The 112,513-nt window shown below is 72.9% G+C and carries 105 protein-coding genes and 5 tRNA genes (2 of these 110 running past the window's edge); 51 read left to right on the top strand and 59 right to left on the bottom strand.

The annotated features are described in order from the left end of the window. Positions 1-554, top strand: partial view of a tetratricopeptide repeat protein gene (locus OG556_RS22950; protein WP_371518877.1) — the final stretch only. It extends 1,036 nt beyond the left edge of the window; 554 of the gene's 1,590 nt are visible here — the last part of the coding sequence; its start codon lies off the left edge, out of view; its stop codon occupies positions 552-554. A 21-nt stretch (positions 555-575) separates the two neighbouring features. On the opposite strand, the gene OG556_RS22945 is transcribed toward OG556_RS22950, so the two are convergent. Continuing rightward, complete coding sequence (locus OG556_RS22945; protein ID WP_371518874.1) at positions 576-1,232, bottom strand: histidine phosphatase family protein; 657 nt, start codon at positions 1,230-1,232, stop codon at positions 576-578. Between the two features lie 287 nt (positions 1,233-1,519). On the opposite strand from OG556_RS22945, the gene OG556_RS22940 reads away from it, so the two are divergent. The 3 genes from OG556_RS22940 to OG556_RS22930 are packed head-to-tail and all read left to right on the top strand — an operon-like array spanning position 1,520 to position 5,815. Next, entirely contained in the window at positions 1,520-2,767 is a 1,248-nt protein-coding gene (locus OG556_RS22940) for a hypothetical protein (protein ID WP_371518871.1), read from the top strand. Positions 2,768-2,822: 55 nt separating this feature from the next. Beyond that, positions 2,823-4,454 carry a hypothetical protein gene (locus OG556_RS22935; RefSeq protein WP_371518868.1) on the top strand — a complete coding sequence of 544 codons (1,632 nt, stop codon included), beginning with the start codon at positions 2,823-2,825 and terminating at the stop codon, positions 4,452-4,454. Then, entirely contained in the window at positions 4,451-5,815 is a 1,365-nt protein-coding gene (locus OG556_RS22930) for an AAA family ATPase (RefSeq protein ID WP_371518865.1), read from the top strand. Before OG556_RS22935 ends, OG556_RS22930 begins: the two co-directional genes overlap by 4 nt. A 13-nt stretch (positions 5,816-5,828) precedes the next feature. On the opposite strand, the gene OG556_RS22925 is transcribed toward OG556_RS22930, so the two are convergent. Further along, the gene (locus OG556_RS22925) at positions 5,829-6,173 is read right to left on the bottom strand and encodes a hypothetical protein (protein ID WP_371518862.1); all 345 of its coding nucleotides are present in this window, start codon (positions 6,171-6,173) and stop codon (positions 5,829-5,831) included. 250 nt (positions 6,174-6,423) lie between these two features. Here OG556_RS22925 and OG556_RS22920 point away from each other — a divergent pair, with 250 nt between their 5' ends. The 3 genes from OG556_RS22920 to OG556_RS22910 all read left to right on the top strand — a co-directional run bounded on the left by OG556_RS22920 (position 6,424) and on the right by OG556_RS22910 (position 7,675). Further along, positions 6,424-6,798 (top strand): hypothetical protein, encoded by a 375-nt coding sequence (locus OG556_RS22920; protein WP_363583584.1) that lies wholly within the window; start codon positions 6,424-6,426, stop codon positions 6,796-6,798. 177 nt (positions 6,799-6,975) lie between these two features. Continuing rightward, on the top strand, positions 6,976-7,533 hold the full coding sequence (locus OG556_RS22915) for a bifunctional DNA primase/polymerase (protein ID WP_063349288.1): 558 nt from the start codon (positions 6,976-6,978) through the stop codon (positions 7,531-7,533). Positions 7,534-7,601: 68 nt separating this feature from the next. After that, positions 7,602-7,675, top strand: a tRNA-Lys gene (locus OG556_RS22910). 132 nt (positions 7,676-7,807) lie between these two features. On the opposite strand, the gene pgi is transcribed toward OG556_RS22910, so the two are convergent. Beyond that, complete coding sequence (gene pgi / locus OG556_RS22905; protein WP_350882566.1) at positions 7,808-9,469, bottom strand: glucose-6-phosphate isomerase; 1,662 nt, start codon at positions 9,467-9,469, stop codon at positions 7,808-7,810. Positions 9,470-9,644: 175 nt separating this feature from the next. Next, positions 9,645-11,228 (bottom strand): Na+/H+ antiporter, encoded by a 1,584-nt coding sequence (locus OG556_RS22900; RefSeq protein WP_371518858.1) that lies wholly within the window; start codon positions 11,226-11,228, stop codon positions 9,645-9,647. Between the two features lie 194 nt (positions 11,229-11,422). Here OG556_RS22900 and OG556_RS22895 point away from each other — a divergent pair, with 194 nt between their 5' ends. The 4 genes from OG556_RS22895 to OG556_RS22880 all read left to right on the top strand — a co-directional run bounded on the left by OG556_RS22895 (position 11,423) and on the right by OG556_RS22880 (position 14,226). Further along, positions 11,423-12,331 (top strand): NADP-dependent oxidoreductase, encoded by a 909-nt coding sequence (locus tag OG556_RS22895; protein WP_371518856.1) that lies wholly within the window; start codon positions 11,423-11,425, stop codon positions 12,329-12,331. Positions 12,332-12,404: 73 nt separating this feature from the next. Then, positions 12,405-12,478, top strand: a tRNA-Lys gene (locus OG556_RS22890). 141 nt (positions 12,479-12,619) lie between these two features. After that, on the top strand, positions 12,620-13,591 hold the full coding sequence (locus OG556_RS22885) for a GlxA family transcriptional regulator (RefSeq protein WP_371518853.1): 972 nt from the start codon (positions 12,620-12,622) through the stop codon (positions 13,589-13,591). Beyond that, positions 13,591-14,226: a DJ-1/PfpI family protein gene (locus OG556_RS22880; protein ID WP_371518851.1), complete on the top strand. Its 636-nt coding sequence runs from the start codon at positions 13,591-13,593 to the stop codon at positions 14,224-14,226. The genes OG556_RS22885 and OG556_RS22880 overlap by 1 nt, the downstream gene beginning before the upstream one ends. Here the strand turns inward: OG556_RS22880 and OG556_RS22875 are convergent. Both OG556_RS22875 and OG556_RS22870 read right to left on the bottom strand, forming a co-directional pair. Continuing rightward, positions 14,223-15,413: an MFS transporter gene (locus tag OG556_RS22875; protein ID WP_371518850.1), complete on the bottom strand. Its 1,191-nt coding sequence runs from the start codon at positions 15,411-15,413 to the stop codon at positions 14,223-14,225. The genes OG556_RS22880 and OG556_RS22875 overlap by 4 nt on opposite strands. A 62-nt stretch (positions 15,414-15,475) precedes the next feature. Beyond that, positions 15,476-17,203: a chitinase gene (locus OG556_RS22870; protein WP_371518847.1), complete on the bottom strand. Its 1,728-nt coding sequence runs from the start codon at positions 17,201-17,203 to the stop codon at positions 15,476-15,478. Positions 17,204-17,437: 234 nt separating this feature from the next. Here OG556_RS22870 and OG556_RS22865 point away from each other — a divergent pair, with 234 nt between their 5' ends. Next, the gene (locus OG556_RS22865) at positions 17,438-20,641 is read left to right on the top strand and encodes a S41 family peptidase (RefSeq protein ID WP_371518845.1); all 3,204 of its coding nucleotides are present in this window, start codon (positions 17,438-17,440) and stop codon (positions 20,639-20,641) included. Between the two features lie 35 nt (positions 20,642-20,676). Here OG556_RS22865 and OG556_RS22860 read toward each other — a convergent pair whose 3' ends face one another. After that, positions 20,677-20,910 carry a hypothetical protein gene (locus OG556_RS22860; protein WP_371518844.1) on the bottom strand — a complete coding sequence of 78 codons (234 nt, stop codon included), beginning with the start codon at positions 20,908-20,910 and terminating at the stop codon, positions 20,677-20,679. A 173-nt stretch (positions 20,911-21,083) separates the two neighbouring features. Between OG556_RS22860 and OG556_RS22855 the strand changes: the two genes are divergently transcribed. Further along, positions 21,084-21,890: a phosphoribosyl-dephospho-CoA transferase MdcG domain-containing protein gene (locus OG556_RS22855; RefSeq protein ID WP_371518843.1), complete on the top strand. Its 807-nt coding sequence runs from the start codon at positions 21,084-21,086 to the stop codon at positions 21,888-21,890. Between the two features lie 47 nt (positions 21,891-21,937). Here OG556_RS22855 and OG556_RS22850 read toward each other — a convergent pair whose 3' ends face one another. Continuing rightward, the gene (locus OG556_RS22850) at positions 21,938-22,186 is read right to left on the bottom strand and encodes a hypothetical protein (protein ID WP_371518841.1); all 249 of its coding nucleotides are present in this window, start codon (positions 22,184-22,186) and stop codon (positions 21,938-21,940) included. Further along, on the bottom strand, positions 22,183-22,317 hold the full coding sequence (locus OG556_RS22845; RefSeq protein ID WP_371518840.1) for a hypothetical protein: 135 nt from the start codon (positions 22,315-22,317) through the stop codon (positions 22,183-22,185). Before OG556_RS22845 ends, OG556_RS22850 begins: the two co-directional genes overlap by 4 nt. 315 nt (positions 22,318-22,632) lie before the next feature. Between OG556_RS22845 and OG556_RS22840 the strand changes: the two genes are divergently transcribed. From OG556_RS22840 to OG556_RS22805, 8 genes are all read left to right on the top strand, one after another. Further along, entirely contained in the window at positions 22,633-22,836 is a 204-nt protein-coding gene (locus tag OG556_RS22840) for a DUF397 domain-containing protein (RefSeq protein WP_371518839.1), read from the top strand. Between the two features lie 282 nt (positions 22,837-23,118). After that, a complete protein-coding gene (locus OG556_RS22835) occupies positions 23,119-23,433 on the top strand; it encodes a hypothetical protein (protein WP_371518837.1) in 315 nt (104 codons plus the stop codon). Next, on the top strand, positions 23,357-23,878 hold the full coding sequence (locus OG556_RS22830) for a DUF6879 family protein (RefSeq protein WP_371518835.1): 522 nt from the start codon (positions 23,357-23,359) through the stop codon (positions 23,876-23,878). The genes OG556_RS22835 and OG556_RS22830 overlap by 77 nt, the downstream gene beginning before the upstream one ends. Before the next feature lie 27 nt (positions 23,879-23,905). Then, the gene (locus OG556_RS22825) at positions 23,906-24,754 is read left to right on the top strand and encodes a helix-turn-helix domain-containing protein (protein ID WP_371518833.1); all 849 of its coding nucleotides are present in this window, start codon (positions 23,906-23,908) and stop codon (positions 24,752-24,754) included. Positions 24,755-24,938: 184 nt separating this feature from the next. Next, positions 24,939-25,358, top strand: coding sequence for a hypothetical protein (locus OG556_RS22820; protein WP_371518831.1), 420 nt, complete (start codon positions 24,939-24,941; stop codon positions 25,356-25,358). A gap of 83 nt (positions 25,359-25,441) precedes the next feature. Then, the gene (locus tag OG556_RS22815; protein WP_371518830.1) at positions 25,442-26,011 is read left to right on the top strand and encodes a hypothetical protein; all 570 of its coding nucleotides are present in this window, start codon (positions 25,442-25,444) and stop codon (positions 26,009-26,011) included. Continuing rightward, on the top strand, positions 25,975-26,820 hold the full coding sequence (locus tag OG556_RS22810; RefSeq protein WP_371518827.1) for a hypothetical protein: 846 nt from the start codon (positions 25,975-25,977) through the stop codon (positions 26,818-26,820). Before OG556_RS22815 ends, OG556_RS22810 begins: the two co-directional genes overlap by 37 nt. After that, complete coding sequence (locus OG556_RS22805; protein WP_371518825.1) at positions 26,817-27,356, top strand: GNAT family N-acetyltransferase; 540 nt, start codon at positions 26,817-26,819, stop codon at positions 27,354-27,356. The genes OG556_RS22810 and OG556_RS22805 overlap by 4 nt, the downstream gene beginning before the upstream one ends. Here OG556_RS22805 and OG556_RS22800 read toward each other — a convergent pair. The 4 genes from OG556_RS22800 to snpA (OG556_RS22785) form a co-directional block, all read right to left on the bottom strand. Beyond that, complete coding sequence (locus OG556_RS22800; protein ID WP_371518822.1) at positions 27,346-29,421, bottom strand: phosphocholine-specific phospholipase C; 2,076 nt, start codon at positions 29,419-29,421, stop codon at positions 27,346-27,348. The two genes, OG556_RS22805 and OG556_RS22800, sit on opposite strands and share 11 nt — an antisense overlap. 207 nt (positions 29,422-29,628) lie before the next feature. Next, on the bottom strand, positions 29,629-30,288 hold the full coding sequence (locus OG556_RS22795; RefSeq protein WP_063349277.1) for a pentapeptide repeat-containing protein: 660 nt from the start codon (positions 30,286-30,288) through the stop codon (positions 29,629-29,631). A gap of 214 nt (positions 30,289-30,502) precedes the next feature. Continuing rightward, entirely contained in the window at positions 30,503-31,126 is a 624-nt protein-coding gene (gene snpA, locus OG556_RS22790; protein WP_371518820.1) for a snapalysin, read from the bottom strand. 341 nt (positions 31,127-31,467) lie between these two features. Next, positions 31,468-32,109 (bottom strand): snapalysin, encoded by a 642-nt coding sequence (snpA, locus tag OG556_RS22785; RefSeq protein ID WP_371518817.1) that lies wholly within the window; start codon positions 32,107-32,109, stop codon positions 31,468-31,470. Positions 32,110-32,369: 260 nt separating this feature from the next. On the opposite strand from snpA (OG556_RS22785), the gene OG556_RS22780 reads away from it, so the two are divergent. Further along, complete coding sequence (locus OG556_RS22780) at positions 32,370-33,344, top strand: LysR family transcriptional regulator (protein WP_363619979.1); 975 nt, start codon at positions 32,370-32,372, stop codon at positions 33,342-33,344. A gap of 58 nt (positions 33,345-33,402) precedes the next feature. Here OG556_RS22780 and OG556_RS22775 read toward each other — a convergent pair whose 3' ends face one another. Next, a complete protein-coding gene (locus tag OG556_RS22775) occupies positions 33,403-34,593 on the bottom strand; it encodes a low temperature requirement protein A (protein ID WP_371518816.1) in 1,191 nt (396 codons plus the stop codon). Between the two features lie 453 nt (positions 34,594-35,046). Continuing rightward, entirely contained in the window at positions 35,047-36,750 is a 1,704-nt protein-coding gene (locus tag OG556_RS22770; RefSeq protein WP_371518814.1) for an ABC transporter family substrate-binding protein, read from the bottom strand. Positions 36,751-37,094: 344 nt separating this feature from the next. Between OG556_RS22770 and OG556_RS22765 the strand changes: the two genes are divergently transcribed. The 4 genes from OG556_RS22765 to OG556_RS22750 all read left to right on the top strand — a co-directional run bounded on the left by OG556_RS22765 (position 37,095) and on the right by OG556_RS22750 (position 41,299). Beyond that, positions 37,095-38,075 carry an ABC transporter permease gene (locus tag OG556_RS22765; protein ID WP_350882603.1) on the top strand — a complete coding sequence of 327 codons (981 nt, stop codon included), beginning with the start codon at positions 37,095-37,097 and terminating at the stop codon, positions 38,073-38,075. 16 nt (positions 38,076-38,091) lie between these two features. Beyond that, positions 38,092-39,021, top strand: coding sequence for an ABC transporter permease (locus OG556_RS22760; RefSeq protein WP_371518812.1), 930 nt, complete (start codon positions 38,092-38,094; stop codon positions 39,019-39,021). After that, complete coding sequence (locus tag OG556_RS22755; protein ID WP_371518810.1) at positions 39,018-41,099, top strand: dipeptide ABC transporter ATP-binding protein; 2,082 nt, start codon at positions 39,018-39,020, stop codon at positions 41,097-41,099. Before OG556_RS22760 ends, OG556_RS22755 begins: the two co-directional genes overlap by 4 nt. Positions 41,100-41,225: 126 nt before the next feature. Continuing rightward, positions 41,226-41,299 (top strand) — tRNA-Lys (locus tag OG556_RS22750). Between the two features lie 105 nt (positions 41,300-41,404). On the opposite strand, the gene OG556_RS22745 is transcribed toward OG556_RS22750, so the two are convergent. After that, a complete protein-coding gene (locus OG556_RS22745) occupies positions 41,405-42,286 on the bottom strand; it encodes an alpha/beta fold hydrolase (RefSeq protein ID WP_371518809.1) in 882 nt (293 codons plus the stop codon). After that, positions 42,283-43,020, bottom strand: coding sequence for a DUF998 domain-containing protein (locus OG556_RS22740; RefSeq protein ID WP_371522827.1), 738 nt, complete (start codon positions 43,018-43,020; stop codon positions 42,283-42,285). Before OG556_RS22740 ends, OG556_RS22745 begins: the two co-directional genes overlap by 4 nt. A gap of 202 nt (positions 43,021-43,222) precedes the next feature. Between OG556_RS22740 and OG556_RS22735 the strand changes: the two genes are divergently transcribed. From OG556_RS22735 to OG556_RS22725, 3 genes are all read left to right on the top strand, one after another. After that, a tRNA-Lys gene (locus OG556_RS22735) sits at positions 43,223-43,296 on the top strand. A 223-nt stretch (positions 43,297-43,519) separates the two neighbouring features. Next, on the top strand, positions 43,520-45,955 hold the full coding sequence (locus OG556_RS22730; RefSeq protein ID WP_371518808.1) for a transglycosylase domain-containing protein: 2,436 nt from the start codon (positions 43,520-43,522) through the stop codon (positions 45,953-45,955). 154 nt (positions 45,956-46,109) lie between these two features. Next, positions 46,110-47,129 carry a DMT family transporter gene (locus OG556_RS22725; RefSeq protein WP_371518806.1) on the top strand — a complete coding sequence of 340 codons (1,020 nt, stop codon included), beginning with the start codon at positions 46,110-46,112 and terminating at the stop codon, positions 47,127-47,129. A gap of 1 nt (position 47,130) precedes the next feature. Here OG556_RS22725 and lepB read toward each other — a convergent pair whose 3' ends face one another. Both lepB and OG556_RS22715 read right to left on the bottom strand, forming a co-directional pair. Next, complete coding sequence (gene lepB / locus OG556_RS22720; protein WP_371518804.1) at positions 47,131-47,940, bottom strand: signal peptidase I; 810 nt, start codon at positions 47,938-47,940, stop codon at positions 47,131-47,133. Between the two features lie 155 nt (positions 47,941-48,095). Continuing rightward, positions 48,096-48,431, bottom strand: coding sequence for a chorismate mutase (locus tag OG556_RS22715; protein WP_371518803.1), 336 nt, complete (start codon positions 48,429-48,431; stop codon positions 48,096-48,098). A 274-nt stretch (positions 48,432-48,705) separates the two neighbouring features. Between OG556_RS22715 and OG556_RS22710 the strand changes: the two genes are divergently transcribed. Beyond that, the gene (locus tag OG556_RS22710) at positions 48,706-49,131 is read left to right on the top strand and encodes an OsmC family protein (protein ID WP_371518802.1); all 426 of its coding nucleotides are present in this window, start codon (positions 48,706-48,708) and stop codon (positions 49,129-49,131) included. A 678-nt stretch (positions 49,132-49,809) separates the two neighbouring features. After that, the gene (locus tag OG556_RS22705; protein ID WP_371522825.1) at positions 49,810-51,759 is read left to right on the top strand and encodes a putative bifunctional diguanylate cyclase/phosphodiesterase; all 1,950 of its coding nucleotides are present in this window, start codon (positions 49,810-49,812) and stop codon (positions 51,757-51,759) included. Positions 51,760-51,856: 97 nt separating this feature from the next. Here OG556_RS22705 and OG556_RS22700 read toward each other — a convergent pair whose 3' ends face one another. Then, positions 51,857-52,948 carry an LLM class flavin-dependent oxidoreductase gene (locus tag OG556_RS22700; RefSeq protein ID WP_371518801.1) on the bottom strand — a complete coding sequence of 364 codons (1,092 nt, stop codon included), beginning with the start codon at positions 52,946-52,948 and terminating at the stop codon, positions 51,857-51,859. A 589-nt stretch (positions 52,949-53,537) separates the two neighbouring features. Here OG556_RS22700 and OG556_RS22695 point away from each other — a divergent pair. Together OG556_RS22695 and OG556_RS22690 are read left to right on the top strand one after the other, a co-directional pair. Next, on the top strand, positions 53,538-54,125 hold the full coding sequence (locus tag OG556_RS22695) for a VTT domain-containing protein (RefSeq protein WP_350882667.1): 588 nt from the start codon (positions 53,538-53,540) through the stop codon (positions 54,123-54,125). Positions 54,126-54,510: 385 nt separating this feature from the next. After that, entirely contained in the window at positions 54,511-55,791 is a 1,281-nt protein-coding gene (locus OG556_RS22690) for a hypothetical protein (protein ID WP_371518799.1), read from the top strand. Positions 55,792-55,880: 89 nt separating this feature from the next. Here OG556_RS22690 and OG556_RS22685 read toward each other — a convergent pair whose 3' ends face one another. From OG556_RS22685 to OG556_RS22660, 6 genes are all read right to left on the bottom strand, one after another. Then, positions 55,881-56,786, bottom strand: a complete 906-nt coding sequence (locus OG556_RS22685; RefSeq protein WP_371518797.1) for an alpha/beta hydrolase — start codon at positions 56,784-56,786, stop codon at positions 55,881-55,883. Next, positions 56,783-57,868, bottom strand: coding sequence for a branched-chain amino acid ABC transporter permease (locus OG556_RS22680; protein WP_371518796.1), 1,086 nt, complete (start codon positions 57,866-57,868; stop codon positions 56,783-56,785). The genes OG556_RS22685 and OG556_RS22680 overlap by 4 nt, the downstream gene beginning before the upstream one ends. A 251-nt stretch (positions 57,869-58,119) precedes the next feature. After that, positions 58,120-58,986 (bottom strand): branched-chain amino acid ABC transporter permease, encoded by an 867-nt coding sequence (locus OG556_RS22675; protein WP_371518795.1) that lies wholly within the window; start codon positions 58,984-58,986, stop codon positions 58,120-58,122. After that, positions 58,986-59,786, bottom strand: coding sequence for an ABC transporter ATP-binding protein (locus OG556_RS22670; RefSeq protein WP_371522823.1), 801 nt, complete (start codon positions 59,784-59,786; stop codon positions 58,986-58,988). The genes OG556_RS22675 and OG556_RS22670 overlap by 1 nt, the downstream gene beginning before the upstream one ends. A gap of 65 nt (positions 59,787-59,851) precedes the next feature. Then, positions 59,852-60,664: an ABC transporter ATP-binding protein gene (locus tag OG556_RS22665; RefSeq protein WP_371518794.1), complete on the bottom strand. Its 813-nt coding sequence runs from the start codon at positions 60,662-60,664 to the stop codon at positions 59,852-59,854. A 5-nt stretch (positions 60,665-60,669) separates the two neighbouring features. Next, the gene (locus OG556_RS22660; RefSeq protein ID WP_371518793.1) at positions 60,670-61,944 is read right to left on the bottom strand and encodes a substrate-binding domain-containing protein; all 1,275 of its coding nucleotides are present in this window, start codon (positions 61,942-61,944) and stop codon (positions 60,670-60,672) included. A gap of 357 nt (positions 61,945-62,301) precedes the next feature. Here OG556_RS22660 and OG556_RS22655 point away from each other — a divergent pair, with 357 nt between their 5' ends. The 4 genes from OG556_RS22655 (at position 62,302) to OG556_RS22640 (ending at position 68,538) form a co-directional block, all read left to right on the top strand. Continuing rightward, positions 62,302-63,063 carry a CoA transferase subunit A gene (locus OG556_RS22655; RefSeq protein ID WP_363583670.1) on the top strand — a complete coding sequence of 254 codons (762 nt, stop codon included), beginning with the start codon at positions 62,302-62,304 and terminating at the stop codon, positions 63,061-63,063. 4 nt (positions 63,064-63,067) lie between these two features. Continuing rightward, complete coding sequence (locus OG556_RS22650; protein WP_371518792.1) at positions 63,068-63,787, top strand: 3-oxoacid CoA-transferase subunit B; 720 nt, start codon at positions 63,068-63,070, stop codon at positions 63,785-63,787. A gap of 623 nt (positions 63,788-64,410) precedes the next feature. Further along, positions 64,411-66,507: a glycosyltransferase family 2 protein gene (locus OG556_RS22645; RefSeq protein ID WP_371518791.1), complete on the top strand. Its 2,097-nt coding sequence runs from the start codon at positions 64,411-64,413 to the stop codon at positions 66,505-66,507. Positions 66,508-66,606: 99 nt separating this feature from the next. Next, positions 66,607-68,538, top strand: a complete 1,932-nt coding sequence (locus OG556_RS22640) for a galactose oxidase-like domain-containing protein (protein ID WP_371518790.1) — start codon at positions 66,607-66,609, stop codon at positions 68,536-68,538. Between the two features lie 72 nt (positions 68,539-68,610). Here OG556_RS22640 and OG556_RS22635 read toward each other — a convergent pair whose 3' ends face one another. The 4 genes from OG556_RS22635 to OG556_RS22620 form a co-directional block, all read right to left on the bottom strand. Continuing rightward, positions 68,611-69,555, bottom strand: a complete 945-nt coding sequence (locus tag OG556_RS22635; RefSeq protein ID WP_371518787.1) for a glycoside hydrolase family 6 protein — start codon at positions 69,553-69,555, stop codon at positions 68,611-68,613. A 366-nt stretch (positions 69,556-69,921) separates the two neighbouring features. Beyond that, on the bottom strand, positions 69,922-70,650 hold the full coding sequence (locus tag OG556_RS22630) for a uracil-DNA glycosylase (RefSeq protein ID WP_244293451.1): 729 nt from the start codon (positions 70,648-70,650) through the stop codon (positions 69,922-69,924). 78 nt (positions 70,651-70,728) lie between these two features. After that, a complete protein-coding gene (locus OG556_RS22625) occupies positions 70,729-72,042 on the bottom strand; it encodes a low temperature requirement protein A (protein WP_371518785.1) in 1,314 nt (437 codons plus the stop codon). An 83-nt stretch (positions 72,043-72,125) separates the two neighbouring features. Continuing rightward, positions 72,126-72,905: an HAD-IIA family hydrolase gene (locus OG556_RS22620; protein ID WP_063349252.1), complete on the bottom strand. Its 780-nt coding sequence runs from the start codon at positions 72,903-72,905 to the stop codon at positions 72,126-72,128. Positions 72,906-73,420: 515 nt separating this feature from the next. Here OG556_RS22620 and OG556_RS22615 point away from each other — a divergent pair. The 3 genes from OG556_RS22615 (at position 73,421) to OG556_RS22605 (ending at position 76,147) form a co-directional block, all read left to right on the top strand. Beyond that, a complete protein-coding gene (locus OG556_RS22615; RefSeq protein WP_371518784.1) occupies positions 73,421-73,855 on the top strand; it encodes a hypothetical protein in 435 nt (144 codons plus the stop codon). Positions 73,856-74,073: 218 nt separating this feature from the next. Next, a complete protein-coding gene (locus tag OG556_RS22610; RefSeq protein WP_371518783.1) occupies positions 74,074-74,925 on the top strand; it encodes a hypothetical protein in 852 nt (283 codons plus the stop codon). A 133-nt stretch (positions 74,926-75,058) separates the two neighbouring features. Continuing rightward, the gene (locus tag OG556_RS22605) at positions 75,059-76,147 is read left to right on the top strand and encodes a Gfo/Idh/MocA family oxidoreductase (RefSeq protein ID WP_371518782.1); all 1,089 of its coding nucleotides are present in this window, start codon (positions 75,059-75,061) and stop codon (positions 76,145-76,147) included. A gap of 143 nt (positions 76,148-76,290) precedes the next feature. Here OG556_RS22605 and OG556_RS22600 read toward each other — a convergent pair whose 3' ends face one another. Then, positions 76,291-76,713, bottom strand: a complete 423-nt coding sequence (locus OG556_RS22600; protein WP_371518780.1) for a type II toxin-antitoxin system VapC family toxin — start codon at positions 76,711-76,713, stop codon at positions 76,291-76,293. Next, positions 76,706-76,990, bottom strand: a complete 285-nt coding sequence (locus OG556_RS22595) for a type II toxin-antitoxin system Phd/YefM family antitoxin (protein WP_371518778.1) — start codon at positions 76,988-76,990, stop codon at positions 76,706-76,708. Before OG556_RS22595 ends, OG556_RS22600 begins: the two co-directional genes overlap by 8 nt. A gap of 228 nt (positions 76,991-77,218) precedes the next feature. Here OG556_RS22595 and OG556_RS22590 point away from each other — a divergent pair, with 228 nt between their 5' ends. After that, a complete protein-coding gene (locus OG556_RS22590) occupies positions 77,219-77,512 on the top strand; it encodes a DUF6412 domain-containing protein (protein ID WP_063349248.1) in 294 nt (97 codons plus the stop codon). A gap of 81 nt (positions 77,513-77,593) precedes the next feature. Then, complete coding sequence (locus OG556_RS22585) at positions 77,594-78,286, top strand: YidC/Oxa1 family membrane protein insertase (protein WP_371518775.1); 693 nt, start codon at positions 77,594-77,596, stop codon at positions 78,284-78,286. A gap of 78 nt (positions 78,287-78,364) precedes the next feature. On the opposite strand, the gene OG556_RS22580 is transcribed toward OG556_RS22585, so the two are convergent. Both OG556_RS22580 and OG556_RS22575 read right to left on the bottom strand, forming a co-directional pair. Continuing rightward, positions 78,365-79,051, bottom strand: coding sequence for an HAD family hydrolase (locus OG556_RS22580; protein ID WP_371518772.1), 687 nt, complete (start codon positions 79,049-79,051; stop codon positions 78,365-78,367). Positions 79,052-79,080: 29 nt separating this feature from the next. Continuing rightward, positions 79,081-79,656 carry an NUDIX hydrolase gene (locus tag OG556_RS22575; protein WP_371518769.1) on the bottom strand — a complete coding sequence of 192 codons (576 nt, stop codon included), beginning with the start codon at positions 79,654-79,656 and terminating at the stop codon, positions 79,081-79,083. A gap of 255 nt (positions 79,657-79,911) precedes the next feature. Between OG556_RS22575 and OG556_RS22570 the strand changes: the two genes are divergently transcribed. Then, a complete protein-coding gene (locus OG556_RS22570) occupies positions 79,912-80,679 on the top strand; it encodes a CDP-alcohol phosphatidyltransferase family protein (protein WP_063349245.1) in 768 nt (255 codons plus the stop codon). Between the two features lie 30 nt (positions 80,680-80,709). Here OG556_RS22570 and OG556_RS22565 read toward each other — a convergent pair whose 3' ends face one another. After that, on the bottom strand, positions 80,710-81,105 hold the full coding sequence (locus OG556_RS22565) for an ArsR/SmtB family transcription factor (RefSeq protein WP_371518766.1): 396 nt from the start codon (positions 81,103-81,105) through the stop codon (positions 80,710-80,712). 153 nt (positions 81,106-81,258) lie between these two features. On the opposite strand from OG556_RS22565, the gene OG556_RS22560 reads away from it, so the two are divergent. Next, positions 81,259-82,248 (top strand): zinc-binding alcohol dehydrogenase family protein, encoded by a 990-nt coding sequence (locus OG556_RS22560; protein ID WP_371518763.1) that lies wholly within the window; start codon positions 81,259-81,261, stop codon positions 82,246-82,248. A gap of 97 nt (positions 82,249-82,345) precedes the next feature. Here the strand turns inward: OG556_RS22560 and OG556_RS22555 are convergent, their stop codons facing one another. The 5 genes from OG556_RS22555 to OG556_RS22535 all read right to left on the bottom strand — a co-directional run bounded on the left by OG556_RS22555 (position 82,346) and on the right by OG556_RS22535 (position 86,942). Then, positions 82,346-83,173, bottom strand: a complete 828-nt coding sequence (locus tag OG556_RS22555) for a putative adhesin (protein ID WP_371518760.1) — start codon at positions 83,171-83,173, stop codon at positions 82,346-82,348. Between the two features lie 137 nt (positions 83,174-83,310). Then, positions 83,311-84,513: a PQQ-binding-like beta-propeller repeat protein gene (locus OG556_RS22550; RefSeq protein WP_371518757.1), complete on the bottom strand. Its 1,203-nt coding sequence runs from the start codon at positions 84,511-84,513 to the stop codon at positions 83,311-83,313. 177 nt (positions 84,514-84,690) lie between these two features. After that, positions 84,691-85,821, bottom strand: a complete 1,131-nt coding sequence (locus OG556_RS22545) for a methyltransferase domain-containing protein (RefSeq protein WP_371518755.1) — start codon at positions 85,819-85,821, stop codon at positions 84,691-84,693. Positions 85,822-86,313: 492 nt separating this feature from the next. Continuing rightward, positions 86,314-86,571 carry a hypothetical protein gene (locus OG556_RS22540; RefSeq protein WP_371518753.1) on the bottom strand — a complete coding sequence of 86 codons (258 nt, stop codon included), beginning with the start codon at positions 86,569-86,571 and terminating at the stop codon, positions 86,314-86,316. Further along, positions 86,568-86,942 carry an ATP-binding protein gene (locus OG556_RS22535; RefSeq protein ID WP_371518750.1) on the bottom strand — a complete coding sequence of 125 codons (375 nt, stop codon included), beginning with the start codon at positions 86,940-86,942 and terminating at the stop codon, positions 86,568-86,570. Before OG556_RS22535 ends, OG556_RS22540 begins: the two co-directional genes overlap by 4 nt. Positions 86,943-87,120: 178 nt before the next feature. Between OG556_RS22535 and OG556_RS22530 the strand changes: the two genes are divergently transcribed. The 3 genes from OG556_RS22530 to OG556_RS22520 all read left to right on the top strand — a co-directional run bounded on the left by OG556_RS22530 (position 87,121) and on the right by OG556_RS22520 (position 88,825). Further along, positions 87,121-87,972, top strand: coding sequence for a helix-turn-helix domain-containing protein (locus OG556_RS22530; protein WP_371518747.1), 852 nt, complete (start codon positions 87,121-87,123; stop codon positions 87,970-87,972). Between the two features lie 4 nt (positions 87,973-87,976). Beyond that, positions 87,977-88,162 (top strand): DUF397 domain-containing protein, encoded by a 186-nt coding sequence (locus OG556_RS22525; protein ID WP_371518746.1) that lies wholly within the window; start codon positions 87,977-87,979, stop codon positions 88,160-88,162. Between the two features lie 258 nt (positions 88,163-88,420). Then, positions 88,421-88,825, top strand: a complete 405-nt coding sequence (locus tag OG556_RS22520) for a hypothetical protein (RefSeq protein WP_371518744.1) — start codon at positions 88,421-88,423, stop codon at positions 88,823-88,825. 76 nt (positions 88,826-88,901) lie between these two features. Here the strand turns inward: OG556_RS22520 and OG556_RS22515 are convergent, their stop codons facing one another. The 12 genes from OG556_RS22515 to OG556_RS22460 form a co-directional block, all read right to left on the bottom strand. Continuing rightward, positions 88,902-89,495, bottom strand: a complete 594-nt coding sequence (locus tag OG556_RS22515; RefSeq protein WP_371518741.1) for a hypothetical protein — start codon at positions 89,493-89,495, stop codon at positions 88,902-88,904. Between the two features lie 208 nt (positions 89,496-89,703). After that, positions 89,704-90,474 (bottom strand): ABC transporter permease, encoded by a 771-nt coding sequence (locus tag OG556_RS22510; protein WP_371518738.1) that lies wholly within the window; start codon positions 90,472-90,474, stop codon positions 89,704-89,706. Next, positions 90,471-91,397, bottom strand: coding sequence for an ATP-binding cassette domain-containing protein (locus tag OG556_RS22505; protein ID WP_371518736.1), 927 nt, complete (start codon positions 91,395-91,397; stop codon positions 90,471-90,473). The genes OG556_RS22510 and OG556_RS22505 overlap by 4 nt, the downstream gene beginning before the upstream one ends. Next, positions 91,397-92,233 carry a DUF4097 domain-containing protein gene (locus tag OG556_RS22500; protein ID WP_371518735.1) on the bottom strand — a complete coding sequence of 279 codons (837 nt, stop codon included), beginning with the start codon at positions 92,231-92,233 and terminating at the stop codon, positions 91,397-91,399. The genes OG556_RS22505 and OG556_RS22500 overlap by 1 nt, the downstream gene beginning before the upstream one ends. Positions 92,234-92,383: 150 nt before the next feature. After that, a complete protein-coding gene (locus OG556_RS22495; protein WP_371518732.1) occupies positions 92,384-92,959 on the bottom strand; it encodes a YlcI/YnfO family protein in 576 nt (191 codons plus the stop codon). A gap of 158 nt (positions 92,960-93,117) precedes the next feature. Next, on the bottom strand, positions 93,118-94,185 hold the full coding sequence (locus OG556_RS22490) for an adenosine deaminase (protein WP_371518729.1): 1,068 nt from the start codon (positions 94,183-94,185) through the stop codon (positions 93,118-93,120). Positions 94,186-94,249: 64 nt separating this feature from the next. Continuing rightward, entirely contained in the window at positions 94,250-95,569 is a 1,320-nt protein-coding gene (locus tag OG556_RS22485) for a DUF445 domain-containing protein (protein WP_371522821.1), read from the bottom strand. A 182-nt stretch (positions 95,570-95,751) separates the two neighbouring features. Then, the gene (locus tag OG556_RS22480) at positions 95,752-97,047 is read right to left on the bottom strand and encodes a nucleotide sugar dehydrogenase (protein ID WP_371522819.1); all 1,296 of its coding nucleotides are present in this window, start codon (positions 97,045-97,047) and stop codon (positions 95,752-95,754) included. Between the two features lie 126 nt (positions 97,048-97,173). Further along, entirely contained in the window at positions 97,174-98,406 is a 1,233-nt protein-coding gene (locus OG556_RS22475) for a glycosyltransferase family 2 protein (protein WP_371518727.1), read from the bottom strand. Between the two features lie 129 nt (positions 98,407-98,535). Beyond that, positions 98,536-99,495: an ATP-binding cassette domain-containing protein gene (locus OG556_RS22470; RefSeq protein WP_371518724.1), complete on the bottom strand. Its 960-nt coding sequence runs from the start codon at positions 99,493-99,495 to the stop codon at positions 98,536-98,538. A 50-nt stretch (positions 99,496-99,545) separates the two neighbouring features. Further along, positions 99,546-100,373, bottom strand: coding sequence for an ABC transporter permease (locus OG556_RS22465; protein WP_371518721.1), 828 nt, complete (start codon positions 100,371-100,373; stop codon positions 99,546-99,548). After that, positions 100,366-101,235 carry an ABC transporter permease gene (locus OG556_RS22460; protein WP_371518718.1) on the bottom strand — a complete coding sequence of 290 codons (870 nt, stop codon included), beginning with the start codon at positions 101,233-101,235 and terminating at the stop codon, positions 100,366-100,368. Before OG556_RS22460 ends, OG556_RS22465 begins: the two co-directional genes overlap by 8 nt. Positions 101,236-101,506: 271 nt before the next feature. On the opposite strand from OG556_RS22460, the gene OG556_RS22455 reads away from it, so the two are divergent. Continuing rightward, the gene (locus OG556_RS22455) at positions 101,507-103,870 is read left to right on the top strand and encodes a transglycosylase domain-containing protein (protein ID WP_371518715.1); all 2,364 of its coding nucleotides are present in this window, start codon (positions 101,507-101,509) and stop codon (positions 103,868-103,870) included. Between the two features lie 121 nt (positions 103,871-103,991). Here the strand turns inward: OG556_RS22455 and OG556_RS22450 are convergent, their stop codons facing one another. From OG556_RS22450 to OG556_RS22440, 3 genes are all read right to left on the bottom strand, one after another. Then, positions 103,992-105,170 carry a winged helix DNA-binding domain-containing protein gene (locus OG556_RS22450; protein ID WP_371518713.1) on the bottom strand — a complete coding sequence of 393 codons (1,179 nt, stop codon included), beginning with the start codon at positions 105,168-105,170 and terminating at the stop codon, positions 103,992-103,994. Between the two features lie 125 nt (positions 105,171-105,295). Further along, positions 105,296-105,598 (bottom strand): co-chaperone GroES, encoded by a 303-nt coding sequence (locus tag OG556_RS22445; RefSeq protein ID WP_079136310.1) that lies wholly within the window; start codon positions 105,596-105,598, stop codon positions 105,296-105,298. Positions 105,599-105,884: 286 nt separating this feature from the next. Next, on the bottom strand, positions 105,885-106,226 hold the full coding sequence (locus OG556_RS22440; RefSeq protein ID WP_371518712.1) for a DUF3618 domain-containing protein: 342 nt from the start codon (positions 106,224-106,226) through the stop codon (positions 105,885-105,887). 146 nt (positions 106,227-106,372) lie between these two features. Between OG556_RS22440 and bcp the strand changes: the two genes are divergently transcribed. Next, positions 106,373-106,849: a thioredoxin-dependent thiol peroxidase gene (gene bcp / locus OG556_RS22435; protein ID WP_063349225.1), complete on the top strand. Its 477-nt coding sequence runs from the start codon at positions 106,373-106,375 to the stop codon at positions 106,847-106,849. A 153-nt stretch (positions 106,850-107,002) separates the two neighbouring features. On the opposite strand, the gene OG556_RS22430 is transcribed toward bcp, so the two are convergent. After that, positions 107,003-109,474 carry a chitinase C-terminal domain-containing protein gene (locus OG556_RS22430; RefSeq protein ID WP_371518709.1) on the bottom strand — a complete coding sequence of 824 codons (2,472 nt, stop codon included), beginning with the start codon at positions 109,472-109,474 and terminating at the stop codon, positions 107,003-107,005. A gap of 265 nt (positions 109,475-109,739) precedes the next feature. Here OG556_RS22430 and OG556_RS22425 point away from each other — a divergent pair, with 265 nt between their 5' ends. Next, a complete protein-coding gene (locus OG556_RS22425) occupies positions 109,740-110,567 on the top strand; it encodes an HNH endonuclease (protein ID WP_371518708.1) in 828 nt (275 codons plus the stop codon). 65 nt (positions 110,568-110,632) lie between these two features. Then, positions 110,633-110,717 (top strand) — tRNA-Leu (locus OG556_RS22420). A gap of 60 nt (positions 110,718-110,777) precedes the next feature. Here the strand turns inward: OG556_RS22420 and rdgB are convergent. From rdgB to rph, 3 genes are all read right to left on the bottom strand, one after another. Continuing rightward, positions 110,778-111,383: an RdgB/HAM1 family non-canonical purine NTP pyrophosphatase gene (rdgB, locus tag OG556_RS22415; RefSeq protein WP_350881208.1), complete on the bottom strand. Its 606-nt coding sequence runs from the start codon at positions 111,381-111,383 to the stop codon at positions 110,778-110,780. Positions 111,384-111,414: 31 nt separating this feature from the next. Further along, positions 111,415-111,804, bottom strand: coding sequence for a hypothetical protein (locus OG556_RS22410; RefSeq protein ID WP_371518706.1), 390 nt, complete (start codon positions 111,802-111,804; stop codon positions 111,415-111,417). Between the two features lie 172 nt (positions 111,805-111,976). After that, positions 111,977-112,513, bottom strand: partial view of a ribonuclease PH gene (gene rph / locus OG556_RS22405; protein WP_350881205.1) — the 3' portion only. Its footprint extends 189 nt past the window's final position; 537 of the gene's 726 nt are visible here — the last part of the coding sequence; the start codon falls outside the window, past its right edge; its stop codon occupies positions 111,977-111,979.

Below are 112,513 nucleotides of genomic sequence, written 5' to 3'. Positions count from 1 at the left end.
GCCCCCGCGAGGCGCTGCGCGCCGCCCAGGCCGGGCAGGTCGCCGCCCGCCAACTGGACTCCCCCCGGCTGCTCGCGCTGCTGGCCATGCGGGAGGCCGGCGGCTGGGCGCTGCTGCAGGACCGCGCCGCCTGCGAACGCGCGATCGCCCGGTCGTACACGCTGTTCGGCCGCGGCCGCTCCGAGGACGATCCGGAGTGGATGTCCTTCTTCGGCGAGGCGGAGATCGCCGGCCTGCAGTCGCAGTGCTGGTCCGCACTCGGCGACTGGGACCGCGCCAGCGAGCAGGCCGCGCTGGCCATAGCCCTGCAGAAGCCGCACTTCGTCCGCAACCGGGTGCTGTACACCGCCGAGCTGGCCCACGACCGGCTCGGCCGGGGCGACTTGGCGGGTGCGGCGCACCACGGTTCGGCCGCCGTGGCGCTGTTCGGCGAAGTCCGCTCGGCCCGGATCCGGAGCATGCTGGCGGACACCGCCGAACGGCTGCGCCCGCACGCCGCCGTGACCGAGGTGCGCCACTTCCTGGCCGGGTACGACCAGGCGGCGGCCGCCTGAGACAGGCTTCCTGACCAACCGTCAGTGACCGGCGGTCAGGCCCTCCAGGTGGGAGAGGTCGTTCCAGACCTCCACGGCCGGCGCGCCGTACTCCCAGGAGAGCACGCAGAGCGCGGCGGTGCCGAGCTTGAAGCGCTGGGCGAACTCGGGCGGCAGGCCCAGCCAGCGCGCGGTCAGGATGCGCAGCAGGTGGCCATGCGCGAACAGGACGACGTCCCGGTCCGCGCAGTGCATGACGGTGGTGTCCGGCTCGGGGACGCCGTGCTCCTCGTTGAGGCCGGCGAGGAAGGCGTCCACCCGGGCGGCCACCTCGGAGAGCTTCTCGCCGCCGGGCACGCCGTCGCGCCAGATCAGCCAGCCGGGGTGGTCGGTGGCGCGGATGTCCGCGCCGGTGCGGCCCTCGTACTGGCCGTAGTCCCACTCCAGGAGCTCCGGGCGGTCCACCGCCCGGTCGCCGAAGCCGGCCAGGGCGCAGGTCTCCTTGGCGCGGCCGAGCGGACTGGTGTAGACGAGCGCGTCCGGCAGCCCGTTCCAGGGGGCCTTGGCGAGGCGGGCGCCGAGCGCGCGGGCCATCGCCCGGCCCTCCTCGGTCAGCGGGATGTCGGTGCGGCCGGTGTGGCGGCCGGTGGCCGACCATTCGGTCTCGCCGTGGCGGACCAGCACGATTCGGGCGGGCATGGCAGGCTCCTCGCAGCGGGGCGGTGGCAACGGTCGGTCTCACCCTTGAGCACCGGGTTCCATGATCCCTCACCCGGACGGCGGACACGATCGCGGGCCGGGCCGAAACGGTCCGGAGGCGGCGGCGGGCCGAAACGGCCCGGAGGGGATGGCGGGCCGAAAACGGCCTCGGTGTCCGGGCCGACCGGGTCGCGGAGTGTCCCCACCTGTCACGCACGCGCGGTTCAGGCCGGAACAGGCCGGTCCGCACCGCATTGTCGGACCCGGGTGCGACACTGGGCCGCACCATGAACGTCTCGACGAACGTCCCGTCCACCGGGCACGCTGAGCCGCTCGCCCAGCGGCTCGCCGAACTGCGCGGTCCCGCGCCGCAGCGCAGCCTGAACGCCCGTTCCCTCGCCGCGCTCGCCGCCAATCCGGGCTGCCACCGCCGCGCCGTGCTCGACGCCGCGGGGGTGGACAAGTCGACGCTGGCCGCCCGGCTCGGCCGCCCCGCGCCGTTCGGGCAGTCCCCGTTCGCGATCGCCCGCGGCGTGATCTTCGAGTCCCGGCTGAAGGCGGACGACTACGCCGCGCTGCTGGAGCCGTTGCGCGGCCACCTCGGCGTCCCGGCGGACGGCGGCACCCCCCTGCAGGTGCCGGACCTGCTGCACCGTTCCGGGCCCGCCGTCCGGGCCGACCGGACGGTCGAGGCGCTGGCCCGGGCCGCCGCCGACCCGGACGCCTGGACGCTGCTGGACCACCCGATGCTGCGCCTGGACGTGGCCGGCGGCACCGCCTACCTGGAGCCGGACGCGGTCGTGGTGCACGGCGGCCGGTGCACGGTGGTCGAGATCAAGTCCTTCCCGGTGCTGGACGGCGGCGCGGACCCGGCCAAGGTCGGCGCCGCCGCCCGCCAGGCCGCCGTGTACGTGCTGGCGCTCCAGCGGACCGCCGCCGCGCTGGCCGGCCACCCGCTCGACGCCGACCCGTACACCGAGCAGCGGCTGCCCGGCAGCCCCCGGTCGAGCGTGCTGCTGGTCTGCCCGAAGGACTTCGGCAACCGGCCGACGGCCGTCGCCGTCGACGTCCGCCGCGAACTGGCCACCACCCGCCGCCAGCTGAGCCGGATGACCGGCATCGACCGGCTGCTGGCGGAGCTGCCGGCGGGCGCCGACTTCGACCTGGCGGCCGACGAGGAGGGCGTGCCGGCCCGCTCCGCCGAGGAGCTGACCGCCTCGGTCGAGGCGGTGCCCGCCGCGTACGGCCCGGACTGCCTCTCCACCTGCGAGCTCGGCTTCCACTGCCGCGCCCGGGCCCGCTGCGACGACCGGGTCGAGCAGCTCGGCCGGGGCGTGCGCGGCGAACTGGGCAGCATCCGGACGGTGACGCGGGCCCTGGCCGCCGCCGAGGCCGGCATCGCCGCCACTGAGCGCACCGCCGCCGTGGACGAGAACGCCGACACCGACGTGGACGAGGCGGCCGAGCGGCTGGCCTACGCGGCCGCGCTGCGCGCCGAGGCGCTGGGCAAGACCCTGACGGCGGGCCACGCATGAGCGGGCGCAGCACGGCCGTGCGCGAACGCGGCGGGCCCGGGGCGGGGGCGGGCGCATGAGCCTGCTGACCACCCTCGCCCGGCTGGAGGCCGTCCGCAGCGGGCGGGCCGAGCCGCTGGCCACCGTCCGGCACCGGCACCTGTCCGACCGCCCGATGGTTCTCGTGCCGCTGACGGCCGCCGGTGAGGCCGGCGCGCCGCTGGCGGTGCTGCTGGGCACCGACCGGGACGCACCCCGGCTGCACCTGGTGCCGCAGCCGCTCAACCGCACCCTGCGGTTCGACTTCCTGGCCGAGCTGGCCGCCGACCTGCTGCCGTACCTGGAGTCCTTCGCCGAGGACGTGGAGCAGATCGAGGGCTCCGAGAAGGACCCGGAGACCGGCGAGAAGACCCAGGTGTTCCGCGAGCTGTGCGCCGACGCGCCGCAGCTGATCGTGCCGAACGGCGCGGGCGTGCGGCACCTGGCCCTGCTCGGCCGCTCCACCCGGTTCCGCCGCACGGTCGAGGACGACGAGCCGGGGCCGTACCCCGCGCCGGTGCGGGTGCCGCTGCTCGGCCGCTGGCTGACCCACCTCACCGACCGCGCCCAGGTGCCGGGCACCAGCCTGCTGCTGCCGATGACCGGCCTGCTGGCCCGGCACTGGGCCACCGGCCAGAGCCATCTGGAGGACCAGCACCTGGCCGCCCACCTGGCCTGGCACGCCCCGCCGGACGGCCTGACCGGTGCCGAGGCGGCCGAGCGCGCCGAGTCCGCCCGGGACGACCGGGGGCAGCTGCTGCACCCGCCGGCCGGCCCGGCCACCGATCCGCGCTTCGACGAGTTCGTGCTCGCCCCGGCGATCGCCCGCTACGACACCGCCACGGCCGCCCTTCAGCACAGCACCGAGCAGCGCGACGAGGCCGCCGCCGAGCGTGCCCGGGCGGCCGTCCGGGCGGCGGTCGAGCAGTTGCGCGAGGTGCTGGCGGCCGTGCTGCTGCCCACCTGGCGGGACGTCTGGCGCGGCCTGGACCTGCTGCGCGGGCTGCCGCCCGCCGGGCACCTGGCGGAACGCTGGACCGGCGACCGCTGGTCCTACACCGGCCACCGGGACCGGCTGGCGGCCGGCGAGCCGCCGCAGCCGCGGCAGGACGACGCCGTCACGGCCGCCCGCAAGCTCGCCCAGCGCGAGCGCGAGCAGACCCGGCTGGACGTCCAGGAGGCGCTGGACGATCCGCTGGCGATGGCCGAACACCGGCTGTCCGGCGAGGCGTTCAGCGGCGTGGTGACCGAGGTGGTGCCGGACTACGACACCACCGGCCGCTCCCCCAAGCCGCGCCCGCTGATCACCCTGCGCACCGCCGACCGCCCGCACGCTGACCTCGGGCGGGAGGCGCACCGGGTGTGGGGCTCCCCCCAGCCGGAGGCCGGCGGCGGCCGGTCCCCGCAGAAGGCGGAGATCGCGGCGGTCGACCCGGCCGGGGGCACCATCACCCTGCGCCTGCTGTCCGGCATGGGGCGCCGGAAGGAGCCCGAGCCGGGCAGCCTGCCCGAGCCCGGCGATCCGGTCACCTTCACCCTGTTCGAGCTGACGGTCCGCCAGTCCGCGCCGCTGCCCGAGCCGGACGACACCCCGTGGACGCACGGCGGCCCGCCCGGCGCCGCACCCGCGCCCGTACCCGCCCCGCCCGTCTCCGAGGAGTGGGAATGATGGCCGAGTCGAGCGCCGAGCAGGCACCGGGCGCGGCCGCCGACGCCGCCGTGGCCCGGATCCTGGCCGCGACCGTCCACCCGGCGGCCGGCGCCCCGCGCGGCGTGGTGGTCGATTCCCCGCCCGGCGCCGGGAAGTCGACGCTGGTGGTGCGGGCGGCCCGGGAGCTGGTCGAGGCCGGCGAGCGGCTGATGATCGTCGCCCAGACCAACGGCCAGGTGGACGACCTGGTCGGCCGACTCGCCGAGAAGGCACCGGACCTGACGATCGGCCGGCTGCACGCCGCCGACGCCCGGCCCGGCCCGGAGGTGCTGAAGCACGCCAACGTCACGCCCTCCGACAAGGTCGCCGAGCTGGTCGAGCACGACGTGGTGGTCTCCACCTCGGCGAAGTGGCAGTGGGTGCGGGCCGAGGCGCCGTGGCGGCACGCGATCGTCGACGAGGCGTACCAGATGCGTTCGGACGCCCTGCTCGCGGTGGCCCGGCTGTTCGAGCGGGCGCTGTTCGTCGGCGACCCGGGCCAGCTGGACCCGTTCACCGTGGTCGGCACCGAGCAGTGGGCGGGCCTGTCGTACGACCCGTCGAGCAGCGCCGTGGTCACCATGCTGGCGCACAACCCGCAGATCGAGCCGCACCGGCTGCCGGTCTCCTGGCGGCTGCCGGCCAGCGCGGCGCCGCTGATCTCGCGGGCGTTCTACCCGTACACGCCGTTCCGCTCCGGCACCGGCCCGGACGACCGCCGGCTGACCGCCGCCGTCCGGCCGGACGGCGGCGCGCTGGACGCCGCGATCGACCGGGCCGCCGAGCACGGCTGGGCGCTGCTGGAGCTGCCCGCCCGGCACACCGTGCGGACCGATCCGCAGGCGGTGGCGGCCGTCGCGGCCACCGTCCGGCGGTTGCTGGAGCGCGGGCTGACGGCCCGCTCCGAACAGGGCGAGGCGCCCCTCACCGCGGACCGGATCGCGGTCGGCACCGCCCACCGGGACCAGGCAGCGGCCGTCCGCGCCGCCCTGCTCAAGGTGGGCGTCCCGGTGGACCAGGCGGCCGGCCCGGCCGTCACGGTGGACACCGCCAACCGGCTGCAGGGCCGCGAGTACGACGTCACGGTGGTGCTGCACCCGCTGTCCGGACGGCCCGACGCGACGGCCTTCCACCTGGAGACCGGCCGGCTGTGCGTGCTCGCCTCCCGGCACCGGCACGCCTGCATCGTGGTCGCCCGGGCCGGGATCGGCGAGCTGCTGGACGAGCACCCGTCCACCGAGCCGGTCCAGCTGGGCGTCCCGGTCGCCTTCCCGGACGGATGGGAGGCCAACCATCAGGTGCTGGACCACCTGAGCGGCCACCGGGTGCGGCTGGGCTGAGCCGCCGGGCGGGTCAGGTCTCGGTCTCGGTCTCGGTCTCGGTCTCGGTCTCGGTCTCGCAGGCGGCGTAGGCCTGGACGCTCCCGTGCCCGGCCCGCACCGCCCAGGTGCTCGGGTCGTCGGGGTTCGGCGCGTTGACCAGGACGGCGTCGCCGGAGGCGGCGGGCCGGAAGGCGTAGCCGCCCCCGGTGAGGTGGGAGCCCTGGGGGCAGGTCGCCGTCGACCAGCCGCCCGGGCCGCTCCACGGCCCGGTCACCACGGTGGTCGTCTCGGCGGCCCGGGCCGCAGGTGCCGCGGCCAGCCCGAGGGCCGGGGCGATCAGCAGGAGTCCGGCCGCGAGGCCCTTGCGTAGGGGCATGGGTTCTCCCTGGGGTGGTGGATCGCTGGAACACCCGGGACAACGACGGCCCAGGCGCCCCGGCGCCACCGCACGCGCCCGACCACCCGAAGGAGTAGCGCGACCCCGGCGCGTGCGGGGGAATAGCGCCCGCACGCGCACCGTTCCGTTACCGGCCGCCGCCGCGCGACAATGGACGGCGGCCACGGCCGTGCGGCGCGGCCCGGAGCAGCCGCCGCCCACCCCCACCGAGACCCGGAGGTGTCCGTTCATGCCCGACTCCCACACGAAGGCGTCCGACCACGGCGGTCAGGCCGACCCCGCGCGGCGTCTGCGTCCGGTGCAGCTGCTGTTCGAGCCGCAGTCCGCCGAACCGGAGCCGGAACGATTCTTCGATCTGGAGTCGATCGACGACCCCGCGGACCTGCTGCGCCGCTCCACCGAGCTGGCCCTGGCCTTCCGGACGGCCGCCGAGCGGGCCACCGACTTCCAGGCGGTCGCCGCCGCACAGCTGGCGGACCCGCGCCGCTTCGACGCGCTGTCCGACGCCGAGATCGCGCAGCGGGCGGACTGGACCCCCGACTACGCGGCCAAGATGATCGAGTACGGCCGCGGGCTGCTCCAGCCCCGCCGCCACGAGGACTGAGCGCAGCCGGGCACGGGGCACCGGAGCGCCGCGCCCCGGTGCCCCGGCGCTGCGACGCTGCGGCATCGGCCGCTGGCATATGCGCGAGCGGGGAAGGGTACGCCGTTCCCCGTCGTCCTGTCCGGCAAACCGCGCTTTCCCTCCCGTCCGGCCCGCGGACGGCACAGGCTGCTGTCCGTGGACATCTGGACGTATCAGTCGGTGGAGTACGTCACCGTGGCCGGCGAGGCCTGGCTCGCCTCCGCCAGCGAGTACCCGCGCAGCATGCGCGCCCTCTGGGAGGCCCGGCCGTGGGCGCCCTCGGTGCTGCCCTGCGGGCGCGCCTTCGACGTGATCAGCATGCCGTCGCTGTTCGGCCGCCGGGTGCTGGACGAGCTGTGGGCCTCCGGGCCGGGCTGCGGGCCGGTCGCCTCCTACCGGGGGCGGACGCTGCTGTTCGTCCAGCCCGGCGCGGGGCCCCGGCTGCGCCGGCTGCTGGCCTGGGAGGAGTGGGCCCGGGACGTGCCGCCCCTGCTGTGCCACGGCAAGGGCGACGCGGTGACCGTGCCGCCGGTGCAGCGGATGGTGAACGGCCCGGACTCCCCCGGACTGGGCTCCGGCCGGTGGATCGTCGCCCCGGAGGATCGGGAGCCGTGGCTGCCGGGCGCCTCGGTGGTGCTGTGGGCGTGCGTGCGGGCGGCCCGGGAGCCGGCTGCGGCCGTGCCGGCCGGCGCGGCCGCCGTGACCGGGGGGTGAACGGCAGACGGCCGGTATTCGATTTTGGCGCGGACCCCGGGCGCTGCTAAAGTCTTCTCTGTCAGCAGGCGCCGCTAGCTCAGTTGGTTAGAGCAGCTGACTCTTAATCAGCGGGTCCGGGGTTCGAGTCCCTGGCGGCGCACAGACAGCCGAGAGGCCCCTTGCGAAAGCAAGGGGCCTCTCGGCGTTTCCCGCGCGAATCAGCGAATCAGCGAACGAGCGGACGAGCGAACAGGACCGGGCCGCCCGCCGGAGCGGACGGCCCGACCGGGGCTCAGCGGCCGCGCAGCGCGCGGTAGCGGGCGACCAGCTCGGCGGTGGAGCTGTCCAGCTGCTCGGCGCCCTCGCCGGTCAGCAGCACCGGCTCGATCCGCTTGGCGAGCACCTTGCCCAGCTCGACGCCCCACTGGTCGAAGGAGTCGATGTTCCAGATCGCGCCCTGGACGAAGACCTTGTGCTCGTAGAGCGCGACCAGCTGGCCGAGCACCGAGGGGGTCAGCTCGGCGGCCAGGATGGTGCTGGTCGGGTGGTTGCCCTGGAAGGTCTTGTGCGGGACGAGTTCGGCGGGCACGCCCTCGGCCGCCACCTCCTCCGGGGTCTTGCCGAAGGCCAGCGCCTGGGTCTGGGCGAAGAAGTTGGCCAGCAGCAGGTCGTGCTGGGCGACCAGGCCCGGGAGCAGGTCGGCGACCGGCTTGGCGAAGCCGATGAAGTCGGCCGGGATCAGCTTGGTGCCCTGGTGCAGCAGCTGGTAGTAGGCGTGCTGGCCGTTGGTGCCGGGGGTGCCCCAGACCACCGGGCCGGTCTGCCAGGTCACCGGCGAGCCGTCGCGGGTCACCGACTTGCCGTTGGACTCCATGTCCAGCTGCTGGAGGTAGGCGGTGAACTTCGACAGGTAGTGCGAGTAGGGCAGCACGGCGTGCGCCTGGGCGTCGAAGAACGCGCCGTACCAGACGCCGAGCAGGCCGAGCAGCAGCGGGACGTTCTGCTCCGGCGGCGCGGTGCGGAAGTGCTCGTCGACCAGGTGGAAGCCGTCCAGCATCTCGCGGAAGGCGTCGGGGCCGATGGCGATCATCAGCGAGAGACCGATCGCCGAGTCGTAGGAGTAGCGACCGCCGACCCAGTCCCAGAACTCGAACATGTTGTCGGTGTCGATGCCGAAGTCCCGCACGCCCTCGGCGTTGGTGGACAGCGCGACGAAGTGCTTGGCCACCGCCTCGGTGCCGGCGCCCAGCCCGGTGAGCAGCCAGTCGCGGGCCGAGACCGCGTTGGTGATGGTCTCGATGGTGGTGAAGGTCTTCGAGGCGACGATGAACAGCGTCTCGGCCGGGTCGAGGTCGCGGACCGCCTCGTGCAGGTCGGCGCCGTCCACGTTGGAGACGAAGCGGACGTCGAGGTCGCGCTTGGCGAACGAGCGGAGCACCTCGTAGGCCATCGCGGGGCCGAGGTCGGAGCCGCCGATGCCGATGTTGACGACGGTGCGGATCGGCTTGCCGGTGTGGCCGCGCCACTCGCCGCCGCGGACCCGCTCGGCGAAGCCGGCCATCTTGTCGAGGACGGCGTGCACGGCGGGCACCACGTTCTCGCCGTCGACCTCGATCACGGCACCGCGCGGGGCGCGCAGCGCGGTGTGCAGGACGGCGCGGTGCTCGGTGTTGTTGATCTTCTCGCCGCGGAACATCGCGTCCCGCAGCTCGGCGACGCCGGTGGCCGCGGCGAGTTCGCGCAGCAGCTCCAGCGTCTCGTCGGTGACCAGGTGCTTGGCGTAGTCCACGTGCAGGTCGCCGACCTGGAGGGTGTAGCGGCGGCCGCGCTCCGGGTCGGCGGCGAACAGCTCGCGCAGGTGCGTCTCGCCCAGCGCGGCCCGGTGCTTGCCGAGGGCGGCCCACTGCGGGGTGCGGTCGAGCGGGGTGCGGGCGTCGGCACGGGTCTCCGACATCGGTGGTTCCTCGATTCATCTGGGTGCAGAAACCGGCAGGGCCAGGCGGTGAGGGTCTCGCGAGGTCGTGCGGGTACTGGTGGTGCGCCGACTCCGTTGACGGCCTGCCCGGGCTCAGCCTATGCAACCTCGGAGCCGGTCGCGCACATTCCGCCCGGCGGGGCCGGACAGGCCGTCACTTGCGTTCCGAGCGCAGGTCCAGCCCCCGCAGCACCTGGTCGACCAGCTCCGGGTCGGCACCGAGTTCGCTGCGGGCGGCGAGCATCTCGCGCCGGGAGGCGGCGATCATCTCCTGCTCGACCTCCCGGGCGGCCCGCCACTGGCTGAGCCGCAGCTTGGCCTCGGCGGCCTCCTCCTCGGCGTAGTTCTCCGGGCAGAGCCGGGCCAGCCGGTCGTGCTGACGGTCCCGCAGGCGGTCGGCGACCTCGGCGGGCAGCCGGTCCTGCTCCTCCAGTTCGCCCAGCCGCCTGAGCCCGGCCTTGGCGGCCCGCCACCAGAGCTGGCGGACGGCCTGCTCGTGCTTGTCCTGGTCGATGTCCAGTTCGAACCGCTTGGCCAGCCAGGGCAGGGTGAGGCCCTGCACCAGCAGGGTGAACAGCACCACGCTGAAGGCGATGAAGACCAGGCGGCCGCGCTCGGGGAACTCCTCGCCCGAGTGGAGGGTGAGCGGGATGGCGAGGGCCAGGGCGACGGTGGCCACCCCGCGCATGCCGGACCACCAGAGGATCACGCTCTCCTTCCAGCTGAACGGGGTGTCCTCGTCGTCGCCGCTGCGCAGCTTCTTCGACAGCCAGCCGGCCGGCAGCAGCCAGAGCAGCCGGACCACCACGACCACGCCGATGACCACGGCGGCGTCGCCGATGAAGCCGGTCCAGCCGCGGCCGGCCTCCTTGAGCACGGTGGCCAGCTCCAGGCCGATCAGGCCGAAGGCGACACCGGTGATCAGGATCTCGACGACCTCCCAGAAGGCGTTGCCGACCAGCCGGAAGGAGACGGCGTCGGCGTCGGAGGCCCGCTCGGCGAGGTAGAGCGCGCAGACCACGACGGCGAGCACGCCGGAGCCGTGGATCTCCTCGGCGATGGCGTAGGCGGCGAAGGGCACCAGCAGGTTGAGCGCGACCTGCTGGGTCGGGTCGTCCAGGCGCTCGGCGAGCTTGGTGTTGACCCAGCCGAGGGCGATGCCGACGACCACGGCGAGCACCGCGGACAGGATGAAGCGCAGCACCGCGTGGCCGACCGAGAAGTCGCCGCTGACCACGGCCTCGATGGCCAGCGAGTAGACGACGATCGCGGTGACGTCGTTGAACAGGCCCTCGCTCTCCAGGATCGACACCAGGCGCCGGGGCAGGCCGACGCTGCCGGCCACCGCGACGGCGGCCACCGGGTCGGGCGGGGAGACCAGCGCGCCGACCGCGATCGCGGCGGCGACCGGCAGGGCGGGCAGCAGCCAGTGCACCGCCCCGGCCACCGCGACCGTGGTGACCACCACCAGGGCGACGGCCAGCAGCAGGATCGAGCGGACGTTGGCCTTGAAGTAGCGCACCGAGGAACGCCGGGCGACCGCGAAGATCAGCGGCGGCAGGACCAGCGGGAGGATCAGCTCGGGCTCGATGGTGACGTCCGGGATCTGCGGGACGAGCGCCATGACGATGCCGAGCAGGGTCATCAGGACCGGTTGCGGCACTCCGGTCTTGCGTGCGAGCGGCATGGTCACCACGGAGGCGAGCAGCACCAGGAAGAACAGGGGCAGCTGGCCCACGGAAACGTTCCTCTCCACAACGGACGGCTGAGCGCCGCCCAGGATAAATCTGACAATGCGCCCATCAGTGAAGACACGCCGAACAGTGGCTTGACCTCAAGCGGACTTCAGGTCCGAGGATCGGGGGCGGCCGAACAGTTGATTCGAACAGTCAAGCGGTCGAATGTCGAACATTCGAGAGGGCGGGAGCAGACATGAAGGCGGTCACCGTCACGCGGTCCGGCGGTCCGGAGGTCCTGCGGGTCACCGAGGTGCCCGACCCGGAACCCGGGCCGGGCGAGGTGCGGGTGCGGGTCTTCGCGGCCGGGGTGCAGCCGGTCGACCTCGCGATCCGGGAGGGCTTCCGCCCGCCGGGGGCCGTCGCCGAGCCGCCGTTCGTCCTCGGCAACGAGTTCGCCGGAGTGGTGGACCGGCTCGGACCGGACGGCTCCGGCTGGCAGGTCGGCGACGAGGTGCTGGGCTTCCGCTTCCTGGACAGCCAGGCCGAGCTCGTCACGGTGGACGCCGCCCAGCTGGTGGCCAAGCCCGCCGGCCTGCCCTGGGAGCAGGCCGGCTCGCTCTCCGCCTCCGGCCAGACCGCGCACCTGGCGCTCACCCTGCTCGCGGTCGGCCCCGGCGACACCGTCCTGGTGCACGGCGCCTCCGGCGGGGTCGGCACCGTCGCCGTCCAGCTCGCCCGGGCCTGGGGCGCCACCGTGATCGGCACCGCGAGCGAGCGCAACCACGACTACCTGCGCGACCTGGGCGCGATCCCGGTCGCGTACGGCGAGGGGCTGGTCGAGCGGGTCCGGGCGGTGGCGCCGCAGGGCGTGGACGCCGCCTTCGACGCCGCCGGGCGGGGCGCGCTGGCGGCCTCCGTCGAGCTGGTCGCCGACCGGAGCCGGATCGGCACCGTGGTCGACTACGCGGAGGCCGAGCGGCTGGGCGTACGGGGGCTGCGGGGGCCGCGCACGGCCGCGCGGCTGACCGAGCTGGTGCGGCTGTGGGAGGCGGGCGGGCTGCGGCTGGAGATCGCCGAGGCGCTGCCGCTGGAGCGGGCCGCCGAGGCCCACCGGCTGGTCGGCGCCGGGCACGTCCGGGGCAAGGTGGTCCTGGTGCCGTGACGGCCCGCGCGCAGCCACCCGGGCCGATTGTGTGTTTCGGCTGCTGACCAGGTAATGTTCTCCGCGTCAGCAGGCGCCGCTAGCTCAGTTGGTTAGAGCAGCTGACTCTTAATCAGCGGGTCCGGGGTTCGAGTCCCTGGCGGCGCACAGACAGCCGAGAGGCCCCTTGCGAAAGCAAGGGGCCTCTCGGCGTTTCCGCGATCCCCGTCGGCAACCCCGGCCTGCCGTGGCAGGAAAGGTGGGAAACGGGTCATTGCTGCCATCGCGACCCGGTGACAGGCTGGTCGCATGAGAGCGCGCAGCGTGGTCGTCGTCCTCTACGAGGGCGTGCAGAGCCTCGACGTGACCGGTCCCGTGGAGGTCTTCGCGGGGGCGGGCGCGGCCGCCGGGCAGCCGGGGGCGTACCGGGTGACCACCGCCTCCCCGGGCGGCGGGCCGGTGCGCAGCCACAGCGGACTGCGGCTGCTGCCGGACGCGGACCTGGCCGAGGTCGGGCCCGTACACACCCTGCTGGTCCCGGGCGGGCTGGGCAGCGGTATCCCGGACGGTGCGCTGGTCGCACGGATCCGGGAGCTGGCCGGCCGGGCCGAGCGGGTGGTGTCGGTGTGCACCGGGGCCTTCCTGCTCGCCGAGGCCGGGCTGCTGGCCGGGCGCCGGGCGACCACGCACTGGGCGTACTGCGAGGAGCTGGCCCGGCGGTTCCCTGACGTCGAGGTGGACCCGGATCCGATCCACGTCCGGGACGGGAACGTCGCCACCTCGGCCGGGGTCACCGCCGGGATCGACCTGGCGCTGGCCCTGGTCGAGGAGGACCTGGGGCGCGACGCCGCCCTGCTGATCGCCCGCCACCTGGTGGTCTTCCTGCGACGGCCGGGCAACCAGGCCCAGTTCAGCACCCAGCTGGCCGCCCAGGTGGCGGTCCGGCAGCCGCTGCGCGAGGTGCAGCGGTGGATCGCCGAGCACCCCGAGGCCGACCTGTCGGTCGAGGCGCTGGCCCACAGGTCGGCGCTGTCACCGCGGCACTTCGCCCGGGCCTTCGCCACCGAGGTGGGGGTGACCCCGGGCCGGTACGTGGACGGGGTCCGGCTGGAGGCCGCCCGGCGGCTGCTGGAGGACTCCGCCGACGGCATCGAGGAGATCGCGCGCTCCTGCGGCTACGGCACCCCGGAGGCGATGCGGCGCGCCTTCGTCCGGTCCCTGGCCGCTTCGCCCGCCGAGTACCGACGCCGTTTCCGACCCGATCCCGTTGGAGGACACTGATGCGCATCGCCGTTCTGCTCTACGACCAGTTCACCGCCCTGGACGCCGTCGGCCCCTGCGAGGTGCTGTCCCGCATCCCCGGCGCCGAGGTGGTGTTCACCGCCGCGAAGCGCGGCCCGGTCCGCACCGACATGAAGACCCTGTCGCTGACCGCGGAGGCCGCCCTGGACGAGGTGGACGCGGCCGACGTGCTGCTCGTCCCGGGCGGGCCCGGGACGGAGGCCCGGCTGGCCGACCAGGCCGTGCTGGAGTGGGTGCGCGCGGTGGACGCCACCACCACCTGGACCACCTCGGTCTGCTCGGGCTCCCTGCTGCTGGGCGCCGCCGGGCTGCTGGCGGGGCGCCGGGCCACCTCGCACTGGTGCTGCCTCGACGCGCTGAAGAAGTTCGGGGCGGAGCCGACCGGGACGGAGCGGGTCGTGGTCGACGGCAAGTACGCGACCGCGGCCGGGGTCTCGGCCGGGATCGACCTCGCGCTGACGCTGACCGGCCTGATGGCCGGGGACGCGACCGCGGAGGCGATCCAGCTGGTCATCGAGTACGACCCGCAGCCGCCGTACTCGGCGGGCTCGATCGCGTCGGCCCGGCCCGAGCTGGTCGCCGAACTGCTGGCCAACGGGCTGCAGTTGCGCTAACCGCGGCCAGTCGGGAAGCCGTGCCGGCGGGCGCCGGCGACCACCGCCAGGACGGGCAGCATCAGGGCGAGCACCGTCCAGGGCAGGGCGCCGGTGCCCAGGCGGCCCAGCACCAGGCCGCCGACCACGCCGCCGCCCGCCATCGCGGCGTTCCACAGGGTGACCAGTACCGCCTGGGCGGCGTCCGCCCGCTCGCCGCCCGCGTCGCCGACGGCGGTCTGCAGCAGGGTCGGGGCGCCGCCCCAGCCCAGGCCCCAGAGCGCGGCGGCGGCGTACACCAGCGGTGTGCTGTGCGACCAGAGGCCGAGCAGGCCCGCGGTCAGGGCGACCAGCAGCGCGCCGCCGATCGTCAACTGCCGTAGCCGGCGGTGGATGTGGGCGCCGGTGAACCAGATGCTCGCCAGCGAGGCCAGGCCGAAGACCAGCAGCACGGTGTCGGTCGCGTCGCCGAGGCCGGTCCGGTCGAGGAAGGGCGCGATGTAGGTGAACAGGATGGTGTGGGCGAGCACGAAGAGCACCGTCACGGTGAGCACCGGCGCCACCCCGGGCACGGTGAGCGCGCTCCGCACCGGGGCGCGCTCACCGGCGGGTCGTCCGGGCTGGTCCGGCAGCAGGGCCGCGATCCAGCCGATCACGCCGAGCGCCAGTGCCGTCATGGCCAGGAAGGGCACCCACCAGGCGAGCGCCCGGCCGAGGAAGGTGCCGACCGGCACTCCCAGCGACAGCGCCACCGGCACGCCCGCCATCGCCACCGCCATGGCCCGGCCCTGCTGCTCGACCGGCACCAGCCGGCGCGCGTACCCGGCCAGCAGCGCCCAGGCGAGGCCGGCCGCGACGCCCGCGAGGAAGCGGGCGGCCAGGGTGAGCGGGTAGTTCGTGGAGGCCGCGGTGACGGTGTTGGCGGCGGCGAAGCCGGCCATCGCGGTGAGCAGCAGCCGCTTGCGGCCCCAGCCGGCGGTGGCCGCGGTGAGCGGGATCGCGGTGGCGGCGGTCCCGAGCGCGTAGACGGTGACGGTCTGCCCGGCGGCCGACTCGCTGACGCCGAGGGCCCCGCCCATCCCGGGCAGCACGCCGGCGGGCAGGGTCTCGGTGAGCGCGGTGACGAAGACGGCAGTGGCCAGGGCGAGCAGGGCGGGCAGCGGAAAAGGGGTGCGGGCTAAGGGAGTCGGGAGCTGTGTGGTCGCCATGGGAACCATGCTCGATCCTCACACCGGTGTCAGGTTCAAGCACGGTTCCCACCGGAGTCACCTCAGCGGCGGAAGTAGCCGTCGAAGTTCTTGGAGAACTCCCGGCCGCCGAACTGGTCCCAGTTGACGGACCAGGTCATCAGCCCGCGCAGGTTCGGCTGGGCGCCCGCACGCGGCACGTACGAACCGCAGTTGGCCAGCTTGGTGAGGCAGTCCAGGGCCTTGTTCACCTCGGCCGGGGCGACGTAGCCGTTGCCGGCGTTGGTGGTGGCCGGCATGCCGATGGCCACCTTGGAGGCGGGCAGCGGCGGGAACACGTTGTTCGTGTTGCCCGCCACCGGGAAGCCGTTGAGCAGCAGGTCGGTCATCGCGACGTGGAAGTCGGCGCCGCCCATCGAGTGGTACTGGTTGTCCAGGCCCATGATGGAGCCGGAGTTGTAGTCCTGGACGTGCAGCAGGGTGAGGTCGTCGCGCAGCGCGTAGATGACCGGCAGGTACGCCCCGGCGCGCGGGTCCTGGCCGCCCCAGGGGCCGGAACCGTAGTACTGGTAGCCGAGTTGGACGAAGAAGGTCTCGGGCGCCATGGTCAGCACGAAGCCCGGGCCGTACTTGGCCTTGAGGGTCTTCAGCGCGGAGATCAGGTTGACGATGACCGGGCTCGTCGGGTTCTTGAAGTCGTTGTCACCGGTGTTGAGGGAGAGCGAGTGCCCCTCGAAGTCGATGTCCAGGCCGTCCAGGCCCCACTTGTCGATGATCGCCGAGACCGAGCTGACGAAGGTGTCGCGGGCGGCGGTGGTGGTCAGCTGGACCTGGCCGTTCTGGCCGCCGATCGAGATCAGCACCTTCTTGCCCTGGGCCCGCTTGGCGGCGATGGCGGCCTTGAAGTCGGCGTCGGACTCCACGGTCGGGCAGTCGGTGACGGAGCAGCGGTTGAACCGGATGTCGCCGGAGGTGACGGAGGTCGGCTCCCCGAAGGAGAGGTCGATGAAGTCCCAGGAGTTCGGGACGTCGGCCATCCGGGTGTAGCCGGCGCCGTTGGCGAAGCTGGCGTGCAGGTAGCCGACCAGGGCGTGGCTGCCGGGCGGCGGCGGGGTGGTCGGGGTGCCGGTGGGGGTCCCGGTCGGGGTTCCCGTCGGCGTCCCGGTCGGGGTGCCGGTGGGCGTGCCCGTCGGGGTGCCGGTCGGGGTGCCGGTGGGCGTCGCGGTCGGCGTGGGCGTCGGTGACCCGGTGGGCGTCGGCGTCGGGCTGGGGGCGCCCGGCCCGTCCAGCGAGACGTCGTCCGCGTAGTAGGTGCCCTGGCCGTACCAGCCGTGGGTGTAGACGGTGGCGCTGGTCTGGGTGGCGCCGGTGGTGAAGCTGAGGCTGAGCTTCTGGTAGCCGCCGCCGGTGCCGGGGGTCCAGGTGCTGGGGCCGCCGCCGTCGACGCCCAGGTAGACGTACGAGCCGTTGACGTACGCGCTGAGCGTGTAGGTGGTGCTGGGGGCGACGGCGACGGTCTGGCCGCACTGGGCGGTGTCGCCCGCGGTGGCCGCGGCGGCGAGGGCGTAGCCGCCCCCGTGCACCGGGCTGGTGACGACGCTGCCGGAGTTGCCGGTGCAGCTCCAGGGGCCGAGCGAGCCGGACTCGAAGCCGCCGTTGACCAGGAACTCGCCGGCCGAGGCGGCGGGCGCCAGGCCCAGGGTGACACCGACCAGGGTGGCCGCGGCGACGGCGGAGGCGGTGCCGGCGGCGAGCAGGGTGCGGGACTGCTTCCGGCGGACGGGGGCGGGTGCGGGTGTGGTTCTGCGCATGCGGGGGCTCCTGCGATGGCGCGGTCGTGGGGGACGTCCGAGGGCACGCCGGAGCACGCGCCAGTGGGGGGGAACGGCCCGGCCTGGCACCCAAGTTGGACTAGACCACTGAAGTGGATTCGACACTGCGGTGTCAATGGTCCAGACCGGTCCGAGGCCTACGCGCCGGCCGCCCGGCAGCCCCGACGGGCCGCCCCGGTTGCCGGGGGTGACACCCCGTCGAAGGATGGAGGGGTGACCCCGCCCGGCTACCTCCGCCACCCCCACCTGCACGGCGGGCTGCTCGCCTTCACCGCCGAGGACGACGTCTGGATCGCCCCGCTCGACGCCGACGGCGCCACCGGCCGGGCCTGGCGGGTCAGCTGCGACCGCACCCGGGTCAGCCACCCCCGCTTCTCCCCCGACGGCCGCACCCTCGCCTGGACCAGCTGGCTGAACCTGACCCCCGAGGTGTGGACCGCCCCCGTCGAAGGCGGCGAGGCCGAACGGCTCAGCCACTGGGGCAGCCAGGACACCCGGGTGCGCGGCTGGCTGCCGGACGGCGAGGTACTGGCCGTCACCTCCTACCACGAGCCGTTCGGCCACTACACCTGGGCGCACGCCCTGCCGCCCGACGGCTCCCCCGGCCGCCGGATGCCCTGGGGCCCCGTCGGCGACGCCCAGATGAGCCGCGAACGCACCGTGCTGCTCACCGGCGCCGCCCCGCACGAGCCCGCCGCCTGGAAGCGCTACCGGGGCGGCGCCACCGGCCGGCTCTGGGCGGACGGCGAACAGATCCTGGCCGGCCACCCCGGCCACCTCGCCTCACCCATGCCCGTCGCCGGGCGGATCGCCTTCCTCTCCGACCACGAGGGCATCGGCAACGTCTACTCCTGCCGCCCCGACGGCACCGACCTGCGCCGGCACACCGACCACGCCTCCTACTACGCCCGCGAGGCCGCCACCGACGGCACCCGGATCGTCTACCAGCACGCCGGCGACCTCTGGCTGCTGGACGACCTGGACGCCCCCGCCCCGCGCCGGCTCGCCGTCCCGCTCGGCGGCGCCCGGGCCGGCCGCCGCCCGTACCAGGTCAGCGCCGCCTCCCAGGTCAAGGACCTGGCCTGCGACCAGAGCGGCCGGGCCGGGGTGATCACCGTGCGCGGCAGCCAGTACTGGCTCACCCACAAGGACGGCCCGGCCCGCGCGCTCGCCGACACCCCCGGGGTGCGGACCCGGCTGCCGGTGATCCTCGGGCACACCGGCGAGGCCGCCTGGATCACCGACGCCGAGGGCGCCGACGCGATCGAGGTGATGCCGCTGCCGGGGCACGAGGAAACGGAGAAGCACCGCCACCGGGTGCTCGCCGCCGACCGGATCGGCCGCGTCCTGGAACTCACCGCCTCCCCCGACGGCGCCCACCTCGCCGTCGCCGCCTCCGACGGGCGGCTGCTGCTCGTCGCCGCCGCCGACGGCGCCGTCCGCGAACTCGCCGCCTCCGGCTACGGTCCGGTCTCCAGCGCCCGCTTCTCCCCCGACTCGCACTGGATCGCCTGGTCCCAACCGGTGGCCGGGCGCTCGCTGCGCCGGATCCGGCTCACCCGCACCGAAGCACCCGGGCCGGTCACCGAAGTCACCGACGGCCGCTTCGAGGACGAGCAACCGGTGTTCACCCGGGACGGCCGCTACCTGGCCTTCCTGTCCTGGCGCGGCTTCGACCCCGTCCACGACGTGCACACCGGCGACCTCTCCTTCCCACTCGGCTGCCGCCCCTACCTCGTCCCGCTCACCGCCGACACGCCGTCCCCCTTCGCCGCGCCCGCCGAGGACGGCGCCCCGCGCGGCAACGGCGGCGGCGACGGCACCGTCCACGTCGACCCGCAGGGCATCGGCGAGCGGCTGCTCCAGTTCCCGGTGATCGCCTCCAAGTACTCGGCCACCGACGCGGTGCGCGGCGGCCTGGTCTGGCTGCGCTGGCCGATCTCCGGCACCCTCGGGCAGACCTTCGCCAGCCCCGACGACACCTCCGGCCGCCCCTCGATGGAGTACTTCGACCTCGCCCGGGGCACCCGCACCACCCTGGTCGACAAGCTGGACGGCTACGCCGTCTCCGGGGACGGCGGCTCCATCGCGGTCTACTCCGCCGGGACCCTGCGGATCGTCCCGGTCACCGGCGGCGCCGGCAGCACCGTCGACCTGCGGCGGATCACCCACACCGTGCACCCCGCCGCCGAGTGGCGCCAGGCCTACCACGAGGCCGCCCGGATCGTCCGGGACCAGTTCTGGGACGAGCGGATGTCCGGCCTGGACTGGCCCGCCCTCACCGCCCAGTACGAGCCGCTGCTGGAGCGGGTCTGCTCACCCGACGACTTCGCCGACCTGCTGCGCGAACTCCTCGGCGAACTCGGCACCTCGCACGCCTACGTCACCCCGTCCCGGCGCGCCGAAGGGCCCTCGCTCGGCCAGCAGCCGCTCGGCCTGCTCGGCGCCAACGCGCACCGCTCCCCCGACGGGCGCTGGCTGGTCGAGCGGGTACTGCCCGGCGAGACCTCCGACCCGCGCGCCCGCGCCCCGCTCGCCGCCCAGGGCGTCCGGGACGGCGACGAACTGCTCGCCGTCGGCGGCCGCCCGGTGGACCCGGTGCGCGGCCCGCTGCCACTGCTGGCCGGCACCGGCGGCACCACCGTCGAACTCGCCCTGCGCGGCAACCCCGACGGCCCGGTACGGCGGATCACCGTCACCCCGCTGACCGACGAACGGGCCGTCCGCTACCAGGACTGGGTGGCCAAACGCCGCCTCCTGGTCCGGGAGTTCAGCGACGGCCGGTGCGGCTACCTGCACATCCCGGACCTCGGCGGCTCCGGCTGGGCGCAGTTCAACCGCGACCTGCGGCGCGAACTGGACAAGCCCGCACTCGTCCTGGACGTGCGCGGCAACGCCGGCGGCAACGTCTCCGAACTCGTCCTGGAGAAACTCACCCGGCACGTCCTCGCCTGGGACTTCGGCCGGGACCGCCAGCCGGTCCGCTGGCCCCGGCACGCACTGCGCGGCCCGCTCGTGGCGCTCGCCGACGAGGCGACCAGCTCGGACGGCGACGTCGTCATCGCGGCGATCAAGCTGCTCGGCCTCGGCCCCGTCGTCGGCAACCGGACCTGGGGCGGGGTCGTCGGGATGACCGGGCGGCACACCCTCGGCGACGGCACCCGGATCTCGGTGCCCAAGAACGCCTCCTGGTTCGAAGGCGGACTCGGCTGGTCGGTGGAGAACCGCGGCGTCGAACCGGACGTGCACGTGCTGCGCACCCCGCGCGACTGGGCCCGCGGGCGCCACCCCGAGCTGGTCGCCGCCGTCCAGCTGGCGCTGGACCTGCTGGAGGACGCGCCCGCCGCGGCTCCCCCGCCGGAGGACACCCCCCGGCCGGACCTGCGGCGCCCGCCGCTGCCGCCACGGGCGCGGTGACCTGGGGGCTTGGGGCTCAGGGGTTTTCTGGGGTTTCAGCCCCAGGGGTCGCCCTCGGCCGTCATGTTCTCGGCCGCGCGCCGGTCGGCCTCCTCCTGGACGGCACGGGCACGCCGCTCCGACTCGCGGGCCTCCTGGGTCTCGCGGGCCCGCTCGATCTCCGGGCTGTACGCGTCCGCGGCCTCGTCGTGGGCGATGGCGGCACGCTCAGCGGCGTCCTGCCCGGGCGCCTCGTGCGCCTTGTGGTGGAACCTGTCGAAGATTCCCATGACTCCTCCTCCGGACGGATACCGGGCTTCCCCCACTCTCACACCGGGCACCCGGAGCCGCACGTTGAGCCTTTGGTCCCTGGTGAACGCGCCCAACGGCCGTGGCGCGGAGGCGGGCACCCGGCGCAGATTGGAGCCGTCGGCCGAACTGACGCCACCGTCTGGAGCCCACCGTGACCGTCGTACCTTCCGCCCGCCAAGCCCGTCGCACCGCCGAGGACCCCCACGACGGGCCGCGCCGGCGGGTCGGGCCGCTGGCCGCGCTGGACGGGCGGCTGCCCGGCACCCACGACCTGCTGCTGATGCAGTGCCCCAGTTCGCTGCACCCGCTGGCGGGCGGCGAACTGCCGGACTGGGCGCGGGCCGTCCTGCGGGTGCACCCGTGGGTGACAGTCGGCCGGGCCCCCTCCCTGCTCGGCACCCCAGCGGACGTGCCGCACCCGCAACGCTGCACCCGGGACCCGGAGGCCGCGCCCGAACAGTGGATCCCGGTGATCGTGCGCGGACCCCGCCCCGGGCAGCGGCTGGACGCCCTGGCGCCCTGGGCTGCGGTCGCCCGGACACTGCGCCCCGAACAGCTGGCCGGGCGGTGCGGGCGGCTGGCCCCCGAGCGGGTCGCCGGAATCCCGGCGCTGGCCCTGCTGCCGGCGGTCGGCCGGATCGTCGCGGACCATCGGCTGTCCTGGGGTCCGATCGGCGCGGTCGGCTACGAACTGGGCACCGGCCTACCGGTCGCCGGGCCGCTGAGCCCGCTGCGACTGGTCCTGCGCACCCCGCACCCGATCAGCCGCCGGGACGCGCTGCAACTGCGGCGGGCGCTCAGCAGGCTGCCGGTCCCGGTGCAGGCCGAACTGGAGACCCGCTACGGCTCGGTCCAGCTCGCCGAGTACGCGGCCTCGCCGTACACCCTCACCCTGCTGACGCCGGACGGGCCCCGGGAGGTCCGCGATCCGTGGTTCCCGCGCGGCCCGTTCGTCTGAGCCCTCATGTCGGTCGGGCCGGTCGGGCCGGCTGGGCGGCCGGGGCCCTACGCATCAGGCCGAGGATCGCGCGGCCCGACCTCGGCCTCACGGTTCACCACCTTCCGGACCTTCCGGCGACCGAGGACGACCAGCGGATCCTCGAACGGCTGGTTCGCCAGGTAGCCCGCAGACCAGGCGACGCCCCACCGGGAGCAGTTCGGGCAGTTCCACGTCCGTCCGGCGGCGTTGGCGTCGTTGAGCAGATCGACCGGGGCACAGCAGTCCGGTGCGGGACAGGAGGGGTGGTCGGTCATCGGCGGCGGTCCCGGCTGAGTCGCCGCAGGGTGGCCCACCGGATGAGGGGCTCCTCGTCGGTCGTCCCGCCCTCGGCCGACTCGCCGGCCTGCGGACGGTGGAGCGGCCCGGCCAGGGGCTTCTTGCTCACCACGACTGACTCCGTTCCGTATCTTGATGACTACCCTGGGTCGCCACTGTCCTCTAGCATTGGACGTCCTTCAACCTCTCAAACGTGCCTGGAGAGTGGCTCATGACCAAGGACGAGCCGGCCCCTGGCTCGTCTCCAGCCGCCGAGTTCGGCACGTTCCTCCGCAGCTCACAAGAGGAACGGGGTTGACGGCAGGAGGATCCGGCGAGCGCCATCGGCCATTCACCCACGCACGCGTCGGCCGTGGAAACCGGCCGACGTCACCCAACAGAACGCCTGGCACGCGAAATTGACAAGGCCTTCGGGGGACCTGCCGTGACTGCCGAGCCTCAGTGGTTCAAGTCCTCGCACAGCAGCAACGGAGGCGACTGCATCGAGGCTGCGGGGAACCTGATCGCATCCGACACCGTCCCCGTCCGAGACAGCAAGGACACCGAGGGCCCGGCCCTCCCCTTCCCGGCCGAGGCCTGGCAGTCCTTCGTCTCCGCCCTCCGAGCCGGCGAGTTCGGCACCGCCTGACACGGACTCCCACGCACATGCGTGGTTCGTGCATCAAACTGCCCGAATGAAACAGGATTCCCGATCACAGCGGCTGAGCCCCGGCCCAGGGCTCGATCCCGCAAATCGCGGACGAACCCTGACTGACACGGTTTCGGCGTCCTTCGGACCTGCGCCCCACAGTCGCAGCGGCGCTGCGGACAGCCAGAACGTCCATGCTGAAACGCGCCCTTGACGCTCCGTCGTGTCCCGCGAAACGGTGGCATGCAAAACCGCGCAACCGACTTGGCACGGGAGGGCACCATGACCCTACGGTTCGGCGGGATCGACCCCAACACCGGCAAGGACGAGAGCCCGATGGTGTGGGTGGACGACGAGGAGAAGGAGCTGGTCCTTCAGGGCTGGAGGCCTGGCGGGGCCCTGCTGACGAAGATCGGCAGCACGGAGTGGGTGCCCGGCCACTCCGCCGGTATCCCCGACCACGAGAACGTGACCCGCATCCCGCTGCGCATGGCGGGGATCATCAGGAAGGCGCTCGACGATGCAGAACGTGCCGGACTTCTCGGCGATGCTGAGGCAGGCCCACAGGTCGGCGGTCCATCTGGAGCTGAGGGATAGCTACGGGATCGCCGGCGAGGTGGAGGAATTCGCGGAGTTCCTGCGCACTGGCCACGTCGACACCGACCCGGAATCCGAAGGATGGTCCGGCTGGGTTGCGCAGATCCGGGAGGCAGTCGCCCGCGGCGTGGTCGTGCGCCGCGCCCGCATCGTCTCCGAGCCGGTCACCGACTACATCCGGTACGAGCACGCCGGAACGGTCGTGAACCTGGCGGCCGGCGAGCAGGTGCGCTGGCTGCCGCGCCGTCAGGCATCGGACATCGCCTTGCCCGGTAACGACTTCTGGCTGTTCGACGAAACCGTGGTTCGCTTCAACCACTTCACCGGCGACGGAAGTTCTGCCGGTCCCACACTCACTGACGACCCGGCGGTGGCCAAACTCTGCGCCGCCGCCTTCGAGGCTGTCTGGGAGCGCGGTATCCCGCACGAGAAGTACACCGTCTGACCCCGCCTGGATCAGGACCGCCAGCTCATGCCCGTCTCCCCGTCCTCCAGCGCCCAGGAGGCCCGTCTAGCCGTCGCCGCGCGGCTGCGCGAGATCATGCTGGACGCCGGACTCCTCGGGCAGGAGCTGGCGACCCTGTGCGGGTGGAATGGTGCGAAGACCTCCCGCATCATCAATGCCAAGACCGCGCCATCCGACAAGGACATCCGAGCGTGGTGCCGAGCCTGCGGTGCGGACGACCAGGCCGAGGATCTGATCGCCGCCAACCGCGCGGTGGACTCCATGTACGTCGAGTGGCGCAGGCTCACCCGTACCGGCCTTCGTATGCTGCAGGAATCAGCGGTGCCGCTCTACGAGCGCACGCGACACTTCCGCGCCTATTCGTCCCGCGTGGTACCCGGCGTCTTGCAGACCGAGGCGTACGCCACCGCACTGCTCGCCACGGTGGCCGACTTCCGGCGCACCCCCGACGATGTCGCCGAGGCCGTGAAGGCCCGTCTGGCCAGATCCCGTGTCATCCGCACCGGTCACCACCGCTTCGCGATCCTGGTGGAGGAATCCGTCCTGTACTACCGCCTCGGCGGTGTCGAGACGATGGCTGAGCAACTGAAGCACCTGCTGACGGTGATGTCCCTGCCAGCTGTCTCGTTCGGCCTCATCCCTTTCGCCGCAGAGCGCACCATGTGGCCAGTGGAGACCTTCAACGTCTTCGACGATGCAGAAGCCGGGGTGGAGCTGCTCTCGGCCCAGGTGACGCTCACCGCACCCAGCGAAGTCGGCCTCTACGTTCAGGCGTTCGACAGGCTCATGGGATTCGCGGTGCACGGCGCACAAGTGCGGGCCCTGATCACCAGGGCGATCGACTCTCTGGGCTGAAGTTCTGCAAACGGATGCAAGCACGTTAAGCGCCCGAACCTCTGACGGCCAACCTGGTGGTCCGCCGCCCGGCGCGAGGTAATCCGATCCCCCTCGGTTCCGTGGAAACCTGCCGGGCGGCGCACCTTCCCGCACCACTGCTCGCCCGCTCCACGCGAGCAGCGCCAACCCGATGGGAGAGGCCATGAGCACCGCCACCATCAAGTCCATCACCGAATTGAACGAACTGGGCAAGTTCTTCACGATCGCCGCGCGTCGGATCGACGCGGGTCAGGCCGCAGCGGAGATGTTCTCCGCCGCCATCGACAACGCGTGGCACCGGCTTCTCGGCGATCCGGCCGCCCACGAGGCATTCACCATCCGGCACGGCGGACGCAAGCTGACGCACGTCGAGAACGCGGGCGTCGGCTTCATCTCCTGGGTGGGCGCGTACGAGGAGGCGTACGGCCCCCTGCCGGAGACCTGGTTCACCGACGCCGACGGCACGGTCAACACCGTGGCCCTGGCCCGCTACCGCGAGACGGGCAAGGTCTGGGCCGAGTGGGACTGCTCGCCCGCGCCCGGCGACGGCGACGACCTGGTCCCGGCGGCGACCACCCGGTGATCACCGCACCGTCTGACGGAGCGTCCCGGCCGACAGCCGGGGCGCTCCGCCTCACTGAGGCCCGGACGGAGCACCCGGCCGGCGTGGACGTGAGCGGTTATCTCCCCGCCATGCAGCAGTACTGCCCGTTCCTCCGGCCATCCGCAGCGCGCGGCATGACCGGGTGGACCGTTTACGAGATCTCGCCCGACACTCGCCGGTACGCCGTCGAAGCCGAACTGTTCTACGCAGGCGTACAGGCTGCCGAATGGATTCGTCCCCTGATGGCCCGACCCTTCGGCGCGCTGGCCTGCGAGAACGTGGTGCTGATCGGGCAGTGCGCCGACGCCGACCACCGCGAGCTGCTGGCCTGGCCACACTGGGCCTTGAAGAACCTATACGGGCCGGTCGGCGTGATGTTCGGCAAGTTCGTCCAGGGGGCTGCCGAGACCAACAGGGCCGGGCACGACATCCCGCCGGCCCCGTTCTCGTTCCTCCCGGTACGCGCGGCCATCCGTCTCCTGGACCCGAAGCTCCTGACCAGCACGCCCGATCTCGCGGCGGCGGTGGGCGGGGCCGTTGACGGCGGCCACGACGTGTTCGAGCACATCCCTTGCGAGTGGAAGGCAGTAAGAGAATGGGCGAGTTCGCTCCCGAGGCCGCCGAAGCCCTGAAGGTCGCGGAGGCTGCATGCGGGCAGCCGGAGCTGGAGGAGATCAGCAGCCGGCGGGGCTCGTCCGTCTGGAAGGCGACCGGGCCGCGAGGCATCGCGAGCATCAAGGTCGGCACCGGCGGGACAGCCGAGGTCACCGCGCGCGAAGCCTCCGTGCTGGACCAGCTCCCCGGCTACACCGTGACCGCCGGCCGGTTCGACGGCGGCGTCTGGTTCGTCACCCCATGGCTGGCCGGACCGTCCACCTGGCAGGTCTTCCGTCCCGTGCGCAAGGGCGAAGGAGGACGGGACGACGCCCTGGCCGCTGCCGTGGGACTGTGCCGCGCCGTGGCCGTCCTCCACGCCGAAGGATGGGTGCACGGCGACCTCCAGCCCCAGCACGGCATCCACGGTGATGACGGAACCGTGCGCCTCCTCGACTTCGCCTGGTCCCGGAAAGCCGGTACGACTCCGTGGATGACCTTCGACGGCACGATGGTCCACCTCACCGCCCCCGAACTGGCCACCCGGATCATCACGGGCCCCCAACCCGTCGACACGACACGGGCTGCCGACGTCTACGCCCTCGCCGGCACCCTGTGGACGTGCGCCACGGGCCACTGGCCGCTGGACTACGAGTCCGCCGGACTCGGCCGGGGCACGCCGATGAAGGTGATTCGCGAGGCCATCGCCGCCAAAGCCGTCCCTCTCTCCTCTCTGACGCCCTGGCCCGCACTCCAGACCCGGCTGCGGTCCGTCCTGCTGGCCGGGCCCGACGACCGGCCGACCGCCGCCGAGTTGATCACCATGGTGCAGGCGGTGGGCGGGTGATCGTGCTGCGAGAGCTGACCCGGAACGACTCCGCCGCCTTCCAGCGGATCTACAGCCCGGAATCGACCAGGTTCCTCCGCCGAGGCCCGATGGACGCCGCCGAAGCCCGCCGCGCCGCACATGCCTCGGAGTCCTACGCCGTCCAATCCCCGAGTTCGGTCTATGCCTTGGGGATCGACCTCGATGGCGACCTGCTCGGAATCATCAAGCTCCGCCTGGACCGCCCCGTCGCCGCGCTCAGCTACATCCTGCGCGCGGATGCCTGGGGGAAGGGACACGCCACGGAGGCGGTCCGCAGGATTCTTGCCCTGGGCTTCGGCCACCTCGGACTGCCCGAGATACACGCCAAACACCATCCGGACAACCCGGCCTCCGGTCGCGTCCTCCTCAAGGCAGGATTCGTCCCGACCGGTGAGCAGGCCGGATTCACCACCTACGCCGTCCGGCCGCCCCGAACAGCCGGCGCCCTCCGATCACGCACCCGAGGCCCCGCTACCCGAGGGTCGGGGAGCGGGGCCCGGAGCGTCAGCCGGTGACGCTGGGGGTGCCCGTTTCCAGGTGGCCGGTGAAGCGCTGGGACCAGGTGCTGTCGGCGTCGACCGTCACCGTGAAGTCGTACCAGCCGTTGTTGTAGGCCACGGCGTTGAAGAAGTCGGTGACGTTGCCGCCGGCGGGGACCTGGTACGTCCAGGGGCCGTCCGTGCGGTAGTTGTTCGAGGCGATCGTGAAGGTCATCGGCGTCGCACCGGAGTTGGCGAGCTTGAAGTAGACGGCGAGCTTGCCGGTGCCCGGCTCGACCGCGTACGACGCGGTGACGGCCGCGTTCTTGCCGGCCTTGGTGGCGTCGCCCTTGAAGCGGCGCAGGAAGCGGTTGGGGCCGACCACCGTCAGGTCGTAGGGGCCGCCGCCGAAGTTGGTGCCGCAGTTGAAGAAGTCGCTGGTGTTGCCGCCCGGGTCGACGGTGTACTGCCAGGGGCCGCCGCTGCGGTAGGCGTTGGCGTAGGCGGCGAAGTGGGCGGACTTCGCCGCTGCCGCGCCCCCGTTGTCCATCGCGATCCAGACCTTCATCACCCCGCCGGAGCCGAACTCCAGGTGGTCCAGGTTGGCGTTCGGCTGGTACGGCAGGGCGCGGGCCGGCCGGGTGCTGGCCTCCTGGACCGGCAGCTGGTTGTTGACCGGGGCAGGGTTGGGCAGCGGGCCGCACGCCGACAGGCCGATGGTCTGCGAGGTGTCGGGCAGCCCGGGCAGGCCGTAGACCGGGTTGGCGAAGTCGAACGCGCTGGTCAGGTCGCCGCAGACGCGGCGGCGCCAGTCGCTGATGTTCCGGCATTGCGCGGGCGTGCCGAGGGCGGCCGTCCAGGTCTCCAGGAAGCGCAGCACGGAGGTGTGGTCGAAGGTCTCGGAGTTGACCCAGCCGCCGCGGGTCCAGGGCGAGACGGCGATCATGGGGACGCGGAAGCCGAGGCCGATGTTGGTGCCGTTGTAGAACTCGCCCGGGGTACCGGCGGGGGCGGCCGGCGGCGGGACGTGGTCGAAGAAGCCGTCGTTCTCGTCGTAGTTGATGAACAGGACGGACGAGTTGAAGACGTTCGGGTCGGCGTTCAGCGCGTCGATCACCAGGTGGACGAAGTGCGCGCCGTCGGCGGGGGTGGCGTACGGGTGTTCGGAGGAGGCCTGGTCGGGGACGATCCAGGAGACCTGCGGGAGGGTGCCGTTCAGCACGTCGGCCCTGATCGCGGCGGCGATGTCGTCCGGGGTCCGGCCGGTGGCCTTGGGCACCGAGCCCATGCCCTTGACGGCCAGCGGGCTGCCGGCCGGGGCGCCGGAGAACTGGGTGAAGTACGCGAGGGCGTTGTCGCCGTAGTTGTCGGCGGCGTTCTGGTAGACCTTCCAGCTGACGCCGGCGCTCTCCAGCGCCTCGGCGTAGGTCTGCCAGCGCAGGCCCTTCTCGTCGCCGCCGTCGTACGCGGGGCCGCCGGCGCTGCCGGCCGGGTCGATCTGGCCGGACCAGTGGTAGGTGCGGTTGGGGCCGGTCGCGCTGAGCACGGAGCAGTGGTAGGCGTCGCAGATGGTCCAGTTCTCGGCCAGCGCGTAGTGGAACGGGATGTCCTGGCGGGTGAGGAAGCCGAGGGTGCGGACGTTGCCCTTGGCGGCGACCCAGGAGTCCATCTTGCCGCTGTTCCAGGCCTTGTGCTGATCGCTCCAGCCGTGGCTGAGGTCACCGTTGCACTGGGCGAGGCGCTCGGGGTCGGCGCCGCCGGCCGGCTTGGTCTGGCTGAACTGCCACGGGTACTGGCGGCCGAGCAGGCCGTTGGGCTGGTTGAAGACGCTGTAGCCGCCGGCTATCTGGATGGCGCTGCGGTCGGCGAAGCCGCGCACGCCGCGCAGCGTGCCGAAGTAGTGGTCGAAGCTGCGGTTCTCCTGCATCAGGATCACCACGTGCTGCACGTCGTTGATGGTGCCGGTCTGCTGGAGCGTGGCGGTGGAGGCCACCGCGGGCGCGCCGGGGGCGGCCCCTGCGGCGCTGGTGCCGGCCACGGCGAGTCCCGCCGCGGCGGCACCGGACAGCGTGACGAACTTCCTACGACTCAGCTCGGCCATCGGCCCGGCCCGTCCCTTCAGTGGCGATCTGGCGATGTTGTGTACACAAGTCGGGGCTCATCGATCGCGCAGCATCTTCCACCCCGGCCGGAGGCGCCCACCAGATGCGCGCGGCAGGGTTGGCGGACTGTTCGTCCGGGTGTCACCGAGCGACGCCGGGCTGAACGGGCGGCGGAAACGCCGGGGAGGGACGGAGCGGGCGGCTGGTCAGCGGTCCTTGACCTCGATTCCCAACGCCTGGGCGAACTGCGGCGCCAGCTCCAGCAGTTGGGTGGAGCTGATGACCGCGCCGCGCAGCCCCTGGTGGCCGTCCGCGAGTCCGAGCCGGGCGGCCCCGCGCAGGTCGGTCTTCTTCAGGGTGGCACCGCGCAGCCGGACCTCCTCCAGCGTGGAGCCGGGGAAGGACACCTCGGTCAGCTTGGCCTCGCCGAAGTCCACGTCGCGCAGCAGGCAGTCCTCGAACACGACGTCCCGCAGCACGGCCGCCCGCAGGTTGACCGCCTCCAGCTTGCAGCCGCGGAACACCACCCGGCGCAGTGCCGAGCCGTATCCGGCGACCCCGGCCAGCACGCCGCCGACGAAGGCGCTGTCCTGCCACTCGGTGTCGCTCAGGTCGCAGGCCACCCAGCGGCCGGCCTGCACCCAGACCTCGTTGAAGCGGGCCTGGCGCAGCTTGACCCCGCTGAGCGCGACCCCGGTGAAGGCGCACTCCAGGAACGCCGCCCCGGCCGCCGACTCGTCGGTGTGCTCGCCGCCGTCGAAGTGCGTGGTGTCGTAGCGCTCGTCGCTGCGCAGCCGCCCGGTGTGGGGGCGGAGCAGGTCCGCGTACGGCAGGTCGGTGAGCTGGTCGGGGGCGGAACGCGGCATGGCGGCGGCACCTCACGGTCGGGGGCGAACGGGTCTCGCCCGCATGCTCGCACGCGGCACCGACAACGCCCCGGACCACAACGCCTCGGACCACAACGCCCCGGACGGCAACACCTCGGACGACAGCCCGCCGAAGGGCGACGACCTCCGGACGACGGCGCCCCGGCCCGGCCGCTGCGGACTGCGGCCGGACCGGGGTGCGCCTGCCGGACGATCAGCCGCGCGCCCAGAGGGAGTTGACGCGGCTGCGCTCGGTGCTGTTCGGGTACGGGTTGGTGCAGGAGGTGCCGGGGCCGCCGCCGGACATCAGCTCGCTGCACGGGCCGGAGTAGTGGTCCGGCAGGCCGAGCACGTGCCCGGTCTCGTGCGCGGTCACCCGGACCGAGTTGTACTGCCGGTTCTGCTGGTAGTCGAGGAAGACGTAGCCGCGCCCGTGGCCGTCGGTGCTGGCGTAGGAGCCGCGGCTGTCGTTGCCCTCGTAGTACGAGAAGTCGCCGCCCGAGCCGGCCCGCAGTTGGACGTTGCTGACCGAGCTGTTCCAGATCTGCGCGGCGTTGGCGATCTGGGTGCGGAAGCTCGGTGCGGAGCTGGCGTCGTAGGTGACGACGACGGTCGCCAGGTTCGGGCTGGCGGCCTGCTTGGCCTTGGCGGAGGCCATCACGGCCTGGAAGAACGCCTGGTTGTTCGCGGCCTCGGCGGCCGAACCGGCGTACGTCGAGGCGGTGTAGCCCTGGACGGCCGGGCCGGGGGTGGCCGCGGACGCGGCGGTGGCGGGCAGCACGGCAAGACCGGCCGCGAGGGCCAGGCCGAGGGTCGCGGACAGCACGGATCGCTTCATGTGGGGGCTCCGATTCCGGTGGTGCCGTGGCCGGTTGGGGGCCGGCCCTGGGGGACACCTGGTCAGCGGGTGATGTCCCCAGAGCTTCGGACAGCCCGGTGGGCGGGCGGATGATGTCAACCCGCGATAGCTTTGATCAATACCCCTTGCCGCAAAGGGATTTGAGATGTCTTTAACCGGCCTTGACTCGCGCGTGCCCCTGGCATTCCGCTCCACCGGCGGTTAGGCTCCCGATCGGGGAAGCAACCGAGCGGCGGGCCGCCCGATTCCGGCCGGGCGGCCCGCCGCACCCGAAGGGCATCGGCAACTTCCCTGCTGCCGCGACGAGTTGTCAGGCTCCCCTAGTTCAGGGACTCGACGCCGTTCGACCAGAGGCTGTCGACCTGGCCGCGCTCGTTGCTGTCGGGGTAGGGGTTGGTGCAGGACGGGCCGGGGCCGCCGCCGGACATCAGCTCGCTGCACGGGCCGGAGTAGTTGTCGGGCAGGCCGAGCACGTGCCCGGTCTCGTGCGCGGTGACGCGCAGCGAGCTGTACTGCTGGTTCTGCTGGTAGTCGAGGAAGACGTAGCCGTGGCCGTGGCCGTCGGTGCTGGCGTAGGAGCCGCGGCTGTCGTTGCCCTCGTAGTAGGAGAAGTCGCCGGTGCCGCTGCTCGCCTGGAGCTGGACGTTGCTGACCGAGCTGTTCCAGATCTGCGCGGCCTGGGATATCTGACTGGTGAAGGAGGGCGCGCTGGCGGTGTCGTAGGTGACGGTGACGGTCTGCAGCCACGGGTTGGCCGCCTGCTTGGCCTTGGCGGAGGCCATCACGGCGTGGAAGAACGCCTGGTTGTCGGCGGCCTCGGCGGCCGAGCCGGCGTACGTCGAGGGCGTGTAGCCCTGGACGGCCGGGCCGGGGGTGGCCGCGGACGCGGCGGTGGCGGGCAGCACGGCGAGACCGGCCGCGAGGGCCAGGCCGAGCGCGGTGGACAGCACGGATCGCTTCATGTGGGGGCTCCGGATTCGCGGTACGCCGAACCGCCGGGGCCGGTGGGGGCCGGACACGGCTGCGGCGACGGTGGGGGCGCCCCGGTGGGGCCGGGGCGGATTCGCTGTCCCTGAGCTTCGACCCGCCCGGGCCCGCGGCGGATGATGTCAACCGGCGATAGCTCCGCCGCATACCGGCGGGGCCCGCAGCGCGCCCTCCTGCCGCGTTTTGTTCTGTCATGTCCTTGGCGATACGGCCGGGTGGCGTCTATGCTCCGGGCGTGGAGCTCGACGTGAGACACCTCCGGGTGGTGTGCGCTATCGCCGACACCGGCAGCCTCCGCAAGGCCGCGCTCCAGCTCGGCATGACCCAACCCTCCCTCACCACCCAGCTGCACCGCATCGAACGGGCCATCGGCGGCACCCTGTTCACCCGCGAGCAGACCGGCAGCCGGCCCACCGCGCTCGGCCACTCGGTGCTGTCCCGGGCCCGGCCGGTGATCACCGAGATGGCCGCGCTGGTGGCCGCCGCCCGCCAGGAGGCCCGCGACGCGGCCGGCCCCGGGCGGCAGCGCCGGCTGCGGATCGGCAGCGTCGGCAGCCGGGCGGTCGCCGCCTGGCTGCGCCGGGTGCACGAACGGCTGCCGGACACCGACACCACCATCCACGTCGACGTCTCGGCCAGCGCCCTGCTGCGGATGGTCGCCGCCGACCAGCTGGACGTGGCCTTCGTCTACGAGAGCGAGGGCTTCCCGTTACGGGTGCCGCCGGACGCCGAGCACCGGGTGCTGATGGCCCGTGAGCCCCAGTTCGTCGCGCTCGCCGCCGGACACCCGGCCGCCGCCCGCCCGGTCGTCCACCTGACCGACCTCGCCGAGGACACCTGGATGGTCGACCCGACCGCCGACCACGAGTACGCGGCGATGCGCCGGGTGTTCAGCGACGCCGGGCTCAACCCCCGGGTGGTCCAGGTGCGGGACAACGCCACCGCCGCCGAACTGGTCGCCTCCGGCGAGGCCGTCCGCCCCTGCCAGCCGACCTCCGCCCCCGGGCCGGGCACGGTGGTGCGCCCCGTGCACGGGGACCCGCTGGCCGTCCGGCTGCTGCTCACCTGGCGCCCGCGCGCGCTCAGCCAGCCCGCGTTGGACGCGCTGTACGGCGAACTGCGCGCCGCCTACCTGGACCTGGCCAAGGTCAACCCGGCCTACCTGGCCTGGCTGGCCCGGCACGAGCCGATCCTGCTGGACTGCGCCTGAGCACCGCCTTCCCGCTCGACCGGCGGACGACGGCCGGGCGCCCGAGAATCGGCCCCCGTCAGCCCTCCCGGCTGTGCAGCAGCAGACCCACCGCCACGGTCAGCGCGCAGACCAGGCCCGCCGCCAGCACACCGGAGCCCCCGAACGCGGTGCAGGCCAGCACCAGCACCGCCGCGGTCGGGGCCAGCGCCTGCGCCAGGCCGGTCTTGGTGTGCCGGGAGTGCAGCAGCCAGACGGTGAGCAGGTAGAGCGCGGTGGGCACGGTGACCGTCGCGGTGGCGGCCGTCGCGGAGATCTCCGCCTGGTGCACGGCCGACTCCACCGCCACCTCCAGTCCGGCGCCGATCGCGGCGGCCGACCCGAACACCAGGTAGTGGCCGTACCCCCAGACGAAGGCCTGCCGACTGGAGTGCAGGTGCTCGTGGACCGACCGGGCGAAGTAGATCCACCAGGCCGCGAAGCAGATCAGCAGGCCGCCGACCGCCACCGGCAGCAGCCGGCCCAGCTCCTCGTGCTCGTCCACCGCCGACTGCACCGCGACCGTCGCGGCCGCCACCGTCTCGCCGAGCACGATCAGGGTGAACAGCCCGTACCGCTCGGCGATGTGGTGCGGGTGCCAGGAGGTCTGCTTCCGCAGTTCGGCGACCACCGGCACGGCCAGCTCGCACAGCACCCCGAGCGGGATGACCTCCGGCCGGGCGGCGTCCGGCAGCAGCAGCACCACCACCCAGCCCACCTGGCAGAGCGCGATCCCGACCGCGTACCGCACGGCGACCCGGCGCGCCTCGCCCTGCTCGCTGGCCGCCGCCCGCAGCCACTGGGTGACCATCGCCAGGCGCATCACCACGTACCCGGCGATCGACAGCGTCAGGTCCTGGGTGGCGAACAGCCGTGGCACCCCGGCCGCGAGGACCAGCACCCCGGCGATCTGCACCAGCGTGGTGACCCGGTACGGCACGTCGTCGCAGTCGTACGCGGAGGCGAACCAGGTGAAGTTCATCCAGGCCCACCAGATGGCAAAAAAAGCGATCGAGTAGCCGCGCAGGCCGTCGCCGTAGTGCCCGGCCGCCAGGGAGTGGGCGAGTTCGCGCCCGGCCTGGCCGACGGCGACCACGAAGCAGAGGTCGAAGAAGAGTTCCAACGGGGTCGCGACCCGGTGCGGCTCGTCCCGGTCGCGCGGGACCATCCGGCGCACCGGGGGCGGGTCGACGGGGCGCGGGTGGGGGGCGGCGGCGGATTCGCTGGCCATCGGTGCTGCTCCGGGGTCGGGAGGGGCTGGCTGTCCCGCGCATCCTGGCAGCGGCCCGGGCCCCGCGCACGCACCGGCGCGACGGGCGCAGCGGTTCGTGGTCCCGGGATCGATTGCGCCTTTCGTCCCCTTTTTTCCTTGCCGTCAGCCGTAGTTGACGCCCCGGTGCGCGAACCGGGTGACAGCGCGGCGGGTTTCCGGGCGCGCCCCGCGCGCTGCGCCGCGGCCGGCCGGACGGCCCCGCTAGATTCGTCCCCGGTTGGAAGCGAGCGCGGGCCTTGCGGGGCCCCACGACACGGGCGGCCTGCGGGCAACGCGGAAGGTCAAGGCCGGTGGCAGGAGAGCGGGGGCGGCAGAGCCGACCTTCCCGTGTCCGTGCCACCGGCCTCGTGATCACCGCGCTGCTCGCCAGCGCCTGCCACCCGGTCGCTCTCGCCGCGTCCGCGGCGGGGGCTACTTCTCCCAGCCGACCTTGGCGTAGTCCTCCCCGGCCAGGCCGAAGGCGCCGTAGTTGGCGAGGCCCTTGCGCGTCGCCACCACGGTCGGCCGCTGGTAGAGCTCGACGGTGTGGCCGAGCTCCCAGATCTTCGCGTCGGCCTGGTTGTAGAGCTTCGCGGCCTCCACCGGGTCGACCGTCCCGGCCGCCTTCTTGAGCAGGTCGTCGACCTCCTGGCTGCCGATCCGCGAGGGGTTGTTGAAGGTGTTGTCCCCCACCGGCAGGCGGAAGTTGCCCAGGCTCTTGGAGAGCGGGAACGAGTCGGTGTTGCGCCAGCTCGCGATCTCGAACTTGCCCGGGTTCACGTACTTGGTGAAGAAGTCGTTGGCGGGCACCTTGTCCAGGCTCACCTTGACCCCGGCCTGCAGCCACATCGCGGCGGCGGCGGTCGCCAGGTCGATCTGGGCCTGCGGGGTGGACTCGTTGACCGTCCAGTGCAGTTGCAGCGACTGGCCGTCCTTGGTGCGCGGCTGGCCGGCGCCCGCCTCCTTCCAACCGGCGTCGTCCAGCAGCTTCTTGGCGGCAGGCACGTCGAACTTCGCCCACTCGCCCGAGTTGTCCTGGTAGCCGGTCTGGTTGGGCATGAAGATGTGGTTGCCGAGCGGCTTGAACTCCACCGGCACGCCGTTGTTGGCGATCTTGATCAGCGCGGACCGGTCGAGCGCCTTGCCGAGCGCCTGGCGGACCTTCTGGTCGGCCAGCGCGCCGCCGGAGCCGAAGGAGATGTGCACCTCGTCCCACGGGCTGGCGGCCCGGATCGCGGTGTCCTTGGCGTCCTTGAGCTGCCCGTACGCGGCGGCGGTGCCGGCCGTGGCGAGGTCGATCTCGTTGTTGAGGTACGACTGGGTGGTCGCGGACTGGGTCATCACCCGGAAGGTGATCTTGTCCGCCTTGGCCCTGGTGCCCCACCAGGACGGGTCCGGGACGAGCGTGAGGGTCTGCGCCGTCTTGTCCGCCACGCCGACCTTCAGCGCGCCCGCGGTGATCGGGATCTTCTCCACCCAGCCCTTGTTGAAGTCGTCCGGGGTCGCGATGCCGGCCGCCGGGATCAGCGGGCGGAACAGGTTCTGCCAGTCCGCGTACGGCTCGGAGAAGGTGACCTTCACCTCGCTCGGGTCGGCCCCCTGCTCGACGGCGGAGATCTGCTCGTAGCCGGACGGGTCGGCGATGTTGTACGCCGGGTCCTTGCCGTTGCTGGCCTGCCAGTCGGCCTTGAAGTCCAGGTAGCTGAGCGGCTTGCCGTCCGACCACTTGGCCTTGGGGTTGAGCTTGTAGGTGATCACCTCGGGCGAGGCCGAGGTGACCTTGGCGTCCAGCAGGTAGTCGGCGTTGGGCTGGAAGGTGCCGGAGGCGTCCGTGTTGAAGAGCGACGGCTCCAGGGCGCGCATGATCGAGACCGCGTCGCCGTAGGTGCCGTCCACCTGGAACGGGTTCCACTGGGTGATCCACTGGTACAGCGGGAACCGCACCTCGCCGCCGTCCTTGACCTGGTCCAGCGGCTTGGCGTTGATGTCCTGGGAGTCCTGCCGGGGCGGCTCGCTCTTCGCCACCTTGTCGGCCGAGCCGCCCCCGCCCGAGGTGCACGCGGTGACCGCCAGCGCGACGGCGACGGCGAGGGCCGTCGCCCGGCCGAGGCGGCGGGCCGTGGTGGAAGCGTCCATGGAGTCCCCCTGGTGAGGTCTTCGAAACGGGCGGTAACGGGCAGTTGTGCCGCGTGAGGTGTGGCGGGGCTTGAGCGTGGGCAGCCAAGTCGGCACCGGGCCAGCAGAACGTAACAGCCGATCAGTTCCGTCACCAGGGGGAGGACCGCACGCCTGATCCAGAAGTCATCCGCGGCAACACTGCCGCAACACCCCGGCCGCGCACCGCTGCCAGACTCTGACCTGCGCTTTCCCCGTACCGCCCGTCCCCCTGCCGTCCGAAGGCCTGAACGGGCCCCGACCGAAGGCCACCACCCGATGCCCACCAGACGCGTCGGCCCCTCCCCCACCCCGGGCGGCCGTTGATGCTCCGTTACCTGGCGAAGCGCCTGAGCTACTACGCGGTGCTGCTGATCGCCGCCGTCTTCCTGGCGTACGCGATCTCCGCGACCGCCCTCCAGCCGCGCACCTACTTCGACGCCAAGGTGCCCCGCCCGGCCGCCGAGTCGGTCGAGCGCCAGCTCACCGCGCTCAACCTGAACGACCGCACCCCGGTCGTCGAACGCTTCGGCCACTGGGCCGACGGACTGCTCCACGGCGACCTCGGCCGGACCATCCACGACACCCCGGTCACCGACGACTTCGGCCGCCGGGTCTGGGTCTCGCTGCGGCTGCTGCTGCTCGGCAGCCTGCTCGGCATCGTCCTCGGCATCGCCGCCGGGGCCTGGAGCGCCGTCCGCCAGTACCGGATCTCCGACCGGCTGCTCACCGTGCTCTCCTTCGTCCTGCTCTCCACCCCGGTCTTCCTGGTCGCGCTGTTCCTCAAGAACGGCGCCATCGCCGCCAAGGACGCGGCCGGCCACGACGTCATCCCGTTCACCGGCTACGAGACCCCCGGACTGACCGGCGGCCTCGGCGCCCACCTCGCCGACTGGGCGCTGCACCTGCTGCTGCCCACCATCTCGCTCGCGCTCGGCGGCCTCGCCACCTACAGCCGCTACCAGCGCGGCACCATGCTCGACGTGCTCGGCTCCGACTACCTGCGCACCGCCGAGGCCAAGGGGCTCACCCGCCGCCGGGCGCTGGTCAAGCACGGGCTGCGGACCGCGGTGATCCCGATGTCGACCATGTTCGCCTACAGCTTCCTGGGCATCTTCACCGGCGCGATCTTCACCGAGACGATCTTCGGCTGGCACGGCATGGGCGAGTGGCTGATCCAGTCGATCAACGAACAGGACGTCAACTCGGTCGTCGCCGTCAACCTGTTCACCGCCGTCGTCGTCCTCGCCTCCGGCTTCCTCGCCGACACCCTGCACGCCGCCCTCGATCCGCGCGTGCGGTCCTGACCGGAGGTGAACTGACGTGACCACCGTCGCCGTGGAACCGGCCGCCCCGGCCGCCGCCCCCCGCACCACCGGCCGGGCCCGGCTCGTCCTCGCCTGGCTGCTGGCCGCCCGCGGGGCCGTCGCCGGAGCCGTGATCGTCCTGCTGCTGTTCGCGCTCGCCTTCGGCGGGCCGTACCTCACGCCCTGGGACTACGCCGCCCCCGACTTCGGCGCGCTGCACCAACCGCCGTCCGCCGAACACTGGTTCGGCACCAACGGGATCGGCCAGGACGTCTTCGCGCAGACCGTCCGCGGCCTGCAGAAGTCGCTGGTCATCGGCCTGCTGGTGGCGCTGTTCTCCACCGTGCTGGCCTCCCTGGTCGGCGCCTGCGCCGGCTACTTCGGCGGCTGGGCCGACCGCGCGCTGATGTTCGCGGTGGACCTGCTGCTGGTCTTCCCCAGCTTCCTGATCATCACCATCGTCTCGCCCCGGCTGAAGAGCGCCGGCTGGATCGCCTTCGTGCTGCTGCTCGCCCTGTTCAACTGGATGATCACCGCCCGGGTGGTCCGCTCGATGACCATCTCGCTGCGCGAGCGCGAATTCGTCCGCGCCGCACGGTTCATGGGAGTGCGGCCGCTGCGGATCATCACCCGCCACATCCTGCCGAACGTCGCCTCCTTCCTCATCATCGACGCCACCATCGCGGTCGGCGGCGCCGTGATGAGCGAGACCGCGCTCTCCTACTTCGGCTTCGGCGTCAAACCGCCGGACGTCTCGCTCGGCACCCTGCTCGCCGCCGGGACCAGCGAAGCCCCGGTGTTCCCCTGGCTGTTCTACTTCGCCGCCGGGCTGCTGGTGCTCTTCGTCCTCGCCGTCAACCTGATCGGCGACGGGCTGCGCGACGCCCTCGACCCCACCGCCGGGGGCGCGCCCCGCCGCCGCTCCGCCCGGAGGAAGAAGCCGTGACCACCACCGTCGACACCCCCCTGCTCGCCGTCAGCGACCTGCGGGTGGACTTCGCCGGGCCGCACGGCCCCGTCCCCGCCGTCCGCGGGGTGGACCTCACCCTGCGGCGCGGCGAGACCCTCGGCATCGTCGGCGAGTCCGGCTCCGGCAAGTCCGTCACCGCGCTGTCCGTCCTCGGGCTGCTGCCGAGGACGGCCGGCGTCCAGGGCTCGGTGCGACTGGACGGGCGGGAACTGGTCGGGCTGCCCGGCAAGGAGCTCGCCGCGATCCGCGGCCGCCGGATCGCCATGGTCTTCCAGGACCCGCTGTCCGCCTTCACCCCGGTCTACCGGATCGGCGACCAGATCGCCGAGGCCGTCCGCATCCACCAGCGGGTCGACCGGGCCGCCGCCCGCCGCCGGGCCGCCGAACTCCTCGACCTGGTGGGCATCCCGGCCCCCGAACGGGCCCTGGACAGCTTCCCGCACGAGTTCTCCGGCGGCATGCGCCAGCGCGCGATGATCGCCATGGCGATCGCCAACGACCCCGACATCCTGCTCGCCGACGAGCCGACCACCGCGCTGGACGTCACCATCCAGGCCCAGGTGCTGGACGTGCTGCGCACCGCGCAGCGGGAGACCGGCGCGGCCCTCGTCCTGGTCAGCCACGACCTCGGGGTGATCGCCGGGATGGCCGACCGGGTCGCGGTGATGTACGCGGGGCGGGTGGTCGAGACCGCCGGGGTGGACGAGCTGTTCGCGGCCCCGCGCCACCCGTACACGCTCGGCCTGATCGGCGCGGTGCCCCGGCTGGACGGGCTCGGCGGCCCACTCGTCCCGATCCCCGGCGCACCCGCCCCGATGGCCGACCTGCCGCCGGGCTGCCCGTTCGCCGCCCGCTGTCCGCTGGCGGAGGAGCGCTGCTCGACGGCGGAGCCGGAACTGGCCGGGGGCGACGGCCACCTGGCGGCCTGCGTCCGGTCGGCGGAACTGGCCGAGCGGCGGCCCGCGCCGGCCGACGTCTACCCGGTGCCGGCGCTTCCGGCCCCGTCGGCCGCTCCGGAGATCCGGGGTGGCCTGGGGGACCGGAGCTCGCGGGCGCCGGTGCTGGCGGTGAGCGGCCTTGGCAAAACGTTTCCGCTCCTCAAGGGCACGGTGTTCAAGCGCCGGGTCGGCGAGGTCTACGCGGTGGACGGCGTCGACCTGGACCTCCGGGAGGGCGAGACCCTCGGCCTGGTCGGGGAGTCCGGCTCCGGCAAGTCCACCACGCTGTTCGAACTGCTGAACCTCGCCGCCCCCGAGACCGGCCGGATCGAACTGCTCGGCCACGACACCGCCGAGCTCTCCCGCGCCGAGGCCCACCGGCTGCGCGCCCGACTGCAGATCGTCTTCCAGGACCCGATGGCCAGCCTCGACCCGCGGATGCCGATCGGCGACATCATCGCCGAACCGCTGCGCGCCCAGCACGCCGCCCGCGAGGAGATCGCCCGCCGGGTGCCCGAACTGCTGCACCAGGTCGGCCTCGACCCGGACCACGCCGCCCGCTACCCGCACCAGTTCTCCGGCGGGCAGCGCCAGCGCGTCTCCATCGCCCGGGCCCTGGCCGTCCGGCCGAAACTGCTGGTCCTGGACGAACCGGTCTCCGCCCTGGACGTCTCCATCCAGGCCGGGGTGCTCAACCTGCTGCAAGCGCTCAAGGCCGAACTCGGCCTCTCCTACCTGTTCGTCTCGCACGACCTCTCGGTGATCCGGCACCTCGCCGACCGGGTCAGCGTCATGTACCTCGGGCGGACGGTCGAACAGGGCGAGGTCTCCGCCGTCTTCGACCGGCCCCGGCACCCGTACACCCGCGCCCTGCTCTCCGCCGTCCCGCTGCCCGACCCCGCCGCCGAGCGCGCCCGCGACCGCATCCTGCTCGCGGGCGACCCGCCCTCCCCCACCGAGCGCCGCACCGGCTGCTCCTTCCGCACCCGCTGCCCGGTGTACGCCAGCCTCGCCGACCCGGCCGCCCGCACGCGGTGCGAACAGGAGCGGCCCGCGCTCCTCGGCGACACCCCCGCGCAGGACCACCAGGCGGCCTGCCACTACCCGGAGTCGTAGCCGGCCGCCTGCGATCGCCCGCAGTGATCGCCGCATGTGATCACTGCAGGCGATCACTGCGGGTGACCACTCGAAAGCGATTCGGCGGATCGACCGGGTGCCGTGTAAAGTTCTCCGAGTCAGCAGGCGCCGCTAGCTCAGTTGGTTAGAGCAGCTGACTCTTAATCAGCGGGTCCGGGGTTCGAGTCCCTGGCGGCGCACATGGCAAGGTCTCAGGCCGCTCACTTCGGTGGGCGGCCTGAGGCGTTTCAGCGGGCGTTTCGGTGAGCGCCTCAGCAGGCGCCCGGCCCCAACGGATGCCCGCCTCAGCCGGTGTCCAGGACGGCGGAGGCCACCGCGTCCGGGCGGTCGAACATCACCAGGTGCCCGGCCGGGGCGGTGGTGCGGTAGTCGGCCCCGAGCAGCGCCGCCAGCTCCCGCTGGCCGGCCAGCCACTCCTCGGTACGGCGGCTGCGGCAGCCGTCGTCGGCGGCGAGCACGGTGACCGGCAGGCCCTCGGGCAGCGGCCGGGTGCGCCGCAGCCCGTCCACCTCGGCGGCCAGGTCGAGGTAGCGCGCGTTCTCCCGCAGCAGGGCTCGCAGGGCCCGGCCGGTGCGGTAGCAGTGCCGCACCAGCGGCGCCGGGGCGAGGTCCTCGCGGCAGACCGTGGACAGCCGGGCCGTCAGCCGGCGGGCGGCCGGGCCGAGCAGGTACGGCACGGCGACGGCGGTGGCGGCGCCCGCGAGCACCCGGGCCGCCAGGTCGCGCGCGTCGGGGGCCGGGTACGGCCGGGCCGCCGGTTCGACGCTGCCGTCCACCAGGACCAGCCCGGCGGCCCGGTCGGGGTGCAGCCGGGCGAAGGCCTCGACGTGGAAGCCGGCCAGCGAGTGGCCGACGACGGTGCAGGGCCCGCGCAGCCCGAGGCCGTCCAGCACCGCGCGGATCCGCTCGGCCTCGCCGGCGGCCGTCGGGGCGGGCCGCCCGGTGGCGGGCTCGGGGCCGCTCAGCCCGTAGCCGGGCCGGTCGAAGCGGACCACGGTGCGGTAGGGCGTGAGGAAGGGGACGACCAGGTCCCAGTCGAACCAACTGCTGCCGAGGCCCCCGGTGAGCAGGCAGACCGGGCCGCTGCCCTCGGTGCGGACGTGCAGCGGGACGCCGTCGACGCGCAGGAAGCGCGCCCGGGTGCGGGGGTCGTCGGGTGCGGTCATGCCGACTCCCGGCCCGGGGGCCGTTCGGCCGGCCGGGGCTCCCGGTACGGCGGAGAGGCGTCCCACCAGGTGGATCCGTCGCCCGGCACCCCCGCGGGGAGGGCCAGGCTCAGCGCCAGGACGGCCAGCCAGAGCGCCACCAGCAGCACCTGGAGCCGCTGGCCGGCCCCGAGCGCCCAGGTGCCGCGCCCGGCCTCGAAGGCGGCGATCGCGGCCAGACTCCAGCCGGTGGCCAGCAGTTCGGCGCCGAGCAGCCAGGGCCCGATCCGGCGCACCGGCGGCCACCAGCCGTAGCGGCGGGCGGCGACGGTGAGCGCGGCCAGCCCGGTGAGCGCACCGAGCATGGCGAGGCTGCTGGTGACGGCGTGCGCGGTGTGGGTCGCGGGGACGAGCCCGGCGGTCTCGCGGGCGGCGCACATCTCGTCGCTGGTGGGGGCGCAGCTGAGCGGCAGCCGGGAGTCGGCGGCGGTCGCCGCGCCGAACAGGGCGAGGGCGGACCAGCCGACCACCGCCCACCCGCGCCGGGCACCGCACGGCCCGGCCTGCCCGCCGGCGAGGGCGGTGACGGCCGCGGCGAGCACACAGAGCCCGGCGACCAGGTCGGTGGCCCGGAACAGGCCGCCCAGCGGCTGGTCCTCGGCCGCGAGTTCGCTGATGTACGCCTGCACCGGGTCGAGTCCGGTGCTCAGCACGACCTCCAGCACCCACGCGGTGTACGCCGTGGCGCTGAGCATCAGCAGCGCGGCGACCGCCTTCCGCGCGTTCGGGTGTCCGGGCTTGGGGCTGGGCACCGTTCCACCCTAACCGGCGGCGAACTGCACCCCAACCGGGCGGAAACGGACACCTCGGCGGCGGGTCGGTTCCCGCGCGGCCGCGGGCGGTTCCGGGCGGTTCGAGGCACCCGCCGGGACCGTGTATTGTTTTCCAGGTCAGCAGGCGCCGCTAGCTCAGTTGGTTAGAGCAGCTGACTCTTAATCAGCGGGTCCGGGGTTCGAGTCCCTGGCGGCGCACAGACATTTGGGGAGCCTCTCGCAGCAGCGAGGGGCTCCTCAATTTTTTGGCCTTCGACGTCCGTTTTGCGTGTGATGTCGGTCTCGATTGCCGTTCCGGTGGAGCCAATCGGCCCGCCCGGCTCGTCCAGGGCAGTAAACCGGAATCGGGACAAAGGTCCCTAACCACCGATGTCCCCGTCCGTGCAGGCTGACCCGGTCCGCCCGCAGGAAAGGCCGCGCCTTGTCCGAGAACGCCCAGAGCGGCCGTCGCACGCCGTCGACAGGCCTCCGCCCGGTCAAACGCTTCAAGCGCGCCGCCCCCGTGACCGGCGGCAGGAAGCCCCGCCGCCCCAAGCGCACCGGCTGGCGCCGGCTGATACCGACCTGGCGGATGAGCCTGCTCGGCCTCGCCGCGGCCCTGCTGCTCGGCGTCGGCCTGTTCGTGCTCGGGGTCACGCTGGTGAAGGTCCCCGACGCGCACGCCGCCGCGACCGCGCAGAGCAACACCTGGCTCTACGCCGACGGCTCCGTGATCACCCGCACCGGCCAGACCAACCGGCAGAACGTCAGCCTGGACAAGGTCTCCCCCGCCGCCCAGCACGCCGCACTGGCCGCCGAGGACCGCAACTTCTACCACGAGGGCGCCGTCAACGTGCAGGGCCTGCTCCGGGCCGCGGTCAACACCGCCAAGGGCGCGGGCACCCAGGGCGGCTCCACGATCACCCAGCAGTACGTGAAGAACACGTACCTGAACCAGAAGCAGTCGGTCACCCGCAAGGTGAAGGAACTGTTCATAGCCATCAAGGTGGACGCCACCGAGAGCAAGGACGACGTCCTCTCCGGCTACCTGAACACCTCCTACTACGGCCGCGGCGCCTACGGCATCCAGGCCGCCGCCCACGCGTACTTCGGCGTCGACGCCTCCGCGCTCAACCCCGCCCAGGGCGCCTACCTGGCCACCCTGCTGAACGCCCCGAGCGCCTACGACGTGGCCACCGCGACCCCGGCCGGCAAGCAGAACGCCGTCAACCGCTGGAACTACGTGCTGGACGGCATGGTCAAGGAGGGCTGGCTCTCCGCCGAGGAACGGTCCGCCACCACCTTCCCGGACGTCAAGGACCCGCAGCCCAACCCGGGCCTGTCCGGCCAGACCGGCTACCTGGTGAACGAGGCCACCCAGTACCTCACCTCGAACCAGGTCATCAGCGAGACCGAGCTCGCCAAGGGCGGCTACACGATCAAGCTCAGCATCGACCCGGCCCGCCAGCAGGCCCTCCAGGACTCCGTCCAGGCGCAGCTGCACGACACCCTGAACCCGGACAAGCGGAAGAAGGACGCGGCCGCCCAGGCCGGCGCCGTCTCCGTGGACCCGAAGACCGGCGCGGTCGTCGCCCTCTACGGCGGCGTCGACTACGTCAAGCACTACGTCGACAACGCGACCCGGCGGGACTACCAGGCCGGCTCGACCTTCAAGGCGATCGCCCTGGCGGCCGCGTTCGAGAACAACGCCAAGACCCAGGACGGCCGGACCGTCACCCCGCGCACCGTCTACGACGGCACCAGCGGCCGCAAGGTCCGCGGCGGCAAGGGCACCCCGTACGCGCCGCCGAACGAGGGCGACCGGAGCTACGGCCAGATCTCCCTCCAGCAGGCCACCGACTGGTCGGTCAACTCGGCGTTCGCCCAGCTGGCCCAGGACACCGGGCTCCAGAAGGTCAAGGACACCGGCATCGCGCTGGGCCTGCCCGGCAGCACCCCGGGCCTCGACCCGGTGCCGTCCATCCCGCTCGGCGCGGCCACCCCGAGCGTCCTCGACATGGCCGGCGTGTACGCGACGCTGGACAACGGCGGCAAGCAGATCACCCCGTGGCTGGTGCAGTCCGTGGACCGCGAGGGCGAGGCCGTCCCGCTGCCCGCGCACAAGACCACCCAGGCGATCAGCGCGGACACCGCGAACCAGGTCACCTCGATGCTCCAGGGCGTGGTGAGCGACCCGGGCGGCACCGGCTGGCGAGCGAAGGCACTGGGCCGCCCGGTGGCCGGCAAGACCGGCACCACCGACGACCAGAAGTCGGTCTGGTTCGTCGGCTACACCCCCGAGCTGGTCACCTCGGTGGGCCTGTTCGGCCAGGATCCGAGCAGCGGGGCCCAGGTCAGCCTGAGCGGCGTCGGCGGGATCGACGGCGCGGCGGGCGGCCAGTTCCCGGCGCAGATCTGGACCAGCTACATGAAGGCGGCGCTCAAGGGCGTGCCGGTCAGCGACTTCCAGACCCCGGCCGACGGCGGCGACTCCTCCGGCGCCACCGATCTGCCGACGGCCCCGTCCTCGCCGAGCAGCACCCCGTCGACCGGGACCGGCTCGAACGGCGCCTCGACCGCCCCCGCGGCGCCGACCACCCCGCCGAGCGACGGCGCCGGGACCGGGGCCGGGGCCGGCTCGGGCCCGACCACGCCGGCCAGCGGCTCGAACTCCGGCGGCGGCGGTGTGACCAGCCCGCCGACCGCGCCCCCGGCCACCCAGCAGCCGACCGCCCCGCCGACGACGCGGCCCACCGGACGGCCCACCGGTCGGCCGACGCCCTCCACCGGCCCGACCACGGCGCCGACCACGCAGCCGACCACCCAGCCCACGGGCGGGCCGGACACGCTCACCGGGGCGGGGGCGAACGCCGGGTAGCGGCGGCGGAGGCCCGGGCGAACCGAGGGGGCGCCCGGGCGGCGCAGGGCCGCGCGCGGGCCGGGTGAGTGCGCCACTGCGCACAGTTCCGTGCAGGACCAAATGACGAAATGGCACCTTACTGAACGCCCGGTACGACTGCCACAATGCGTCGGTGCACAGATCAACGGCCTCGCCCACCCTCCCCACAGGCAGAACCCTCGGCCTCAGCCTCGCGCTGGTCTCCGCGTTCGCCTTCGGCGGCTCCGGCACCGCCGCGAAACCGCTGATCGAGGCCGGCCTCTCACCGCTGCACGTGGTCTGGCTCCGGGTCACCGGCGCCGCCGTGGCCCTGCTCCCCATCGCCTACCGCCACCGGGACGCCATCCTGCGCCGCCCCGGCCTGCTGATCGGGTTCGGCCTGCTCGCCGTGGCCGGCGTCCAGGCCTGCTACTTCGCGGCGATCTCCCGCATCCCGGTCGGCGTCGCCCTGCTCATCGAGTACCTCGGACCGCCGCTGCTCATCGGCTACGTCAAGTTCGTCCAGCGCAAGCCGATCAGCCGGGGCGCCGCGATCGGCGCCGGCGTCGCGGTCGCCGGGCTGGCCTGCGTGGTGGAGGTCTGGAACGGCCTGAGCTTCGACGCGCTGGGCGTGCTCTTCGCCCTCGGCGCGGCCTGCTGCCAGGTCGGCTACTTCGTGCTCGCCGACGCGGGACGCCGGGGCGAGCGCCCGGTCGACCCGCTGGCGGTCAGCGCGTTCGGGCTGCTGATCGGCGCCGTCCTGCTCACCGTCTTCACCCGGCCCTGGCAGGCCGACTGGAGCGCGCTCGGCGGATCCGTGGTGATGAACGGGCACACCCTGCCCGCGCTGCTCCCGGCCGCCTGGATGATCCTGATCGCGACCGTACTCGCCTACCTGACCGGCGTGATCGCCGTCGGGCACCTCTCGCCCCCGGTCGCCGGGGTGGTGGCCAACCTGGAGGCGGTCGTCGCCACCGTGCTGGCCTGGGTGCTGCTCGGCGAGCACCTCGGTCTGCCGCAGATCGCGGGCGGCCTGCTCGTGCTGACCGGCGCCTTCGCGGCGCAGACCGGCAAGCCGGCGGCAGTGAAGGCTGCGGAGGCCGCGGACGCCGGGAGTGCTCCGGACGCCGGGAGTGCTCCGGGCTCGCCGGAGCGGGTCGCCGCCGAGCGGTAGGTCAGCGGCCGACCCAGCCGAACCAGTCGAGGTGGTTGAGCGGCCACACCACGGCCGACACCGGCCCGACCACGTTGTCCACCGGCACGGCCCCGCCCCCGGGACCGCGCTGGTGGTAGCGGGAGTCCGCCGAGTCGCTGCGGTGGTCGCCCTCGACCCAGACGTGGCCCGAGGGCACCGTCACCGGCCCGAAGTCCAGGCCCGCGCAGGAGTCGTCACCTGGGTGCAGGTACGGCTCGTCGACCTTCTTCCCGTCGACGGTCAGCGTGGTGCCCGTGCACTGCACGGTCTGGCCACCGGTCGCGATGACCCGCTTGACCAGGTAGTTGTCGTCCTTCGGCGGCACCAGGCCGACGAAGCTCAGCACCGAGCTGGCCGCGTTGGTGAACGGGTTCGAGTCGACGGGCTGCGGCGGGAGCCAGCCACCCGGATCCTTGAACACCACCGGCTGCCCGGGCTCCGGCTTCCAGCCGGTCAGCGGCGCCAGCTTGTTCACGCCCACCCGGTCGCCGATCCGCAGCGTGTTCTCCATCGAGCCGGACGGGATGGTGAACACCTGGAACAGGCAGGTCTTGATCAGCAGCGCGACCACCAGGCCCACCGCCGCCATCGCCGGGATCTCGATCCACCAGGGCCGGGGCCTGCGCCCGGTCCGCCGGGCCTTGCGGCCGCGCGAACCGCGCGCACGGCGGCGGGCCTCGGCACGGCCTCCGAGCGCGTCGGGGGCGTCGGAAGCACCGGGGCCGCGTCCGGCAGCGGGGGCCGGACCGGACCCGGCATCGCTCGGCGTTTCGGGCAGGTTCACCGCCATCGTCGCTGCTCCACCTCTCCGGCTGGGGGAACCTGCACGCTACGCCAACCCCGGAGCCTCACGAAATCCGGCGTTTAGCCGCCCCCGACAAGTCCGGGCCGGGCGGCGCCGGGGCCGTCCTCGACGGCTCACCACCGACCCCCTCAGGGGTGCTCTCAAGCGCGGGCGATGGCCTCGTGGTGCCGGATGACCTCGGCGATGATGAACGTCAGGAACTTCTCGGCGAAGACCGGGTCCAGCTTGGCCCCGGCGGCCAGCTCCCGCAGCCGCTTGATCTGGTCGCGCTCACGCGCCGGATCGGCCGGCGGCAGCTTGTGCTCGGCCTTGAGCCGGCCGACCCGCTGGGTGGCCTTGAAGCGCTCGGCCAGCATGTGGACCACCGCGGCATCGATGTTGTCGATGCTCTCGCGCAGGCTGGTCAGCTCCGCCCGCACGGCGGCGTCGACCTCGTCCGGCAGGCCTGCGTCAGGGGTCGTGGGGTGGTCCGTCATCGGGGCGGCTCCCGGTGTCTGAAGTGGGCACCCGGCCGTACGACGGCCGGGCTCGGGCCCGGGCAAATCTAACAGGGCCCCCGTGGTGGAGCCGCACCTTTTGGCGGATCAGTCCACAATCCGGACATCGCCCGCGCCGTCCGTCGGCTCGTACCGATCCGGGCCCGCGCCGCCCCGTGCCGCCCCCGGGCCGAACCGGGGCCGCCCCGTAGGCTGGTGCGCGCATGACCGGAAGTGACGACTCAGCAGTCCCTCAGTACTGGAGGTACCGATCGTGGCAACCACCCGCACCGCCCGCACCGCTTGGGAGGGCAACCTGCTCGACGGCAAGGGGCAGGTGACCTTCGCCTCGTCCGGGATCGGCGAGTACCCCGTCTCCTGGCCGGCCCGGGCCGAACAGCCCAACGGCAAGACCAGCCCGGAGGAGCTGATCGCCGCCGCTCACTCCGCGTGCTTCTCGATGGCCCTCTCCCACGGCCTGACCGGCGCCGGCACCCCGCCCGTCAAGCTGGACACCCAGGCCGACGTCACCTTCCAGCCCGGCACCGGCATCACCGGCATCCACCTGACCGTCACCGGCGAGGTGCCCGGACTGGACGAGGCCGACTTCACCAAGGCCGCCGAGGACGCCAAGGCCAACTGCCCGGTCAGCAAGGCGCTCTCCGGCACCACCATCACCCTCACCGCCAAACTGGCCTGACGCCCCGACGGATCCCGACGGATCCCGACGCGCTCCGGCCGCTCCGGGCGCGCGGTCGGCGCCCGGGGGCGCGACCTCGGCGCACGCGCCCCTGGCGCACATCATGTGATGTGCACCGGGGGCGTCTGCATGTACCGCCTCACATGATCACAAAGCGGGCGAATCACCCTGGCGGCGGTCACCGCGCGTTGCCGCCGCGGCCTATGATCGGCCGCAGCGCCCTGTTCTTCACGCGGGTCTCCGCGCGACAGCGCCCCACGGCGGGCGCCCCGCACCGGACCGACTCCGAGGACCTCGACAGAGTGCGGAGCCGGCCGCCGGAGTCCCGATTGGCCGGCCGGACCAGCATCCAGCGTCAGCAGCGGACGGGAGCATGCCGTGCCGGGCCAGAACGAGGGGGCCGACGCACACCACCCGGGCGTGCGGCACGAGGAAACACCGCACCACCGTCACCTCACAACACCCCTCCTGGGCCCGAACATCGGCACCGTCGGTCCGGCTGGTCCGGCTGGTCCGGTCGGTTCGATCAGCCCGGTCGGTCCGGTCGGCATCGCCGGTTCCGTCACGGCCGTCGGTGCTGTCCCGGCCGACGGCCGGGCCCTCGACACGGCGAGTGCGGCGAGTACGAGTGCGGCAAGTGCGGCAAGTGCGGCGGGAACCGTGCTGGACGACCCCGGGATGCTGCTCTGCCCCACCTGCTCGGCGCCGCTGACCGACGGCACCCACCGGAGCACCGTCGCCGGCCCCGGCCAGGACAACGGCGGGAACGACCGGCTGCTGGCCGCGCTGCGGGCCAGCGAATCCCGCTTCCGGGCCGCCTTCTGCGACGCGGTCATCGGGATGGCCCTGATCGACCCCGAGGACCGGATCATCGAGGTCAACCCCGCCTTCGCCGCCCTGATCGGACGCGGCGTCGGCGAACTGGTCCGCACCCACCTGTACGAGATCATCGATCCGGAGGGCATGCCGCACCGGCTCTTCCCCGAGCTCGTCCACGGCGAGCGGGAGCGGTTCCGCGTGGAGAAGCAACTCAAGCACCGCGAGGGCCGCACCGTCTGGAGCAAGGTCACCGTCTCGCTGATCCGGGACGGCGCCGGCCAGCCGCTCTACACCCTCGCGCTGGTGGAGGACATCACCGAGCAGCGCCGGCTCGGTGACCGCCTGGAGTACCAGGCCCTGCACGACCCGCTGACCCGGCTACCCAACCGGACGTCCTTCTTCGAACGGCTCGACGCCGCCTGCGTCACGGCCACCGGGGCCACTGGGGCCACCCCGACTGCCGACCCCGCCGAGGCTCCCGGCACCGCCGACCCCGCCGGCACCGGCGACACCGTCCTCGCACCGGCGGACGGGCGTCGGGTAGGCGTCTGCTACCTGGACCTCGACGGCTTCGCGGCGATCAACGAGACACTCGGGCACCACATCGGCGACCAGTTGCTGATCGCCGTCGCCGCCCGGCTGCGCCGCGGGTTCTCCGAGCACGACGCCCACCTGGTGGCCCGGATGGGCGGTGACGAGTTCGCCGTCCTGGTCACCGACAGCCGGGGCAGCGACCAACTGACCGACCTGGCCGCCCGCATCCTCCAGGAACTGGAACACCCCTTCGACGTCGCCGGACACCGGCTGGTCATCACGGCCAGCGTCGGCGTCGTCGAACGGTCCGTGCACGAGACCACCCCCACCGACCTGGTCAAGGACGCCGACGCCACGCTCTACTGGTCCAAGGCCGACGGCCGCGCCCGCTGGACCCTCTACGACCCGGACCGCGGCGCCCACCAGCTGACCCGCCAGCTCCTCGCCACCGCACTGCGGCCCGCCCTGGAGCGCGGCGAGTTCACCGTCGAGTACCAGCCGCTGGTCGGCCTGGCCGACGGAGCCGTCCACGGCGCGGAGGCCCTCGTCCGCTGGCGCCACCCCCGCTACGGGACGCTCTCGCCGGACCGCTTCATCCCTCTCGCCGAGGAGACCGGCGCGATCGTGCCCCTCGGCACCTGGGTGCTGGAGGAGTCCTGCCGCCAGGCCCGGCAGTGGCTCACCGAGTTCCCCGAGACCGAGACCTTCGTGAGCGTCAATCTGGCCGCCCGCCAGATCTGGGACTCCGACGTGGTCGCCGACGTCGCCCGCGCCCTCGAACGCACCGGGTTGCCGGCCCGGCTGCTCCAGCTGGAGATCACCGAGAGCGCCCTGCTCGGCCCCGGCGGACGGCCGTTGCAGGCGCTCCAGGCCCTCGCGGACATGGGCGTGCGGATCGCGATCGACGACTTCGGCACCGGCTACTCCAACCTGGCCTACCTCTCCCGGCTGCCGGTGCACGTCCTGAAGCTCGACGGCACCTTCATCGAGGGGTTCCGCGACCCGGCCCCGACGACGAACCCTTCGGACCTCCCCGAGCTCGGCTCCCGCCGCAGCGACGCCGACGAGCAGATCGTGGGCGCGATGGTGCAGCTGGCCCACACCCTCGGCCTGACCGTCACCGCCGAGGGCATCGAGAGCGCCGCGCAGGCCGAACGGCTGCGGCTGACCGGCTGCGACACCGCCCAGGGCTGGTACTTCGCCCGGCCGGGCGAGGCCGAGCTCGTCGCCGCCATACTCCGCGAGGGCCGCCCCGGCCCGGACACCAGCCGGTAACCGGGGTCGGTCCGGCCGGACCCGCTGCGGGCCCGGCGGCCGGGCCGCTCCGTTCAGACCTCCCGCGTTCAGACCTCCCGCGCTCAGGCCTCGGCCGTCAGACTTCCGCCGTCAGGCCGTACGCCTCGGCGATCAGGCCGTAGGAGCGGAGCCGGGCCTCGTGGCCGTGGATGTGCGAGGTGACCATCAGCTCGTCGACGCCCGTCCGCTTGCGCAGGGCCTCCAGCCCGTCCGCGACCTCGCCCGGGGCGCCGAGCACCACGTTGTCGAGCCAGCTGTCGATGAACTCCGCCTCGGCCGGGCTGTACGGGTAGGCCTCGGCCTCCTCCGGGGTGGGGATCGGGCCGGGGTTGCCGCGCCGCAGCCGGAGCATGCCGAGGGCCGCGGAGCGGGCGAGGCGACGGGCCACGCCCTCGTCCTCGGCGGCGACCGCGCTCACACCGATCAGCGCGTAGGGCTCGGCGAGCACCGCGGAGGGTCGGAAGGACTCCCGGTAGAGGTCGAGCGCCGGGATGGTGTTGACGCTGCTGAAGTGGTGGGCGAAGGCGAACGGCAGGCCGAGGCGGCCGGCCAGCTGGGCGCTGAAGCCGGAGGACCCGAGCAGCCAGACCGGCGGGCGCCCGTCGCCCTGGGGGACGGCGGTCAGCTGGGCGTAGGGGTGGCCGGAGGGGAAGTCGCCGTCGAGGAAGTGGGTCAGCTCGGCGAGCTGCTGCGGGAAGTCGTCGGCTCCCTCGGCGCGGCCGCGGCGCAGCGCCCGGGCGGTGGCCGGGTCGGTGCCGGGGGCGCGGCCGAGGCCCAGGTCGATCCGGCCCGGGTGCAGGGCCTCCAGCAGGCCGAACTGCTCGGCGATGGCCAGCGGGGCGTGGTTGGGGAGCATCACCCCGCCCGAGCCCAGTCGCAGGGTCGTGGTGTTGGCGCCGAGGTGGGCGAGCAGGACGGCCGGGGTCGAGCTGGCCACTCCCGGCATTCCGTGGTGCTCGGCCACCCAGAAGCGGTGGTAGCCCCACTGCTCGGCGTTGCGGGCCAGCGCGGTGGTCGCGGCCAGGGCCTCGGCGGGCGTGTAGCCGACGCCCACGGTCGCCAGGTCGAGGATGGAGAGCGGGGCGGGCGCCGTGCCGCGGGCGGTGCCCCGGATCGCCGCGCCGGTCCGCGGTTCGGTCGGGTGCTCCTGCTGGTCCTCGGTGGTCATGCCGTCCGCCCTTCTGGCTTTCGTGAGCCGGCCCTGGTGGGCGACCGCGGGTCTCGGGTGGCCCGGCGGTCGCTGCTGCCGACCGGGGTCAACCACCGCGCCGGGCCGGCTGTTCCCGCACCCGGCACGTTCCGGCCTGCGCGCCGGCCTCGCTCCGGACTCGTTCCGGCCCCGTTCGGCGTCGGCGGGCGCGGCCCGGTACGGTGCCGCCGACCGACCGTTCGGATGACGGAGAGCCAGCGCGCGGACACGCCTGGCGACTTCACGCCAGCGCCGGAAGTCGCCAGGCGGAGGGCTCGCGGCCGGCGGTCGGCGTCCGGCAGGCTGGCGGACAGGACCGGATCGCCCAACAGGATCCGCGTTCCGCCAGCAAGATCGTCGGGCTGGACCAGCGCCGATCGATCCCCGCGAGCCCCCGGAGCGGCACCCCGCCCCGGGGGCTCGCGCCTTTGCGCAGGTCGGGGCCGGGGTCTGTGACCCATGGCATACCGGGGTGCTTCATGGCATGAAAAGTCGAGGCGCTAGCGTTGACCCTCAGCAGCCACCTGCTCCCCCGGGCGGCGTGGAGGGAGTACAGGCCTTGAACTTCGTGGCGGCGATCGGATCCTCGTGGATCTGCGCCCTGGCGCTCTTCGCCGTGCTCGGAGACGCCCTCCTCCCCTTCATCCCCAGCGGGACACTGGTCATTCTGGCGGTGCTCAAGACTGCGCGGATCGACGGCGCCCCGGTGCTGCTCGGCCTGGGTGTGGCAGTGGCCTCGTTCCTCGGCGACCTCCTCCTCCTGCACCTCGCCCGGCGCGGTGCCCCGCTGCTCCAGCGCCGGCTCGCCCAGCGCCCGGAACTGGCGGCCAGCGTGACCAGGGTCCAACAGGCCCTGGTCGAACGTCCCCACGGGGCAGCCGCGGCCATGGTGGTGGTCGCCCGGTTCGTCCCGGCCGGGCGGACCGTCCTGGACGTGGCCATCGGCCACTCCCCCGCCCACCCGCACCGATTCCTGCACTGGTCGGCGCTGGCGGCGCTGGTCTGGGCCGCCTACATCGTGACGCTGGGCTGGCTGAACAGCCACTGGTTCGACACCGCCTGGCTGAGCCTCGCGGTGTCCTGCACCGCCGCCACCATCGTCAGCACCGCGATCGCGCGAATAGTGCGCCGCAACCGGCGGCTCGCCGCACTCTGACCGCTGCGCCTCGGCCAGCGCCCCCGGCCCCGGACACCCAGCTCCCTCGCCACGCCCCCACCGCACCCTCGCCATCGGCGGGCTCTGCCCGGACGGGCGACGAGTCGCACCGAGCGCTGACGAACTCTGACCCGCCCCGCCGGACCGGCGGTACCGTACTCCCCTGGCGGCGCGAGGAGCGAAGCGTCACAGGACGGCAACAGACGACGAATCCTTGCAGCCCAGCCCGGTCCCGCTGACGTGTTGACTCTCGTAGAGGGTCAACGGCCTTGGTGGCCACTGTGGCCACATGGCATGCTAACGGCGGAAAATTCATCAATTGCCCGATTTGACCGGTGCGGCCCCGGGCCGCCCTCACCACCGGCATCGGCACCCAGGGGAGACCATGACCAGCATCTCGCGCAGGACGGTGCTCAGTGCGACCGCTGCGACCGCGGCCCTCGGCGCGGTCGCGGCCTGTTCCAGCAGCGGATCCGGTTCGAGCCAGAACTCCTCCTCCCCCACGACCGGCGGCAGCCCCGGCACCACCCCGGCGGGCACGACCGACCCGACCACGACGGGGGTGCCCAAGGGCACTCCGATCGGCGACGGCTCCAACGCCGACACCGGCCCGCAGCCGAACCAGCCGAAGCCCGAGAAGCTCAAGCCCGGCGAGCGGCCGCCGCAGTTCGTGGTGTTCTCCTGGGACGGCGCGGGTGGCACCGACGACGGCCAGTTCCCCCGCTTCCTCAAGCTGGCGGAGCAGTACAAGGCCACGATGACCTTCTTCCTCTCCGGGATCTACGCCCTGCCCAAGGGCAAGGCCGACCTGTACCACCCGCCGAAGCACTCGGTCGGTGCCTCCGACATCCCGTACCTGTCGGACGGCGCGGTCAAGAGCACGCTCAAGCTCGTCAGCCAGGCGTGGCTGGCCGGGCACGAGATCGGCACCCACTTCAACGGGCACTTCTGCTCCAGCCGCCCGGACAAGAACGGGGTCAACATGTGGACCCCGGAGGACTGGCAGAGCGAGATCGACCAGGCGATCGGCTTCGTGACCCAGTGGCGGACCAACACGGGCTTCACCGACGTCGACCCGCTGCCTTTCGACTACAAGAAGGAGCTCATCGGCGGCCGCACTCCCTGCCTGGAGGGCCAGAAGGCGCTCCTGCCGACGGTCGCGAAGCTGGGCTGGAAGTACGACGCCAGCTCCTCCGGCGGCCTGCAGATATGGCCGCAGAAGGTGCAGGACGGCAAGGTCTGGGACTTCCCGCTGCAGTCCATCCCGTTCCCCGGGCACACCTTCCAGGTGCTGTCGATGGACTACAACATCCTGGCCAACCAGTCCGCGGGCAGCACCAAGGGCGACCCGTCCAAGTACAACGACTGGCGCACCCAGGCCAAGGACTCCTACCTGGCCGGCTTCGACCGCGCCTACAACAGCAACCGTGCGCCGTTCTTCATCGGCAACCACTTCGAGCAGTGGAACGGCGGCATCTACATGGACGCCGTCGAGGAGACCCTCAAGACCATCGCGGGCAAGCCGGACGTCCGGCTGGTCTCCTTCAGGCAGCTGGTCGAGTGGCTGGAGGTGCAGGACCAGTCCACCCTGCGCAAGCTGCGCACGCTCAATGTCGGCCAGGCGCCGAGCGGCGGTTGGGAGACCTTCCTCGGCGCCGCGGGCTGAGACGGGCGGACCGAGCAGGGCAGAACGAGACGGGCGCGGCCGGCGGGGTGGACGGACCCCGCCGGCCGCCGTCGTCGGGGCCGGGCCCGCTACCCCGCGGCGATGACGTCCGCGAGCAGGCCGCGGACGATGCGCTCGGCCCCCGGCTCTCCCCAGAGGATCGAGTAGTGGTTGGTGTCCGGCACCAGCGAGGCCGGCACCCGCTCCTGGTCCAGCCCGGCCAGTCCGATCCGCTGGTGGTCGTAGAGGCCCTGGGGCTCGTCGAGCAGGCCGCGCTCGGCCCAGAGCAGTTCGGCCGGGCAGGGCAGTCGGTGCACGGCGGTGGCCGCGTCCTGGTCCAGCAGGACCTGGGCACCGTCGGTCTGTACGGCCTCCAGCACGCAGGAGGAGCGCAGTTCGGGCTCGACGCCGACCAGGTCGCGCTGGGTGTAGGCGTCGATCTCCGCCGACCAGGACGTTCCGAAGGCCGGGTGCCGCTGCCAGAACTCCCGGTAGGCGTCCCGGTCCGGGAAGGTCATCGACAGCCGGGCCAGCGCGGGGCCGAGCACCGCGGCCAGCGCGTCCTCTTCACTGATGCCCTCCGGCAGCGGGAAGCTCAGCGCGCCGTCCACCAGCAGCACCCGGCGGACGAGTTCCGGGTGCCGGACGGCGGCCAGGGCGGTGACCCAGGCGCCCATCGAGTGGCCGACCACGGTGGTCGGGCCCGTACCGAGGGCCGTGATCAGCGCGGCCACGTCGTCGGCGTGCCGGGCCAGCCCGTACGGCCCGGCGACCGCGCGGCTCCCGCCGCGCCCCCGCAGGTCGGGCGCGAGCAGGGTGACCCGCCCGGCGAGTTGGCGGGCGACCTCGTACCAGGCGAGGCCGTTGGCGGTGATGCCGTGCACCGCCACGACCGTCGGGGCGCCCGGCTCGGCGGCAGGCCAGCGCAGGACCGCCAGTTCCCCTCCGGGCACGGCGACGGTCAACTCCTCGGGCTTCAGGGGCGACTGGCTCACGCGGGGGTACCTCCGGTGGGACGGGCGGTCCGGGCGGCGGCCGGAGTGCGGACCGCACGGGCGGATCGGGCGGCGCGGATGCGGGCAGGCAGTCTAGCCAGGCCACCGGGCAGCAGGTAGACCACCGCGACGAACAGGGTGCCCAGCAGGAACAGGGGTTGGGAGAGCGGCACCCGCAGGACCGCGGGCAGGTCCGCGATCGTCGTCGAGTTGGCGAGGTCGCCGAGCCGGTGGCCGGCCCAGGTGTAGAGGACACCGCCGAGCAGCGGACCCCAGCGAGTCCCCGAGCCGCCGAGCACCACCATCACCAGCAGGGCGAGCGTGGCGTCGGAGCCGGCGGCCTGCGGGGTGGCGCCGCCGGTCAGCAGCAGGTAGACCACCCCGCCCAGCCCGGCGAGGCCGCCGGCGAGGACGAAGGCGACCAACTTGTAGCCGTAGGGCCGCAGTCCGAGCACCTCCACCCGGCGCTCGTTCTCCTTGATCCCCTCCCAGACCCGGCCGGTCGGCGAGTTGACGGCCCAGTGGACCACGGCGACCGTCAGCACCAGGTAGCCGACGGCGATCCAGTAGAGGTTGGCGGTGTTCTCGATCCCGAGCAAGCCGGAGGGCAGCAGGTCGGCCGGGGCGGAGCGGCCCTCCTCGCCGCCGGTGACGCCACCGGGGTTGCGCTGGACGAGGATCGAGCCGGCCTGGGCGAAGGCGAGGGTGACCATGGAGAAGCCGATGCCGGTGACGCGGAGGCTGACCGAGCCGAGCAGCAGGGCCAGCGCGACGGTGCAGGCGACGCCGAAGACCGCCGCGGCGGCGAACGGCAGTCGCAGTTCCAGCATGCCGAGGTCGGTGGCGTAGAGGCCGGTCGCGAAGTAGAGGGCGTGGCCGAAGGAGAGCAGTCCGGTGCGGCCGAGCAGGAGGTCGTAACCGGAGGCGAGGGCCCCGTAGAGCAGGCACAGGGCGAGCAGTTGCAGGCTGCCGGGGCTGCCGAGCGGGCCGTCGAGCAGTCCCGGGACGGGAAGCGCACTATATGGGGCGACAAGGAGCGTGATCAGTAGGGCGATCGGCCACCAGCGTAGCGCTCTGTGCATCAATGTCCAGCGATTAGTGACTGAATCACCTGTTCGATGGATGGCGCCGAGGTCGGTCGTGTGTTCACAATGGGTCCCGGCAAGGCTGGTGTCAGTCCCCCTTGCCACAGTGACGGTGTTGGCGGAGCTGGCGTCAGTCCCCTCTGCCAACATGGCGGTCATGGCAGGGCTGGTGTCAGTCCCCCCTGCCATGGCGGCGGCGCTGCGGTCGGCCGCGGGGCCACCGGTGCTCGTGATCGGAGTTTCGGCGCTCACGCGAGCCTCCCGGTGAGTCCACGGGGTCGGACGAGAAGCAGCACGGCGAGCAGGACGACGACCGAGAGGTCGCCGAGCCCGGCGCCGGTGTAGTAGTTGGCGAACTGCTGGACGAGACCAACGCCCACGGAGGCGACGGCGGCCCCGGTGACGGAGCCCATGCCGCCCATCACCACGACGACGAAGGCGAAGATGAGCAGCCCGGTCCCCTGGCCGGGATTGACCGAACCGAAGTAGAGGCCACCGAGGGCACCGCCGAGCGCGGCGGCCGCCCCGCCGATGGCGAAGACGAGGGTGAACGCCTTCCGGACGTCGATACCGAGCGCCGTGACCATCGCCCGGTCCTCGACGCCGGCCCGGACGATCAGCCCGTAGCGGGTACGGGCGAGGAACAACCGAAGAGCGAGCAGCAGCAGCACGGCCGCGGCCACGAGCACGAAGCGGTTGACCGGGACGGTCGCACCGAGCACGTGCCAGGTGCCGGAGAGCATGGCCGGTTGGGGGAAGGGGCGGGCGTCCGCGCCCCAGATCCCCATCAGGAGGGCGGGCACGGCGAGCCCGACCCCGACGGTGGCGAGGATCTGATCGCGCGGCCGGCTGTAGAGCGGGCGGATCAGGAAGAGCTCCAACAGGACGGCGGCGGCCGTTCCGACCAGGGTGCCGAACGGCACCGCGAGCCAGAAGGAGAGGCCGGCCTCGGTGCCTGCCCACCAGGTGGCATAGGCGCCGATGGAGAGCAGGGCGCCGTGCGCGAAGTTGAGCACGTCCATCAGACCGAAGATCAACGACAGGCCGGAGGCGACCAGGAAGTACAGCGCACCAAGACCGAGTCCGGTACAGGAGAGGAGGACGACGGTGTCCATCAGGGCTTCACCTCCGCGGTGACGACAGGGGTGGCCGGAGAAGCGGCGGGCCGGGGTCCGCCGGCGAGCGGGTGACGGGAGCCGACGCCGAGCAGGCGGCGGGCGGCCTCCTCGTCGGCCAACAGCTCGGCGGTGTCGCCCCGGTGGGCGGTACGGCCGTCGGCCAGGACGGCGCAGGTGCCGGCCAGCCGTCGGACGAGGGCGAGGTTCTGCTCGACCAGGAGAACGGGCACGGCCTCGGCCGCTCGCGCCAGCACCTCGGCCACCTCGGCGACGATCTTCGGCGCCAGACCTTTGGTGGGCTCGTCGGCGATGATCAACCGGTTGCGGTTGAGCAGCGTCCGGCCTATCGCCACCATCTGCTGCTGGCCGCCGGAGAGCGTCCCGGCCAACTGGCCGGCCCGCTGCTTGAGTTCGGGGAAGAGCTCGTGGACGAGCGGATAGTTCGGCTCCTCCGCCTCGCTCCCACCCCGGACGGCGCGCTCGGCGAGGCGGAGGTTCTCGGCGACCGTCAGGCTGGCGAAGATCCCCCGGTCCTCGGGGGCGTAGCCGATGCCATGACGGACCACCAGGTGTGTGGGAAGGGAGGCGAGTTCGGCACCGGAGAAGCGGATGCTTCCGGTGCGTGGCACCAGGCCCATCACGGCCTTGACGGTGGTGGTCTTGCCGGCGCCGTTGCGGCCGAGGAGCGCGGTGACCCCTGCGGGGGCCACGTCGAGGTCGACGCCGTGCAGGATGTGCAGCCCGCCGATGACCACCCGCAGATCGCGAACGGAGAGAAGAGGGGCGGCAGGAGGCATAGGCACGGCCACAGAGGCAGCGGCAGAGGTGGAGGTGGAAACGGGCGAGGAGAACGGAGAGGAGGTCACAGCGCCTCGCCCAGGTAGGCCTGTTGCACGGTCGGGTCGGCCATCACGGCCTCGGGGGTGTCCAGCGCGAGCAGCGTGCCGTGGTGCATCACCGCGAGGCGGTCGGCCAGCCCGAGCAGGACGTCCATGTGGTGCTCGACCATCAGGACGGTCCGGCCCAGGTCGCGGTGGACGGACCGGATCAGCTCGGTGAGGGCCGGTACCTCCTCGGCGCTGACCCCGGCCATCGGCTCGTCCAGCAGGATCAGCCGCGGATCGGAGACGAGGAGGACGGCCAGTTCCAGTTTGCGCTTCTCGCCGTGCGAGAGCGCGCCCGCCAAGGTGTCCGCACGGTGGGTGAGTTCGGTGCGGTGGAGAGTCTCGGCCAGCTGCCCCTGGTACCGGTCGGCACGGCGCCAGAGCCGGTACGAGGCGCGCGGTCCGGCCGCCGCCTGGGCGGCCAGTCGGACGTGGTCGGCGACCGTCATCCCCGGCCACAGGGAGGAGGTCTGGAAGGTGCGGCCGAGGCCGCGGCGCGCCCGGGTGTGCACGGCCTCGGCGGTGACGTCCACGCCGTCGAGGTGGAGGCTGCCGTGGGTCGCCGGATAGATGCCGGAGATCAGGTTGAAGAGGGAGGTCTTGCCGGCGCCGTTGGGGCCGATGAAGGCGATGAACTCGCCTTCGCCGACCGAGAAGGAGACGTCCTCGACGATCGGCACCCCGCGGACGGACCAGCCGAGTCCGTCCAGCCGCAGCACTGCGGCGGGCGAGACCGTGGCCGAGGCCGGGGAACCGGCCGGGGAAGGAGTGGGGGCGGCGGGAGCGGGCATCGGGATCAGCCCGCCATCGGGGTGACCGGGGGCGCCACCTCGTCCGCGGTCAGGGCCTTCTCCACCGAGGGCTTGGCGGCGGCCCCGGTGCCGGTCAGCCGGGCCTGGAACATCGGCTGGAGGAGGGCGTGGTCCTCGGCGCGCACCGTGGTACGCCCCTTCACCCCATCGAAGCTCCAGCCCTCCAGCGCCTTGACCAGGGCCGACGTGTCGTCGGCGGAGCCGTGGTTGGCCTCGACGGCGTGCACGATCATCTGGGCGGCGGTGAAGCCGTCGGGAGTGAAGATGTCAGTCTTCCCGCCGGCGGCGGTGACGGCCTCGTCCATGGCCTTCTCCACCGGGGTGCCGGCGGCGCCGCCGAAGTAGTGGTTCAGGAAGGAGATCTTCTCGGCCGCCGGGCCGAACAGCGGGTAGGAGGCCGCCAGGTCCAGGCCGGTGACGACCTTGGTGTCGGCGAACACGTCCTGCTGGTTGAGCGCCGTCCACAGGGCCGAGGAGCTGTCGCCGGCCCAGGCGACGAACAGCAGGTCGGGCTTGGCGGTCTTGGCCTGGGTGGCGAACGGGGTGAGGTCGGTGGCGCTCGGCGGGGCGAGCACCTGGTCGACCGTCGCACCCTGGGCGCCGAGCACGGCCTTGACGGCAGCCACGTTGGCCTGCCCGAAGGCGTTGTCCTGAGCGAGCACGGTGACCTTCTTGCCCTTGGCGTCACCGATGAACGAGGCCGCGGTGCGGATGTCCTGGAAGGACTGGCGGCCGGAACGGAAGGTGTACTTGTTCAAGCCGGTGACCTTGTCGACGGCGGCCGGGCCGCTGATGAAGAGCACCTTGTTCTGGGCGGCGATCGGGCCGACCTGGAGGGCGACACCCGAGGCCGTGGAGCCGGCCAGGACCTTGTAGCCCTTGCCGATCAGGTCCTTGGCGGCGGACACCGCCTTGGCCGGGTCGCCCGCGTCGTCCTGCTCCTCGAACTCGACCTTGTGTCCGTCGACCGCGCCGGTGCCCTTGGTCGCGTAGCTCAGCCCCGCCTTGAAGCCCTCCAGGTACTGCTTGCCGTAGGCGGCCAGCGGTCCGGTCTTGGAGTACACCAGGCCGACCTTGACCGGGCTCTTCGCACCACCGCCGCCCGCCGAGGCCGTCCCGGCGGTGCCGGCCTTGGCGCAGCCCGCGGCGAGCAGGACGCACGCCGCGACGGCGGCGAGCTTCCGGGCCGGGCCGCCGGTCAGGGTCTCGCCCGGGCGGGCGCCGGAGGCGGGCCGAGTGGGGGCTGTCGAGCTGCGCATGGTGACCGACTCCTGAGGGTGCGGCGGGGTGGATGCCGGAACCGTAGGTGTGCGGTGGGACCGGCGACATGTGCCCGGGCGACGCATCGGCCCACCCTGATGTGGCTCCGGCCGACATACCGCCCGGGCGGCGCCGTTCCCCGGACGTCCGGGTGTGGCCGGCCGACACGGGCTCGTCCCCGCCCATGGCGGGAGCCGCCATGGCTGCGGCGGCCCGCGTCCGGTGACGGTGGAGGGGTTCGGCAGCCGTCCGGCGGCGGCCGCCGGGTCCTCCCGCCGAGCCCTCCCACCTGGCCCTCGCCCGGGCCCGGCCCGGGCGGGCCCTCTTCCGCATCCCACTCCTCACGAGGTGATCCCTTGGACAAGGTCCTGGACTCCCCCGCCGACGCGGTCGGGGACATCCCCGACGGCGCGGTGCTGGCCGTCGGCGGCTTCGGCCTCTGCGGCATCCCGAGCACCCTGATCGGTGCCCTGGCGGACACCGGCACCACCGGCCTCCAGGTGGTCTCGAACAACTGCGGAGTGGACGACTGGGGGCTCGGTCTGCTGCTGCGGGCGGGCCGGATCGCCCGGATGACGTCCTCGTACGTCGGCGAGAACAAGGAGTTCGCCCGGCAGTACCTCTCCGGCGAGCTGGAGGTGGAGCTCACCCCGCAGGGCACGCTGGCCGAGCGACTGCGGGCCGGCGGCGCCGGCGTCCCCGCTTTCTACACCCCGGCCGGGGTCGGCACCCAGGTCGAGGAGGGCGGGCTGCCCTGGCGCTACGCAGCGGACGGCTCGGTGGCGCTGGCCTCACCGGCCAAGGAGGTCCGGGAGTTCGGCGGCCGCCGGTACCTGCTGGAGGAAGCCATCACGGCGGACTTCGCGCTGGTCCGGGCCGAGGTGGCGGACCGGCACGGGAACTGCGTGTTCCACGCCGCCGCCCGCAACTTCAACCCGCTCTGCGCGACGGCGGGCCGGATCACGTTGGTCGAGGCGGACCGGATCGTCGAGGCCGGCGAGCTCGCCCCGGACGCCGTGCACCTGCCCGGCGTGTACGTGGACCGGGTGGTGGCCGCCGATCCCGCGGACCGCCGCATCGAGCGCCGGACCGTCCGCCCCGCACTCCAGGAGGCCTGAGCCGATGTCCGCCCCGACCAGCACCCCGGCCCCCGCACCCACCTCGCAGAGCGCCCACCGACCGCAGGCCGCCCACCACCCGCAGACCGGCCTCGACCCGCGCAACGCTCTGGCCGCCCGGGCCGCCCGCGAACTGCGCGACGGCCAGTACGTGAACCTGGGCATCGGCCTGCCCACCCTGATCCCCAGTCACCTCCCGCCGGGCGTCGAGGTGGTGCTGCACTCGGAGAACGGCATCCTGGGCGTGGGCCCGTACCCGGTCGAGGGCACGGAGCACGCCGATCTGATCAACGCCGGGAAGGAGACGGTGACGGTCGCCCCCGGCGCCTCGTACTTCGACTCGGCCTTCTCCTTCGGCATGATCCGGGCCGGCCGGATCGACGTCTCGGTGCTCGGCGCCATGCAGGTCTCGGCGGCCGGCGACCTCGCCAACTGGATGATCCCCGGCAAGATGGTCAAGGGCATGGGCGGCGCGATGGACCTCGTACACGGGGCCCGCCGGCTGATCGTGGTCATGGAGCACACCGCCCGGGACGGCTCCCCGAAGATCGTCGACGAGCTCTCACTTCCCGCCACCGGCCGTGGAGTTGTCAACCGGATCGTGACCGATCTGGCCGTGATCGACGTGACGCCGGACGGGCTGCGGGTCGTGGAGACGGCTCCGGGCACGGAGTTCGCGGACGTCCAGGCCGCGACGGGCACCGCCCTCCTTCCACCGCTCTGATCCGACCGGGCCGACCGGGCCGACCGGCACCAGCCGGACCGGACGCACCGGCCCCGCCCCGCAGCAGCGGCCGGGCCTCCCGTCGGGGAGGTCCGGCCGTTCGCTTTGCCTCCGCGGCGCCGCCACCGCCGCCCCGCCCGCCGAATTCGCTGCATTAGCACCACTGCACTGCGGATTGGCCGGGAACCGCAGGATCTTCATGCTTGCGCGGTGATCATTTCTCGGACAGGTTGCGATCACGGTTGCCCTCCGGGAGAGTTGGGGGCGCCGTGGGTCCCGCGTGTCCGGAGGGGAAGCCGGGAGCGCACCGGGATCCGCATTCGAAGTCCCCGCAGGCGCGCAATGAATTCCGCTCGCAAACGCCCACCGGCGCAAGCAGGCGAACGACGCGAATGACGGCCCGAAAACCGCTTGGAAACAACGGCGGTCCACCGGGCGGTGTTTCACGGGGACGGCTTTCGAGGCAAGAGGCAAGGCGAAGCAAGGCTCCGGGGGGAGCGGACCAGCCCCGCCGAACGCGGCCGGCCAGGCGCGCAACGGGACGGCGGATCGCATACCCCCGGTCCGAACACGCACCAACGGGCCCGCCGCCACGGCCGGGCCCCGGCCAGGGGGAGCAGACGATGACCATGCCGTTCGCGCGGCAGAAGGACGCCGGGACGGCCCGCGGGCGAGGCGCCGGGCGGCGGCTCGACGACGACCTGGCCGCCGTTCCGGTACCCGAAGCCCCGTACGACTACGGTCACTTCAGCCGGCTGGCCGGTCCGGCGCACGACCCGGACGAGGAGGACGACCTCGGCGGCGGCGTCTACCGGCCCGAGCCCGCCCACCACGGAGCCCCGCCGGCACCGTGGCACGCACAAGAGGCCGTGCACCAGGCCACGCAGGAGGCCGCACCCGCCCCCACCGCCCCCTACCGCGTCCAGTACCGCAGCCTGCTGCGCCGCGAGCCGCACCGGATCCGTGCCGCCCTGCTGATGGTGGCGGCCCCACTGGTGGAGGTGGTGCTGCTGGTGTGGCTGCTGCTGCCGGAGCACTGGCCGGAGCGCCCCGGCGAGACGCACACCCTGGTGCTGCTGGGCGACAAGGTGATGATCGGGATCATCGCCGTGGTCGAGGTGTTCCGGCTGGTCAACGTCGTGTCCAACACCCACGCCACGCTGGTCGCCCGCGATCCGATACCGGTGACGCCGGAGTCCGGCACCCGGGTCGCGTTCGTCACCGCCTGCGTGCCGGGCAAGGAGCCGGCGGAGATGGTGCGGGCCACACTGGTCGCGGCGCGCGCCGTCCGGCACGACGGCCCGTACGACGTCTGGCTGTTGGACGAGGGAAACGATCCTGCGATGCGGGCGCTCTGCACCGAGCTGGGCGTCCGCCACTTCAGCCGCTTCGGCCGCCCGTACTGGAACCAGCCCAAGGGCAGGTTCCGCACCGGCACCAAGCACGGCAACTACAACGCCTGGTTGCAGGCGCACGGCGACGACTACGACTTCTGGGTCTCGGTGGACACCGACCACGTCCCGCTGCCGGACTTCTGCGAGCGGATGCTCGGCTACTTCCGGGACCCCGACGTGGCATTCGTGGTCGGACCCCAGGTGTACGGGAACTACCGCAGCTCGGGATCGGCCGTCACCAAATTCTCCGAGAGCCAGCAGTACCTCTTCCACGCACTCATCCAGCGCGCCGGAAACCGTTACGGCGCGCCCATGTTCGTCGGCACCAACAACGCCGTCAGAATCCGTGCGCTCCAGTCGATCGGCGGGTTGTACGACTCCATCACGGAGGATATGGCGACCGGCCTGGAGTTCCACCGGAGCCGGAACGCCGAGACCGGTGAACGCTGGAAGTCCGTGTACACCCCGGACGTGCTCGCGGTCGGAGAGGGCCCGTCCTCCTGGACCGACTTCTTCTCCCAGCAGCTGCGCTGGAGCCGCGGCACCTACGAGACCCTGCTCACCCAGTACTGGCGGGTGCTCTGGCGGCTGTCGCCCGGGCGGCTGCTCAACTACTCGCTGATGGTGGGCTTCTACCCGATGGCGGCGCTCACCTGGTTGCTCGGCGGCCTGTCCAGCGTGCTCTACCTGGTGTTCGGCGCCTCGGGGGTCCACGTGTCCTCCGAAATCTGGATGATGCTGTACAGCGACGCCGCCGCGCTCCAACTGCTGCTCTACACCTGGAACCGCAAGCACAACGTCAGCCCGCACGAGCCGGCCGGCTCCTCCGGGGTCGCGGGCATGCTGATGTCCGCGCTGTGCGGCCCGGTCTACGCGGCCTCGCTGGTGCAGGCGCTGCTGCGGCGGCGCAACCGCTTCGTGGTGACGCCGAAGGGCCGCTCGGCCAGCGCGGACCGGGTGAGCACCTTCCGCTTCCACCTGTTCTGGACGCTGGTGTTCGGCGGCGCGATAGCGGCTTCCTTCTTCACCGGCTACGACCACGTCGCGATGCGCACCTGGGCATGGATCGCCCTGGTCCTGACCGTGCTGCCGATCCTGGTGCTGGCCGGCGACGCCGTCCGCCGCCGACGCGCCCGGCCCACGGCCACGCTCACCGTCACCGGTGGTCCGGCGGCGACCCCGAGGGTCGTCCTGGAGAAGCGCCGCCCCCGGCACGCCCGCGACCCCCGGCGCGGCGCGGCCGCACCGGCCGCACCGGTCTCCCAGGACGCGCCGCCGGGCGCCCCCGCAGTGCCCGACCGGGCGGAGCGCACCACCACCCGCTGAAGCCGCGGCCCGCCAGCACCCCCGCACCTCACAAGCCAGCGAACCTCACGAACCACCGAACCTCACGAGCTACCGAACCTCACGAGGGGACCAACCACCGTGAAGATCCACAAGACCGGCCGGACCAAGCGCTTCGCCCTCGGCAGCACCGTCGCGCTGACCGTCGCCGGGATGAACGCGCCCGCCGTCCTCGGCTTCGCCAGCCAGCAGTACCACCAGTACGTGATCAACCGCCCCGACTACAAGGCGGAGTACGGCCACTGGCAGACCCTCACGCTCCCCGCCGAGTTCCGGGTCAACGCCGTCCACGCCACGCTGCTGCGTACCGGCAAGGTCCTCATCGTGGCCGGTTCCGGCAACGACGAGAAGCGCTTCGACGCGGGCAGCTTCCGCAGCCTGCTCTGGGACCCGGCCGCGAACACCTACAAGCTGATACCCACCCCGGCCGACATGTTCTGCGGCGGCCACGCCTCGCTGCCGGACGGCCGCGTCCTGGTGGCCGGCGGCACCCAGCGGTACGAGAAGCTGGCGGGCGTGGTGAAGAAGGCGGCCGGCGTCATGCGGGTGCGCAACGAGAGCCCCGAGCGCGCCAGGACGTTCCCCAAGGGCACCGTCTTCGTCGGCCCGAACGGGCGCGAGTACGCCTCCACCGAGCCGGTGACCGTCCCGGCCGCGGTGAAGACGGGCGCCGGCAAGCAGACCGTCGTCACCGCCGGCGAGCAGCACGTGTTCGTCGAGGCGGTCGGCGAGGGCGCCGACTACGTCACCGACTCCCCAGCCCAGTACCGGATCAAGGGCCTGGCCGGGGCCGACGCCCACAACCTGTACGGGCAGGGCACGAAGCTGACCCTGGACAAGCAGGAGTACCAGGGCATCCGCTCCGCGTTCGAGTTCAACCCGGACACCGAGCTCTACGAGCAGGTCACCGACATGGCGTACGCCCGCTGGTACCCGACGCTCACCGGGCTGGGCGACGGACGGGTGGTCACCGTCTCGGGCCTGGACGACACCGGGGAGATCCTCAACGGCAACGACAACGAGATCTACGACCCGAAGAACAAGACCTGGTCCAAGGGCCCGGACCACTACTTCCCGACCTACCCGTCGATCTTCCTGACCGCCTCCGGCAAGCTCTTCTACTCGGGCTCCAACGGCGGCTACGGCCCGGCCGACAAGGGCCGCGACCCCGGGGTGTGGGACCTGTCGAACAACGGCTTCCAGCCCGTCCCCGGCCTGCGCGACCCCGCCCTCACCGAGACCTCGTCCTCGGTGCTGCTGCCGCCCGCCCAGGCGCAGAAGGTGATGGTGCTCGGCGGCGGGGGCGTCGGCGAGTCGCCGCTGTCCACCGCCCGCACCGACATCGTCGACCTCTCCGCCGCCAAGCCCGCCTTCACCCCGGGCCCGGACCTGCCGGCCGGCGGCACCCGCTACCTGAACAGCGTGATCCTCCCGGACGACACCGTGTTCACCACCGGCGGCTCCAGCGGCTACCGGGGCCGGGGCGCCAGTGACCTGCTCAAGGCGCAGGTGTACCACCCGGACACCAACAGCTTCAGCACCGCAGCCGAGCCCGCCGTCGGCCGCAACTACCACTCCGAGGCACTGCTGCTGCCGGACGGCCGGGTGGCCGTGCTCGGTTCCAACCCTCTGTTCGCGGACAAGGCCGAGACCACGCCGGGCGGCTTCGAGCAGCGCATCGAGATCTACACCCCGCCGTACCTGTTCCACGGCGACCGCCCGCAGGTGGCCGCCGCGCCGGGGGCCGCGAAGCTCGGCACGACCGTGCGGATCGGCACCGCCCGGCCGGACGCGGTCGCCACCGCCAAGCTGATCCGGCCGAGTTCGGTCACCCACGTGACCGACGTCGAACAGCGCTCGGTGGCCCTGGACATCAGCGGTCGCACGGCCGACGGGGTCTCGCTGACGCTCCCCGCCAACCCCGACCTGCTGCCGCCCGGCTGGTACATGCTGTTCCTGACCGACGCCGCCGGCACCCCGTCGGTCGCGCGCTGGATCCAGGTGACCGGCTGAGCGACACCGGGTGCGTCACGGCCTGGTACGGACCCGCACCGGCGCACACCCGCATGGCGCGGGCCGGCCCCCTCAGCGGGCGGCCTGCGCCAGGCCGAGCGCGTACGGCAGCCAGAACTCGCCCGCCCGGGGCTCGCCGCGCCCGCACTCGCCGTCCGACTCCCCCGGGTTCTTGATCCACAGGTAGGCGTCGACCCCGTCCCGGCCGGTGTCGGCGGTCGGCCGCTCGCCGAGCGCGCGGCCGGGCGGGTTGCACCAGGCGTCGCCGCCGAGCGGGCCGTTGCCGTTGCGGCTGGTGTCGATGACGAAGTGCTTCCCGCCCAGGGCGGCGGAGAGCTGGCCGCCGTACGCCGTGTTGCGGCCGGTGTCGTAGAAGTTGGCGACGTTCACCGCGAAGCCGTCCGCCGCCGCGATCCCCGACTTGCGCAGCGCGGTGGAGAGTTCGGCCGGGTCCTGCGACCAGCCGGGGTTGCCCGCGTCCAGGTAGACCCGCACCTGCGGACGCTTCTTCAGCTCCTGCACGGCGAAGGCCAGCAGGCCGTACCGCTCGGCGGCCAGGTCGCCCTTGATCCCGCAGCTGTCCAGGGTGTGCGCGACGGCGTCCGGCTCCAGCACCACCCAGGCCTTGCGGTCGCCGAGGGCCTCCGCGACACCGCTGATCCAGGCCCGGTAGGAGGCGGCGTCGGCGGCGCCGCCGGCCGAGTACAGGCCGCAGTCGCGGTGCGGGATGTTGTAGGCGACGAAGACCGCCGTCCGGTCCGCCCCGGCGGCCCGGCGGCTGACCTGTTCGGCGATCTCCTTGGCGCCCTGCTCCCCCAGCCACTGCGAGGAGGGCTGGGCGGCGATCCGCAACAGCGTGTCGGCCTCCGCCGGCCGGCCCTGGCCGCGCAGGGCGGTCACCTGCCGGGCGGCATTGGTCTGGTCGGAGACGTAGAAGGCCTGGCCGGGGAGCTGGGCGAGGCTCGCGGGGCCGGTGCCCGGGTTCGCGGCGGAGGCGGTGGGCACGGCTGTGGGCACGACGGCGGACCCGCCGGCCGCGGCACCGGCAGAGGCACCGCCGCCCGGGCCGCCGGCTGATCCCTTGGCCGGTCCGGCGGTCGAACCGCTACAGCCCGTGGCCCCCGCCAACAGCACGACCAGGGCCGCCCCCACGGCCCGTCGGATTGCCACTACCCGTCCCACCCGGCGCACGTACCGCCCCTCCCCCAGAGCCGGTCCGGCGACCGGTCGGCACCAGCTAAGCACACCGGCCACCGCCCGCCCGCGACGGGCGGTGAACGCCGGGTGGCCGTGAGGGGTGGTCCGGACGGGCGACCCCGCCCGCCCGGACCACCCCTCACCCAACCCCCGGGCGCCCGGCCCCGGATACTCGGCCCCAGATGCTCAGCCCTGCTTCAGGTTGGGCACCTGCCAGTCGATCGGCTCGCCGCCGAAGCCGTCCAGCGCCGTGTCGATCTGCGAGAACGGGCGGCTGCCGAAGAACAGCTTGGCCGACAGCGGCGACGGGTGCGCGCCCTGCACGACCACGTGCTTGGACGTGTCGATCAGCGGCAGCTTCTTCTTCGCGTAGTTGCCCCACAGCACGAAGACCACCGGCTCCTCGCGCTCACTCACCGCCTTGATCACGGCGTCGGTGAACTTCTCCCAGCCCTTCGCCTTGTGCGAGTTGGCCTCGTGCGCGCGCACCGTGAGCACCGCGTTGAGCAGCAGGACGCCCTGCTCGGCCCAGTGCATCAGGTAGCCGTTGTCCGGGGCGGGGATGCCGAGGTCGGCGTCCAGCTCCTTGAAGATGTTGCGCAGCGACGGCGGCGTCCTGGTGCCGGGCAGCACCGAGAAGCTCATGCCGTGGGCCTGGCCGTCGTCGTGGTACGGGTCCTGCCCGAGGACCAGCACCCGGACCTTCTCGTACGGCGTGGCCTCCAGCGCGGCGAACTCCTGGCCGCTCGGCGGGAACACCTGGTGCTGCGCGCGCTCGGCCGCCACGAAGGCCGCCAGCTCGGCGAAGTACGGCTTCTCCGTCTCGGCGCCCAGCACCGGGCGCCAGGACTCGGGCAGTTCCAGCCCGCCGCCCTCGCCGGCCTCCACCACGCCCGCCTCGACCGTGTCCGTCACGACATCTACCTCCCACACCGCGGCTGTTGTGCCGCACGCCCTCTTTCACCCCGAACGCTACACAGCCCCACCGACAACTCACTCCGCCGAAGCCGCAGAAGGCGGCACGGACCCAGCGGGAAGTGCCGACCCGACAGGCAGCGGGGCCCCAACAGGCAACGGGGCCCCAGCGGGAAGCGGGGCCCCAGTGGGAAGCGGGGCCCCGGCAGGAGCCGCCGGCGCGGGGCCCGAACCGGCCGCCCGCACCACCCGGACGTGCTCCACCACGTTGAGCGCCACCAGCAGCACCGCCAGTGCCACCAGCACCGCCAGCGCCGGCAGCCGCACCACCGCCGGTGCCAGCCCCAGCACCACCGCCGCCGCACCGAGCCGGGTCGTCGCCACCTTGCGGAACATCATCCAGCGGGTGTACCCGAAGGTCAGCAGGTACAGCCCGCACCCGCCGTACAGCAGCGCCACCGACCCCGGGCCCAGCGCCCGCCACGGGTCCGCGACGGTCTCCCCGAAGCCGACCGCCACCCCGATCACCCCGGCGGCCAACGCCAGGTGCCCGTACTGGAAGATCCGCCGGACGACGTCCCGCCGGGAGTCGGCGACCTCCACGGCGTACCGCATGGCGTCCGCCGCATACACGAAGTACTGCCACCACAGCCCCGCCGAGATGGTGAACGCGGCGGCCACTGCGGCGAGTTCGGCCACGTCCAGCCGGGCGCCGGCCGCCGTCCCGCCGATCCCGACGATCGACTCGCCGAGCGCCACCAGCAGGAACAGCGCGAACCGCTCCGGCATGTGCGAGGGGTGGTACGCCACCGCCGCCAGCCGCCGCCGGAACACCAGCGGCGCGGCCAGGTCGCAGAGCGCGGCCGCCGCCCACAGGGCCAGCCGCGGCCCGTCCGGCAGCAGCCCGCCCACGACCAGCAGCGGCCCGCTGACCAGCACGCCGGCGCCGTACGGGCCGCGCCAGACGCCCGGCAGGCGGATCAGCAGGAGCAGCAGCACCAGCCGGGCCAGCCAGTACGCGGCGCCGAGCAGCACGCCCCGCCCGCCGTACGCGCCCGGGACGGCGAGCGCCATGAACAGGCCGGCCAGCCCGACCGCCAGGATGCCGAGGCGGTCCCGCAGGTTGTCCACGTCCCGGATGTTGGCCTGCACGGTGGTGCCCACCCAGCACCAGTACACCGGCACGAACACCACCAGCGCCCGGACCAGCCCGGTGGCGTCGTGGTGGTGGTGCAGCAGCCCGGAGACCTGGGTGATCGCGAAGACGAAGACCAGGTCGAAGTAGAGCTCGGCCCAGGTGACCCGCTTCTCGTCGGCCTCCCCGCCGACGCCCCCGGCGCCCGCAGCATCCCGCCGCGCCTCCGGCGGCCCCGCATCCCCCGTCGCACTCATCGCGCCGTTGCCTCCCCACAGGTACGAAACGGGCCCCGCCCCGGCGACCGGCCGGAACGGGGCCCACGACAGCACCGCAGAGGCTAGACCAGCTCGACCAGGTCCGCGATCGACTTGACCACCCGGGTCGGCCGGTACGGGAAGCGCTCGACGTCGGCGGCGGCGGTCAGGCCGGTGAGCACCAGGATGGTCTCCATGCCGGCCTCCATCCCGGCGACGATGTCGGTGTCCATCCGGTCGCCGATCATCACGGCGGTCTCGGAGTGGGCCCCGGCGGTGTTCAGCGCCTCGCGCATCATCAGCGGGTTGGGCTTGCCGACGAAGTACGGCTCGACGCCGGTCGCCTTGGTGATCAGGGCCGCGACCGAGCCGGTGGCCGGCAGCACGCCCTCGGGGGACGGGCCGGTCTCGTCGGGGTTGGTGCAGATGAACCGGGCGCCCTGGTTGATCAGGCGGATCGCCTTGGTGAGCGCCTCGAAGCTGTAGGTGCGGGTCTCGCCGAGGACGACGTAGTCCGGGTTGTTGTCGGTCAGCACGTAACCGGCCTGGTACAGCGCGGTGGTGAGCCCCGCCTCGCCGATCACGTAGGCGGTGCCGCCCGGGCGCTGGCCCTTGAGGAACTTGGCGGTGGCCAGGGCGGAGGTCCAGATGCACTCCTCCGGCACCTCCAGGCCCATCCCGGCCAGGCGGGCGCTGAGGTCGCGCGGGGTGTAGATGGAGTTGTTGGTGAGGACCAGGAACGGCTTGCCGGACTCCCGCAGCCTGCGCAGGAACTCCTTCGCACCGGGAATGGGCGTGCCCTCGTGGATGAGGACGCCGTCCATGTCGGTCAGCCAGGACTCGATGGGCTTGCGGTCTGCCACGTAGGTGTCTCCTTGGTCTTGCAACGGTTCTGAACGATTTCGCACATCGCTCCGGACCGGACACCCTCGGCCGGCCGGGCGCCACTGGCTGCCCCAACACGGACCAGCCTAGAGCCTGCCTCCTCGGGCCGACCGGGGCGGCCCCGGACGGGAACGGCCACAGCACGCCTGCGGCAACGCATCCGCAGGCACCACTTCCGCCCGGGCACGGCCGCGGTGCGAACGGAGGCAGTCGGCCGGTGGACGGGTTCGTCCGCGCAAACGCGCTACGCCGATGAGGGGACCACCGGGCGGTTCGTACCGGATCTTCCCGTGCGCTCCTGACCAGCGAAGTCGCACAGGAAGTCGGACAGTTCCGGTCCGGCTTTCGGCACCTCGGCGCGATGATCGAAGGGACAGGCGGGCCGCTCGGTGTTCTTGTTCTGGTGAGAGCCGGTTCGGCTCTCGTCACCGTGGCATCCGTGTTCGGCTGTGCTGCCGGGCGCGTGAGCCCATCCTTCCCAGAACAGGGCCCCATGAAGATCCATCGCATAGCCGTCGCAGCTCTTGCCGTCGGCACCTTGCTGGCCGGTGGCGTGGCTGTGGCCGAGGCCAACACCTCGACGAACACACCGAGTTCCGCATCGACCGGTCAGACCCGCAGGGACGCCGTGGCCTGCGCGGTCGCCACCGTCTCCTCGTCGGTCGCCGCCTCCAACGCCTCCACCGCGGCAGCCGCGGCGCAGGCCGACGCCGCATCGGCCGCCGCCGCCCTCAAGACCTTCATCGCGGCGACCCAAGCCGTGCCACCCAACGCCGCCGCCGAGGCCGCAGCCGCCACCAGCGCCAGCGCCGCCGAGGCCGCCGCGGTCACCTCCTCCGCCGCTGCCGCCACCTCGGCCGCCACCGCCGCCACTGCCAGCGCCGCCGCCGTGAAGGCCTGCGCCGTCACGGTGACCCCCACCACCTGAGACGGACGCGCGGCATCGCTCGGCCGCCGGGTCAGGCCGTGGCGCGAAGCCTCCACGGCCTGGCCTGGCCTGGCCCGGCCTGCTCGCGCGAGCCGTGCCCGTGCCCGTGCCCGTGCCCGTGCCCGTGCCCGTGCCCGCAGCAGCAGCAGCCGCAGCCGCAGCCGCTGCGGGCACGGCACCACGAACACGGGGGTCTCCATCAACCCGAAGGGAACGTCATGCGACGCATCCGCACCGTCCCGGTCCTCGCCGGCTCCGTCGTCCTGACCGCCGGGCTGGCCACACTGGCCCCCGCCTCCGCACAGGCGGCCGTGGCCTGCAACGAGACGGCGCTGGTCGCGGCGATCAACGCCGCCAACAGCGCCGGCGGGGGCAACGTCGTCCTCGCGACCGACTGCGTCTACACCATCGCCTCGTCGCACAGCAGTGACACCGACGGCGCGAACGCGCTGCCGGTCATCACCACCGCCATCACCCTGACCGGCGACAACGACACCATCACGCGCTCGACGACGGCCGGTACGGCCGGCTTCCGCATCGCCAAGGTGGCCGCGGGCGCCAGCCTCACCCTCAAGGGCAACGTCACCCTCAGCAACGGCTCCGCCGTCACCGACGGCGGCGGCATCCTCAACTACGGCGCGGTGACCCTCACGGCCAGCGCCCTGACCGGCAACACCGCCCAGGGCAGGGGCGGCGGCCTGGCCAACGAGGACGTCGGCGCCCCCCAGAAGGGGGCGGTGGCGACCTTCACGAACAGCACCGTGGCCGGGAACAGCGCCACCGGCCAGGGCGGCGGGATCTACAACGGCCTGCGCGGCTCGCTCACCACCACCAGCAGTTTCATCGACGCGGGCAACAGCTCCGGATCCCAGGGCGGCGGCATCGCCGCCATCGACTCCACCGCCACCACGCTGACCAGCACCCGGATCAGCGCCAACCAGGCCGTCATGACGGCCGGCGGCATCTACCGGCAGAACGGCACCATGACACTCACCACGACACCGGTCAGTGGAAACACCCCCGACAACTGCGTCGGCAGCTCCCCCTCGGTACCCGGCTGCGTCGGCTGATCCGTCAACTACCCTGAGACGCCTGCCCCCATGCCGCCCGACGAGCGAGGACGCGAACCGACGTCCGCCCCGCCTCCCGGCTCCGCCGCTGCGAAACCGGGAGCAACCGGGCGCCTCGTGATTGAGTGGGCGCATGAGCGCCTCGACCCCCTCGTCCTCCCCGGACCGCCCGTTCCGCGTCGGCCTGATCGGCTACGGCCTGGCCGGCTCCGCCTTCCACGCCCCGCTCATCGCCACCACGCCGGGGCTGCGGCTGGACGCCGTGGTCACCGCCAACCCCGAGCGCCGCGAGCAGCTGCGCCGCGAACACCCCGGCGCCCGCGCCGTCGACACCCCCGAGCAGCTGCTCGCCGACCCGGACGCGCTCGACCTCGTCGTCGTCGCCTCGCCCAACCGCACCCACGCGCCGCTCGCCCGCGCCGCCCTGCGCGCCGGGCTGGCCACCGTCGTCGACAAGCCGCTGGCCGGCACCGCCGCCGAGGCGCTGGAGCTGTGCCAGCTCGCCGAGGCCCGGGGGACCCTGCTCTCCGTGTTCCAGAACCGGCGCTGGGACGGCGACTTCCTGACCGCCGCCCGGCTGGTCCGGGGCGGCGCGCTCGGCCGGGTGCACCGCTTCGAGTCCCGCTTCGAGCGGTTCCGCCCGAAGCCCAAGCCCGGCTGGCGTGAGCTCGCCGACCCGGCGGAGGTCGGCGGCACGCTGTACGACCTGGGCAGCCACCTGGTGGACCAGGCGCTGACGCTGTTCGGCCCGGTGGAGACGGTGTACGCGGAGGTCGACGTGCGCCGGGACGGCGCGGTCGTCGACGACGACGCCTTCCTCGCCCTCACCCACGCCTCCGGCACCCGCTCGCACCTGTGGACCAGCGCCATCACCCCGCTGATCGGCCCCCGGCTGCGGGTGCTCGGCGACGCCGCCGGGTACGTCAAGCCCGGCATGGACCCGCAGGAGGCGGAGCTGCGGGCCGGGCACCGACCGGACGGCGCCCGCCCGTGGGGTGCCGACCAGCCCTCGCAGTACGGCACCCTCGGCACCGACGAGTCCTCGATCGCGCTGCCCACCGAGCCGGGCGACTACCCCGCCTTCTACGCGGGCATCGCCGCCGCCCTGGCCTCCCCGGGCACCCCGCCCCCGGTCGACCCGCGCGACGCGGTGGCCACCCTGGCCGTGCTGGAGGCCGCCCGGGCCTCCGCCGCCACGGGCACCACGGTCCGCCTGGGCTGAGCCGCCACCGGGCCTGCCGCCCCCTCAATTCCACTTCTAAGCTGCTTGGATGAGCGGCCGGCGGGCGGGGCGGCAGGCCACCGGCGCGAGAACGCGAAGAGCACGAAGAGGGTGAGGGTGAGGAGAACCACGGGCGGCAGCCGTCACACCCCGATGATCTCCACCGCCGAGCCCAGGCCCCGGAAGTCCGCGACGTTGCGGGTGTACAGCGGCAGGCCGTGGGCCGAGGCCACGGCCGCGATCATCAGGTCGATCCGGCGCGGGCGCGGCTGCCGCCCCGCGGCGATGGTGAGGGTCACCAGCGTGCCGTAGCGGGCGGCCGCCGCCGCGTCGAAGGGCAGCGGGTCGAAGTCGGCCATCGCCGCGCCCAGCACCTCCAGCCGGGCGGCCCGGCTGACCGGGTCGCGGGCCATCGACACGCCCTGTTGCAGCTCCGCGAAGGTGATCGCGGTCAGCTCCGGCACGGCCGGCAGGGCCGCCGGGGAGAGCAGGGCCAGATCGATGTAGACACAGGTGTCGAGCACCCCGGCCGGCCGCCGCCGGGCTGCCCGCCTGCGCTCAGCCACGCCGCCGCTCGAACGGGTCGTCGCCCTCGTCGCCCACCAGCTCCTCCGGCCCGAGGTACTCCTCGGCCTCCTTGCGCATCTGCTGGTAGTCCACCCGCGGCAGCTTCACGTGCCGCGCCACCAGCTCCTCCGCCGTGAGCCGCCGCCGTCCGGACACCGGTCGCAGCTCCGCGACCTCGACCCCGTTCCTGGTGATGTGGAAGGTCTCCCCGGCCTCCACCGCGTCCATCACCGCGGCGGAGTTGTTCCGGAACTCCCGCTGGGTAATCGTCTTCATCCCTCCACGGTAGCCCCGTGTAGCACCTGCGGCTACGCCCCTGCGCCGCCTCGCGAAGCGCCTCGGCGCGGCGGGTGCGCCACGGGAATTCCGCGCCGGGCGGGAACTCGGCGGGCCCGGCGATCGTCCTGAACGTCTGAAGTCCGGCCCCGAGTCCATGGGGCCGAAGCCCGAGGGCCGGGAGGCCCGTGCGGCCCCGGGTCCGTCACGCCGAAGGAGGAGCAGCGCATGACCGTCGTCGCGATGCTGCTCGGGCTGCTCCGGGTGCTGACCGGGGAGCTGGTGACCGAGGGCGGGACGGTCGCGTCGGTGGCGGCGGTCGCCGCCGTGGCGCTGCTGGCCGGTGCGGTCGCGGGCACGCTGGCGGGGGCGCGGCTGCTGGGGGCGCGGGCGCCCACGGCGGTGCGCAGCGGGGTGCTGCGGAGGCGCGCGTTCCGTACGGCCTTCCTGCCGCAGCGCGATCCCGATGCCCGGGGCAGGCGACGCCCGAGGGCACCGGGTGCGGCCCCGGCGGCCGCGTAGCTTCGTCGTCTTCCGCCGTTCCACGCGGCCGTCCTCCGTCGACCACTCGTTTTCCGAGACCCCCGGAGGGCTCGCTCCACCATGTCCGTTCTCGCTGTTCTCGACCCGGCCGTCGCCGTCGCCCATGCCGCCGTCGCCGCGCTGGCCCAGGTACTGCCGACCGCGCTGGCGATCGTCCTGTTCACCGTCGCCGTCCGGCTGGCGTTGCATCCCTTCGCGCGCGCGGCGGCGCGGGGGGAGAAGTCGCGGGCGCGGCTGGCGCCGAAGGTCGCCGAGGTGAACCGGCGGTTCAAGGACCGCCCGGAGAAGCTGCGGGAGGCGCTCGCCGAGCTGTACCGGGAGGAGCGGGCCTCGCCGTTCGCGGGGTGTCTGCCGATGCTGGTGCAGATTCCGTTCTTCTCGGTGATGTACCGCCTGTTCACCACCCCGAACGGCCTGCTGGACCACACCCTGTTCGGCGTGCCGCTCGGCCTGCACGTCGGGAGCGCGCACGGCGCCGGGCAGTTGGCGGTGTTCGGCCTGCTGTACGCCGGGCTGGCGGCGGTCGGGTACGTCAACTTCCGCCGGGCCAGGCGGGCGGCGGCCGCGCAGCCGACCCCTCAGCCGGGGGCGGGGCTGCTGCCCTACCTGTCCTTCGGGTCGGTGCTGTTCGCGATGCTGGTGCCGGTGGCCGCGGCGCTCCACCTGGTGACGACGAGCACGTGGACGGCCGCGGAGCGGGCCTGGCTGCACCGGGGCGGCACACCGGCGCCGGCGACGGCGCTCGCGCTGTGAGCCTCGCGCTGTGAGCACCGCCGCCGAACCCGCTGATCTCGGCGGACCCGCCGAGGCCGCCGACCGCGTCGGCCTGCGTCAGAAGTGCCGCAGCAACTCGGGGAAGGCCGCCAGCTGGAGCGTCGCCTCGTCGGGGCCGAGGTCCTGGTGCTCCAGCACCCAGGTGTGCTCGTGCGGGATGAAGACCGTGCGCAGACCGGCCTGGCGGGCCGGGGCGATGTCGGACTTGGGCGAGTTGCCGATCATCCAGGTCCGGTCGGGGTCGAGGCCGAGCTCGGCACTGAGCCGCCGGTAGGTGTCCGCCGACTTCTCGGCCACGATGTGGACGCCGCGGAAGTGGTGGTCGATCGTGGAGGCCGTCACCTTGCGCTGCTGCTCGTCGAGGTCGCCCTTGGTGAGCAGCAGCAGCTGGTGGCGTCCGGCGAGGTCGGCGAGGGTGTCGGCGACGCCGGGGATCAGCTCGATCTCGCGGTTGCTGAGCGGAGTGAGGAGACCGTCGATCCGGGCTTCTTCGGCCGGGGTGGGGGTGAGATCGCCGTTCAGCCGCCGCAGGCAGTCGGCGAGGCTCTGCCGGAACACGGCGGCGCCGTAGCCGAGGGCGGCGGAGTTGGCGGCTTCGATCTCGTTGAGGACGGCCCTGGCGCGCTCGCGGTCGGCCGGGGTGGCGACCCAGTCCAGGAAGCCGTCGATGACGCGCTCGAAGAGGACGTTGTTCTCCCAGAGCGTGTCGTCGGCGTCGAAGATGAGGGTCTGGTCGGTGTGCATCCGGGTGTGCTCCAGCGGGGTTCGGAAGGTCAGGCGGGGGCGTCGAGCAGGCGGCCGGCCCGGTCGAGCGTTTCGCGGAGGTTCTCCTCGGTGGTCCGCTGCCGGGCCTCGGCGATGGTGAGCCACTCCAGCGGGGCGGCGGGGTTCTCCGGCCGCGCCCGCTCCGGGGTGCCGGTGGCCAGCAGGAAGCGCAGGTCGGCGTGTTCGTGGGCCGGCTCGACGGGCGAGGCCGGGACGGGCACGACGGCGAGGTGGACGAGGGCGGCGTCGGGCCACGGGGTGAGATCGGCGAGTCCGGTCTCCTCCAGGCCTTCGCGCAGCGCGATGTCCAGCGGCAGGGTCTCCCCCGGGTCTCCGTGGCCGCCGACCTGGAGCCAGGCCTGCTGGCGGACGTGCCAACGCAGGAGGACGCGCCGGGTCGGCGGGTGGACGATCAGCGCGGAGGCGGTGAAGTGCAGCGGCGTCCCGCGGTCCCAGGCGTCGGCGGCCCCGGTGAGGTGGCGGACGCGCTCGTGGTCGGCGGTCTCCGTCGGGCCCTGCGGCCGGTGGCCGGCCAGCAGTTCGGCCAGGTCCGGGCTGTGCGCCGCGCCGCCTGTGGTCACCATGATCAGCACTCCTCGTTGCGCTCCGGACCACGTCAACCGGCTTGCGGAGGCGGGTGATCGGGGCCGGGGCTTCCGGTTCCGACGAACCCGCGAAGCCTAGCCCCGGGGCCCTCCGGCGGCCCACCGGTTTTCCTCCCGGGGCCGCCCGGCAGGCGGCTCCCCCGCCTCCGGACGGCGACGAGGGGCCGGTCGGGACGGCACCCGGGAGGCCGTAGCCTGTGGTGATCGTTTCGGGACAGGTGGAGGGATGTCGTCATGGTGGCTGCTCCGGCGCTCGCGGACTTGCGCGAGGTGTGCCAGCCGCAGGCCAAGCTGCAGAGCCGCAACGGTGAGCACTGGGCGGGACGGCTGTACATGCGCCGCATCTCGCTGCGCACGACCCGGCAGTTGGTACGCACCTCGGTGTCGCCGAACACCCTCACCTGGGTGATGGTGGTCTGCGGGGTCGGCGGCGGGGCGGCCCTGCTGATCCCCGGCCTGACCGGCGCCGTGCTGGCGGCGGTGCTGTTCCAGCTGTTCCTGCTCTTCGACTGCGTCGACGGCGAAGTGGCGCGCTGGAAGCGCCAGTTCAGCATGGCCGGGGTCTACGTGGACCGGCTCGGCGCCTATCTGGCGGACGCGGCGCTGATGATCGGCGCGGGCGTGCGGGCGGCCCGGGGCGGGTCGGAGCTGTGGGTGTCGGTGGGCCTGGCGGCCGCGCTGGGCGTGGTGCTGCTCAAGGCCTCGACGGACCTGGTGGACGTGGCCCGGGCCCGCAGCGGACAGGCCCCGGCGGACGAGGAGTCCACCCAGCCGCGCTCGCAGGGCATCGCGACCGCGCGCCGGCTCGCCTCGGTGTTCAAGATCCACCGGGTGACGAACGGCATCGAGGCCTCCCTGGTGCTGCTGGCGGCGGCCGTGGTGGACGCGGCGCTCGGCAACCTGGACGCGACGCGGGCGGCGGTCGCGGGGATCGCGGTGATCACCTGGGGCATGGTGGTGGCGCACCTGGCGTCGATCCTGTCCTCCTCGCGCCTGCGCTGACGGGCGACGCCGCCGCGCGCGGGCGGCCGCCTACGCGCGGGCTTCGGCCTGTACGTCGGCTTCCGCCTGCGCGTCGGCTTCGGCCCGCGCGTCGGCTTCGGTCCGCGCGTGGGCGGCGAGGATGGTGTCGAGGAGGCCGGGGAAGCGCTGCTCCAGGTCGACGGCGCGCAGGGCGGAGAACTTGCGGTTGGCCTCCTCGCGCTGGCGGATCAGGCCGGACTCGCGCAGCACCTTGAAGTGGTGACTGAGGGTGGAGGGCGCGACGTCCACCGGGAAGGTGCCGCAGGCCCGCTCGGGTTCGGCGCGCAGGATGCGCACGATGGTCATCCGGGTGGGGTCGGAGAGCGCGTGCAGGACGTCGAGCAGGTCGATCTCCCCGGTCGCGGGGTGGGCGAGCGCCGGTCGGCGCCGGGTGCTGCGGGGCATGATCCGACCTCCCTGATCTGCGGTTGATCCGCGTTTGATCCGCGCTCGATCTGCGCTTGATCTGCGATGTTCGACAATCATCGAAACTGCGTGGTACCACTGCCCCACGTCAATTTCGTCGTTCGTCGAACATCGTAGCCGAGGGGGACCGACATGCGCGCACTGGTGATGACCGCACCCGGTGGGGCCGAGCACACGGAGATCCGGGAGGTCGAGGCCCCGAGCCCCGGCCCCGGCCAGGTGGCGGTCGACGTCGCCTACGCCGGGCTGAACTTCGTCGACGTGATGGGCCGCCGGGGTGACGCCGGCTACGTCACCGCCTGGCCGTACCGGCCGGGCAAGGAGGTGGCCGGCACCGTCCGGGCGGTCGGCGAGGGCGTCACCGGACTGGCGGTGGGCGACCGGGTGGCGGCCGCGCCCGTCGGCGGCGGCCTGGCCGAGGTGGTGCTCGCCGAGGCCGCGCTCACCGTGCCCGTCCCGGATGGGCTGGCGCTGCGCGAGGCCGCCGCCGCCCCGCTGGGCCTGGCCACCGCCGTGCTGCTGCTCACCGATGCCGGCCGGCTCACCGCCGGGGACACCGTCCTGGTGCACTCGGCCGGCGGCGGGATCGGCCACGCCGTCGCCCAGCTGGCCCCGCTGATCGGGGGCGGCGGCCGGCTGATCGGCACGGTGGGCCGCCCGGAGAAGGCGGCGGCCGCCGTCGCCTCCGGCTACCACCACGCCTTCGCCCGCGACGAGGCGCTGCCCGAGGCCGTCCGGGCCGCGACCGGGGGCCGGGGCGTCGACCTCGTGCTGGACCCGCTGGGCACCGAGGCCCTGGAGCTCGACCTCGAACTCACCGCACCCGGCGGCCGGATCGTCCTCTTCGGCAACGCGGGCGGCGGCGCCGTCGCCGACCTGCCGCCGCTCGGCCGCCTGATGGCCGGGAACCTCACCGTCACCGGCTTCAGCCACCGCTCCCTGGCCGCCACCGCCCCCGAACGGCTGGCCCGCGCCATCCGTACGGTCCTCGACCTGCTCGCCTCCGGTGACCTCACGCTGCCGGTCACCGAAGTCCCCGGCCTGGCCGCCGTCCCCGCCGCGCACGACGCCATGGCGGAGGGGCGGGCCACCGGCAAGTACGTGGTGCGCGTGACCGGTTGAGCCCCGCTCGGGGCTGCACCCCTTGCGCAGGAAGTCGGGTGGGCCGACTTTCTACGCAAGGGGCGCAAGGGGCGCAGAGCGTTGGAGGCCGGGCGGGTCAGGGGTTGTAGAGGCCGCCAGCCTCGCCTGGGTCGCCGGGGCCATTGTGGCCCTGAGGACGGCCCTGGTTGCGCGTCCCGGGCCTGTTGGTCTCGACGAAGCGGCAGGCCGCGAAGTGCACGTCGCCCATGCCGGGCCGCAGGATGTCGCTCAGCAGCACGTCGCCGTCGAAGACGATCGAGCGGCCCGCGAGTTGGGGGTCGGTCAGCGTGGCGACGTTGATGACGGTTGCGGCCGGCGTCCCCGGGTCGAGTTCGACGTCGTACCCGCCGCCCACCGGGCTGGCGATCGCCGGGTTTCCCCGGATGGTGAGACCGCTGGGGTAGGAGATGGTGTAGTTCTGCAGGCTCCGCCCGCCCACCACGGTGCGCGCGGCGCCACGCTCCTGCCCCTGTTCCACGCTGCCGCCCCGGTTGGCGCCGTTCTCCACCTGCCCGCCCAGGTCGTCGGGGAGGACCATCCCGTGCTGCGTGTAGAAGTGCACCCTCGTCCCCGCAGGCACCCGGAAGGTGCCGTTCGCGGCCTCCCAGGCGCCGTGACCGCTGAGCACGAGACCGTCCGTACGCGCGGGCGCGGTGTTGTCGGCCTCCCAGTCGTCGTCCGGGTTCTGGTGATTGATCATGGGCCGGTTCTGGTCGGACGCGCGCTGGATCCCGGTCGCGCGGAGCATCTGCACGACGGCCGCGTTGCCGTGGCTGCTCTGGAGGCCGAGCAGCGACTGGGCGGCGGCCTGCGCCCGGTTCGAATTCCTGGTCGCCGAATCCGAAGTACGGGCCGGCGTGCGGGCCTTGCCGGCGGCACCCTTGGTCCTGTCGTGGGCGTGCATCGTCCCCCTCTCGACTCGAAAGCTCCCTCTCCTGGATATCGGTGACGCCGGCCTGGGCGCCAGGCCCGTACGGGCAGTGCCCGCTGCCTGAAGGCGCACCGCGCGGTGCCCTGCCGCGCCGAGACCCCGCGCGGAGGTCAGGCCGCGGGTATGCCCGCCGCGTAGAGGCCGGCCCGGCTGCCGCGGTAGGCGACGCCGCCGAAAGCCGTCAGCGAGAGGCCGGTGTACTCGGTGCCGAACTTGGCCGGATCGTCCTGCCATTGGAGCCCGCCGGTGGCGAGGTCGAGGGTGTGCAGCCGACCGTCGTTCAGCGCCACGTAGACCCGCCCGTCGGCGACGGCCATGGTGCTCATGCCCCGACCCAGGCCGTCCGGCACCGAGGAGGTCCACCGACTGCGGCCCGTACTCGCCTCGACGGCGATGACCCGGTCGTTGTCGAGGAGGCAGAGCGTCCCGTCGGCGACCGGGGCGGGATGGACACCGGGGTGGCCGAGATCGTCGCGCTGCCAGAGCACCCGGCCGGTCGCCGCGTCCAGGGCGGAGACGGTCGAGGCGGCGCCGGTCGAGGCGGAGGTGGCCGAGGCGGAGGTGGCCGAGGCGGTCGGGGCGGAGGCGGCGGAAGTGGACAGGTAGAGGACGCCCTCGTGGACCACGGGCCGGTCGACGAGCTTGCCGACGGCGGGCTGCTCCCAGCGCCGCTCACAGGTCTTCGCGTCGAGGGCGGAGATCCCACCCGCGGGGGCGGCGAGGTACACGGTGCCGCCCGCGACCGCCGGCCCGCAGGCGGCCTCCAGCGGGCCGGCCCACCGGGCCTCGCCGGTGGCCGCGTCGTAGGAGTGGACGCGGCCGTCGCAGATCACGAACACGTCCCCGGCGACGGTGGGGCCGTCCGTCCATCCGGACAGGTAGCCCTCCGGCGCGGGCACGGCCCACCGGACGGCTCCGGACGCGGCGTCCAGGGCGTGGACGTGGGAGTCGGTGGTCACGCAGACCAGTCCGTCACCTGCGGCTATCGGCCAACCGAAGTTGCTGTCGGCGGGGTTGCGCGAGGCGACCTCGGCGCTCCAGCGCGGGGTGCCGGTCCGCGGGTCGAGGGCCCTGACCGTGCCGTCGAAGTCCGCGACGTAGACATCGGACTGCGGAGTGGCCGACAGGGCGACCCGGCTGCCGGTACCGGTCCGGCTCCAGACGCGGTGGCCGGTGTCGGCGTCCCGCCGCGCCCACCAGCCGATGCCCCCGACGGTGGCGGCGGCCGCCGCCACGCCGGCGACGCCCAGCAGCATGCGCCTGCGGCTGACGTGGGGGCGGACGGGATCGGTCTGCGATTCGTTCGAGGTCACACCGAAGGTGACCGTCTGCGCCCGCCGCCGGTTCCACCGCGCGGGCGAGCTTCACAGAAGGCGCCGAAACGGGTGGCCAGGACGCGGCCGGGATTCTGAAGGTTGTGCGCAGGAAGTCGGACCGACCGACTTCCTGCGCGGGGGCTCAGGTCAGGCGCCTGGGGGTTCGCGGCCGGGTCAGACGATCAGGTTGCCGGGCTCGTCGAGCCACACGTGCTGTTCGCCGGTCGGCGTCATCGTCACGCCGAAGCGGGTGAGATCCGGTTCGCCGTCGGCGAGCCATGCTCGGCGGGCGCGGACGATCTCGTCCCACAGGCGGCGGGGCCCGGCCTGCTGGACTGCGTCGGCGGCGCCCCAGTCGTGGTGGCGGACGGACGCCCAGGAGCCGGCGCCGTCGGAGAGCCGCATGCGATAGGTGCCGCCGGGGTCTGTGTCGTCCCAGGTGTGGTGATACCGAACGCCAGGCACCCGGAGGCCGATGGCGAACGCCACGTCCACGTTCTCCAGCGCCAGCTCCGGGTCGATCGGCGACGAGCCCCGGTGGATCGGCCGGTCGGTCGGTTCGGTCACCGGGTGGGGGCGCTGGCTGCGGACCCACATGAAGCTGACGTTGTCCACGAACCTGCCGTGGGAGGGCTCCCCCGGACCGCCGACCACCAGGCGCAGGAGTCCGGCGTTGGCGTAGGGCGTGCCCCAGGGGGTGACGATCACGCCGCCGGGGCGGGTCTGTTCGAGCCAGGCGCGCGGCAGTCTGCGAACCGCCGCCGTGGAATGGACGCGATCGTAAGGCGCCCGGAGGGGCTGTCCGTCGAGGCCGTCGCCGGTCGAGCAACTGGGCTGGAAGCCTGCTGCGGTGAGTCGTCGGGCCGCTGCGGCGGCGACCGCTCGATCGACCTCGACGGTGGTCACGTGGGCGTCGCCGAGCCTGGCGGAGAGGAGCGCGCTCGTCCATCCGGTGCCGGTGCCGATGTCGAGCACGGTGTTCCCGTCGACCACATCCAGGTGCCGGAGCATCCGCGCGACGAGGGACGGCATGGAGGCCGAGGAGGTGGCGATGCCCGGCCCGGTATCGAGGTCGTCATCGATCTGGGTGACCACCACCTCGTCGGCGTTCACCAGGGCCCACCAGGCGTCCGGGTGGTCGGCCCGGGTGATCAGGCCGTAGCCGGTCGGGCTGTCGCCGTCCGGGGCCCAGACGGAGTCCGGGACGAAGGAAGAGCGCGGGGCACGCTCGAACGCGCCCCGCCACCCCTCGCCCAGCGCCCCCGCCGATTCCATCCGGGTCAGCAACTGTGCGTAGTCGTCCATCAGTTGGCGCTCACTTCTTCGACGGCTTCACGGGCTTGGTCCACTGGCCGTCGGACTCCTTCGGGGACTGCTTCTTGTCCCCGTCCTCGCCACCCTTGCCGTCTCCGTGCTCGCCCATTCCGGCTCCTCTCGATCGGTGCCGGTCACTCGGGTGCCGGCAAGGTCCTGTCCGGCACGGTAGAGGCTCAACCCTGCCGGTGTGCGCCGTATTTCTCCGCATTTCTCCTATGCGCGGCGAGGCTTCCGCAGGTTTCTCAGGTGGCTGCCAGTGCCAGCGCCGAGCGCGCACGGGCGATCAACCGGTGTGCCGCGGGGCCGTACACCGCAGCATCGTGCAGCTCGCCCCCGTCGGAACCGCGAAGTGCCTTGCGGCATCGCAGGCTTGGCGCTCGGCAAGCACTGCGGGGGTGACCGTGCGGGCGTGGAGGTGACGGGCGCGGGTTTCGCAGAGGGCGCCGAGGAGGGAGGCCAGGAGGTTGAAGGTCAGGAGGCCTAGCATCGGCGGCGGTCCCGCTCACGCTTGTACTCGCGGAGGAGGGCGAGGAGGTTGATGAGGGTGCTCGCCGGGATGTTGCCGAGGGACACGAGGGCGCGGCCGTCGAGGTTGGTCTCGCCGGCCTGGGCGGAGGGCCAGAGGAGCCCGAACTCGCGACCCTCGGTCCGGAGTTCGACGATGAGTCCGGTGATCTGGCGGGCCGTGAGGTGGCGCAGCGCCGGATCGGCCGGGTGGATGGGGTGGTGGGCGATCACGCGACACCGTCCAACTCGAACCAAACGATTTTGCCCAGCTTCAGGGGGTCGACGCCCCAGCGGTGGGTGAGGCCGGCGACCAGCTGGAGGCCCCGGCCGGACTCGGCGAGCGGGCACGGCGTTCGCTGCTCGGGGAGGGCGGAGGAGCGGTCCGCGACGGTGACGCGGAGGGTGTTGGAGAGGGGGTTGGAGAGGAAGTGGATGAGGACGACGGGGGAGGTCGTCTCGCCGTGACGCCAGGCGTTGACGATCAGTTCGACGAGGGCGAGCTCGGCGTCCGCGATGGAGGAGGGCGACCAGCCGACGCGGGTCATGCCGTCGCGGAGGGTGTCGCGAGCGAGGGTGAGGGAGGGGGAGTTGAGGTTACGCACAGGGATCTCCCGGAGAGGTGAAGGGGAAATGCCGAGCGGGCCACTGACGTCCGGCTCGGTGATCGGTGCGTCACCGACTGTAGAGCTGGTGGTACATGTATCGGTACTTCTACCCCGTTCTTCACTCGATCGATGGATTGCTGGACCCTTCGCGGGATCGCGATGGATGCTTGGGGGCATGCCACCACGAACCACCCCGTCAGCCAGGCAGGAACGAGTAGGCACCGAGCTGCGGAAGATGCGCGACTGCGCGGGCCGCACAACTGCCGAAGCCGCCGCGCTGTTCGGATTCGCCCGACCGAAGATCACGCAGATCGAGAAGGGGCAGTACCCGATCAGCGCCGAGCGGGTACGCATGCTCGCCTGCGACTACGAGGAGGGCGATCACGCCTTCGTGGAAGCGCTCGCGGCCATGGCCGAGGAGCGCCACAAGGGTTGGTGGGAGGACTACCGAGGGGCCGTGCCGCCTGGCTTCCTCAACATCGCCGAGATGGAGTACTTCGCCAGGGGACTGCTCACGTACCAGATCTCGCACGTTCCCGGCGGCATGCAGACGGAGGAATACGGGAGAGCCATCTTCAAGGATGTCCACCCGCCGCTCTCACCTCGTCACGTCGAAGCCCGCGTTGAGCATCGAATTCAGCGTTCGGCGTTCCTGATGAGAGAGGGAGCCGCGCCATACTCCGCGTTGGTCCACGAGGCCGCTCTGCGCATGCTGTTCGGCGGCCGTGACGCCGCAAAGCGACAGATGGACCAGCTACTTGAGTACTCGGACCTTCCCCACGTGACGCTTCGGGTGATCACCTTCAGCACCAATGGGTTCATGGGTGCAGGTCAAGGCATCATCCACGCGAGCGGGCCCGTGCCCCGCCTGGACACAGTTCAGCTCGACACCGCCAACGGCCCGGTGTTCCTTCACGAGCAGAAGTTGATGGAGAACTATCGCCACATCATCGACAGGATGACCGAGCGATCACTCACCGAAAGCCAGTCTCGTGACGCCATCAGGCTTATCAAGAAGGAGATCTAGAGCCATGGAAATACTCGACTGGCGGCGTCCTGAGGCTTGCGGCGAGGGCGCGAGCTGCCCGGAGGTAGCCGTCACCTCCGATGCCGTCTATGTCCGCAGCAACCTCCGGCCCGAGGCCATCGCCCAACTCACCACCGACGAATGGCACGACCTCGTCTCCGCTATTCGCGCCGGCGAGTTCGACGTCTAACCCACCACGCAGGGCGGGCCGTTCGTCGAACGGCCCGCCCTGGCCGTCCCCTTGAGCCCCTTCCGCCCCTACTAACCCAGCAGTCCGATAACCCCATATTCACAAGACGGCCTGATCCCACCGCTCCCCAACTACCCCCGTACGACCATCGGTTTGCCGCCGAGGAGGGCCGGGGTAGTGCCGAGGAGTTCGCACTCCCACGGACCTCAAGTCCGTTGCGGGCACTGATGTTTAGACATTGCGAAGGGATCGATATCCATGAACAGGACCCTCCGGAACGCCCTCGTGGCAGTCGCCGCCGTCGGCGCCCTCGGCGTCGCCGCTGCCGCTCCCGCCATGGCCGCAGACACCACGCCGGCCCAGCCGACGGCCCGGGTGCAGGCGCAGCTCAGCAACCCGAAGACGGTCAAGGCCGACGACTTCAACAAGGCCCGCGACATCCTGATCAAGGCGGGCAGCAAGACCGCCGAGAAGACCCACCCGTCCCACGGCGTCAAGGACGTCCCCGTCTCCTACGGCACGAGCCTGCTCGCCGAGGCCCGCGACGAGTTCCGCGCGGCGGACAAGAACCTGCCCGAGAAGGACAAGCAGTCCGGCATGTCCCACGCCCACTACAAGGCCGTCCACGACGCGGCCAAGAAGATGGGCATCGACACCTGGTAACCCCGCCCGGGCCCTCGCGCGACCTCCCCGCCGCGCGAGGGCCTGCCGCCTCCCCCAGCTCTACCGGCCTACCGGCCTACCGGGGCGCCGGGCCCTGCCTGCTCGGCCGGCCGTCCGGGTCGACGGTGAACACCGCGGTCTCGGTCCCCTTCACCCCGGTCACCGCGATCCGGTCCGGCCCGGACCAGTCGACCCTGCCGAACTCGCCGCCACGGATGTCCCATTCGCCCAGTTCCCAGTGGCGGGCGGACCAGCCGCTGCCGGTCAACAGCTCGACCCGGTAGATCGGGTCGATCGAGAAGGCGACGTCGGTCACGGTCAACACGCGGTCCGGGCGCTCCGGGTGGCTCTTCCGGCTGACGGGCTGCCCGTCGCGGTCGAGCAGCAGCGACAGGAGCACGGCCACGCCGGCGAGGAAGACGAGCGACACCAGGGCGGCCGCGCAGCCGACCTGCGACCACCAGGTGCGGAACTCGAACTGGATCACCAGCGAGACAACGGCCAGCACGACGGTGGCGCCGAGCAGTGGCAGCGGGTGGTTGAGCCAGCGCTCGACCTCCACCAGCCCTCCTGAGAAGGAGGCCTGATAGCCCGGCAGATAGACCAGGAACGCCGCCAGCGCCACACCTCTGAGCCACCACACGATCCGCTTGCGACGTGCCGCCGTCATGCGCCCCTCCCCAGGGTGAGCCTTTGCCCGGACTTTACTACCGGATGTCCGGCGGTTGGGGCTCCGGTCGGCTCCGGCCCAGGCCCGGACGTACACCGGCACCGGCCAAGACTCAGGGCCGGCCATGACTCGGCACCGGCCACAACGCCGAAAGGCCCGGGCGGACATCGCTGTCCTCCCGGGCCTCCCGCTGCCGGCGGTACCCCCGTCACCGCCGGTAGAAGATGCTCCTCGACCAGAAGTAGCCGATCAGCGTCAACCCGGTGCACCACGCCAGCGCGCTCCAGGCGCTGTTGCCGATCGGGGCGCCCATCAGCAGCCCTCGCAGGGTCTCGATGATCGGCGTGAACGGCTGGTACTCGGCGAACCACCGCAGGGCGGTCGGCATCGAGTCGGGCGGGACGATCGCGCTGCCGATGAAGGGCAGGAACTGTATCGGCATCGGCAGGTTGCTGGCGCTCTCCACCGTCTTGGCGACCAGCCCGATGCCCGCCGATACCCAGGTCAGCGCGACAGTGACGAACAGCAGCAGTCCGACGGCCGCCAGCCATTCCACCAGCCCGGCGTTGGGCCGGAAGCCCATCGCGAGGGCCGCGCCGGCCACCAGGACCAGGCCGAGCATGGTCTGTATCACGCTGCCGACCACGTGCCCGGCCAGGAAGGCCGAGCGTGAGATCGCCATCGTGCGGAAGCGGTTGACGATGCCTTCCGTCATGTCGACGCAGACCCCGATCGCCGTGACCAGCGACCCCGAGGCCGCCGCCATCAGCAGGATGCCGGGCGTCACGTAGTCGATGTAGCTGCCGCCGCCGATGCCCGCGCCGAGCGCGCCGCCGAAGGCGTAGTTGAACAGCAGCAGCATCATGACCGGCATGATCACGACCGCGAAGGTCAGCGACGGGTACCTCAGCGCGTGCTTGAGGTTGCGTCGCAGCATGGTCAGCGAGTCACTGACCGCGTAGCTCACCGAAGCGCTCATCGGGCGCCCTCCCCGGTCAGAGTGAGGAACACGTCGTCCAGATCGGCCGTCTCCACGACCAGCGCCTCGGCCCGGACCGAGGCGTTGTCGAGCGTGTCCAGCACCGCCTTCACGGTGACCACGGAGTTGTCCCCCGGGATGTCCAGCCGCAGTGCCTCGGTGTCGACCACCGCGTAGTCGAACAGCCCGGCAGCAGCCCCCAGTTGGGCGGCGTCCGCGAACTGGAGCCGGATCCGCCCGCCGGGGACGATCCGCTTCAGCTCGTCCGCCGTGCCCTCGGCGACGATCCGCCCGCCGTCCAGGACGGCGATCCGGTCGGCGAGTTCGTCGGCCTCCTCCAAGTACTGGGTGGTGAGGAAGATCGTCACCCCGTGGTCGGCGACCAGCCCCCGGATGATCTCCCACATCGTCCGCCGGCTGCGCGGGTCCAGCCCGGTGGTCGGCTCGTCGAGGAAGATCACCCGCGGATCGCCGACCAGCGTCATCGCCAGGTCGAGCTTGCGCCGCATGCCGCCGGAGAAGGTGACGACCGGCTTGCGCGCCGCCTCCGCGAGGTCGAACCGCCGCAGCAGGTCCTCGGCCCGCCTCCGCCCCTCCCGACGGGGGAGGTGGTTGAGGTCCGCCATCAGCAGCAGGTTCTCCTCGGCGGTGAGCAGGTTGTCCACCGCCGAGAACTGGCCGGTGACACCGATCGCCGCCCGCACCCCGGAGGCCTGCTCGACCACGTCGTGCCCGGCCACCCGGGCCACCCCGCCGTCGGCCGGGATCAGGGTGGAGAGGATCTGCACGGTGGTGGTCTTGCCGGCGCCGTTCGGCCCTAACAGGGCGAACACGCTGCCCTCCGGGATCTCCAGGTCGATGCCGTTCAGCACGGCCTTGTCGCCGTAGGACTTGGCCAGTCCGACTGCCGAGATCGCCGCCATCACGCCCTCCGGATCACGACGTCGCCGAGCTGGGTGCGGCCGCGGACCTCGACGGTCTCCCGGGCGTCGCCCGGGCCCTGCGCCGCGCCGAGGGCGTTGCGCACGGTGCCGACCTTGCTGTGTATGTCGAGCCAGGCCGCCGTGCCCTCCGCGATGCCGACCTCCAAGTCCCCCAGGGAGGTCTGCATGGTGACCTGGCCGCGCTCCACCCGGCCGATCCGGATCGGGCCGTGCGCCGTCTTGGCGTCCACCCCGGCGTGGGCGGTGCCGACCTCGATCCGGCCGAAGGAGGAGCTGGCCTTGAGCGCCCCGTGGACCTCGCGGACCTCCGTGTCGCCGTTGCTGTTCTTGACCGTCAGCGCGCCCCCGACCGTGCCGACCGCGAGCCGGCCGAGCCCGGAGATCTCCGCGTCCCCGTCGACCGAGTCGACCCGGACCTCCCCGTGGTCGGTCTTGAGCCGCGCGCTCGCGGCCTGCTCGACCTGGATCCGGCCGAGCGAGGTCTTCAGCCGGCAGTCGCCGAGCGGGCCCTCGGCGACGAAGGTGGCCATCGGGGCGTCGGCGTTGATCTCCGAGCCCGCCGGCAGCTCGATCAGGATGTCGATCGAGCCGATCCGACCGAACGGCGAGCGCTTCTTCGGGCCCTTGAGGGTGAACCGGCCGCCGGCGTAGTCGACCTGGGTCTGCTGGGCGGCCTTGACGTCCGCCTCCTCGGCGGGGTTGGCGGGCTTGACCTCGACCACGGTGTCGGTGCGCTTGCTCGCGCTGATCCGCACCGAGCCGATCTCGAATTCGAGGGTGACCGAGATCGGTCCGTCGGTCTCGTACGTAGGCATGGCTGTCCCGTCCTCTTGACTCTGATGGGTGTTCCCGCTGGTCGGAGCGGGGGTGACGTCGTTGCGGATGGAGCGCGGATGGAGCGGATGGAGCGGATGGAGCGGGTCCGGCAGGCGGAGCGGATGAAGCAGGCGGAGCGGGCGGAAGCGTCAGTGGACCCAGCCGGTGAAGCCCTGGCCGCCACGGCGCGGGCGGACCGCGGGCTGGGGGGCCGGTCTGACAGCCGGGCGGGCGGCCGGCTCGCCGGCCTCCAGCGCGCCGGCGACGGCCCGGACCAGCCAGGCGTTGAGCGAGAGGCCCTCCTGCCCGGCGGCCTCCTCGGCCCGGGCCTTGAGGTGGGCGGGCAGGCGCAGGTTGATCCGGGCCGTACCCGTCTCGTCCGACTCCGGCACCACGGGCGGCGCCACTGGCACCACTGGTGCCACCATCGGCGCCATCGGTGGCGCCACGGGCGGCACATCACCGTGGAAGGTGTCGGCGCCGGGCGGTACGGTGACCACGAACTCGGGATCGAGCCCGCGCAGCCGCACGTCCACCGAGCCGGGGGCGAGCTCGCGGGTCACTTCTCCCATCGCGGCCGAGAGCGCGTTGAGCAGGGTGAGCCGCACGGCCGAGTCCAGCGGCAGCGTCAGCCGCTCGGCCAGCGCGCGGGCTTCGTCCCCGCCCGCGCCCGCGGCCACCGCGAGCTCGTTCCGAAGGTTTTCGACGTACGGCGTGAGGTCCATGGCTTCAGCATGGCACAGCAGTGGTGCCATGTCGAGCCATTAATGGCGCCATTTTGGCGCCACGTTCGGGCGGGAACAGCGAACCGCCCCGTCGGCAGCTGCCGGCGGGGCGGTTCAGGGGCACTTCGCGGGGCGTCCACCAGGGCGGACGCCGGGAATCAGGCCTTCCAGCCCGCCAGGTACGCGTCGATCTCGCCGACCAGCCGCGCCTTGCCCGCCACGTCCAGGAAGGACGCCTCGACCGCGTTGCGCGCCAGCGCCGCCACCCCGGACTCGTCCAGGCCCAGCAGCCGCGCCGCGACGGCGTACTCGGTGTTGAGGTCGGTGCCGAACATCGGCGGGTCGTCGCTGTTGATCGTGACCAGCAGCCCGGCGTCCACCATCCGCTTGATCGGGTGCTCCTCGATCCGCTCCACCGCCCGGGTGGCGATGTTGGAGGTCGGGCAGACCTCCAGCGGGATCCGGTGCTCACCCAGGTAGTCCAGCAGCGCCGGGTCCTTCACCGACTGCGTGCCGTGCCCGATGCGCTCGGCGCCGAGCACCCGGATCGCGTCCCAGACCGTCTCAGGCCCGGTGGTCTCGCCCGCGTGCGGGACGCTGCGCAGGCCGGCCGCCCGGGCCCGGTCGAAGTAGGGCTTGAACTGCGGGCGCGGCACGCCGATCTCCGGGCCGCCGAGGCCGAAGCTGACCAGGCCCTCAGGGGCCAGGTCGACGGCGAGCCGGGCGGTCTCCTCGGCGGCCTCCAGGCCGGCCTCGCCGGGGATGTCGAAGCACCAGCGCAGGACGACCCCGAGCTCCTTCTCGGCGCGCAGCCGGGCGTCCTCGATCGCCTCCATGAAGGCGACGTCCGGGATGCCCCGCTTGACCGAGGAGTACGGGGTGATGGTCAGTTCGGCGTACCGGATGTTCTGGCGCGCCATGTCCTCGGCCACGCCGTAGGTGAGCGCGCGGACGTCCTCGGCGTCGCGGATCAGGTCCACGACGCTCAGGTAGACGTCGATGAAGTGCGCGAAGTCGGTGAAGGTGAAGTACTCGGCGAGCGCCGCCGGGTCGACCGGCACCTTCGACTTGCCGCGGTGGCGGGCCGCCAGCTCGGCGACGACGCGCGGCGAGGCCGAGCCCACGTGGTGGACGTGCAGCTCCGCCTTGGGCATCCCGGCGATGAACGCCTCGATGCCCCCCTGGCCACTGGGGTTTCCGATCCGACTTCCGTCCGGCTGGACCACGGTGGTTCCCTACTTCCTCTACGCGCGTACCGACAGGTGCTGGCAAGGATAGGCCGCCCCGGGGTCAGCCTCCGAGGGCGGTCGCCACGGTGTGGATGAGCAGCCCGGCCATGGCTCCGACCACGGTGCCGTTGATCCGGATGAACTGCAGGTCGCGGCCGACGTTGGCCTCGATCTTGCGGGAGGCGTCGTCGGCGTCCCAGCCCGCCACCGTCTCGGAGATCAGCGAGGTGATCTCGGCGCGGTAGGTGTCGACCAGGTACTGGGCGGCGTCCTGGAGCCAGCCGTCCACCTTGGCCTGGAGCTTGGCGTCGGTGGCCAGGCGTGCGCCGAAGCTGCCCACGCCCTCGCGGATGCGCCGGCGCAGTTCGCTGTCCTCGTCTCCGGCCGCGTTCACCACCAGGGTGCGGACGGCCGCCCAGGTGGAGGCGATCAGGTCCTGCACCTCGGGCCGGGCCAGCAGTTCCACCTTGGCCCGCTCCACCCGGGCGATGGTCTCCGGGTCGGTCTGCAGTTCGGTCGCGAAGTCGGCGAGGAAGTTGTCGATGGCTCCGCGGGCCGGGTGGTCCGGGTCGTCCCGGATGTCGGTGACGAACCGCATCAGCTCCTTGTAGACCCGCTCGCCGACCTGTTGGTCGAGGAACTTGGGCGTCCAGCCCGGGGTCTTCTGGGTGACCCGCTGGACCACCTCCTCGTGGTTGGCGGTCAGCCAGCCGTGCGCCCGGACGGCCACCAGGTCGACCACGCCGTGGTGCCCGCCGTCCGCGACCACCTTGCCCAGCATCCGGCCCATCGGCTCGGCCACCGAGGTGGCCGCCGCCCGCCTGGTCACCGCCTCGGCGACGACCGCCTGCACGTCGTCGTCCCGGAGCACCGCGAGCACCCCGCGCAGCGCCGCCGAGGCCTCCTTGGTGACCCGCTCGGCGCTGCCCGGCGCGGCCAGCCACTCCCCCAGCCGCCGGGCGATGCCCAGCGACGCGAGGCGCCCGCGCACCACGTGCCCGGAGAGGAAGTTGTCGCCGACGAACTCGCCGAGCGAGCGCCCGAAGGCGTCCTTCTTGGTCGGGATGATCGCGGTGTGCGGGATCGGCAGGCCGAACGGGCGGCGGAACAGCGCCGTCACCGCGAACCAGTCGGCCAGCGCGCCGACCATGCCCGCCTCGGCGGCCGCCGCCACGTACCCGGCCCAGGAGCCGGCACCGGCCGCCTTGGCCCAGGTGGCGAGGGCGAAGACCAGGCTCGCGAAGGCCAGCAGGCCGGTCGCGATGGTCTTCATCCGGCGGACGCCATGTCTCTTCTGCTCGTCGGCGGCGGTGAACCGGACCCCGGGGCCCGTACCGCTGAAGGCTTCGTCACTCACCCCGCCAGTCTGCCCGCTGGCCAGCGCAGGCGAGGGCGCGCCCCGCGATCACGCGCCTGGTTGCGCGCCCGGGCACGCCTCGCGCGCAGCCGGGCGCACGCCCCGTACCCACCCCCTCACGCCGCGTGCGGTGCGGCCGTGCCCTCCGACGCGGCGACCCGCACGCCCGTCGGAGCCCGCCCCCCCCCAGACCCGGCCCAGCACGATCAGGCCCCGCCCAGCACGATCCGCCGCACCCCCTCGGCCGCCCACGCCGCCGGATCCGTGCACCGCCGCCCGTCCAGCAGCACCCGCACCCCCGGCAGGTCCTCCGGCGCCAGCTCCCGGTACTCCGGGTGGTCCGCCTGGAGCACCGCCGCCACCACCGGCTCCCCCTCGTACGGGGGCAGCCCGAGCGCCGCCAGTTCCGCGCCCCGGTACAGCGGATCGCTGACGTACGGCCGCGCCCCCGCCGCCCGCACCGCCTCGACCAGCGGGAACACCCCGGAGTACGCCGTCTCCTTGACCCCGCCCCGGTACGCCGCCCCGAGCACCAGCACGCCCTGCCCGGCGATCCCGCCCGCCAGCGCGCCGTCCAGCACCCCGACCGCGTACCCGGGCATCTCCAGGTTGGCCTCCCGGGCGGCCCGCACGACCGTCGCGCCCGGGTCGTTCCACAGGTACAGCCGCGGGTACACCGGGATGCAGTGCCCGCCGACCGCGATGCCGGGCCGGTGCAGGTGGCTGTACGGCTGCGAGTTGCACGCGTCGGCGATCTCCGCGAAGTCCACCCCGACCCGGTCGGCGTACCGGGCGAACTGGTTGGCCAGCGCGATGTTGACGTCCCGGTAGGTGGTCTCGGCGAGCTTGGCGAACTCCGCCGCCTCCACCGAGGCCAGCTCCCAGACGCCGTTGGGCCGGGGCAGGTCGGGGCGCGGGTCGAAGTCCAGCACGGCCCGGTAGAACTCGGCGCCGCGCCGGGTCGAGGCCGCGTCCACGCCGCCGACCAGCTTGGGGTAGCGCCGCAGGTCGGCGAAGACCCGCCCGGTGCGGACCCGCTCCGGGCTGAACACCAGCGCGAAGTCCGCCCCGGCGGCCAGCCCGGAGCCGGCCCCCAGCCGGGGCGCCCAGCGGCCCCGGGTGACGCCGACCGGCAGGGTGGTCTCGTAGCTGACCAGGGTGCCCCGGCGCAGCCCGGCGGCGACGGCGTCGGTGGCCGCGTCGAGCAGGCCGAAGTCCGGGGTGCCGTCGGCGGCGGTGACCAGCGGGACGACCAGCACCACGGCCTCGGCGGCGGCGACGGCGGCCGTGGTGTCGGTGGTGGCCCGCAGCCGCCCCTCGGCGACCACCTGCTTCAGTGCCTCGTCCAGACCCGCCTCCCGGGGGAACGGCGGCACGCCCTGGTTGACGCTGCGGACGACCCCGGGAGCGATGTCCGCCCCCGTCACCCGGTGACCCTTCAGCGCGAACTGCACGGCCAGCGGCAGGCCCAGCTTGCCCAGCCCGACCACGCACACGTCCATCGCCCGGCTCATCCCCGCACCCCGCTCATCCCCGCGTCCCGTTCATCCTCGTGTCCCCTTTCCTCCGGGGCCCCTGCCTCCGGCGGCCCCGACCTCCGGCACCCCCGGCCTCCGGCGTGCCCCCGCTCACCCCCGGCCCCCGTTCACCGTGTTGGCGAGCCGGCGCCACACCGGGTAGCGCCGCAGCCCGCGCCGCAGCTGGGCCGGCACGGCACCGCGCCACACCTGCTGGGCCAGGTTGAGCGGCGGAACCTCCACCGCCGGCCGCACCGGCTCCTCGCCCAGCAGGAACAGCTCGTCCGGCAGGCCCAGCCGGGCATCCCGGAACGCCGGGTAACCCGCGTAGTGCCGCCGCCCGTCGACGACCACCGGCGGGTCGCCGTGCGCGGCCTCGTACCGGATCAGGTCCCGCAGCGCCTCCGGCCGGACGGCGGCGGCGAGTTCGAGCCGCAGCCGCTCGGCGACGGGCAGCCGCTGGTAGACCGCGCGGGCGTCGAAGCGCTCGATCAGCCGGCCGACCTCGGCGCAGACCTGCTCCTGAACGGCGTCGTCGAGCAGCAGGAAGTCGTCCTGGAGCAGCCGCGGCACGTCCCAGGCGAAGCTGCGGGCCCGGATCGCGTCCAACTCCCCGCCGGGCGCGGCCAGATCGGCGGCGACCTGCTGCAGCGCCGCGATCCCGCGCAGCCGGTCCAGCACCCCGGCCCGCTGGGTGACGTTGCCCAAGTCCTCGCGCAGCACCAGGAAGTAGCAGTCGTAGTCGGCGAGGACGGACACCCGGCCCGCCCGCAGGCAGGCCTCCAGGGTGAACGGCTGGTCCGAGAAGACCTTCAACTCCTCGTCACGGCGCAGCCCGTGGCGCCGGACGAGGTCCATCCGGAACAGCTTGGTGTCGGACAGCGCCCAGGCCAGCGCCGAGTCGGTGAAGCCGACGGACTCGGCGTTGGCGTGGAAGATCCCCTGCGGCACCAGCCGCCCGTTCACCCCGACCTGCTTGGGCACCAGCACGTCCGAACCCCAGGCGTCGGCCGCCGTGACCAGCCGCTCCAGCGCCTCGGCGCCGAGCCAGTCGTCCGCGCCGAGGAACAGCACGTAGCGGCCGCGGGCCAGCGCCAGGCCCCGGTTGGTGGGGGCCGCCGGGCCGCCCGAGTTGGGCTGGTGCACCACCCGGAACAGCCCGGGGTGGCGGGCGGCGTAGTCGTCCAGGACGGCCTCGCCGCCGTCCGTGGAGCCGTCGTCGACGACCACCACCTCCAGCCGCCCGGGCGCCAGGGTCTGCCCGACCAGCGAGTCCAGGCAGGCGGTGAGGTAGGGCATGGTGTTGTAGACCGCGACCACCACGGTCACATCGGGTCCGGTCATCGAGAAGCGCTGCCCTCCGGTGTGCTGTTCGCCGAGCGATGCAACGTCAACTCGGCTTCCCGCCGGGGAGTCACGTGCCCTCCCCGGACGGGTGACAGCGCCCGAACGCGCGTTCAGTGTTCGGCAGGCTCAGCCGATCGCCACCTCCGTGTACATCCGCGCGATCACGTCCTCGATCGCCGGCTCGCGCACCGACAGGTCCACCAGCGGATAGCGCGCGGCCACCGCCGCCACGATCGGCGCGGCGCTCTGCTGCGCCGGGAAGGCCAGCCACTGCCGGGGCCCCTCGACCTTCACCACCCGGGCGCCGTCCACCTCGATCGCGGGCCGGGCCTCGGCCAGGTCGACCACCAGGGTGCGCTCGCTGCGCCCGGTGGCGTGCAGGCCGTCCAGCCCGCCGTCGTAGACGACCCGGCCGTGGTCGATCACCATCACCCGGCCGCAGAGCTGCTCGATGTCGGTCAGGTCGTGCGTGGTGAGCAGCACGGTGGTACCCCGGTCCCGGTTCACCTCGCGCAGGAACTCACGCACCTTCCCCTTGCTGACCACGTCCAGGCCGATGGTCGGCTCGTCCAGGTAGAGCACCTGCGGGTCGTGCAGCAGCGCCGCCGCGAGGTCGCCGCGCATCCGCTGGCCGAGCGAGAGCTGGCGGACGGGGGTGTCCAGCAGTCCTTCCAGGTCGAGCAGTTCGACGCAGCGGGCGAGGTTCTCGCGATATCGGCGGTCGGGGATGCGGTAGATCCGGCGGGCGAGTTCGAAGGAGTCGCACAGCGGGAGGTCCCACCAGAGCGTGGTGCGCTGGCCGAAGACGACGCCGATCCGGCGGGCCAGCGCGACGCGTTCGCGGGCCGGGTCCACTCCGGCGACGCGCAGCCGCCCGCCGGAGGGCACGAGGATGCCGGTGAGCATCTTGATGGTGGTCGACTTGCCGGCGCCGTTGGGGCCGATGTAGCCGACGCACTCGCCGGCCTCGACGGTGAAGCTCAGCCCGTCCACCGCGCGCACCTCGCGCCTGACCCGGCTGAAGCGGCCGGTGCGGACCCGCACGGTGAAGGTGCGGCGGACGTCCTCGAGTTCGATCAGTGCCATGGAAGTTCCTTGCGTAGGAGGGGGGTTCGACTGCCGGTGCCTCGGCGGCTTCAGCTGCCGGTGCCGCGGTAGGCGCGCAGCCCGGCCCGCCAGGCGAGCCCGGCGGCGGCGACGCAGAGCGCGGCGGCGAGCGGGGAGGCGTACTGGAAGGCGGTGGGCAGGCCGAGCGGGTCGGGCCGGCCGAGGACGTGCAGGGCGGGCAGCCAGTTGACGAAGGCCAGCGGGACGCCGAAGACCACGCCGGCCACCAGTTCCTTGGCGAAGATGGTCGGCGGGTAGTGCAGCAGGGTCGCGCCGCCGTAGGTGAAGGAGTTCTGGATCTCCTTGGACTCGCCCCACCAGAACTGCACGGTCGCGCCGCCGACGTAGATCGCGCCGAAGATGACGCTGCCGCAGACCAGCAGGGCGGGCACCAGCAGCACGCGGTCCCAGGTCCAGTGGACGTCCAGGGTGGCCAGTGACCAGGCGAGCACCGCCAGGGCCTGGATGGGGCGGCCGAGCCGGCGCAGCGAGAAGCGTTCGGCGCACAGTTGGGCGAGCGCGGGCGCCGGCCGGATCAGCATGGTGTCCAGCGATCCGTTGACGATCCGCACGCCGAGGCCCTCGACCGAGCCGACCAGCATGTTGGCCACGCCGAGGGCGAAGGTCGCGGTGCCGTAGAGGAAGGCGATCTCCGGCAGGCGCCAGCCGCCCAGTTGGTCGGTGTGCCGGAACATCAGCACCAGGACGACGAAGTCCAGCGAGTGCGTGGCCAGGCTGGCCACCAGGTTCAGGGCGAAGGAGGCCCGGTAGGCCATCATCGAGCGCATCCACATCCGGGCGCACAGCCACCAGGAGCGGACCGCCCACGCGGTGCGGGGCACGATCGGCTCAGCCACCCTGCACCACCACCTTGCGGGTCGCCAGCCACTGGGCGCCCCGGCCCGCGGCGAGCAGGGCGACGGCCCAGGCGAGCTGGAAGCCGAGCGCGCCGAGCAGGCCGGCGCCGGTCGCGCGCTCCAGGAAGACGTCGGTCGGCACCTTCACCAGCGCCGCCCAGGGCAGCACCGCGGCGAGGTCACCGAGCAGGCCGGGGAAGAGCGCGATCGGCAGCAGCATCCCGGAGAAGAACATCGAGACCACCAGCATCACCGAGCGCACCCCGTCCGAGTCGTGCAGCCAGAAGCCGGTGATCGAGACCAGGAAGCGCAGCCCGAAGCTGACCACCAGCGCGAGCAGCACCGAGAGCAGGAAGACCGCCCAGGTCAGCGGCCGCTCGGGCATCCGGGTGCGGAACACCAGGGCGCCGACCAGCAGCGGCACGGTGCCGCGGACCAGCAGCTGGAAGGCGGCCCGGCCGAGGTCGGTGGCCAGCCACCAGCCCTGGAAGTCGACCGGGCGGTAGAGGTCGACGGCGATGTCCCCGCTGCGGAAGCGGTCCTGGAGGTCGTCCTGGAAGCCGCCGCCCCACACCGCGACGGTGACCAGCAGGGCCTGGCTGACCCAGATGTAGGTGACGGCCTGGCTCTGGTCGTAGCCGCCGAGGTCGGGGCGGGCCTGCCAGAGGGCGAGGAAGGAGGAGGCCAGGATGATGCCGAAGACGGTGTTGGTGAAGGCGCCGGCCACGGTGGCGGCCCGGTAGGTGGAGTAGCGGCGGAAGGCGCCGCGGGCGACGGCCGCGTAGAGCCCGAGGACGGGGAGCGGCCCGGTGGGATCAGGAGGGCGTGCGGTCCGCGTCTCCGGGGGCGCGAGATTCAGCATATTGTCTCCTTGTCGACAAATACGGGCAGATGAATGCCCGTCGACGTCCGCGCACACCCCAGCGGCTCCGACCGGCCGAACCCGGGGGTACCGGGCCGAACGCGCGGAGCTGGCAGAACTGGGTGCGCTATGCGAGTGCGCCACGTGCGGCGCTACCTGGTTTGCACCTTTCACCGTAGCGCCGAGGACCAGCCGCCGCACCCGGTTTCCCCGAGCACGCCAACCCCCCGACCACCCCCTGATCGGCCATCAAATAGCACATAATCGCGGCATGACCTTGAGCACCCGACGCCAGGCCAAACGAGCCGCCCGCCGCGCGGCCCGCCGAGCCCTCCCCCGCTGGCGCCGGCTCCTGCCCACCTGGCGCATCACGCTCGGCGCCCTCACCGCCGCGCTCCTGCTCACCGTCGGCGCCTTCGCCGTGCTCTACGTCATCGTCCCGGTGCCCGACCCCAACGCCCACGCCGTCGCCCAGAACAACATCTACCTCTACGCCGACGACACCACCGAGATCGCCCGCACCGGCGCCGTCAACCGCACCGACGTCACCATCGACCAGATCCCCCCGCAGACCCAGCACGCCGTCGTCTCCGCCGAGGACCGCACCTTCTACCGCAACCGCGGCATCGACCTCAAAGGCATGCTCCGGGCCGGCTGGAACACCCTCACCGGCAAGGGCACCCAAGGCGGCTCCACCATCACCCAGCAGTACGTCAAGAACTACTACCTGACGCAGGACAAGACCATCGAACGCAAGGGCCGCGAACTCTTCATCGCCCTCAAGGTCGACCAGCAGCGCGACAAGCCCGAGATCCTCGCCGGCTACCTCAACAGCAGCTACTTCGGCCGCGGCGCCTACGGCATCCAGAGCGCCGCCCACGCCTACTACGGCGTCGACGTCTCCGCCCTCACCCTCGCCCAGGGCGCCTACCTCGCCTCCCTCCTCCAGGCCCCCAGCAGCTACGACGTCAAGACCGCCACCCCCGCCAACCGCGAGAAGGCCATCGCCCGCTGGCACTACACCCTCGACGGCATGGTCCAACTCGGCTTCCTCACCGACGCCGAACGCACCGCCACCACCTTCCCCGAACCGATCGACCCCCAGCCCGCCACCGGCCTCTCCGGCCAGGCCGGCTACCTCGTCGGCGTCGCCGACGACTACCTCGTCTCCGCCGGCATCATCGACACCGCCACCCTCAAGGCCGGCGGCTGGCGCATCACCACCACCTTCGACAAGCCCAAGCAGGACGCCTTCCACAAGGCCGTCCAGGACGAACTCACCGACGAACTCGACCCCCAGCGCCGCCCCGCCACCGACACCGACGTCCGGGTCGCCGGCGCCTCCGTCGAAACCGCCACCGGCCGCGTCGTCGCCGTCTACGGCGGCCCCGACTACGCCAAACAGCCCTACAACGACGCCCTGCGCCAGGACAACCAGATCGGCTCCACCTTCAAACCCGTCGACCTCGCCGCCGGCCTCATCGCCCAGCACACCCTCGACGGCCGGCCGATCACCCCCGACACCCGCTACGACGGCACCAGCGAACGCCCCGTCACCGGCGGCCCCACCCCCTACGCGCCGCCCAACGAGGACGACGTCGACTACGGCAACATCACCCTGCGCTACGCCATGGTGAAATCCGTCAACTCCGTGTACGCGCAGGAGGGCGTCGACGCCGGCCTCGCCCGCGTCCGCGACACCGCCGTCAAACTCGGCATCCCCGACAGCGTCCGCGGCATGGACCCGGCCAACACCTCGATGACCCTCGGCACCGCCACCCCCAGCGCCCTCGACCTGGCCGGCACCTACGCCACCCTCGCCAACCACGGCCAGGCCAACGCCCCGTGGTCCGTCCTCAAACTCGCACGCGTCCACACCGGCGGCGCCGTCGACGCCCCCAAGATGCCCGACCACAGCCCCGTCGACGCCATCGACCGGTCCTACGCCGACACCGTCACCGACGTCCTGCGCGACGTCATCGGCCCCCGCGGCACCGGCGCCGCCGCCCTCGACCTCGGCCGCCCCGCCGCCGGCAAGACCGGCACCACCGACTCCAACCTCTCCGCCTGGTTCGCCGGCTACACCCCCGAACTCGCCACCACCGTCGGCCTGTTCCGCGAGAACCCGAAGACCCACGCCAAGGAACCACTGGCCGGCACCGCCGGACTCGCCCGGATCAACGGCGGCACCTTCCCCACCCGGATCTGGACCGCCTACATGAGCGCCGCCCTCGACGGCACCGCCACCCAGCAGTTCGACCTCCAGACCGGCCGCGACACCCCCGCCCCCGGCTTCAGCCCCAGCAGCAGCGCCACCACCACCACCAGCCCCACCGCCACCACCCCCTCCACCGGCGGCAGCAGCAGCGAGGAACCCCCCAGCAGCACCCCCGTGCCCGACACCCCCACCCACGCCCCCAGCGCGCCCGCCCCGCAGCCCACCACCACCCAGGAACAGCCCAGCCCGCAGGCACCCCAGCCCACCACCACCCAGGAGCAGTCCAGCCCCACCCCCCGACCCACCCAGACCCGGCCCACCCACCCGACCACGCCGCCCAGCACCACCGGCGCCGCCACCAACCCGGCGACGAGCGCGACACCACCGGCCCAGCGAGCCACCCCGCCCGCCCAGTGAGCCGCTGCACCGGCCGGTGAACCACCCCGCCGAACGGTGAACCACCCCGCCGAACGGTGAACCACCCCGCCGAACGGTGAACCACCCCGCCGAACGGTGAACCACCCCGCCCGCCGGTGGACTACCCCGCCACCAACTCCCGCTCCAACGGCGACCGGAACCGCGGCGTCACCCGCACCTCCCCCAGCCAGCCCGCCAGCCGCGCCGCCTCCGCCGCGATCGCCGCCCCGGCCTCCGCCCCCACATCACCGAACAGCCGCCACACCACCTCGCCGTCCGACCGCTGCGCCCAGCCGCCCACCACCCGGCCGCACCACCACACCGTCGGCCCGGCGTTGCCCGCCCGGTCGTACAGCGCCGGCACGTCCTCCGGCCGCAGGTACCAGTCCCGCCCCCGCCAGCCCATCACCGTCGGATCCAGCGCCGGCAGCAGCGCCGCCCACGGCTCCGGCTCCGCCACCGGCCCGGCGTCCCCCGGCAGCACCAGCGCCGCCGCCCCGCCCGCCAGCTCCACGTCCTCGGCGCCCACGTCCGCCAGCGCCCGGCGGGTGTCCCCCAGCGTCCAGCCCGTCCACCACTTCACGTCCTCGACGGTCGCCGGGCCGTACCCGGCCAGCCAGCGCCGCACCACCTCCGCCTTCGCCTCCCGCACCGGCGCGTCCGGCCACTGCGGCACCGGCGCCCACGGATGGACGTTGCTCAGCCACGATCCGCGCGGACGGCCCCGCCGCACGTGCCCGTCCGCGGCCAGCACCCGCAGCAGCCGACTGCCCACGCTCTGCCGGTTCTCGTACGGCTTGCCCGCCGACATCAGCATCGTCTCGCGCAACTCCGGTACGTCGTCGCCGAGTTCCTTCGTCGTCGCCTCACCGCGCCGGGCCACGGCGGCCAGCACCGCGCGCTCCGCCCCGGCGAGCCGCGCCTCGTCCCAGCCGTCCGCGTGGTCCCGCAGGTGCTTGAGCAGCGTCGCCCGCTCCCTCGCGGCGATCGCCCGCGCCGTCGACGAACTCACGTGCGGCGCGAAGCCCTCCGTCACCGCGAACAGCGTCCGCCGCATCGACAGCAGCTTCACCAGCGTGACGTCCTCGTACAGCGCCCGGTCCACCTCCGCCGCCGAGGGCTCCACCAGCCGCGCGCACGCCGACAGGTACACCGTCGCCGGGTCCGACGCGTGCAGCCCCACCAGCGCGTCCGCCACCTGCTCCACCCGCGCCACCCGCACCGACGGCGCCAGCAACTGCCGCCGCCCCACCCGGGCCCGCCGCTCACCCTCGCCGATCACCGGCACACGCCTCGTCATGCCCGGACCCTAGCGCCCACCACCGACAGGCCCGGCCCCTGGCGCCCACCACCGACAGGCCCGGACGCAAGGAGCCGGCCGGGGCACCGCCCCGACCGGCTCACGCCACGTCCGTGCTCAGAGGTTCAGAGGTAGAGCCCGGTCGAGCCCTCCGTGTCGCCGAAGCGGGTCGCCGCCACCGCGTGCAGGTCACGCTCGCGCAGCAGCACGTAGGTGGCGCCGCGGACCTCGACCTCCAGCTTGTCCTCCGGGTCGTACAGCACCCGGTCGCCCGGCTCCACCGAGCGGACGCTCTGGCCCACCGCGACGGCCTCCGCCCAGGTGCAGCGCTTGGACAGCTCCGCGGTCGCGGGGATCAGGATGCCGCCGGTCGAGCGGCGCTCGCCCTCGCTGCCCTCGATCCGCACCAGCACGCGGTCGTGCAGCATCCGGATCGGCAGCTTCTCGCCCAGCCGGTCGTGCCGCGCCGCCTCGTACTCGGACACGGCGGAGGAGGCCTGCGGGGTCGGTTCGTCGTTCGTACTCACGGTCCCGAAGGTACCGCCCCCGGGCGCGCGGCGTGACGCTGGCCCGGCATGCGGGAAGCCGCGGCACCCGCGGGGCCGGTCACACCTCCGGGCCCGGGCACCCGCCCCCGGAGCCGGTCACACCTCCCGGGCCCGGGCACACCGAAGGCCGGACGCCTCCCGCGCCCGGCCCTCACCCCGTGCCCGTTCAGCCCTTGCGGCGCTTCCGGGCGGAAGCCACCAGCAGCAGCACGCCCACGCCGACCAGCGCGGCCGGGACGATCCGCTCCCTGCGCGGCTGCCCCTTCTCGTCCACGAACTGCGCCCGCACCTTCTCCACCACGCCGTTGGCGGCCACGTACGCCCGGCCGGCCTTCTCCTCGACGGCGGCCACGGCCTTCGCCTTCACCTGGGCGCTGATCGTGCTCGGGTGGACGCGCACGGCCAGCTCGTCCAGGGTGGCCGCCAGCTGGGTGCGGGTCCGGGAGATGTCCGCCTCGATCTGGGCGGTCGTCCGCGCCGACTTGTCCTTCGTGCTCGCCTCGCCCACTCGGGCCACCCCATTCACTTGCTGATGTTGTCCTGTGCGACTGACCCAGTCTGTCAGTTGCCGAGCAGGGCCGCGCGACCCCACCCACCATCGGAGGTAAGTTTGCCGTGCTATGACCGCCCGCCCCAGCAACAGGAGATTTACCCGTGAGTGAGCGTCTCCAGCCCGGCGACACCGCGCCCGCCTTCAGCCTGTCCGACGCCGACGGCAACCAGGTGTCCCTCGCCGACCACCTGGGCCGCAAGGTCATCGTCTACTTCTACCCGGCCGCGCTCACCCCCGGCTGCACCAAGCAGGCCTGCGACTTCACCGACAACCTGGAGGTCCTCGCCGGCGCCGGCTACGACGTCATCGGCGTCTCCCCGGACAAGCCGGAGAAGCTCGGCAAGTTCCGCGAGGCCGAGAACCTCAAGGTCACCCTGGTGTCCGACCCGGACCACCAGGTGCTGGAGGCCTACGGCGCCTACGGCGAGAAGCAGAACTACGGCCGCACCTACGTCGGCGTGATCCGCTCCACCGTGATCGTGGACGAGCAGGGCAAGGTCGAGCGCGCGCTGTACAACGTGAAGGCCACCGGGCACGTCGCCAAGCTGCTGCGCGACCTCAAGGTCGAGACGGCCTGACACCCGGAGGTCTGACCCCGGAGGCCTGGCGCTCGACGGCCTGGCGCTCCGGCGCCCGGCGCCTCGCCCGCCCGGTGCCTCGCTGAACGAAGCGGTGGCGGCACACCCCCCGACCGGGTGCACCGCCACCGCGTCTCTCACCTCAGGGCGCCGTCAGCAGGCCCCGAGGTCGCTCCAGACGCCCCACGAGCCGCTGGCCGTGGGGTCGTCGCCCTTGGTCCACCACTTGTTCTGGTAGTAGTGGCCCTTCCACGACACCTTGGTGGTGGCCGCGTAGGTGGTGCCCGCGTCCCAGCTCGGGGCGGCCGTGCAGGCCCCCGTCGTCGGGGTGGCGGTCGCGGTGGCCGTCGCGGTCGGCGAGGCCGTCGCGGTCGGCGAAGCGGTGGCGGTCGGCGAAGCCGTGGCGGTCGCGGTAGGCGTCGGGGTCGGGGTCGGGGTCGGCGTGCCGCCGTCCACCGTGCCCCGGGTCAGGTCGCCCTTGAGCCCGTACAGCGTGCCGTTCACGTTGACCGTCCAGTTCGACGGGGTCGAGACCGGCAGGTAGTAGACGAAGTCCAGGTCCACCGAGGCGCCCGGCGCCAGCGACTGCCAGCCCGGCAGCTTGACCGACACCCGGTTGTAGGTGCCCTTCAGGCCGCCCACGTTGCCCTGGCCGGGGTTGTCCTGCCGGATGACCTGGAGGCCGAAGCCGGACTGGTCCTTGGCGTTGCCCGGAGCCGAGTTGCTGTAGTCGAACTGGAACTCGGTGCCGCCCGGCAGGGTCGTCGTCGAGTTGTTGACGATGTGGATCTTCGGGTTGATCGGGTAGTTCGAGTCACCCAGCGCGAAGTTGGTGAACGACACGTCGATCGGCAGGGTCTGCTGCGGCAGCGGGACCGTCGAACGGGTCGCGCCGTACGGCGTGGCCGCCTTGAACTTGTCGTACATCAGCGAGGTCAGCGTCGAACCCGGCACGTACTCGCCCTTGCCGCCGTTGGCGCTCGCGTCCCACTTGTAGTCGCCCGCGAGCTCCCAGATCATCGCGCCGCCGGCGCCCTGGTTGACGATGTAGTCCGCCTTGGCACCCACCGACTGCTCGTCCTCGGTGGAGAGGAACACCTTCTTGGCGTCGTTCCACAGCCACGGCGCCACCAGGCTGCTGCTGTAGTTGCGGGCGTAGGTGCCCTGCAGCGCGGTGTCCTTCACGCCGTACTTGGCCAGGTAGTCGGGCAGGATGCCCTTCTCCAGGTTCTTCGCGTGCCACATCGGGTTCGACCCGGCCGGGGACTCCTTGCCCGCGTCGTCCTTGTCGTTCCAGATGTTGTCGATGCCGACCGCGCCGTCACCGCAGGAGGTCAGGCCGGAGCCGACCGGGCAGGTGGTCGCCGCCGCGGTGCCCCACAGGCCGTTGGTGCCGCCCGTGACGTTCTTGAAGCCCCTGGTGTAGTACGGCAGGCCGACGTTGATCCGGCCGCCCGGCATCGCACCGCGGAAGTAGTGGTACGACCAGTCGGCGTTCAGGTAGCCGATGCCGCCGTACTGGCCGGTGCCGTACACGTTGGCCGCCGCCAGCTCGCCGTCCTTGCCGTCGTCGAACAGCGAGGCGTTCGGGCCGACGTACTTGTTCCAGGCGCCGTGCAGGTCGTACGACATGATGTTGACGTAGTCCAGGTACTGCGCCACCTGGAAGGTCTCCATGCCGCGCAGCAGGTAGCCGGACGACGGGGCCGCGACCGACAGCAGGTAGTGCCTGCCGTCGGCGGCGCCGGCCCGGTCCAGGTTCTCGCGCAGCGTCTTCATCAGCGCCGCGTAGCCCTTCGCCAGCGAGCCGCGCTTGGAGTTGGCGAGCTGCCAGTCCAGCGGGTTGCCGGCGTCCTTCATCGAGGTCGGGTACTCGTAGTCGACGTCGACGCCGTTGAAACCGTACTTGCGGATGAAGTCGACGGACGAGGCGGCGAAGGTGTCGATGCCGGCCTGGTTGACGCTGCCGTCCGGGTTGACGGTCATCGAGTAGAAGCCGCCGGAGTTGACGCGCTTGCCGTCGTCCCCGAAGTAGCCGCCGGTCTCGGTCCAACCGCCCACCGAGATCAGGGTCTTGACGTTCGGGTACTGCTTCTTGAACTTCGTCAGCAGGTTGAAGTGGCCCTTGTAGGGCAGCGTCGGGTCCAACTCGGCGCCGGGCACGCCCGGGAAGGAGATCCCGGTGGCCTCGTTGGTCGGGCCGTCGGTGCCGACGGAGAGCTTGTTGTCACCACCGACGTGGCCGAACGCGTAGTTGAGGTGGGTGACCTTGTCCCAGGGGATGTCGTTCACCAGGTAGGGCTGGTCGCCGTTCTTGCCGGTGCGCCAACCGGTGAAGTAGCCGATGATGCGGCGCTGGTGGTCCGCGCCCATCTTCTCGCGGCCGCCGGTGTCGTAGACCGAGCAGTACGGGACGTCCACCCCGGCCGTCTGGTACAGGCCGTCGGGGCGACAGGCCCCGTTGTCGACGGTCGCGGACGCCTGCGAGGGCACCGCGCCCAGGGTCGACAGCAGCAGACCGGCCAGACCGGCCGCCGCCAGCGAGACCGCACCAGCCCGGGCAGCCGGGCTCTTGCGGCGGAGTGCAGCGGTGGGACGCCGCTCCGCCGTGTTTCGGATCAACACTCGGTCCTCCGGGAGAGAGTGTCGGCGCGTGCCTGTGGGGGAGCACGCACGTGGGGGATTGCAATTGGCGCCGAAGCTATGTGGTCTGAACCACATAGGTCAATAGGTCTGTACCAATTGGTAATCAAACCCTCAACCCCGCCGGTCACCCCACCGACGACAACAAGTCACCCCCTGGCCGAAACCCCGCCACCCGTAACCAAATCCCCCATCGATCGTTCGCACACCGGGGGACGGGCGAACCACTGCCCGAAGGGGAACAACCATGCCGGTCAAGTACACCCGCGAACTGCTCGCCTCACTCGCGGCCGAGTCCAGCAGCGTCAACGACATGATGCGAAAGCTCGGCGTGCCGATGGCGGGCGGCACGCACAGCTACCTGAGCCGGCGGCTCCGGCACTACGGCATCGACACCTCGCACTTCGCCCAGGAGGGATGCCGCGCCTACAGGCAGCGCCAGTACTCGAAGGAGGTGCTGGCCGAGGTCGCTGCTGCCGCAACCACGCTCGACGAGATGCTGATCGCACTCGACCGCGAACCCAACCAGTACAACCGCTCCTACCTGCGACGGAGGGCCAAGGCGTACGGCATCGACACGTCACACTTCCCGTCGCCTGGAACCGTCTACACCCGGGAACTCCTCCAGGAGGCCGTCGTGGCCTCGCACAGCGTGGCCGGGGTCGTGCGCTACCTCGACCAGCGTCAGGCCGGTGGCACCCAGGCCCACATCGGGCGCCGCATCAAGGCACTCGGCATCGACACCTCACACTTCACCGGGCAGGCCCACGGCCGCGGCAAGCATGCGCCCACCAGAATCCCCGCCGGACAACTCCTCGTTCAGCGCCCCTGGGGGGCCAAGCGGCTACCCGGCTCGCGAATCCGTAGCGCGCTGAACGAACTCGGCAGGCCGCAAGAGTGCGAGGGCTGCAGCACCGGCCCCGAGTGGCGCGGGCACCCGATGACGCTGGAGGTGGACCACATCAATGGGGACTGGTCGGACAACCGGCCGGACAACCTGCGGCTGCTCTGCCCGAACTGCCACGCCATCACTCCGACCTACTGCAAACGGAAGTCGAGGAAGCACACTGCCTAGCGGCTTGGCCGAAGGAAGGTGTCGGCCAATTCGCGGGCCCAGTAACATGATGGTCAGCAGGACAGGCGGCCGTGGCGCAGAGGCGACGCAGACGGTTTAGGTCCGTTGGCCCGCGAGGGCTTGAGGGTTCGAATCCCTTCGGCCGCACCAGGATGACCTTCAAATCGAAGGGCTCGACCGGAATGATTCCGGTCGAGCCCTTCGATTTTCTCAGCCCAGGAGGTCCTTGACGACCGGGGCGAGGCCGCGGAAGGCCAGGCCGCGGTGGCTGATGGCGTTCTTCTCGGCGGGGGTGAGTTCGGCGCAGGTGCGGGTCTCGCCGAGGGGCTGGAGGATCGGGTCGTAGCCGAAGCCGCCGTCGCCGGAGGGGGCGGTGCGCAGGGTGCCGAGGAGGCGGCCCTCGACGACGCGCTCGGTGCCGTCGGGGAGGGCGAGGGCGGCGGCGCAGAAGAAGTGGGCGCCGCGGTGCGGGTCGGAGATGTCGGAGAGCTGGGCGAGCAGCAGGTCGAGGTTGGCGCGGTCGTCGCCGTGCTTGCCGGCCCAGCGGGCGGAGAAGATGCCGGGGGCGCCGTTCAGGACGTCGACGCAGAGGCCGGAGTCGTCGGCGACGGCGGGCAGGCCGGTGGCGCGGGCGAGGGCGTGGGCCTTGAGGAGCGCGTTCTCGGCGAAGGTGACGCCGGTCTCCGGGACGTCCGGGATCTCGGGGTAGGCGTCGGCGCCGACGAGTTCGACGTCCAGGCCGGCCTCGCCGAGGATGGCGCGGAGTTCGGCGACCTTGTGCTGGTTACGGGTGGCGAGGATCAATCGGGTGGACATATCGCCCACCCTATCGGCAGCCGTCCCGACGTCAGCCGGTGCAGACCGAGGTGAGGTTGCCGGCCGCGTCGCCGAGCGGCTTGAGGTCGGGGACCTCCTTCTTGTCGACGGCCTGCTGGACCTTGTCGGCCTGCTTCTGCAGGTCGGCGACGGCCTTGGCGACGTCGGTGTTCCTGGAGTTCTTGCCGACCTGGTTGAGGTCGGTCCTGAGCTTGTCCAGCGCCTTCCCGGCGGCCGCCGAGTCGTTGCTCGCGTTGCCGTAGGCACTGGTGACGTCGGCGAGGTCGCCGGTGATCCTGACCGCCGTGTTGCCGCAGTCGATCGCCTTCTGGGCTGCGGAGCAACTGACCATGCTGAGCGGGAGGATGGCGATCAGGCCGGCCACGGCGAGGGCGGCGGGGCGGGCGATGCTGGACGGCATCCGGTCCTCCTGTGGGGCGCGCGGGTTCCGTGGGACGGGACGCGCGCCGGGGGGTGCGCGGTTCCCGCAGCAGGGGTGCTGCGGGAACCGTACGGGCTTCGGGCCCGGCGTGTACAGCGGCCCGTACGGCTGCGGGTACATCCGGGTCCACGGCGCCGCGGGCCGAACCGGTTCAGGCCTCCAGGGCCTTGCGCTGGATCTCGTCGAGCTCGGCGCAGCCCAGGGTGCCGAGGTCGAGCAGGCGGTCGAGCAGGGCGCGGTCGAAGGGGGCGCCCTCGGCGGTGCCCTGGACCTCGACGAAGCGGCCGTCGGAGGTGCAGACGATGTTCATGTCGGTCTCGGCGCGGACGTCCTCCTCGTACTGGAGGTCGAGCATCGGGACGCCGTCGATGATGCCGACGCTGACGGCGCTGACGCCGCCGGTGATGGGCTGGCCCTTGGCGCGCAGGAGCTTGCGGTCGCGGGCCCAGGCGACGGCGTCGGCGAGGGCGACGTAGGCGCCGGTGATGGCGGCGGTGCGGGTGCCGCCGTCGGCCTGGAGGACGTCGCAGTCGAGGACGATGGTGTTCTCGGCGAGGGCGCGGTGGTCGACGACGGCGCGCAGCGAGCGGCCGATGAGCCGGCTGATCTCGTGGGTCCGGCCGCCGATGCGCCCCTTGACGGCCTCGCGGTCGCCGCGGGTGTTGGTGGCGCGCGGGAGCATGGAGTA

The organism is Kitasatospora sp. NBC_01300 (assembly GCF_041435235.1).
Lineage (GTDB): Bacteria > Actinomycetota > Actinomycetes > Streptomycetales > Streptomycetaceae > Kitasatospora.
The sequence above is the reverse complement of the archived record's forward strand: the minus strand, read 5'-3'. Positions and strand labels throughout refer to the sequence as shown.

What these genes read in the sequence shown, in the direction of transcription:
- OG556_RS22945 (WP_371518874.1), bottom strand. Translation starts at nt 1,232, where the DNA reads ATGCCCGCCCGAATCGTGCTGGTCCGCCACGGCGAGACCGAATGGTCG.
- OG556_RS22940 (WP_371518871.1), top strand. Translation starts at nt 1,520, where the DNA reads ATGAACGTCTCGACGAACGTCCCGTCCACCGGGCACGCTGAGCCGCTC.
- OG556_RS22935 (WP_371518868.1), top strand. Translation starts at nt 2,823, where the DNA reads ATGAGCCTGCTGACCACCCTCGCCCGGCTGGAGGCCGTCCGCAGCGGG.
- OG556_RS22930 (WP_371518865.1), top strand. Translation starts at nt 4,451, where the DNA reads ATGATGGCCGAGTCGAGCGCCGAGCAGGCACCGGGCGCGGCCGCCGAC.
- OG556_RS22925 (WP_371518862.1), bottom strand. Translation starts at nt 6,173, where the DNA reads ATGCCCCTACGCAAGGGCCTCGCGGCCGGACTCCTGCTGATCGCCCCG.
- OG556_RS22920 (WP_363583584.1), top strand. Translation starts at nt 6,424, where the DNA reads ATGCCCGACTCCCACACGAAGGCGTCCGACCACGGCGGTCAGGCCGAC.
- pgi (WP_350882566.1), bottom strand. Translation starts at nt 9,469, where the DNA reads ATGTCGGAGACCCGTGCCGACGCCCGCACCCCGCTCGACCGCACCCCG.
- OG556_RS22895 (WP_371518856.1), top strand. Translation starts at nt 11,423, where the DNA reads ATGAAGGCGGTCACCGTCACGCGGTCCGGCGGTCCGGAGGTCCTGCGG.
- OG556_RS22885 (WP_371518853.1), top strand. Translation starts at nt 12,620, where the DNA reads ATGAGAGCGCGCAGCGTGGTCGTCGTCCTCTACGAGGGCGTGCAGAGC.
- OG556_RS22880 (WP_371518851.1), top strand. Translation starts at nt 13,591, where the DNA reads ATGCGCATCGCCGTTCTGCTCTACGACCAGTTCACCGCCCTGGACGCC.
- OG556_RS22875 (WP_371518850.1), bottom strand. Translation starts at nt 15,413, where the DNA reads ATGGCGACCACACAGCTCCCGACTCCCTTAGCCCGCACCCCTTTTCCG.
- OG556_RS22870 (WP_371518847.1), bottom strand. Translation starts at nt 17,203, where the DNA reads ATGCGCAGAACCACACCCGCACCCGCCCCCGTCCGCCGGAAGCAGTCC.
- OG556_RS22860 (WP_371518844.1), bottom strand. Translation starts at nt 20,910, where the DNA reads ATGGGAATCTTCGACAGGTTCCACCACAAGGCGCACGAGGCGCCCGGG.
- OG556_RS22850 (WP_371518841.1), bottom strand. Translation starts at nt 22,186, where the DNA reads ATGACCGACCACCCCTCCTGTCCCGCACCGGACTGCTGTGCCCCGGTC.
- OG556_RS22835 (WP_371518837.1), top strand. Translation starts at nt 23,119, where the DNA reads ATGACCCTACGGTTCGGCGGGATCGACCCCAACACCGGCAAGGACGAG.
- OG556_RS22830 (WP_371518835.1), top strand. Translation starts at nt 23,357, where the DNA reads ATGCAGAACGTGCCGGACTTCTCGGCGATGCTGAGGCAGGCCCACAGG.
- OG556_RS22825 (WP_371518833.1), top strand. Translation starts at nt 23,906, where the DNA reads ATGCCCGTCTCCCCGTCCTCCAGCGCCCAGGAGGCCCGTCTAGCCGTC.
- OG556_RS22820 (WP_371518831.1), top strand. Translation starts at nt 24,939, where the DNA reads ATGAGCACCGCCACCATCAAGTCCATCACCGAATTGAACGAACTGGGC.
- OG556_RS22810 (WP_371518827.1), top strand. Translation starts at nt 25,975, where the DNA reads ATGGGCGAGTTCGCTCCCGAGGCCGCCGAAGCCCTGAAGGTCGCGGAG.
- OG556_RS22800 (WP_371518822.1), bottom strand. Translation starts at nt 29,421, where the DNA reads ATGGCCGAGCTGAGTCGTAGGAAGTTCGTCACGCTGTCCGGTGCCGCC.
- OG556_RS22795 (WP_063349277.1), bottom strand. Translation starts at nt 30,288, where the DNA reads ATGCCGCGTTCCGCCCCCGACCAGCTCACCGACCTGCCGTACGCGGAC.
- snpA (WP_371518820.1), bottom strand. Translation starts at nt 31,126, where the DNA reads ATGAAGCGATCCGTGCTGTCCGCGACCCTCGGCCTGGCCCTCGCGGCC.
- snpA (WP_371518817.1), bottom strand. Translation starts at nt 32,109, where the DNA reads ATGAAGCGATCCGTGCTGTCCACCGCGCTCGGCCTGGCCCTCGCGGCC.
- OG556_RS22775 (WP_371518816.1), bottom strand. Translation starts at nt 34,593, where the DNA reads ATGGCCAGCGAATCCGCCGCCGCCCCCCACCCGCGCCCCGTCGACCCG.
- OG556_RS22770 (WP_371518814.1), bottom strand. Translation starts at nt 36,750, where the DNA reads ATGGACGCTTCCACCACGGCCCGCCGCCTCGGCCGGGCGACGGCCCTC.
- OG556_RS22765 (WP_350882603.1), top strand. Translation starts at nt 37,095, where the DNA reads ATGCTCCGTTACCTGGCGAAGCGCCTGAGCTACTACGCGGTGCTGCTG.
- OG556_RS22745 (WP_371518809.1), bottom strand. Translation starts at nt 42,286, where the DNA reads ATGACCGCACCCGACGACCCCCGCACCCGGGCGCGCTTCCTGCGCGTC.
- OG556_RS22740 (WP_371522827.1), bottom strand. Translation starts at nt 43,020, where the DNA reads ATGCTCAGCGCCACGGCGTACACCGCGTGGGTGCTGGAGGTCGTGCTG.
- lepB (WP_371518804.1), bottom strand. Translation starts at nt 47,940, where the DNA reads ATGGCGGTGAACCTGCCCGAAACGCCGAGCGATGCCGGGTCCGGTCCG.
- OG556_RS22715 (WP_371518803.1), bottom strand. Translation starts at nt 48,431, where the DNA reads ATGACGGACCACCCCACGACCCCTGACGCAGGCCTGCCGGACGAGGTC.
- OG556_RS22705 (WP_371522825.1), top strand. Translation starts at nt 49,810, where the DNA reads ATGCTGCTCTGCCCCACCTGCTCGGCGCCGCTGACCGACGGCACCCAC.
- OG556_RS22700 (WP_371518801.1), bottom strand. Translation starts at nt 52,948, where the DNA reads ATGACCACCGAGGACCAGCAGGAGCACCCGACCGAACCGCGGACCGGC.
- OG556_RS22690 (WP_371518799.1), top strand. Translation starts at nt 54,511, where the DNA reads ATGACCAGCATCTCGCGCAGGACGGTGCTCAGTGCGACCGCTGCGACC.
- OG556_RS22680 (WP_371518796.1), bottom strand. Translation starts at nt 57,868, where the DNA reads ATGCACAGAGCGCTACGCTGGTGGCCGATCGCCCTACTGATCACGCTC.
- OG556_RS22675 (WP_371518795.1), bottom strand. Translation starts at nt 58,986, where the DNA reads ATGGACACCGTCGTCCTCCTCTCCTGTACCGGACTCGGTCTTGGTGCG.
- OG556_RS22670 (WP_371522823.1), bottom strand. Translation starts at nt 59,786, where the DNA reads ATGCCTCCTGCCGCCCCTCTTCTCTCCGTTCGCGATCTGCGGGTGGTC.
- OG556_RS22665 (WP_371518794.1), bottom strand. Translation starts at nt 60,664, where the DNA reads ATGCCCGCTCCCGCCGCCCCCACTCCTTCCCCGGCCGGTTCCCCGGCC.
- OG556_RS22660 (WP_371518793.1), bottom strand. Translation starts at nt 61,944, where the DNA reads ATGCGCAGCTCGACAGCCCCCACTCGGCCCGCCTCCGGCGCCCGCCCG.
- OG556_RS22650 (WP_371518792.1), top strand. Translation starts at nt 63,068, where the DNA reads ATGTCCGCCCCGACCAGCACCCCGGCCCCCGCACCCACCTCGCAGAGC.
- OG556_RS22645 (WP_371518791.1), top strand. Translation starts at nt 64,411, where the DNA reads ATGACCATGCCGTTCGCGCGGCAGAAGGACGCCGGGACGGCCCGCGGG.
- OG556_RS22625 (WP_371518785.1), bottom strand. Translation starts at nt 72,042, where the DNA reads ATGAGTGCGACGGGGGATGCGGGGCCGCCGGAGGCGCGGCGGGATGCT.
- OG556_RS22615 (WP_371518784.1), top strand. Translation starts at nt 73,421, where the DNA reads ATGAAGATCCATCGCATAGCCGTCGCAGCTCTTGCCGTCGGCACCTTG.
- OG556_RS22610 (WP_371518783.1), top strand. Translation starts at nt 74,074, where the DNA reads ATGCGACGCATCCGCACCGTCCCGGTCCTCGCCGGCTCCGTCGTCCTG.
- OG556_RS22605 (WP_371518782.1), top strand. Translation starts at nt 75,059, where the DNA reads ATGAGCGCCTCGACCCCCTCGTCCTCCCCGGACCGCCCGTTCCGCGTC.
- OG556_RS22595 (WP_371518778.1), bottom strand. Translation starts at nt 76,990, where the DNA reads ATGAAGACGATTACCCAGCGGGAGTTCCGGAACAACTCCGCCGCGGTG.
- OG556_RS22590 (WP_063349248.1), top strand. Translation starts at nt 77,219, where the DNA reads ATGACCGTCGTCGCGATGCTGCTCGGGCTGCTCCGGGTGCTGACCGGG.
- OG556_RS22585 (WP_371518775.1), top strand. Translation starts at nt 77,594, where the DNA reads ATGTCCGTTCTCGCTGTTCTCGACCCGGCCGTCGCCGTCGCCCATGCC.
- OG556_RS22580 (WP_371518772.1), bottom strand. Translation starts at nt 79,051, where the DNA reads ATGCACACCGACCAGACCCTCATCTTCGACGCCGACGACACGCTCTGG.
- OG556_RS22575 (WP_371518769.1), bottom strand. Translation starts at nt 79,656, where the DNA reads ATGGTGACCACAGGCGGCGCGGCGCACAGCCCGGACCTGGCCGAACTG.
- OG556_RS22570 (WP_063349245.1), top strand. Translation starts at nt 79,912, where the DNA reads ATGGTGGCTGCTCCGGCGCTCGCGGACTTGCGCGAGGTGTGCCAGCCG.
- OG556_RS22565 (WP_371518766.1), bottom strand. Translation starts at nt 81,105, where the DNA reads ATGCCCCGCAGCACCCGGCGCCGACCGGCGCTCGCCCACCCCGCGACC.
- OG556_RS22560 (WP_371518763.1), top strand. Translation starts at nt 81,259, where the DNA reads ATGCGCGCACTGGTGATGACCGCACCCGGTGGGGCCGAGCACACGGAG.
- OG556_RS22555 (WP_371518760.1), bottom strand. Translation starts at nt 83,173, where the DNA reads ATGCACGCCCACGACAGGACCAAGGGTGCCGCCGGCAAGGCCCGCACG.
- OG556_RS22545 (WP_371518755.1), bottom strand. Translation starts at nt 85,821, where the DNA reads ATGGACGACTACGCACAGTTGCTGACCCGGATGGAATCGGCGGGGGCG.
- OG556_RS22530 (WP_371518747.1), top strand. Translation starts at nt 87,121, where the DNA reads ATGCCACCACGAACCACCCCGTCAGCCAGGCAGGAACGAGTAGGCACC.
- OG556_RS22525 (WP_371518746.1), top strand. Translation starts at nt 87,977, where the DNA reads ATGGAAATACTCGACTGGCGGCGTCCTGAGGCTTGCGGCGAGGGCGCG.
- OG556_RS22520 (WP_371518744.1), top strand. Translation starts at nt 88,421, where the DNA reads ATGAACAGGACCCTCCGGAACGCCCTCGTGGCAGTCGCCGCCGTCGGC.
- OG556_RS22515 (WP_371518741.1), bottom strand. Translation starts at nt 89,495, where the DNA reads ATGACGGCGGCACGTCGCAAGCGGATCGTGTGGTGGCTCAGAGGTGTG.
- OG556_RS22510 (WP_371518738.1), bottom strand. Translation starts at nt 90,474, where the DNA reads ATGAGCGCTTCGGTGAGCTACGCGGTCAGTGACTCGCTGACCATGCTG.
- OG556_RS22505 (WP_371518736.1), bottom strand. Translation starts at nt 91,397, where the DNA reads ATGGCGGCGATCTCGGCAGTCGGACTGGCCAAGTCCTACGGCGACAAG.
- OG556_RS22500 (WP_371518735.1), bottom strand. Translation starts at nt 92,233, where the DNA reads ATGCCTACGTACGAGACCGACGGACCGATCTCGGTCACCCTCGAATTC.
- OG556_RS22495 (WP_371518732.1), bottom strand. Translation starts at nt 92,959, where the DNA reads ATGGACCTCACGCCGTACGTCGAAAACCTTCGGAACGAGCTCGCGGTG.
- OG556_RS22480 (WP_371522819.1), bottom strand. Translation starts at nt 97,047, where the DNA reads ATGGACGTGTGCGTGGTCGGGCTGGGCAAGCTGGGCCTGCCGCTGGCC.
- OG556_RS22475 (WP_371518727.1), bottom strand. Translation starts at nt 98,406, where the DNA reads ATGACCGGACCCGATGTGACCGTGGTGGTCGCGGTCTACAACACCATG.
- OG556_RS22470 (WP_371518724.1), bottom strand. Translation starts at nt 99,495, where the DNA reads ATGGCACTGATCGAACTCGAGGACGTCCGCCGCACCTTCACCGTGCGG.
- OG556_RS22460 (WP_371518718.1), bottom strand. Translation starts at nt 101,235, where the DNA reads ATGCTGAATCTCGCGCCCCCGGAGACGCGGACCGCACGCCCTCCTGAT.
- OG556_RS22455 (WP_371518715.1), top strand. Translation starts at nt 101,507, where the DNA reads ATGACCTTGAGCACCCGACGCCAGGCCAAACGAGCCGCCCGCCGCGCG.
- OG556_RS22450 (WP_371518713.1), bottom strand. Translation starts at nt 105,170, where the DNA reads ATGACGAGGCGTGTGCCGGTGATCGGCGAGGGTGAGCGGCGGGCCCGG.
- OG556_RS22445 (WP_079136310.1), bottom strand. Translation starts at nt 105,598, where the DNA reads ATGCTGCACGACCGCGTGCTGGTGCGGATCGAGGGCAGCGAGGGCGAG.
- OG556_RS22425 (WP_371518708.1), top strand. Translation starts at nt 109,740, where the DNA reads ATGCCGGTCAAGTACACCCGCGAACTGCTCGCCTCACTCGCGGCCGAG.
- rdgB (WP_350881208.1), bottom strand. Translation starts at nt 111,383, where the DNA reads ATGTCCACCCGATTGATCCTCGCCACCCGTAACCAGCACAAGGTCGCC.
- OG556_RS22410 (WP_371518706.1), bottom strand. Translation starts at nt 111,804, where the DNA reads ATGCCGTCCAGCATCGCCCGCCCCGCCGCCCTCGCCGTGGCCGGCCTG.